The sequence below is a fragment of the Pseudomonas turukhanskensis genome, assembly GCF_027922365.1.
GTDB classification, from domain to species: domain Bacteria; phylum Pseudomonadota; class Gammaproteobacteria; order Pseudomonadales; family Pseudomonadaceae; genus Aquipseudomonas; species Aquipseudomonas turukhanskensis.
The window spans coordinates 1-115087 of record NZ_BSFN01000004.1; the positions used below are offsets into that span (position 1 = coordinate 1).

At 60.5% G+C, this 115087-nt stretch carries 101 protein-coding genes (1 of these 101 cut by a window edge); 63 read left to right on the forward strand and 38 right to left on the reverse strand.

The genetic code is table 11. From position 1 onward, the window contains the following. Positions 1–230 precede the first annotated feature (230 nt). The 3 genes from PKE98_RS08665 to PKE98_RS08675 form a co-directional block, all read right to left on the reverse strand. Positions 231–848 carry a TetR/AcrR family transcriptional regulator gene (locus PKE98_RS08665; protein WP_271194879.1) on the reverse strand — a complete coding sequence of 206 codons (618 nt, stop codon included), beginning with the start codon at positions 846–848 and terminating at the stop codon, positions 231–233. After that, positions 849–2030 carry an acetyl-CoA C-acetyltransferase gene (locus PKE98_RS08670; RefSeq protein ID WP_271194880.1) on the reverse strand — a complete coding sequence of 394 codons (1182 nt, stop codon included), beginning with the start codon at positions 2028–2030 and terminating at the stop codon, positions 849–851. Positions 2031–2109: 79 nt separating this feature from the next. Beyond that, positions 2110–5664, reverse strand: coding sequence for an indolepyruvate ferredoxin oxidoreductase family protein (locus PKE98_RS08675; protein WP_271194881.1), 3555 nt, complete (start codon positions 5662–5664; stop codon positions 2110–2112). A 287-nt stretch (positions 5665–5951) separates the two neighbouring features. Between PKE98_RS08675 and PKE98_RS08680 the strand changes: the two genes are divergently transcribed. The 7 genes from PKE98_RS08680 to PKE98_RS08710 all read left to right on the forward strand — a co-directional run bounded on the left by PKE98_RS08680 (position 5952) and on the right by PKE98_RS08710 (position 13858). Next, positions 5952–7616 carry a DUF1302 domain-containing protein gene (locus PKE98_RS08680; RefSeq protein ID WP_271194882.1) on the forward strand — a complete coding sequence of 555 codons (1665 nt, stop codon included), beginning with the start codon at positions 5952–5954 and terminating at the stop codon, positions 7614–7616. Positions 7617–7685: 69 nt separating this feature from the next. Next, entirely contained in the window at positions 7686–9038 is a 1353-nt protein-coding gene (locus PKE98_RS08685) for a DUF1329 domain-containing protein (RefSeq protein WP_271194883.1), read from the forward strand. 72 nt (positions 9039–9110) lie between these two features. Further along, a complete protein-coding gene (locus tag PKE98_RS08690) occupies positions 9111–9929 on the forward strand; it encodes an SDR family NAD(P)-dependent oxidoreductase (RefSeq protein ID WP_271194884.1) in 819 nt (272 codons plus the stop codon). Positions 9930–9959: 30 nt separating this feature from the next. Then, the gene (locus tag PKE98_RS08695; RefSeq protein WP_271194885.1) at positions 9960–10403 is read left to right on the forward strand and encodes a nuclear transport factor 2 family protein; all 444 of its coding nucleotides are present in this window, start codon (positions 9960–9962) and stop codon (positions 10401–10403) included. 14 nt (positions 10404–10417) lie between these two features. Continuing rightward, on the forward strand, positions 10418–11782 hold the full coding sequence (locus tag PKE98_RS08700) for a phosphotransferase (RefSeq protein ID WP_271194886.1): 1365 nt from the start codon (positions 10418–10420) through the stop codon (positions 11780–11782). Positions 11783–11793: 11 nt separating this feature from the next. Then, complete coding sequence (locus PKE98_RS08705) at positions 11794–12603, forward strand: SDR family NAD(P)-dependent oxidoreductase (protein WP_373877830.1); 810 nt, start codon at positions 11794–11796, stop codon at positions 12601–12603. A gap of 10 nt (positions 12604–12613) precedes the next feature. Beyond that, positions 12614–13858: an MFS transporter gene (locus PKE98_RS08710; RefSeq protein ID WP_271194888.1), complete on the forward strand. Its 1245-nt coding sequence runs from the start codon at positions 12614–12616 to the stop codon at positions 13856–13858. A 72-nt stretch (positions 13859–13930) separates the two neighbouring features. Here the strand turns inward: PKE98_RS08710 and PKE98_RS08715 are convergent, their stop codons facing one another. After that, a complete protein-coding gene (locus PKE98_RS08715; RefSeq protein ID WP_271194889.1) occupies positions 13931–14836 on the reverse strand; it encodes a helix-turn-helix domain-containing protein in 906 nt (301 codons plus the stop codon). A 158-nt stretch (positions 14837–14994) separates the two neighbouring features. Here PKE98_RS08715 and PKE98_RS08720 point away from each other — a divergent pair, with 158 nt between their 5' ends. Both PKE98_RS08720 and PKE98_RS08725 read left to right on the forward strand, forming a co-directional pair. Then, positions 14995–15924, forward strand: coding sequence for a quinone oxidoreductase family protein (locus PKE98_RS08720; protein ID WP_271194890.1), 930 nt, complete (start codon positions 14995–14997; stop codon positions 15922–15924). A 77-nt stretch (positions 15925–16001) separates the two neighbouring features. After that, on the forward strand, positions 16002–16913 hold the full coding sequence (locus PKE98_RS08725; protein ID WP_271194891.1) for a LysR family transcriptional regulator: 912 nt from the start codon (positions 16002–16004) through the stop codon (positions 16911–16913). Here the strand turns inward: PKE98_RS08725 and PKE98_RS08730 are convergent. After that, positions 16910–17533, reverse strand: a complete 624-nt coding sequence (locus tag PKE98_RS08730) for a TetR/AcrR family transcriptional regulator (RefSeq protein ID WP_271194892.1) — start codon at positions 17531–17533, stop codon at positions 16910–16912. The genes PKE98_RS08725 and PKE98_RS08730 overlap by 4 nt on opposite strands. Positions 17534–17779: 246 nt before the next feature. Between PKE98_RS08730 and PKE98_RS08735 the strand changes: the two genes are divergently transcribed. The 7 genes from PKE98_RS08735 to PKE98_RS08765 all read left to right on the forward strand — a co-directional run bounded on the left by PKE98_RS08735 (position 17780) and on the right by PKE98_RS08765 (position 27317). Then, positions 17780–19399, forward strand: coding sequence for a GMC family oxidoreductase (locus PKE98_RS08735; RefSeq protein WP_271194893.1), 1620 nt, complete (start codon positions 17780–17782; stop codon positions 19397–19399). Further along, positions 19396–20886: an aldehyde dehydrogenase family protein gene (locus tag PKE98_RS08740; RefSeq protein ID WP_271194894.1), complete on the forward strand. Its 1491-nt coding sequence runs from the start codon at positions 19396–19398 to the stop codon at positions 20884–20886. The genes PKE98_RS08735 and PKE98_RS08740 overlap by 4 nt, the downstream gene beginning before the upstream one ends. A 62-nt stretch (positions 20887–20948) precedes the next feature. Continuing rightward, positions 20949–22613, forward strand: a complete 1665-nt coding sequence (locus tag PKE98_RS08745; RefSeq protein ID WP_271194896.1) for a DUF1302 domain-containing protein — start codon at positions 20949–20951, stop codon at positions 22611–22613. A 28-nt stretch (positions 22614–22641) separates the two neighbouring features. Continuing rightward, positions 22642–24003 (forward strand): DUF1329 domain-containing protein, encoded by a 1362-nt coding sequence (locus tag PKE98_RS08750; protein ID WP_271194897.1) that lies wholly within the window; start codon positions 22642–22644, stop codon positions 24001–24003. Positions 24004–24307: 304 nt separating this feature from the next. Continuing rightward, positions 24308–25345 (forward strand): amidohydrolase family protein, encoded by a 1038-nt coding sequence (locus PKE98_RS08755; protein ID WP_271194898.1) that lies wholly within the window; start codon positions 24308–24310, stop codon positions 25343–25345. Further along, positions 25342–26541: a phosphotransferase gene (locus tag PKE98_RS08760; protein ID WP_271194899.1), complete on the forward strand. Its 1200-nt coding sequence runs from the start codon at positions 25342–25344 to the stop codon at positions 26539–26541. Before PKE98_RS08755 ends, PKE98_RS08760 begins: the two co-directional genes overlap by 4 nt. Positions 26542–26543: 2 nt before the next feature. After that, entirely contained in the window at positions 26544–27317 is a 774-nt protein-coding gene (locus PKE98_RS08765; protein WP_271194900.1) for a tyrosine-protein phosphatase, read from the forward strand. An 82-nt stretch (positions 27318–27399) separates the two neighbouring features. Here the strand turns inward: PKE98_RS08765 and PKE98_RS08770 are convergent, their stop codons facing one another. Together PKE98_RS08770 and PKE98_RS08775 are read right to left on the reverse strand one after the other, a co-directional pair. Continuing rightward, positions 27400–28263 (reverse strand): DMT family transporter, encoded by an 864-nt coding sequence (locus tag PKE98_RS08770; RefSeq protein WP_271194901.1) that lies wholly within the window; start codon positions 28261–28263, stop codon positions 27400–27402. A gap of 48 nt (positions 28264–28311) precedes the next feature. Then, the gene (locus PKE98_RS08775; protein WP_271194902.1) at positions 28312–29157 is read right to left on the reverse strand and encodes an SDR family oxidoreductase; all 846 of its coding nucleotides are present in this window, start codon (positions 29155–29157) and stop codon (positions 28312–28314) included. Between the two features lie 411 nt (positions 29158–29568). On the opposite strand from PKE98_RS08775, the gene PKE98_RS08780 reads away from it, so the two are divergent. From PKE98_RS08780 to PKE98_RS08815, 8 genes are all read left to right on the forward strand, one after another. Then, positions 29569–31224: a DUF1302 domain-containing protein gene (locus tag PKE98_RS08780; RefSeq protein WP_271194903.1), complete on the forward strand. Its 1656-nt coding sequence runs from the start codon at positions 29569–29571 to the stop codon at positions 31222–31224. 27 nt (positions 31225–31251) lie between these two features. Next, positions 31252–32616, forward strand: coding sequence for a DUF1329 domain-containing protein (locus PKE98_RS08785; protein WP_271194904.1), 1365 nt, complete (start codon positions 31252–31254; stop codon positions 32614–32616). A gap of 92 nt (positions 32617–32708) precedes the next feature. After that, positions 32709–33842: a WD40/YVTN/BNR-like repeat-containing protein gene (locus tag PKE98_RS08790; RefSeq protein ID WP_271194905.1), complete on the forward strand. Its 1134-nt coding sequence runs from the start codon at positions 32709–32711 to the stop codon at positions 33840–33842. A 36-nt stretch (positions 33843–33878) separates the two neighbouring features. After that, a complete protein-coding gene (locus PKE98_RS08795; RefSeq protein ID WP_271194906.1) occupies positions 33879–36410 on the forward strand; it encodes an efflux RND transporter permease subunit in 2532 nt (843 codons plus the stop codon). Between the two features lie 50 nt (positions 36411–36460). Beyond that, positions 36461–37432, forward strand: coding sequence for a VOC family protein (locus PKE98_RS08800; protein WP_271194907.1), 972 nt, complete (start codon positions 36461–36463; stop codon positions 37430–37432). Then, the gene (locus PKE98_RS08805; RefSeq protein WP_271194908.1) at positions 37429–38247 is read left to right on the forward strand and encodes an enoyl-CoA hydratase/isomerase family protein; all 819 of its coding nucleotides are present in this window, start codon (positions 37429–37431) and stop codon (positions 38245–38247) included. Before PKE98_RS08800 ends, PKE98_RS08805 begins: the two co-directional genes overlap by 4 nt. Before the next feature lie 47 nt (positions 38248–38294). After that, positions 38295–39116: an SDR family NAD(P)-dependent oxidoreductase gene (locus PKE98_RS08810; protein ID WP_271194909.1), complete on the forward strand. Its 822-nt coding sequence runs from the start codon at positions 38295–38297 to the stop codon at positions 39114–39116. A 70-nt stretch (positions 39117–39186) separates the two neighbouring features. Further along, positions 39187–40782 (forward strand): phytoene desaturase family protein, encoded by a 1596-nt coding sequence (locus tag PKE98_RS08815; protein WP_271194910.1) that lies wholly within the window; start codon positions 39187–39189, stop codon positions 40780–40782. Between the two features lie 116 nt (positions 40783–40898). Here the strand turns inward: PKE98_RS08815 and PKE98_RS08820 are convergent, their stop codons facing one another. From PKE98_RS08820 to PKE98_RS08830, 3 genes are read right to left on the reverse strand one after another with little or no spacing between them, the layout of a single operon-like run. Further along, on the reverse strand, positions 40899–42305 hold the full coding sequence (locus tag PKE98_RS08820; protein ID WP_271194911.1) for an efflux transporter outer membrane subunit: 1407 nt from the start codon (positions 42303–42305) through the stop codon (positions 40899–40901). Between the two features lies 1 nt (position 42306). Then, positions 42307–43338 carry an HlyD family secretion protein gene (locus PKE98_RS08825; protein ID WP_271194912.1) on the reverse strand — a complete coding sequence of 344 codons (1032 nt, stop codon included), beginning with the start codon at positions 43336–43338 and terminating at the stop codon, positions 42307–42309. After that, positions 43335–44864, reverse strand: a complete 1530-nt coding sequence (locus PKE98_RS08830; protein ID WP_271194914.1) for an MFS transporter — start codon at positions 44862–44864, stop codon at positions 43335–43337. Before PKE98_RS08830 ends, PKE98_RS08825 begins: the two co-directional genes overlap by 4 nt. Positions 44865–44949: 85 nt before the next feature. On the opposite strand from PKE98_RS08830, the gene PKE98_RS08835 reads away from it, so the two are divergent. Next, complete coding sequence (locus PKE98_RS08835; RefSeq protein ID WP_271194915.1) at positions 44950–45705, forward strand: IclR family transcriptional regulator; 756 nt, start codon at positions 44950–44952, stop codon at positions 45703–45705. A 38-nt stretch (positions 45706–45743) separates the two neighbouring features. Here the strand turns inward: PKE98_RS08835 and PKE98_RS08840 are convergent, their stop codons facing one another. Further along, positions 45744–46358, reverse strand: coding sequence for a TetR/AcrR family transcriptional regulator (locus PKE98_RS08840; RefSeq protein ID WP_271195206.1), 615 nt, complete (start codon positions 46356–46358; stop codon positions 45744–45746). 285 nt (positions 46359–46643) lie between these two features. Here PKE98_RS08840 and PKE98_RS08845 point away from each other — a divergent pair, with 285 nt between their 5' ends. The 5 genes from PKE98_RS08845 (at position 46644) to PKE98_RS08865 (ending at position 51581) form a co-directional block, all read left to right on the forward strand. Then, entirely contained in the window at positions 46644–47921 is a 1278-nt protein-coding gene (locus PKE98_RS08845) for a cytochrome P450 (protein ID WP_271194916.1), read from the forward strand. Between the two features lie 51 nt (positions 47922–47972). Then, positions 47973–49004 carry a hypothetical protein gene (locus PKE98_RS08850; RefSeq protein WP_271194917.1) on the forward strand — a complete coding sequence of 344 codons (1032 nt, stop codon included), beginning with the start codon at positions 47973–47975 and terminating at the stop codon, positions 49002–49004. A gap of 110 nt (positions 49005–49114) precedes the next feature. Continuing rightward, on the forward strand, positions 49115–49900 hold the full coding sequence (locus PKE98_RS08855; RefSeq protein ID WP_271194918.1) for an SDR family NAD(P)-dependent oxidoreductase: 786 nt from the start codon (positions 49115–49117) through the stop codon (positions 49898–49900). Between the two features lie 25 nt (positions 49901–49925). Further along, positions 49926–51215 carry an MFS transporter gene (locus tag PKE98_RS08860; RefSeq protein ID WP_271194919.1) on the forward strand — a complete coding sequence of 430 codons (1290 nt, stop codon included), beginning with the start codon at positions 49926–49928 and terminating at the stop codon, positions 51213–51215. A 15-nt stretch (positions 51216–51230) separates the two neighbouring features. Next, entirely contained in the window at positions 51231–51581 is a 351-nt protein-coding gene (locus tag PKE98_RS08865; RefSeq protein WP_271194920.1) for a nuclear transport factor 2 family protein, read from the forward strand. 234 nt (positions 51582–51815) lie between these two features. On the opposite strand, the gene PKE98_RS08870 is transcribed toward PKE98_RS08865, so the two are convergent. Continuing rightward, positions 51816–55583 carry a hypothetical protein gene (locus tag PKE98_RS08870; protein WP_271194921.1) on the reverse strand — a complete coding sequence of 1256 codons (3768 nt, stop codon included), beginning with the start codon at positions 55581–55583 and terminating at the stop codon, positions 51816–51818. Positions 55584–55927: 344 nt separating this feature from the next. Between PKE98_RS08870 and PKE98_RS08875 the strand changes: the two genes are divergently transcribed. After that, on the forward strand, positions 55928–56068 hold the full coding sequence (locus PKE98_RS08875; RefSeq protein ID WP_271194922.1) for a hypothetical protein: 141 nt from the start codon (positions 55928–55930) through the stop codon (positions 56066–56068). 235 nt (positions 56069–56303) lie between these two features. On the opposite strand, the gene PKE98_RS08880 is transcribed toward PKE98_RS08875, so the two are convergent. The 4 genes from PKE98_RS08880 to PKE98_RS08895 all read right to left on the reverse strand — a co-directional run bounded on the left by PKE98_RS08880 (position 56304) and on the right by PKE98_RS08895 (position 60084). Further along, positions 56304–57137 (reverse strand): oxidoreductase, encoded by an 834-nt coding sequence (locus tag PKE98_RS08880; RefSeq protein ID WP_271194923.1) that lies wholly within the window; start codon positions 57135–57137, stop codon positions 56304–56306. 69 nt (positions 57138–57206) lie between these two features. Then, a complete protein-coding gene (locus PKE98_RS08885) occupies positions 57207–58442 on the reverse strand; it encodes an NAD(P)/FAD-dependent oxidoreductase (protein WP_271194924.1) in 1236 nt (411 codons plus the stop codon). Positions 58443–58455: 13 nt separating this feature from the next. After that, positions 58456–58776, reverse strand: a complete 321-nt coding sequence (locus PKE98_RS08890) for a 2Fe-2S iron-sulfur cluster-binding protein (protein ID WP_271194925.1) — start codon at positions 58774–58776, stop codon at positions 58456–58458. Between the two features lie 33 nt (positions 58777–58809). Then, a complete protein-coding gene (locus PKE98_RS08895; protein ID WP_271194926.1) occupies positions 58810–60084 on the reverse strand; it encodes an MFS transporter in 1275 nt (424 codons plus the stop codon). 343 nt (positions 60085–60427) lie between these two features. Here PKE98_RS08895 and PKE98_RS08900 point away from each other — a divergent pair, with 343 nt between their 5' ends. From PKE98_RS08900 to PKE98_RS08925, 6 genes are all read left to right on the forward strand, one after another. Beyond that, entirely contained in the window at positions 60428–60649 is a 222-nt protein-coding gene (locus PKE98_RS08900) for a ferredoxin (RefSeq protein ID WP_271194927.1), read from the forward strand. A 51-nt stretch (positions 60650–60700) separates the two neighbouring features. Continuing rightward, positions 60701–61459, forward strand: a complete 759-nt coding sequence (locus PKE98_RS08905) for an SDR family NAD(P)-dependent oxidoreductase (protein ID WP_271194928.1) — start codon at positions 60701–60703, stop codon at positions 61457–61459. Between the two features lie 45 nt (positions 61460–61504). Then, entirely contained in the window at positions 61505–62455 is a 951-nt protein-coding gene (locus tag PKE98_RS08910) for a VOC family protein (protein ID WP_271194929.1), read from the forward strand. Position 62456: 1 nt separating this feature from the next. Further along, complete coding sequence (locus PKE98_RS08915; protein ID WP_271194930.1) at positions 62457–63338, forward strand: fumarylacetoacetate hydrolase family protein; 882 nt, start codon at positions 62457–62459, stop codon at positions 63336–63338. A 136-nt stretch (positions 63339–63474) separates the two neighbouring features. Beyond that, positions 63475–65061 carry an MFS transporter gene (locus PKE98_RS08920; protein WP_271194931.1) on the forward strand — a complete coding sequence of 529 codons (1587 nt, stop codon included), beginning with the start codon at positions 63475–63477 and terminating at the stop codon, positions 65059–65061. 89 nt (positions 65062–65150) lie between these two features. Beyond that, complete coding sequence (locus PKE98_RS08925; protein WP_271194932.1) at positions 65151–65933, forward strand: IclR family transcriptional regulator; 783 nt, start codon at positions 65151–65153, stop codon at positions 65931–65933. 107 nt (positions 65934–66040) lie between these two features. Here PKE98_RS08925 and PKE98_RS08930 read toward each other — a convergent pair whose 3' ends face one another. Both PKE98_RS08930 and PKE98_RS08935 read right to left on the reverse strand, forming a co-directional pair. Then, positions 66041–67231 (reverse strand): thiolase family protein, encoded by a 1191-nt coding sequence (locus tag PKE98_RS08930; RefSeq protein ID WP_271194933.1) that lies wholly within the window; start codon positions 67229–67231, stop codon positions 66041–66043. Beyond that, positions 67231–67629 carry a Zn-ribbon domain-containing OB-fold protein gene (locus tag PKE98_RS08935; protein WP_271194934.1) on the reverse strand — a complete coding sequence of 133 codons (399 nt, stop codon included), beginning with the start codon at positions 67627–67629 and terminating at the stop codon, positions 67231–67233. The genes PKE98_RS08930 and PKE98_RS08935 overlap by 1 nt, the downstream gene beginning before the upstream one ends. 138 nt (positions 67630–67767) lie before the next feature. Between PKE98_RS08935 and PKE98_RS08940 the strand changes: the two genes are divergently transcribed. The 4 genes from PKE98_RS08940 to PKE98_RS08955 all read left to right on the forward strand — a co-directional run bounded on the left by PKE98_RS08940 (position 67768) and on the right by PKE98_RS08955 (position 71659). Further along, on the forward strand, positions 67768–68469 hold the full coding sequence (locus tag PKE98_RS08940) for an SDR family NAD(P)-dependent oxidoreductase (RefSeq protein ID WP_271194935.1): 702 nt from the start codon (positions 67768–67770) through the stop codon (positions 68467–68469). Continuing rightward, positions 68466–69479 (forward strand): fumarylacetoacetate hydrolase family protein, encoded by a 1014-nt coding sequence (locus PKE98_RS08945; protein WP_271194936.1) that lies wholly within the window; start codon positions 68466–68468, stop codon positions 69477–69479. Before PKE98_RS08940 ends, PKE98_RS08945 begins: the two co-directional genes overlap by 4 nt. A gap of 111 nt (positions 69480–69590) precedes the next feature. Then, positions 69591–71003, forward strand: a complete 1413-nt coding sequence (locus PKE98_RS08950) for an aromatic ring-hydroxylating dioxygenase subunit alpha (protein ID WP_271194937.1) — start codon at positions 69591–69593, stop codon at positions 71001–71003. A gap of 80 nt (positions 71004–71083) precedes the next feature. Next, complete coding sequence (locus PKE98_RS08955; protein ID WP_271194938.1) at positions 71084–71659, forward strand: aromatic-ring-hydroxylating dioxygenase subunit beta; 576 nt, start codon at positions 71084–71086, stop codon at positions 71657–71659. Between the two features lie 80 nt (positions 71660–71739). Here the strand turns inward: PKE98_RS08955 and PKE98_RS08960 are convergent, their stop codons facing one another. Beyond that, positions 71740–72498 carry a DUF2889 domain-containing protein gene (locus PKE98_RS08960; RefSeq protein ID WP_271194939.1) on the reverse strand — a complete coding sequence of 253 codons (759 nt, stop codon included), beginning with the start codon at positions 72496–72498 and terminating at the stop codon, positions 71740–71742. A gap of 101 nt (positions 72499–72599) precedes the next feature. Here PKE98_RS08960 and PKE98_RS08965 point away from each other — a divergent pair, with 101 nt between their 5' ends. Further along, the gene (locus PKE98_RS08965; RefSeq protein ID WP_271194940.1) at positions 72600–73400 is read left to right on the forward strand and encodes an SDR family NAD(P)-dependent oxidoreductase; all 801 of its coding nucleotides are present in this window, start codon (positions 72600–72602) and stop codon (positions 73398–73400) included. A gap of 197 nt (positions 73401–73597) precedes the next feature. On the opposite strand, the gene PKE98_RS08970 is transcribed toward PKE98_RS08965, so the two are convergent. Then, positions 73598–75229: an ATP-dependent acyl-CoA ligase gene (locus PKE98_RS08970; RefSeq protein ID WP_271194941.1), complete on the reverse strand. Its 1632-nt coding sequence runs from the start codon at positions 75227–75229 to the stop codon at positions 73598–73600. 182 nt (positions 75230–75411) lie between these two features. Here PKE98_RS08970 and PKE98_RS08975 point away from each other — a divergent pair, with 182 nt between their 5' ends. From PKE98_RS08975 to PKE98_RS09045, 15 genes are all read left to right on the forward strand, one after another. Beyond that, positions 75412–76131 (forward strand): TetR/AcrR family transcriptional regulator, encoded by a 720-nt coding sequence (locus PKE98_RS08975; RefSeq protein ID WP_271194942.1) that lies wholly within the window; start codon positions 75412–75414, stop codon positions 76129–76131. Positions 76132–76468: 337 nt separating this feature from the next. Then, complete coding sequence (locus PKE98_RS08980) at positions 76469–77533, forward strand: amidohydrolase family protein (RefSeq protein ID WP_271194943.1); 1065 nt, start codon at positions 76469–76471, stop codon at positions 77531–77533. Continuing rightward, entirely contained in the window at positions 77533–78384 is an 852-nt protein-coding gene (locus PKE98_RS08985) for a fumarylacetoacetate hydrolase family protein (RefSeq protein ID WP_271194944.1), read from the forward strand. Before PKE98_RS08980 ends, PKE98_RS08985 begins: the two co-directional genes overlap by 1 nt. Before the next feature lie 12 nt (positions 78385–78396). Next, the gene (locus tag PKE98_RS08990; RefSeq protein ID WP_271194945.1) at positions 78397–79299 is read left to right on the forward strand and encodes a 3-hydroxyacyl-CoA dehydrogenase; all 903 of its coding nucleotides are present in this window, start codon (positions 78397–78399) and stop codon (positions 79297–79299) included. Beyond that, the gene (locus PKE98_RS08995) at positions 79296–80471 is read left to right on the forward strand and encodes a thiolase family protein (protein WP_271194946.1); all 1176 of its coding nucleotides are present in this window, start codon (positions 79296–79298) and stop codon (positions 80469–80471) included. The genes PKE98_RS08990 and PKE98_RS08995 overlap by 4 nt, the downstream gene beginning before the upstream one ends. Before the next feature lies 1 nt (position 80472). Then, entirely contained in the window at positions 80473–80976 is a 504-nt protein-coding gene (locus tag PKE98_RS09000) for a carboxymuconolactone decarboxylase family protein (RefSeq protein ID WP_271194947.1), read from the forward strand. A gap of 200 nt (positions 80977–81176) precedes the next feature. Further along, a complete protein-coding gene (locus PKE98_RS09005) occupies positions 81177–82454 on the forward strand; it encodes a cytochrome P450 (RefSeq protein ID WP_271194948.1) in 1278 nt (425 codons plus the stop codon). A gap of 200 nt (positions 82455–82654) precedes the next feature. Beyond that, on the forward strand, positions 82655–83962 hold the full coding sequence (locus PKE98_RS09010; RefSeq protein WP_271194949.1) for an amidohydrolase family protein: 1308 nt from the start codon (positions 82655–82657) through the stop codon (positions 83960–83962). A gap of 98 nt (positions 83963–84060) precedes the next feature. Further along, on the forward strand, positions 84061–85209 hold the full coding sequence (locus PKE98_RS09015) for an acyl-CoA dehydrogenase family protein (protein ID WP_271194950.1): 1149 nt from the start codon (positions 84061–84063) through the stop codon (positions 85207–85209). Then, entirely contained in the window at positions 85209–86282 is a 1074-nt protein-coding gene (locus PKE98_RS09020; RefSeq protein WP_271194951.1) for an acyl-CoA dehydrogenase family protein, read from the forward strand. The genes PKE98_RS09015 and PKE98_RS09020 overlap by 1 nt, the downstream gene beginning before the upstream one ends. Then, positions 86279–87079, forward strand: a complete 801-nt coding sequence (locus PKE98_RS09025; protein ID WP_271194952.1) for a crotonase/enoyl-CoA hydratase family protein — start codon at positions 86279–86281, stop codon at positions 87077–87079. The genes PKE98_RS09020 and PKE98_RS09025 overlap by 4 nt, the downstream gene beginning before the upstream one ends. Before the next feature lie 36 nt (positions 87080–87115). Further along, on the forward strand, positions 87116–88240 hold the full coding sequence (locus PKE98_RS09030) for an acyl-CoA dehydrogenase family protein (protein WP_271194953.1): 1125 nt from the start codon (positions 87116–87118) through the stop codon (positions 88238–88240). A gap of 59 nt (positions 88241–88299) precedes the next feature. Continuing rightward, on the forward strand, positions 88300–89160 hold the full coding sequence (locus PKE98_RS09035) for a cache domain-containing protein (RefSeq protein WP_271194954.1): 861 nt from the start codon (positions 88300–88302) through the stop codon (positions 89158–89160). A 19-nt stretch (positions 89161–89179) separates the two neighbouring features. Further along, positions 89180–89920: an alpha/beta fold hydrolase gene (locus tag PKE98_RS09040; protein WP_271194955.1), complete on the forward strand. Its 741-nt coding sequence runs from the start codon at positions 89180–89182 to the stop codon at positions 89918–89920. Next, positions 89917–91116, forward strand: coding sequence for an MFS transporter (locus tag PKE98_RS09045; RefSeq protein WP_271194956.1), 1200 nt, complete (start codon positions 89917–89919; stop codon positions 91114–91116). Before PKE98_RS09040 ends, PKE98_RS09045 begins: the two co-directional genes overlap by 4 nt. Positions 91117–91262: 146 nt before the next feature. On the opposite strand, the gene PKE98_RS09050 is transcribed toward PKE98_RS09045, so the two are convergent. From PKE98_RS09050 to PKE98_RS09070, 5 genes are all read right to left on the reverse strand, one after another. After that, positions 91263–91640, reverse strand: coding sequence for a phosphate ABC transporter substrate-binding protein (locus PKE98_RS09050; protein ID WP_309298747.1), 378 nt, complete (start codon positions 91638–91640; stop codon positions 91263–91265). Positions 91641–91681: 41 nt separating this feature from the next. Then, positions 91682–92737, reverse strand: coding sequence for a porin (locus PKE98_RS09055; RefSeq protein ID WP_271194958.1), 1056 nt, complete (start codon positions 92735–92737; stop codon positions 91682–91684). Positions 92738–92760: 23 nt separating this feature from the next. Further along, on the reverse strand, positions 92761–94380 hold the full coding sequence (locus tag PKE98_RS09060; RefSeq protein WP_271195207.1) for a methyl-accepting chemotaxis protein: 1620 nt from the start codon (positions 94378–94380) through the stop codon (positions 92761–92763). 792 nt (positions 94381–95172) lie between these two features. Then, complete coding sequence (locus PKE98_RS09065; RefSeq protein WP_271194959.1) at positions 95173–95430, reverse strand: hypothetical protein; 258 nt, start codon at positions 95428–95430, stop codon at positions 95173–95175. Positions 95431–95930: 500 nt separating this feature from the next. Beyond that, positions 95931–96497 carry a YybH family protein gene (locus tag PKE98_RS09070; RefSeq protein WP_271194960.1) on the reverse strand — a complete coding sequence of 189 codons (567 nt, stop codon included), beginning with the start codon at positions 96495–96497 and terminating at the stop codon, positions 95931–95933. A 391-nt stretch (positions 96498–96888) separates the two neighbouring features. On the opposite strand from PKE98_RS09070, the gene PKE98_RS09075 reads away from it, so the two are divergent. Together PKE98_RS09075 and PKE98_RS09080 are read left to right on the forward strand one after the other, a co-directional pair. Continuing rightward, positions 96889–98460, forward strand: a complete 1572-nt coding sequence (locus tag PKE98_RS09075; RefSeq protein ID WP_271194961.1) for a gamma-glutamyltransferase family protein — start codon at positions 96889–96891, stop codon at positions 98458–98460. A gap of 102 nt (positions 98461–98562) precedes the next feature. Then, positions 98563–99255 (forward strand): GntR family transcriptional regulator, encoded by a 693-nt coding sequence (locus PKE98_RS09080; RefSeq protein ID WP_271195208.1) that lies wholly within the window; start codon positions 98563–98565, stop codon positions 99253–99255. Here the strand turns inward: PKE98_RS09080 and PKE98_RS09085 are convergent. The 4 genes from PKE98_RS09085 to PKE98_RS09100 are packed head-to-tail and all read right to left on the reverse strand — an operon-like array spanning position 99244 to position 105022. Further along, positions 99244–100482: an amidohydrolase family protein gene (locus tag PKE98_RS09085; RefSeq protein WP_271194962.1), complete on the reverse strand. Its 1239-nt coding sequence runs from the start codon at positions 100480–100482 to the stop codon at positions 99244–99246. The two genes, PKE98_RS09080 and PKE98_RS09085, sit on opposite strands and share 12 nt — an antisense overlap. Beyond that, positions 100479–102971, reverse strand: coding sequence for a branched-chain amino acid ABC transporter ATP-binding protein/permease (locus PKE98_RS09090; protein ID WP_271194963.1), 2493 nt, complete (start codon positions 102969–102971; stop codon positions 100479–100481). Before PKE98_RS09090 ends, PKE98_RS09085 begins: the two co-directional genes overlap by 4 nt. Then, complete coding sequence (locus tag PKE98_RS09095) at positions 102968–103837, reverse strand: branched-chain amino acid ABC transporter permease (protein ID WP_271194964.1); 870 nt, start codon at positions 103835–103837, stop codon at positions 102968–102970. The genes PKE98_RS09090 and PKE98_RS09095 overlap by 4 nt, the downstream gene beginning before the upstream one ends. A gap of 3 nt (positions 103838–103840) precedes the next feature. Beyond that, positions 103841–105022, reverse strand: coding sequence for an ABC transporter substrate-binding protein (locus PKE98_RS09100; RefSeq protein ID WP_271194965.1), 1182 nt, complete (start codon positions 105020–105022; stop codon positions 103841–103843). 176 nt (positions 105023–105198) lie between these two features. Here PKE98_RS09100 and PKE98_RS09105 point away from each other — a divergent pair, with 176 nt between their 5' ends. Next, positions 105199–105597, forward strand: a complete 399-nt coding sequence (locus tag PKE98_RS09105) for a nuclear transport factor 2 family protein (protein WP_271194966.1) — start codon at positions 105199–105201, stop codon at positions 105595–105597. Between the two features lie 66 nt (positions 105598–105663). Here PKE98_RS09105 and PKE98_RS09110 read toward each other — a convergent pair whose 3' ends face one another. From PKE98_RS09110 to PKE98_RS09130, 5 genes are all read right to left on the reverse strand, one after another. Continuing rightward, the gene (locus PKE98_RS09110; protein WP_271194967.1) at positions 105664–105948 is read right to left on the reverse strand and encodes a type II toxin-antitoxin system RelE/ParE family toxin; all 285 of its coding nucleotides are present in this window, start codon (positions 105946–105948) and stop codon (positions 105664–105666) included. Further along, on the reverse strand, positions 105938–106177 hold the full coding sequence (locus PKE98_RS09115; RefSeq protein ID WP_271194968.1) for a CopG family ribbon-helix-helix protein: 240 nt from the start codon (positions 106175–106177) through the stop codon (positions 105938–105940). The genes PKE98_RS09110 and PKE98_RS09115 overlap by 11 nt, the downstream gene beginning before the upstream one ends. A gap of 113 nt (positions 106178–106290) precedes the next feature. After that, positions 106291–107526 (reverse strand): saccharopine dehydrogenase family protein, encoded by a 1236-nt coding sequence (locus PKE98_RS09120; protein WP_271194969.1) that lies wholly within the window; start codon positions 107524–107526, stop codon positions 106291–106293. A 104-nt stretch (positions 107527–107630) separates the two neighbouring features. Beyond that, entirely contained in the window at positions 107631–108032 is a 402-nt protein-coding gene (locus PKE98_RS09125; RefSeq protein ID WP_271194970.1) for a helix-turn-helix domain-containing protein, read from the reverse strand. Between the two features lie 2 nt (positions 108033–108034). Next, positions 108035–108322, reverse strand: coding sequence for a type II toxin-antitoxin system HigB family toxin (locus tag PKE98_RS09130; RefSeq protein WP_271194971.1), 288 nt, complete (start codon positions 108320–108322; stop codon positions 108035–108037). A gap of 146 nt (positions 108323–108468) precedes the next feature. On the opposite strand from PKE98_RS09130, the gene PKE98_RS09135 reads away from it, so the two are divergent. Beyond that, positions 108469–109329, forward strand: coding sequence for a LysR family transcriptional regulator (locus PKE98_RS09135; protein WP_271194972.1), 861 nt, complete (start codon positions 108469–108471; stop codon positions 109327–109329). Here PKE98_RS09135 and PKE98_RS09140 read toward each other — a convergent pair. Continuing rightward, the gene (locus PKE98_RS09140) at positions 109326–110438 is read right to left on the reverse strand and encodes an HPP family protein (RefSeq protein WP_271194973.1); all 1113 of its coding nucleotides are present in this window, start codon (positions 110436–110438) and stop codon (positions 109326–109328) included. The two genes, PKE98_RS09135 and PKE98_RS09140, sit on opposite strands and share 4 nt — an antisense overlap. Before the next feature lie 258 nt (positions 110439–110696). Here PKE98_RS09140 and PKE98_RS09145 point away from each other — a divergent pair, with 258 nt between their 5' ends. Continuing rightward, positions 110697–111494 (forward strand): SDR family NAD(P)-dependent oxidoreductase, encoded by a 798-nt coding sequence (locus PKE98_RS09145; RefSeq protein WP_271194974.1) that lies wholly within the window; start codon positions 110697–110699, stop codon positions 111492–111494. A gap of 109 nt (positions 111495–111603) precedes the next feature. Here PKE98_RS09145 and PKE98_RS09150 read toward each other — a convergent pair whose 3' ends face one another. From PKE98_RS09150 to PKE98_RS09160, 3 genes are all read right to left on the reverse strand, one after another. Continuing rightward, positions 111604–112167 carry a TetR/AcrR family transcriptional regulator gene (locus PKE98_RS09150; protein WP_271194975.1) on the reverse strand — a complete coding sequence of 188 codons (564 nt, stop codon included), beginning with the start codon at positions 112165–112167 and terminating at the stop codon, positions 111604–111606. Positions 112168–112300: 133 nt separating this feature from the next. After that, entirely contained in the window at positions 112301–113431 is a 1131-nt protein-coding gene (locus PKE98_RS09155; RefSeq protein ID WP_271194976.1) for a thiolase family protein, read from the reverse strand. Positions 113432–113452: 21 nt separating this feature from the next. Beyond that, entirely contained in the window at positions 113453–113989 is a 537-nt protein-coding gene (locus PKE98_RS09160; RefSeq protein WP_271194977.1) for a PaaI family thioesterase, read from the reverse strand. A gap of 238 nt (positions 113990–114227) precedes the next feature. Between PKE98_RS09160 and lpdA the strand changes: the two genes are divergently transcribed. Further along, positions 114228–115087: the 5' portion of a dihydrolipoyl dehydrogenase gene (gene lpdA, locus PKE98_RS09165; RefSeq protein WP_271194978.1), read on the forward strand. The gene runs 541 nt beyond the window's last position; 860 of the gene's 1401 nt are visible here — the first part of the coding sequence; it begins with the start codon at positions 114228–114230; its stop codon lies off the right edge, out of view.

The following is a 115087-nucleotide window of genomic DNA, read 5'->3' on the forward strand; positions in this document are numbered from 1 at the left end:
GTGTGCCCGGCTTTCAAACCCTCCCCCGATGATCAGTCGGAGACTATCTCCTCTTTCGAGGAGGAGTCGAGATACAAGGGTGTGCTGTGCGCACCAATCACCGTGTCCCGCAAGATTCTGGATTCCCGCCTTCGCGGGAATGACGGAGAAAAAGGCACAAATCTCCGTCGTCCCCGCGAAGGCGGGGACCCAGAGTCTTTCGTCCTACGCGGTGGTGCGCACAGCACACCCTACGTTGTCGATAACCCATTCAACACCATCCGGCTAAACAACGCCGCCAGGTGCTCCAGCGGCGGCCGTCCGCCATTGGGATAGCCCGCCACCACACCATCGAGCATGGCTATCATGCCTTGCGCAATCGGCCCACATTCAGCCGCCGGCAGGGCGCAGCGCTGCAGAATCTTTTCTAACTGCTGCACCTGCACATGGCGCAACCGCTCGATGCTTTCCTGCTGCTCGTAGTTCAGCCCGCGAAATTCCAGGCGAGCGAGGGCATGGCGCTGGCTGTGTAGGCTGTTGAATTGCAGGTGCATGCGCACATAGGTTTCCAGTTGCAGCAGCCCGTCAGCCTGCAGGGGCACCTCGGTGTGCAGCAACTCCAGAAGATCGCCTTCATGCTCTTCAATCAGCTCGAAAAGCAGCGCCTGTTTGCTGTCGATATGGTTGTACAACGACCCCGGATGCATATGCATGGCCGCCGCCAGTTGGCGCAGGCTGATCCCGTGAAAACCGTGCTCGGCAAACAGCTCCAGCGCCACCTGGCGCAGCAGATGGCGGGTGCCGATATCGGTGTTGGCCGCTTCGCTCCAGCGCGGCTTCACCAGAGTCAGGGCGTGGCGGCCAGCCATTTAAGGGCGCTCCACGGCCAGGGCCACACCCAGGCCGCCGCCGATGCACAAAGTCGCCAGGCCTTTCTTGGCATCGCGCTTGTGCATCTCGTGCAGCAGGGTCACCAACACCCGGCAGCCCGACGCGCCAATGGGATGGCCCAGGGCAATGGCGCCGCCGTTGACGTTGACCTTGTCGATATTCCAGCCCAGCTCTTTGCCCACCGACAGCGACTGCGCGGCAAAGGCTTCGTTGGCTTCGATCAGGTCGAGTTCATCGAGCGTCCACGCCGCTTTCTCCAAACATTTTTTACTGGCCGACACCGGGCCGATGCCCATGATCGCCGGGTCTACCCCGGCGCTGGCGTAGGCCTTGATCGTCGCCAATACCGGCACCCCCAATTCCTTCGCCTTGCTCGCGCTCATCAGCAGCACCGCGGCGGCGCCGTCGTTGATGGCAGAGGCGTTGCCGGCGGTGACGCTGCCGTCTTTTTTGAACGCCGGTTTGAGTTTGGCCAGGCTGTCGGCGGTGGTCTGCGCGCGGGGTTGTTCGTCGACCGCAAATAGCAGCGGCTCGCCCTTGCGCTGGGGAATCGCCACCGGGGTAATTTCATCGGCAAAGCGCCCGGCCTCAATGGCCGCACTGGCCAGTTGCTGTGAGCGCAGGGCATAGGCGTCTTGCTGTTCGCGGGTCAGGCTGTAGCAGTCCACCAGGTTCTCGGCGGTGATGCCCATGTGGTAGTCGTTAAAGGCATCGAGCAAGCCATCTTGCAGCAGCGAGTCGGCCAGTTCCGCATGGCCCATGCGCAGGCCCGTACGGGCTTTGGCCAGGGTGTAGGGGGCCAGGCTCATGTTCTCCATGCCGCCGGCAATCACCACCTCGGCATCGCCGCAGCGAATCGCTTGCGCCGCCAGGCTGACCGTTTTCAACCCCGAGCCGCAGAGCTTGTTGATGGTCATGGCCGCCACGCTGTGGGGCAGCCCGGCATTCAGAGCAGCCTGACGGGCCGGGTTCTGCCCGCAGCCAGCAGTGAGCACCTGGCCCAGAATCACCTCGTCGACCAGGCCCGCGTTGATGCCGGCCTTGGCCAGCAGGGCGCGAATAACCACGCTACCCAGTTCCACCGCGCTGGTGTTGGCCAGGCTGCCCTGGAAGCTGCCAATGGCCGTACGGGTAGCGGCAACGATGACGACGTCTTGCATAGCACTCTCCAGCTTCGAATAAAAAGGCGCGGCACCTTTCCGAGTGGCCGCGCCCTGCCAATTGGCAGGAAAACGGTTTTTACAATTGGGTCACGGCAATCTTGCCGCTGGCCTGGCTGGCATCGTGGAACAAGCCCTTGCCGCCGTTGCGCCATTGCTCCAGCAATTGCGCTTGACGCTCAGCGGCGTGACCGAGGAAACGCTCCTTCACCGGGCCATAACCGCGCACGCTTTCCGGCAGCTCGGCGAGGTCTTGGGCTAGGCCCAATTTCTCGGCGCTGAGGCCGCTTAGCAGCTCATCCAGAATGCGTTCGTAATTGGCTTGCCAGCGGCGTTCCACCTTGCGTTCATGGGTGTAGCCAAACGGATCGAGCCAGGTGTTGCGCAGGAATTTCATCTTCGCCAGCACCTTAAAGCCACGCAGCATCCACGGCCCAAAGCTGCGTTTTTTCGGCGCGTCTTTGTCGTTCATGAGCGGTGGTGCGAGGTGGAAGCGCAGGCTGTAATCACCCTCGAACTGCGCCTGGATTTTTTCCAGGAAGTCGCCGTTGGTGAACAGCCGCGCCACTTCGTATTCGTCCTTGATCGCCAGCACTTTGAAGTAGTAACGGGCGACGGCAGCCGACAGCTCGCCGGGCTGGCCGAGCAGGGCGGTTTCCGCTGCCATAAATTGCTCGACCCGCGCGGTGTAGCGCTGGGCATAGGCGGTGTTCTGGTAAGCGGTGAGGAAGGTCACTCGACGTGCCACAGTTTCTTCCAGGCTTTGCGACAGCACGCGATCGGCGCTCTTCACCTTGCTGGCTTCCAGCTTGCGCAGCACCCGCTGCAAATCCACAGCGCAGCGGCGGCCCCAATCGAAAGCCGAGAGGTTGAAGGTCACAGCGGTACCGTTCAGTTCGATGGCCTGAAGCAACGCCGCTTCGCCCACCGGCAACCAGCCTTTCTGGTAGGCATAGCCGAGCATAAAGGTGTTGGTGGCAATCGAATCGCCCATCAGCGCGGTGGCGATTTTGCTGGCATCGATAAAGTCTGCTTGCGCATGGCCCACGGCTTCAGCGATTTGCGCCGACATGCTCTGGCTGCGGAATTGCGGGTCCGGGTGCTTGAGCAAATCACCGCTCTCGGCCTGCAAGGCAAAGGTGCGGACAAAGGCGCTGGTGATGCTTTCTTCGCTGTTTACCAAGGCGTGGGTCACGCCCTGGCGCAGCTTGGACAGGGTTTCGGTATTGGCACTCACCACCAGGTCGCAGCCCAGCAGCAGGGCGGCTTCGCCCTCGGCAATGCGCGGGGCAAACAGCTGCTCCTGACGCGCGGCAATACGGATATGCGACCACACCGCGCCACCTTTCTGCGCCATGCCGGCCATATCCAGGTTCAGCGTACCTTTGCCTTCGATAAAGGCCGCCATGCCGAGCAGGGCACCGATGGTGACCACGCCGGTACCGCCCACGCCGGTAACCAGAATGCTGTACGGCTCGGTCAGGTCGACGGTGGCCGGGGTGGGCAGGTCCCACACATCATCCGAGTTCGCCGCCAAGGCCTTGGGCTTGCGCAGCTTGCCGCCTTCGACGGTGACAAAGCTCGGGCAGAAGCCGTTCAGGCAGGTGAAATCCTTGTTGCACGACGATTGATCGATCTCACGCTTGCGGCCGAACTCGGTTTCCACCGACGTCACCGACATGCAGTTGGACTTGCTGCTGCAATCGCCACAGCCTTCGCACACGGCCTCATTAATCACAACACGACGTGCTGGGTCGGGGAACTTGCCGCGCTTGCGACGGCGGCGTTTCTCGGCGGCGCACACCTGGTCGTAAATGATCGCCGACACGCCTTTGAACTCGCGCAGTTCAGCCTGTACTTCATCCATCTTGTCGCGGCGCAGTACCGGTACGCCGGCGGCCAGGTCGTGGATGTCTTTGTATTTCTCCACGTCGTCGCTGACCACCACCAGCTTCTGCACGCCTTCAGCCGCTAACTGCCGGCTGATCTGCGCCACGCTCAGAGTGCCGTCCACCGGCTGGCCGCCGGTCATGGCCACGGCATCGTTGTAGAGAATCTTGTAGGTGATCTGCACCTTGGCCGCGATGGCGGCGCGAATCGCCAGAATGCCGGAGTGGAAATAGGTGCCGTCGCCCAGGTTGGCAAACACATGCTGGGTTTTGGTGAAAGGCGCCTGACCGATCCAGGCCACGCCTTCGCCGCCCATCTGGCTGAAGGTCTGGGTTTGCGGATAGATCCACGCCGCCATGTAGTGGCAGCCAATACCGGCCAGCGCGCGGCTGCCCTCCGGCACTTTGGTGGAAGTGTTGTGCGGGCAGCCGGAGCAGTAGTGCGGCACACGGTCCATCAAATTGCTGAACTGGCCCTTGCTCGCCAGTTGCGCGTCGAGCACCGCCAGGCGCACCTGCAGCGGGCCGCTCTGATGCAAGCGCAAAATGCGTTTGGCCAACGCGCGGGCAATCATGGCCGGGGTCAGGTCGTTGATCGCCGGCAGCAACCAGTCGGTGTGCGGCAGGCTCCATTCGCCTTTGTCATCGAACTTGCCGACGATGCGCGGGCGTACATCCTCGCGCCAGTTGTAGAGCTCTTCCTTGAGCTGGTACTCGATCATGTGGCGCTTTTCTTCCACCACCACGATCTCTTCCAGCCCTTCGGCAAACTGACGCACGCCTTCGGCTTCCAGCGGCCAGACCATGCCCACCTTGTAAACACGCAGCCCAATCTGCTGCGCCAAGGTGTCGTCGATGCCGAGGATTTTCAGCGCCTGGCACACGTCCAGGTACGACTTGCCGGAGGTGATAATGCCGATCCGCGCCTTGGGCGAATCCATCACGATACGGTCGATACGATTGGCCCGTGCGTAAGCCAGCGCGGCATACAGCTTGTGCTCCAGCAGGCGTTGTTCCTGAGCCAGGGGCGGGTCGGGCCAACGAATATTCAGACCACCTTCAGGCAGCTGGATATCCGGAATGATCGGTTGCACACGGTTGATATCGATATCGACAATGGCCGCGCTTTCCACGGTGTCTGCCACCGCCTTCAACGCCACCCAGCACCCGGAATAGCGAGACATGGCCCAGCCATGCATGCCGTAGTCGAGGTACTCCTGCACGCCGGATGGTGCCAGTACCGGCATCATCACCGCCTTGAAAATATGCTCGGTCTGGTGCGGCAGGGAAGAGGAGCGGGCGCCGTGGTCGTCACCGGCAATTGCCAGCACACCACCGAATTTCGAGGTGCCGGCGGCGTTGGCATGGCGGAATACATCGCCGCAGCGATCCACGCCCGGGCCTTTGCCGTACCACATGCCGAACACGCCGTCGTAGGTGGCGCCTTCGAAGATATTCACCTGCTGCGTGCCCCAGATAGAGGTGGCAGCCAGGTCTTCGTTCATGCCAGGGTGGAACACCGTGTGGTGCTCCTTGAGGTAATCGCGGGCCTTCCACAACGCCTGGTCGAAGCCACCCAAGGGTGAGCCGCGGTAGCCGGAAATAAAGCCGGCAGTATTCAGCCCGTTGGCCAAATCCCGTTGCCGCTGCATAAGCGGCAAACGAACCAATGCTTGAATACCAGTGAGCAACACTTTTCCGCTGTGCTGGACGTACTTGTCATCCAGAGACGGGGACGCACTCATGTTCATCCTCCAGGCTTTCTTGTGGCGATGCCGTCAGGCGCGGCGGTGCCTTGTTGTTGGCCGGAGTCTAGGGAGGGGGTAGGGGGATCGTAAAATCACAAAAACAGCGTTCTGATATTGGTTTTTCGGATAGCTGAATGAGGGGGTGAATTCCGTTGCCAATCGAGTTGTGCGTTTCACCAATACCCTCTGCATTTCATCAATACTCCCTTTCGTTGTCCCGCCAACCCCGCTTCCCGTCTACTCCTCCCCACACCAATAACAACAAAAAGGTACCGGGAGTGTTGATGAACAACGCCAAACCAACGCCGTTGCGCCTGGCCATGTGGCTGGCGGCCGCAGCCGTCACCAGCGGCCCCGTCCAGGCCGCCGAATTCGATACCGGCAACCCTGACTGGAGCGCCCGCTGGGACAACACCGTGCGCTATAACCTGGGCATTCGCGCCGAGGAACGCGACAACGCACTGGCCAATAACGCCAGCTACGACGAGTCCGACTCCAAGTTCGACCGGGGTGATGTGGTGACCAACCGCGTCGACCTGATGAGCGAACTCGAAGTCGCCTACAAGCAGTACAACGGTTTTCGCGTCAGCGCCGCCGCCTGGTATGACCAGGCCTACGCCGACACCGATGTAGAAACCAACGACGGCAACGTCTATTACCCCGGCGCGTTCCCGGGCTCCAGCACCTCCAGCTATAACAACGACCGCTATTCCGACCACACCAAGCGCTATCACCGCGGCCTTAGCGGCGAGTTGCTGGATGCCTTTGCCTTTACCCGTTTTGACCTCGGCGATATCCCGGTCAGCCTGCGTGCCGGGCGACACACGGTATATTGGGGCAACGGCTTGCTGATTGCCGGGCACGCGGTTTCTTACTCGCAGGCACCGTTGGATGGGCGCAAAGCGGTGAGCAACCCAGGCACCGAAACCCGCGAGATTTTCTTGCCGTTAACGCAGCTTTCCGGCCAGGCCCAGGTGACCGATCAGCTGTCACTGGCCGCGCAATATTTCTTCGAATGGGACACCACCCGCGCGCCGGAGGGCGGCACCTACCTGGCGTCTGCCGACGTGGCGCTGGAAGGCCCGGATCGCTTACCGCTGTTCAGTGGTTTCAGCCGCCCGTTGGTGGATCCGCTCAAGCCCAAGGACCGGGGTAACTGGGGGGTGATGGGCACCTACAGCTTTGATTTCCTGCATTCGGAAGTCAGTGCGTTTTACCGCGAGTTCGACGACTACAACCCGTGGGGCCTGCAGGTGGCCCCGACCTTCGCACGCTATGTGTATGCCGAAAACGTGAAGCTGTATGGCTTGGGATATTCCGCGGGCCCAGTGCTGGGCGGCGGCTCGTTGGGGGTGGACTTGTCTTACCGCCAGAACACATCGCTGGTTTCCAGCAACATCAGCACCGCCGATAACCAGGGCGCCCGTGGCGACACCTGGCACATGGTGCTCAACGGCCTGTGGCTGCTACCGCGCACGGACTATTTCGATACCGGCAGCCTGATCACGGAAATGGCGTTCAGCCACGTAGAGCGGCTGACCAAGCACGAGGAACTGTTCAAAGGCGAAGGCTATGGCGGTTGCCCGGCTGGGCAAGACAAGCATTACGGCTGCGCCACAAAAAACTACGTGGGCATGGCAGTGAGTTTTGCGCCGCAGTGGTTGGGCGTGTTCCCCGGCTGGAATATTTCCGCGCCGATGAGCGTGGATTATGGCGTCAGCGGCAACGCCGCCACCGGTGGTGGCAGCGAGGGTAAGTACACCTGGAAGGCCGGCATCAAGGGCACCTACGACGAGCGCTACGACGTGACACTCTCGTACATCGGTTATGGCAGCGAACGCCAGTACGACAACGTGGCGGGCGTCGGTAAAACCGTGGTGGCGGGGAACGGCGATGTTGGCCTGACCGACCGCAACTGGGTTTCCCTCACCCTTAGCACGGCGTTTTAAGCCGCCCCGCAAGGCAATGCGGATCGCCGAACACAAGGTGGCGATCACCTCTCAAGATTGGAGACTGTTATGACCCTCAATACCTATGCGCTAGGCCTCTTGGCCTTGGCGCTGACGGCCCCCGTCATGGCCGAAGATAGCTACAGCACCGCCGACCTTGGCGGCAAACTCACCCGCTTCGGCGCCATCGTGGCTGGCAACGCAGCGGGCACCATTCCGGCCTATGAGGGTGGCTTCAAAGCACCGGCTGGCCTGGTGCCGGGCGACGGTACGTGGCCTAACCCGTTTGCCGATGAAAAGCCGCGCCTGCGTATCACCGCTGCCAACGCCGATCAGTACAAGGACCAACTAGCAGCCGGCCAATATCAGTTGCTGAAAAGCAACCCGGACACCTATTACCTTGAGGTGTACCCCACCCACCGCACTGCTGCTTTTCCGGAAACCTTTCTCGCTGCCACCCAACGCAACGCTGGCCGCGCCGCGTGCAAAACCGAGAACGACGGTCTGTCGATCACTGAAGCCTGCCGGGGTGGATTGCCGTTCCCTCTGCCTAAAGATGGCCGCGAGGTGATGTGGAACTACATCCTCAACTACCAGGGCGTGAATGGCTGGGACTGGAACCACAGCGCCTACGTGGTCAACCAGGGCCACCCGACGCTGACCAACACCAACCGCTCCACCGGTGAGAAGCCGTTCTACCAACTGGACGTGCCCGGCCGCGATCCGAAAATTGCCCAGCGCATCTGGTCTCGCATTGTTGCGCCGGCCCGTACGGCGGGGCAGGCGTCGGGCTATTGGGACTACCTCGACCCGGTGGAAAACTCGCGCTACGCCTGGAGCTACAGCACTGGCCAACGCCGGGTGCGAAAGGCGCCGGAGTTTAACTACGACACCCCCAACTCGGCCTTCGGTGGTGTGGCGTTTTACGACGAGATTTTCCTGTTTTCCGGAAAGATGGACCGCTTCGACTGGAAGCTGGTGGGCAAGAAGGAAATGTTCATTCCCTACAGCAACTACACGCTGAAGTGGGGCTGCGACATGGACAAAAAGTTGCTGCCCAAACACATCAACCCTGACTGCGAACGCTGGGAATTGCACCGCGTGTGGGTCGTGGAAGCCACCCGCAAAGACGGCATGCGCCATGCCCAGAAAAAGCGCCGTTACTACATCGACGAAGACACCTTCGGCGCTGCCGTGTACGACGCCTGGGACGATAGCGGTGCGCTGTACCGCACCGGCTCGCAATACAACATCGAGGCCTACGGCATCCCCAATAACCCGCAGCAGGATTCCTACTCGCTGTACGACTTCACCCGTGACCAATACGGCATGTTTGGTAACGGCCCCACCCGCTACCGCGCCGAGCCTGTCTCGGAACGCGAAGCCAACCCGCAAACGATTGCCGGTGGCCAGACCCGCTAATACGACGCTGTCTTTTGCGGCGCTCTTGTGGGGGCGCCGATCTTTTTCCCATCCGAATTAAGAGGACTCCCGATGACCCAGCCCCTAAGCCGTCTGCAGGGCAAAGTCTGCGTGATCACTGGTGCCGGCAGCGGTATTGGCCGCGCGTCTGCCAAGCGGTTTGCCGAGGAGGGCGCCACCGTGGTGGTGACCGATCTATTTGCTGATTCGGCTGAGGCCGTGGCCGCCGAAATCGGCGCCAACGCCTTGGCCTTGCAAGTGGATGTGGGCGATGAAGCCGCCCTGAAGCGCATGGTCGATACCACGGTGCAAACCTTTGGCCGTATCGATGTGCTGTTCAATAACGCCGTGTACAAAAACCCGGCCACCACCCGCGATATCGACTTCATCAATTTCAACACCGAGCTGTTCCACAACTGCATGCGAGTGAATGTGCTCGGCGGGGTGTTGGCGTGCAAATACGCGCTGCCGCACATGCTGGCGCAAGGCAGCGGCTCGATTCTGTTTACCTCGTCCACCAGCTCCATTGCCGGCGAAATCTCACAATTCAGCTATGGCGCCTCCAAGGCCGCGTTGAATTGGTACGTGCAAACCATCGCCGCCACCTTTGGCAAACAGGGCATTCGTTGCAACGGCATTTTGCCGGGCGTGATTCGCACGCCGGCCATGGAAAGCTGGGCGAACGAGGCCATGAAAAGCGCCTTTCTCGACCTGCAAAACGTGCCGCAACTGGGCGAGCCGGAAGACATCGCGGCCATGGCGGCGTTTCTCGCCAGCGATGACGCCCGCTACGTCAACGGCACGCTGATGCGCGTCGACGGCGGCATGAGCTGCGGCACGCCCATGGTGCCGGTGGTGCGCAATTTTCTGCTGCCGCAAACGTCGGCCTGATCCCCTCAATAACCAAAGGAGCGCCGCGCGATGGCACTCGAACAAGAAAAATTCATTCTCGACATGCTCACCGCCTGGGGCGACGGCACCGACGGCAGCCGCCCGGATATCGAGCGAATCATGGCCACCTTTGCCGAAGACGCGGTGTGGCAGCTCTGGGTGCCCGGCGGACCGGTGATTACTGGCCGCGATGCGCTGCGCAAAGAGATTGAGCGGCAGATGAGTTACGTCACCCATAACCGCTGCACCACGCGCCATATCGTCTCGTCCGAGCGCGTGGTGATGACCGAGCGCGACGACTACTGCATCAACAACGGCGTACCGATGCCGCATTCGATGGTGGCGGTGTACGAGCTCAATGAGCAGGGCCTGATCAGCGCCTGGCGCGAGTACCTGGACACCGCCGACCTGGCCAAGAAAAAGGGCGTGGCCCTGGACAAGGTCGGCGGGCCTACCGTTGCGCAACCCACTTGATAGCGGAGACTGCTATGAGCACCACACCTGACGTGGCCGGCGATCCGGTCGAAGCAAAACTGCGCACGTTTGTAGAAGGTCTGCTCGGCGGCCAGATAACGGCCATGCAGCGCCTGCTGCGCTGGCGTCCCGCCTGGAACGTCGAGCTGCAGCGCGGAGGTGAAACCCTGCAGCTGCATATTCGCGGCGAGCGCGGCGGCGATGTGAGCCCGTTTCCAGAGCTGCGCCGTGAGGCCGATATTTTGACCCTGCTGGGCAAGCAAGGCGTGCCGGTGCCGCGCATCTATGGCTTCTGTGAAGACCCGCAAGCCATCGTGATGCAGCTGGTACCCGGCAGCCGCGATGTAAAAACGGCGAAAGACGATGCCGAGCGTAAATCGGTGTCGCGCCAGTGGATCGACGCCATTGCACGGATGCATTACTTGCCGTTGCAGCCATTCCTGAATCAAGGCATCAGCCTGCCCAAAAATGCCGAGGAGATTACCCTGGCTGGCCTGGAAGCCTATTACCCGCTGTATGCCCGCAACAAAACCCGCGCGCAGCCGTTGGCGGAATTTGCCCTGGGTTGGCTGCGCCGCAACGTGCCGCAGCACCGCGCCACGCCGGGTTTTGTGCAGTACGACTCTGGTCAGTTTCTGTTTGAAAATGGCAAAGTCCACGGCCTGTACGACTTCGAATTCGCCATGATCGGCGACCCGTTGGCCGACTTGGCATCGGCGCGTATGCGCGATAACTACGAGCCGCTGGGCGACAAGTTTGCCGACCTGTATCGCTACTACCAGCAAGTCACCGGCCAGCCGGCGGACCCCGACGTGGTGCGCTACCACACGGCGTTGTTTGCCACGGTCAGCACCATGCAGTTCTCGGCGTCCATCGCAACGCCGCAGCCGGGCGATCCGCACGATATCTATACCGAATTCGACATCGCCCTGCGCCGTGTGGTGGTGCATGCCTTGGCCGAGGCCATGGGTGTGGCGCTGGAAACACCAGGCCTGGAGATCGTCAGCAACGGCCCCAACGCGCAACTGCTGACCATGTTGAACGACGCCCTGACGCAGGTGGAAGTGGCCAGCGAATTCCAGCAAACCAAACTGCGCGCCGTGAGCAAGCTGGTGGAATATCTGGGCCGTGGCGATGCCATGGAGCTGCGTCTGCGCGAGCTGGAGCTGCAGGAAGCCCAAGTGCTGCTGGACCGTACGTTCAACCGTTGGGAAGACATCGACGAGGCGCTGGAATCCTTTGTGAAAAGCGCAGGCCCCGAATACGACAAGCCGCTACTGCGCCTGTTTATGGAGCAAATCGAACGCCGCGTGTTGGTCTATGGCAGCACCGCGATTGGCGGCTCGGCGAGCCATATCGACCTGCCGCCGGTGGAGTAAGGGGAATGCCCATGTCTGATTTCAAACACCGTTATGGCCCGTGGGCCGTGATTGCCGGCGCCTCCCATGGCGTGGGTGCGGCCTTTGCCCATCTGCTGGCCGCCCGTGGCTTGAATTGCGTGCTGGTGGCCCGGCGCGCGGAGGCCTTGGCCGCCTTGAAAAGCGAGCTGGAGGTGCAGTACGCCGTCGAGGTGCTGCTGGTGACTCAAGACCTGTCCCACAGCGATGCCACCGAGCGCCTGATCGCGGCGGTGGGCGATCGTGAAGTGGGGCTGTTTATCTACAACGCCGGTGGCGACCCGTTTATCACCCGGTTCCTCGACACTTCGGTCGAGGATTGGGGCAGCTTGTTGAGCCTTAACTCGTTGACCGTTATGAACTGCAGCCATGTCTTTGGCGCGCCGATGGTGGCGCGGGGGCGCGGCGGTTTGCTGTTGGTGGGGTCGCAGGCGGCGCTTGGCGGCATTCGCAAACTGGCGATGTACACCGCCACCAAAGGCTTTGCGCTGAACCTTGGCGAGTCGCTGTGGGCGGAGTGGAAAGACAAGGGCGTGAATGTGCTTAACCTGCTCATCGGCACGGTTGACACACCGACCATGCGCGACGCCATGGTGAAGCTGAATATCCCCAACGCCTTAACCATGTCCCTGCCCAAAGCCGAAGACCTTGCGCAGTTGGCGCTGGATGAACTGGGCAACGGCCCCACCTTGATTCACCCCGAAGACACCCTGAGCAATCGCGCCAGTTCACCGGGCCAGGCACGGCGCCTGCACGTGCTGAACAAAAGTGCGAAAGCCGCCGTGTTTATCGGCAACGACTGAGGGAGTGGCGATGAAAGGCTTCAATAACACCGAGTTCAAACGCGGCTGGCGGGTGCTGATATTGGCGCTGGTTGGTGTGGCCACCAGCTCCAGTTCGTTGCTGCTGTACAGCTTCAGCTCCCTGGTCATTCCCCTGGAGCAGGCCATGGGTTGGGGCAGGGCGGAGCTGCAAGCGGCGATCACCGCGCTGTCGCTGGGCACCATAGTCGCCTCGCAATTGGCCGGCTGGCTGAACCTGCGCTATGGCTTGCGGCGCGTGACGCTGCTCTCGCTCCTGGCGTTGAGCCTGAGCGTATTTGGGTTGACGTCCATGGGCGGCTCGATCTGGACGCTGTACTTGGGGTTTTTTCTTGTACCGTTGGCTGGGTTGGGCACGCTGCAAGTGACGTGGTCGCACTTGGTCAACCTGTGGTTTGAAGAAAACCGTGGGCTGGCGCTGGCGATTATTCTCAGCGGCTCGGGGTTGGCAGCGATTGGGCTGCCGCTGATCACTGCGTGGGCCATCAGCCGCTGGAATTGGCAGGCCGGGTTTCTTGCCCTGGGTGTGTTGCCGGTGCTGCTGGCCTTGCCGTTGGCGCTGCGTTGGCTGATGCCGACCGCCCCTTCCAACACGGTGCGGCAGCCCATTGTCAGCAGCGAGAAAGCGGGCGGTTTGTTGCTGAGTGAAGCGCTGCGGTCGTGGCGGTTCTGGGTGTGCAACGTGTCGATGACGCTGGTGGTGGCCTGCGTGGTTGGGCTGGTGACCAATATCGTGCCGCTGCTGCAAGACCGAGGCTTGAGCGCGCTGCAGGCGGCGCAAATCTTCAGCAGCTTTGGGGTGTCGCTGATACTCGGCCGGTTGGTGGTGGGGTATTTGATTGATCGGCTATGGGCGCCGGGCGTGGCCTCGCTGGCCCTGCTGATGCCCGCGTTTGCCTGCGTGATTTTCGCCTACGGCGACTCGACCATCGCCATGTACACCCTCGCCACTTTGCTGGTGGGCGTGGGGGCGGGTGCGGAGTTTGATATCGCCGCGTTTCTCATCGCCCGCTACTTCGGCATGCGCGATTACGGGCGGTTGTTTGGCGCGCATCTGGGGTTGATTACGACGGGCGCCGCGACGTCACCGCTGCTGTTTGCGGCGATGTTCAAATTGACCGGCGGATATTCGGCGATGCTGCTGTTTAGCTTCGTATGTTTTGTGGCGGGGCCGTTGTTGTTGCTGACGTTGGGTGGGTATCCCAGGTATCAGGCGGAGCCGGTGGCGGCAACTTGAAGGCTCGTACATTGGTGCGCACGGCACACCCTACGTAGAGTGTGCCGTGCGCACCAATACGCGGTCTTGAATTCACCCCTGACGCTGCCTACGAAACTCTTCCGGCGTAACCCCCAATTCTTTCCTGAACGCCGCGCCAAACGCGGCCGCATTGTTAAACCCGGCCTGATACGCCACCTGCTTCACCAGCAACCTTGGGTTGGCCAACAACGCCATGGCTTTTTCCAACCGCAACTGCGCGGCGTAGTGGCGCAAGGTCATGCCGGTGGTGTTTTTAAAGCGCGTGGACAGGGTGCGCACGGGCAGCTCGCAGGCCTGGGCCAGGCGGCGCAGGGAGCGGTTTTCGTCTTCGCCTTCGTTGAGCATTTCGCGCAGCAGGTTGAGTTGCCGCGGGCTGAGTTTGCGCTGGTGGTCGCTACGGGTTTCGGCGCTACGTGCGCCGTCGATAAATTCTCGGCGCAGGTCCAGGGCAATGCTGGTGAGTAGGCATTCGGTTTGTAGTTCGCTGGCAAAGCCTGGGCTGGACACTTCGTCGGCCAGGCGTTGCAAGGATGCGTGCAGGTAGCCGCTTTGCAGGTTGAGCATGGCTTCGCTGACGCTGTCTTGCCAGTTCCAACGGTAGCTGCCGAGTACGCCTAGGGAGGCGGGGTCGAACACGCAGACCAGCGCCTTTTGCTCGCAGGCATCGTGGCGCAGGTGGAACTCGGTGCCGTGGGGAATAAATAGCAGTTTGCCGAGCGGCTGAAACTGCCGGCCGCCGCCATTGGAAAAGGTGCCGCAGTTGGGCTTGATCTGGCTGCTGGCTGGCAGCATTAAACGCAGCAGGCAGTTGTCGCCCGTGTCGATCAAGGCCGTGCCGGCGTTGGACCATTGCGCCCGTTCCACACGGATATCAAAGCCTTGTTTGGCCAGGCACGCCTCGGTGAGAAAGCGCCCGGTGTCTTCGCAGTCGTACTCGCTGTACTGGATGGCGTTCATGTCTAACCTTCAGCAATTTTTATTGTTGGCGCTGAAATCGGATAGCTCTTTGTACTCCATAACGGCAGTAAAAAGCCAAATATATGGACAAATACAGTTAAAGTGTTCAAGTATATTTTTATGCGCAAGCCTACAACAAAACAATAGAGGAGACTGCCATGCGTGCCGCCATCATTTCCGAACGCAACGCCCCACCGGTCATCGTCGAAGACTTCCGTGAGCCGCAGCCGCAAGAAGGCGCGGTACTGATTGACGTCGATACCGCCGGCCTCGGTGGCTGGGACGTGCTTGGCGCTTACCGCCTGGGCGTGGAATACCCCTGTGTGATCCGTGGCGAAGGCGTTGGCCGCGCGCCGGATGGCCGTCGGGTGTATTTCGGCGAGCGTTCGGTGTTGCCCTTCGGCGCCTTTGCCGAGCGCACCCTGGTGCCGCAGGCCGAGGTGTGGAACGTGCCGGATGATGTCGACGACAAGACCGCCATCAGCATGGGCATCGCTGCCACCGGCGCCATCGTGCCGCTGGAAAAAGCCGAGATCCAGAAGGGTGAAAAGGTGCTGGTACTCGGCGCCACCGGCACCCTGGGCCAGATCGCCCTGCAGCTGGCGCGTGGTATGGGCGCTGGCAAGGTGGTCGGCGCTGCTCGATCCGCTGAAGCGTTGGGCCGTTTGAAGTCCCGAGGTATCGCCGACGACGTGGTGACCCTGGGTGGCAGCGATGATGTAGCCGCGCTGAAGGACGCCGCTGACGGCGGTTTCGATGTGGTGCTCGATCTGGTCTGCGGCCAACCGATGCTCACCTCGCTAAAAGCCACCAACTGGGGCGCGCGGATTATGACGATCGGCACTGGGGCGGGGCGTCAGCTCAACCTGGATATTGCTGACCTGTTGTTCCGCAGCCTGTCGTGCATCGGCACCGGCCAGCGTCCGCCAGCGGACCGCGAACAGATCTGGCTGCGCCTGCTGAAGATCGCCAAAGAGCAGCAGATTCAGGTGGACTACCTGGACTTCACCCTAGACCAGGCCGCCGAAGCCTGGGCGGCGCAGGTGAGTGGGCCGCATGCCAAGATCACCGCGTCCATCCGCCGTTAAACCGTAGGGTGTGCCGTGCGCACCGTTCGCCATTGCCACGGCGCGCGTAGCGCGCCGTACGACGATCAAGAGCCTCAATGACCAAAGGCAAAGACATCTCCATGCGCCAGCTACGCTATTTCGTGGCTGCCGCCGACGCCGGCCAATTCTCCCAAGCGGCACTCAAGGTGCACGTGTCGCAATCGGCGATCACCGCTGCCGTGCTGCACTTGGAAGAAAGCATGGGCGTCAGCCTGTTCGATCGCTTACCGTATGGCGTGACGCTCACGGCCGAGGGCAACCGGTTTGCTCAGCATGCCCGTCATATTCTCGACAGCCTGCAAGACGCTCTCAGCGAGCCGCTGTTCCTTAGCCATGCCATGCAGGGCACAGTGCGAGTAGGCGCCTCATACACCGTGCTGGGCTATTTTTTGCCGGCGTTGTTGGCGCGCTTCAAACGCAGTTACCCGCAGGTTGAAATCGATCTGATCGACATGGACCGTCCGAGCATCGAAACGGCGGTGAGCAATGGCGACCTCGATCTGGGCCTGACGATTGTCTCCAACACACCGGATCTGCACGGTTTTGCTCACCACGTACTAATTCGCTCGCGCCGCCAGCTGTGGCTGGCCAGCCAACACCCGTTAATGCAAGCCGCGTCCATCAACCTGGAGGACGTTGCCGAGCACGCCTATATCCTCGCCACGGTGGACGAGGGCGATGCATCTACGCTGCGCTATTGGGAGTCGCGCGGCCTGGCGCCGCAGGTGGCGTTTCGCACGTCGTCGATGGAGGCGTTACGCGGGTTGGTGGCCCATGGATTTGGCGTGACGATTCTGTCGGACATGCTCTACCGCGCCTGGTCGCTAGAAGGCAAAAAGATCGAAATCCGCCCGCTGGTGGACGTGATTCCGCCGATGGAATTGGGCTTGGTGTGGCTGCCGGAAAACCAGCTATCGGAACCTGCCCAAGCGTTCCGCCAGTTTCTGATTATGGCCTGCGCGTCTTAGTGCGCTGCGGTGTTCTCGGGTGGCCAGGTGCCGTTGTTCATCAGCGCGTCAAACGACTCGGTCATTTGCTTGGCGGTGGCCGGGTAGTCGTGGCGCACCCACCACAGCCACAGGCCGATTAACGCGCCAACAAAGCAGCGCACGGCCACTTCACCGCGCATTTCTGCCACCTGGTACAGGCCGTGTTTGCGGTAGTGCTCGCGTACTTGAATGATCAGGATATTTTCCAGGTGGGCGAGGATCACACTTTGCCCTGGACCACTGAAAAACGAGGTGGTCAGCGCCGCGTGGCGCTCGGTGGCGCTGAACAACCAAGCCGACACGTCGAGCACCACGCGCCGGTCGCCACTCACTTCGGTGACCTTGGTGCTCGGCACGCCAATGGCCTGGTAGCCGGCAATGATGAGGTCTTCTTTAGTGCGAAAGTGGGCGTAGAACGTGGAGCGCGACACCCCGGTGCGGTTAAGGATTTCCTGCACGGTGATGTCGGCGTAATCCTTCTCCAGCGCCAGGCTGTACATGCTGTCTAACAACAGGTCGCGGGTGCGTTGGGTGCGCACGGCGTGGCGTTCCTGGGCCAGCGGTTTGTTGACCATTTGTACGGGAGCGGCGTGAGACATCCTGTACCTCTGCAAAGCTATTTTTATTGGAGTCGTAGCGCCGTGCGGCAAGGTGCGCGCGCGGCGGTGATGGTTGAACAGTGACATACGCCATCGCGTTCAAGCAAGGTTAGTTGTAGGACAGTTTTGGCATAACTGTTAACTTCAAAGCGCAAAATCGAACACATTCGGGGTTCTGTTCGTTGTGGCCTTTGCCATTGGCTCGTACCGTTCTGCAGTCCATTAGAGGCCTGGGGAACAATAAGAATGAGCAAAAGCTATGACTACATCATCATCGGCGCGGGGTCTTCGGGTTGCGTGCTGGCCAATCGTTTGTCGGCAGACCCCAGTGTGTCGGTGCTGCTGATCGAAAGCGGCCCGGACGACACCAGCGCGTTGATCGCCATGCCCCGTGGCATCGGCAAACTACTTACTCCCGGCAACCCCCATGTGTGGACCTATAAAGTGTCGCGCGGCGTGGGCATGAGCGATGAGAATTGGCTGAAAGGCAAAACCATCGGCGGCTCCAGTTCTGTCAACGGCATGGTGTATGTGCGTGGCGCGCCGGCTGACTACGACAACTGGGAAGCGCAAGGCTGCACCGGTTGGGGCTGGGCCGACATGGGCCGGCAGTTTGTCGCGCTGGAAGATCACCAACTGGGCAAAAGCGAATGGCGCGGCACCGGTGGCCCGTTGAAAGTTACTGTGCACCCCAGCGGCGATGCCTTGTGCGACGCGGTGATCAGCGCCGCCGGGGCCATGGGCGTAAAGCGCACTGACGATACCAACCATGTCGACTCGGTTAGCCACGGCGGCGTTGGCTATCAGCCGCAAACCACCTACAAAGGCCAGCGCTTCAGCGCGGCAAAAGCCTTTCTCGACCCGGTGCGCGGGCGTACCAACCTCACCGTCGTGACCGGCACCCAAGTTCAGCGCATCGAATTTACCGAGCGCCGTGCCACTGCCGTGCAGGTCACCAGCAGCTCAGGCGATGAGCGCATCGAAGCGCGCCGGGAAATCTTGCTGTGTGCCGGCGCGGTTGAATCGCCCAAGCTCTTGCAGTTGTCCGGCGTGGGCCCGGCAGCGCTGTTGCAGCAACACGGTATTGCCGTGGTGCAAGACGCCCCGGACGTGGGCCGCAACCTGCGCGAACACGTGTACATGGCCATGCAGTACCGCGTCACCAGCGGCAGCTTTAACCATTGCTTCCACGGCGTCGGTTTACTGGGCGCGGTGGCCAATTACTTCCTGCGCAAAAAAGGCCCGATGACCCACGCGGCCCACGAAGCCGGCGGTTTTATCAAAACCAGTCCTGAGTTGGACCGCCCGGACGCGCAGATCGGCGTCAGCCTGTATTCCATGGACGGCGACGGCAACACCGTGGCCATCGACAAGCAGCCGGGGCTGACGCTGGGCGGCTATTTCTTGCGCCCGCAAAGCCAGGGCGAGTTGCGCATTCAGTCTGCCGATCCGTCCGTGCCGCCGCAGATTCATGGCAACTACCTAAGTGCTGACATCGACCGCACTTCAGGCATCGCCTTGGTCCGCTGGTTCCGCCGCCTGGCCGCGCAGCCGGCGCTTAAGCCGTTCATCGTAAATGAACTGACCCCCGGCCCCCAGGTGCAAACCGACGAGGAAATTCTCGCCGCGCTGCGCCGTTTTGGCCAAACCGCCTACCACGTCTCGGGCACCTGCCGCATGGGCGGCGATGCGGGCTCGGTGCTCGATCCGCAACTGCGCGTGCGTGGGGTGGAAGGGCTGCGGGTAGTCGACACCTCGGTGATGCCGTGCCTGGTGTCCGGCAATACCAACGCCCCGGCCATGGCCATTGCCCTGCGCGCCGCGGAATTTATTACAGGCAAACCGTCAGGAGTTGCAGCGCAATGAGCATCCCCTTTACCCATCTGGACAAACTCTATATCGACGGCGCCTGGGTGGCCGCCGATGGCCCGCGCGAGCCGGTGCTAAACCCGGCGACCGAAGAAGTGATCGGCCACGCCCCGGTAGGCGATGTGCAGAGCGCCGATGCCGCTATAGCCGCGGCCCGCCAGGCGTTCGACAACGGCCCATGGCCGTGGCTGAGCATGGCCGAGCGCGCGGGTTACCTGCGCCGTATGCACGCCGCCCTGGTCGCCAAGCGCGAACAGATCGCCGCGCTCATCATTGCCGAAGTCGGCTGTTCGCAAGGCGTGACCTACGCCATGCAAGTGGATATGCCGCTGGGCCATGTGCTTACCGCCATTGAGCAATCCACTCAAGGCGATAGCCAGCAAATTCCGGTGCACAGTAACCCCAACCCGTTCAACCCGGGCGGGCCGCTGATACTCGGAAGCGGTACCGTGGAGCGTGAAGCCATAGGCGTCGTAGCGGGCATTACCGGCTACAACTTCCCGTTTCTGCTCAACCTGGCCAAGGTGTTTCCGGCGCTGCTGGCCGGTAACACCCTGGTGTTGAAACCCTCGCCGTTTACCCCGTACTCGGCGCTGCTGTTTGGTGAAATTGCTGAGGAAATCGGCTTGCCCAAAGGCGTGCTGAATATCGTCACCGGCGGCGTTGATGTGGGCAGTTTGCTCAGCAGCGACCCACGGGTGGACATGGTCTCGTTCACCGGTTCGGAGACTGTCGGTATCAGCATCATGAGCCAGGCCGCGCCGACGCTTAAGCGCGTGCACCTGGAGCTGGGCGGCAAGTCGGCATTGATCGTGCGCGCCGATGCCGATGTGCAGGGCACCGCGCTGGGTGCCATCGCCGGCTTGGCGGTTAACGCAGGGCAGGGCTGCGCGCTGCTCACGCGCTTTTTGGTGCATAACTCGATTCGTGAGCAGTTCGTACAGATTGCTGCGGCTGTGGCAGGACAATGGAAGGTCGGTAACCCGGCAGACCCGAGCGTGCTGATGGGGCCGCTGATTCGCGAATCGCAGCGCTGCAAGGTCGAGCACTTTATTGCCAGCGGCCGCGATGCCGGCGCCACCCTGGTGTGCGGTGGCGGGCGGCCGGCGCACTTGAAGCAAGGATTCTTCAGCGACCTGACGCTGTTCGACAACGTGCGCAATGACATGGCCATTGCCCAGGAAGAAATCTTCGGCCCGGTCGGCGTGGTGATCGGCTACGACACCGACGACGAAGCCATCGCCATCGCCAACGACTCGCGCTTTGGCTTGAACGGTGCGGTGGCTTCGGCCGATGCGGCGACGGCCTATGCCCTGGCGCGGCGCATTCGCGCCGGCAGCGTTTACCTCAATGGCGGCAGCGGCGGTTTGCCGTACGCGCCCATCGGCGGCTTCAAACGCTCAGGCATCGGCCGCGAATTCGGGCCGAATTGGCTGAAAGAATTTACCCAGGAGAAATCCATCATTTACCCCGTCGGGCGTTAACCGCGAGCCCCCGATTGGGGGCTGCAATGACCAACTGAGAATAAAAACAAAAGGTGGTTTGCATGAAACAGATGAACAAGAAGGGCGGCGTGCGCGCCCGTAACCTGGCGCTGGTGGCCTGCGCCGAACTGGCGTTGATTCACGCGGGCAGTGCTCATGCGGTGAGCATCGACTTGCCCAACCCGGACTACCGCCTGCGTTGGGACAATACCGTGCGCTACAACCTCGGCATGCGCACGGAAGGTCAGGACGACCGCATCATGAACAACCCCAACTACGACGAGTCGGACGGCAAGTTCGACAAGGGCGATATCGTCACCAACCGCGTCGATATCCTCACCGAGTTGGATTTCGCCTACCGCAAGGAGTGGGGCGCGCGTCTGAGCGCGTCCGGCTGGTATGACCAGGCGTACCACGACAACGACGTAAAAAGTAATGTCGCCGGCTACCAGACCAGCTACGAGAACGACCGCTACAGCTCGGAAACCAAGCGGTACGCCGAAGGCCCGTCGGGGGAGATTCTCGATGCCTTCCTGTGGAAAAACGTCCGTCTGGGCGACACCACGGTCAACGTTAAAGCCGGCCGCCACACCAACTATTGGGGCGAGGGATTGCTGTTCGGCGCCCACGCCATTTCCTACTCGCAAGCCCCTTTGGACGGCGCCAAGGCGGTCACCAGCCCGGGCATCGAAACCAAGGAAGTGTTTTTGCCCATTGGGCAGATTTCCGCCAAGTCGCAGGTGACTGAAAACCTCAGCCTGGCCGGGCAGTATTTCTATGAGTGGGACTACACGCGCATTCCTTATGGCGGCACCTACTTCGGCGCGGCAGACCCGTTTTTTGAAGGCCCGGATCGCCTGCCGGTGGCCCCGGGTTTCTCCTTTAAACGCGAAGACTCCAAGTTCGGCCGCGACAGCGGCAACTGGGGCGTGATGGCCAAGTACGACGTGCAAGCGCTGCAATCCACGTTTGGTGCCTACTACCGCCAGTTCGACGACTATCAACCCTGGCTGGCGCCGCAGGTGTCGGCGGCCACCGGCAGCTACCGCCTGGTGTACCCACGTAACGTCAAGTTGATCGGCCTGAGCGTGTCCACCGTGCTCGACACCGTGTCGGTGGGCAGCGAGATCTCCTACCGCAAAGGCGGTGCCTTGAACGCCGTGGGCGTAGATGAGGCCGACGACGAAGGCCCTCGCGGCAACAGCTACCACTTCGTAGCCAACGCCGTGTACGGCGTGCCGCGCAACTTTATCGCCCCTAACGCCACTCTGGTGGCCGAGTTCGCCTATAGCCACCTGGACAAAGTCACCGACCACAAAGAACTGTACTTGGGCGACAACACCGCCAACTGCGTGGACCCACGCAAAGGCACGCCAGGCTCCGGCAATGAAGACGACGGCTGCTCCACCCGCAACTACGCCGCCATTGCAGTCAACTACACCCCGCAATACCTGTCGGTATTTCCCTCCTGGGACCTCACCGTGCCGCTCACCGTCAACTATGGCCTCGACGGAAACGCCGCCACCGCCGGCGGTGGCAATGAAGGCGCGCTCACTTGGTCGGCCGGGGTGAACTTCACGTACGCCCAGCGCTACGAGTTCGGCCTGCGCTATGCCGACAGCGATGCCCAGTCGAAAAACCTGCCGGGCAACAACATCGGCGGTAACGGCGCCGTGGGCGGCACCGACCGTGGCTGGCTGGCCTTCACCTTTAAAACCTCCATCTAACAACGCCAAAAAAAGCGGAGAACACCTTATGAAAGGACAACTTGCACTGGCCATCGCGCTGCTGGGCTTTGCCACTTGCAGCCTGGGCGCGGCACCGGCCGACCAAGTGGCACAGATCGGCAAAACCCTGACGCCGTTTGGCGCGATCATCGCCGGCAATGCCGACGGCAGCATTCCGGCCTATGAAGGCGGCCTGCGCACGATTCCCGCCGGCTTCAAACCGGACAGCGGCTTTTGGGTAGACCCGTTCAAAGATGAAAAACCGCTGTTTCGCATCACCTCGAAAAACATGGAGCAGTACGCCGACCGCTTAAGTGGCGGGCAAAAACTGCTGCTGAGCAAGTTCCCCGAGTACTACCTGGACATCTACCCCAGCCACCGCACGGCGGCGTACCCACAGGAATTGCTGGACGCCACCACCCGCAACGCCACCACGTGCCACACCATCAAGGACAACTTGGCGGTCGACCCCGTGTGCCGAGGCGGCATTCCGTTTCCGCTGCCGCAAAACGGCAACGAAGTGATCTGGAACCAGCAGCTGCGCTACAAGAGCCCGGGCTACACCACCACCTCGTCGTCCAACAGCTGGGTGGTGGACTCGCGCGGCACGGTCACCAAAACCGCCGAATCGGCCACCTTCGAAGAAGCGCCGTACTACCAGATTAAACAGGCCGACCGCGACCCGCAGCTGTACTACCGCGCTTGGGCACTGGACAGCTACCCGGCCCGCAGCGCCGGGCAGTTGGTGATTCTTGCCGACTACCTGGACCCCACCGTGCAACCGCGCCGCGCCTGGAGCTACACCCCCGGCATGCGCCGCATCAAGCTGGCCCCCGAGTTCGCCTACGACACCCCGGTGCCAAACCAGGGCGGCGTGAACCTATTTGATGAACTGCAAATGTTCTCCGGCAGCCAAGACCGCTTTGACTACAAGCTGGTGGGTCGTAAGGAAATGTACATCCCGTACAACGCCTACAAGTTCTACTTCACCTGCGGCCAGCAAGAGCAGTTCACCCCACACCACGCCAACCCCGCGTGCGAGCGTTGGGAGCTGCACCGCGTGTGGGTGGTGGAAGCCACGCTGAAACCGGGCAAACGCCACGTCTACAGCAAACGCACCTACTACCTCGACGAAGACACCTGGGGCGCCGGCCTTTACGACGCCTGGGACCAAGGCGGCACCCTGTACCGCGCACTGTTTCTGAGCGGTGTGCAGCTGTACGACAAAACGCTGCCATACACCGTGAAGAACGTGAGTTACGACTTCAACAAAGGAATTTGGTCGCTGCTCAACGATGGCTTAAAGGGCGGCTACATCGTGCATGACACGCCCAAGTCTGAGCGGGATATGAAGCCTGAATCGATTGTGGCGGAAGAGACGCAACGCTGATTAACACCGATTGACCATGCATTTTGCGGCCCCTTGAGGGCCGTTTTTTTTGAAGAGCCCCTCACCCCCAGCCCCTCTCCCGCGAGCGGGAGAGGGGAGCTTGAGCGGCGCTCGGCGAGAGATCGAAGTTTGCGGCTCACCCCATTCCAGTCCCCTCTCCCCGTTGGGGGAGAGGGCTAGGGTGAGGGGGTGGCAGTCACTGCATTTCAACAATTAAAATGAACACATATACAAAATGTGTTTATATTATTTCTGATCCATCTCACCGCTCACCGCACCGGCTAATTACAACAAGGAGAACGCCATGCTGATCGATATTCACGCCCATTTGCTGACTGAAGGCATGCTTAACCGTCACGAATTCTGGGGCCCTTTTATGAAGGTACAGGGCCTTACCGTGGGGCACTTTTCCCTCGGCACCAAACAACCGGCCAAGGCCGCCAACGACGCCGAAGCCCAGGCCAATATTCTCGCGCGCATGACCCACAAAGCCCGGCGCACGCTGATGGCGGAGCGGGGCGTCGACAAGTTGGTGATGTCTACGCCATCGCACTGCTTTATGTACTGGGCCGGCGACTTCGCCAATGAATACGCGCGCATTTGCAACGACGAGCTGTCCGCCTTCTGCCGCGCCGACCCGGACCACTTCGACTTCTGGGCCCACGCCAACCTGGCCGACCCGGAAAACGCCGCGGAAGAAATCGAACGCGCCGTCACCCAACTGGGGGCAAAAGGCGTGTGCGTCGGCGGAGCCAATTTCAATGGCCTGGAAGCCCACGACGAGCGCCTGTTTCCGGTCTGGGAAAAGCTCACCCAGCTTGATGTGCCGATCATGGTGCACGGCTTTAACCAGTCGATTTACTGGGGCGAACAGCACACCGACGACAAATTCGAAACCACCTCCATCGTCGGCGACTGCGTGGATGAAACGCTGTTCTTCTGGTACCTGATCTGCGGCGGCGCGCTCGACGTATTCCCCACCCTGAAAACCTATATCACCCACGCCGGCGGCATGGCGGTGTTCCAACTGGGCCGCCTGAGCGAACTGAACCGCGCCATGGCGCCGGACTCGCGTAATCAACGGCCGTTTATGGACTACATGCAGAACTTCTACTTCGACCTCGACGTGCATGCTCCTGGCCTGCGCCGGGGCGTGGCCGAAGTGGTCGGCGCCGAGCGGCTGCTGTACGGCACCAACTTCGGCGGCGCCTATGACCATGGCGACCTGACGGCGGGCATCGGTCTGTCCTCCGAAGACCGTGAGCGCATCCGCAGCGGTAACGCCATCGAGCTGCTGAAACTGAGCATGCCGGTAAGCGCCAAGCCGGTGCTCACGCCATGACCGACAGCCTGCTGGCCATGGCCGCAGGCCGGCCGTACCCGCAGCGCCAGGGCCAGTTGCCCCGGCAGCTGCGGGATATCACTGCTGCCTGGCTGACGCGGCTGTTGCAGCCGCGCTACCCGGGCATCGAGGTGCTGGCCCTGACCACCGTGGAAATCCGCAACGGCCATACCACCAAGTACCGCGCCAAGCTGGAGCTCAACGAGGTAGGGCGGCACGCCGGCATACCCGAGCACGTGTGCCTGAAATCGAACTGGTCCGAAGGGTTTGAAAGCGGCGATATCTGCGAGCTGGAGGCGCGCTTTTATCATCTGGCACGCAGCTGGAACGATGCGCCGTTGCCGGCCACGTACTTCACTGACTGGGACGCCGATGGCGGCGGCCGTGGTGTGGTGCTGATGGAAGACCTTGGCGTGGCCGAAGGGCGGTTCGGTCATAGCACCGACCACCTCGGCGTGGATGGTGTGGCGGCGGGGCTGGAGTCGCTGGCCACCCTGCACGCGGCGACCTGGGGCAACGCCCAGTTGCAGCGCCAGGCCTGGTTGCCGGTGTCGATGGACAACCCGGTAGACAGCAATGGCCTGCTGCGCATGTACAACTACATACGCGTAAACCTGCGTCGCCCCGAATATCAGCAACTGCTGCCGACATGGATGTACGAGACGCCAGAGCTGTTCAGTCACGCCTTTGACGAGCTGGCGGCATTCGAGCTGGAGCAAACCTCGCCCAGCTGTGTGATTCACGGCGACTCGCACCAGGGCAATAGCTTTTTGCGCGCCGATGGCCAACGAATCTGGTTGGATTGGCAATTGGCCCGCCGCGGTAGGCCGTGGCGCGACATCGCCTATTTTATGATTGGCGCCCTGACGGTGGAGGAGCGCCGGGCCGAGGCCCAGCGCCTGGTGCAGGTGTACCGCGAAAAACTGGTCAGCCTGGGTGCCGAAGGCGTGCTTGATCAGAACGCCGCCTGGGAGCAACTGCGCCGTTGGCCGGTGTGGGGCATGCAGACATGGATGTCGAACATGGACGATTGGGGGCAGGTTGGGCAGCCGATGGTGGAGCGCTTTTTTGCGGCGGCTGAAGACTTCGAAACCATCCCATTGCTAACGCGTGGCCGTACGCCCCGACGCAATCCAACGTTGGGCGAGGGCGCCCGGCCACTGACCGCTGCCTATCAGCACTTGCTGGAGAGATAGGCATGGTGGTGTTGAGTTTGAGCGGCGCGGACAACGTGCGCAGTTTAAAGGGCATGCCGACGGCAGATGGGCGACGCATCAATGGGCATCACATCGTCCGCTCGGATCAGTTGTACCGGCTGTCGTTCGAGGACTGGCACCGGTTGCAGCAACTGGGCGTCAAGACGGTGTGCGATCTGCGTAGCAGCGGGGAGCGGGAGCGTTATCCCAGCCGGTTGCCGGCCGACGATATGCAGCACTTGCACCTGGAAGTGACCGGCGACATGCGTGCCGACCCGCAGATCGCGGCCATGCTCGCCAATCACCCAGTGGCAGAGGGCGCGCGGCGAATGATGCTGGAAGTGTATCGGCGTTTGCCGGCGATGTTGGCGCCGCATCTGGCTAAATTGTTTGGCTTGTTTTCATCCGGCCGGGCGCCGGTGTTGATCCACTGCGCGGCGGGTAAAGACCGTACCGGCGTAGCGGTGGCGTTGCTGCTACATGCGCTGGGCGTAGCGCCGCAGCGGATCATGCTCGACTATTTGCTGTCCGCTCGCCGCTTTGGCGACCTGGATGGCGAGCGGCAGGAGGCGATGAGCAATGCGGTCAACCATATGGTGCGCCAGCCTGTCAGCGTGGCGGCGATAGACGCTGTGCTGGACGCGCGGCCGGAGTATCTGATGGCGGCGTATGCAGCGATTGATGCTGAGTTTGGCGGCATCGAAAGCTATCTTCGGCGATTTAGCGGGTTGGATGAAACAGGCGTTCATACCTTGCGCAATACGCTGCTCTCGTAGGGCGAATATCCGCTACGCGGATATCCGCCGCCTCCCCTCGACGGCGGCGCATCGGCGGATATCGCCGGAGGCGATATTCGCCCTACGGACCGCGTTTTTTCTGAGCCAAGCCGATTCCTAACAAAATCATCCCGCCGCCCACCGCGTGGTAAAGGTGCAACGTTTCCCCCAGCATCAAAATCGCCAGCACCGCCGTAAACAACGGCACCAGATTCATCAGCACCGCCGTCTTCTCCGGTCCCAACGTCTCCAGCCCGCGCATCCACAACCCGGGCGCCATGGCCGAGGCAAACAGCCCAGCAAACAGCACCAGGGGAATGTTCTTCGCCGTCAGGGCAATGTCTGGCGCCAGCAGAAACGGCGGCACCAGCAGCAGCGTGCCGAACACAATCTGCACATACAGGCATTCCCAGGTCGGCAGCGGAATCTGCCAGCGCTTTACCAGCACGCAATACAGCGCATACGACAAGGTCGCCAGCAGCATCAGCCACTCGCCACGGCCCACGCCGTGTTGCCACAGCGAAGGCAAATCACCAGCGGCCAACAGCCATGCCAAGCCAGCAAAGGAAATCAGCGCGCCGACCACAAATAGCCGGGTAGGGCGGGTGTGCAGTACCGGTATGGCCAGCGCCACTGTCAGCAGCGGCAGCGTCGCCAGAATCAGACCCATGGACGTCGCGCTGACCGTATGGGCAGCAAAGTAGGCCAGGGATTGATAGAGCGACATGCCCAGCAAGCCGAGCAGAAACAGCTTGGCTAGGTACGGGCGGATGGCCCGACGCAGGCGCCAGACCCTGGGTAGCAATACCGGCGACAGCACCAGTAAGGCGGTCAGCCAGCGATAGAACGAGATGGCGGCTGGGTCGATAACGCCCACCGACAGGCGATTGACCACGGTGCTCGCCGCCCAGATAAGGGTGGCAAGGATGGGGAAGAGCAGGTTCATAGGGATTCGCCCGGGGCGGAATCAAAAACATCGACGCTGATCTCGGCCTTATTGCGCCGCTTCATTACGCGCCTTGATTGTCGCCGCAAAGTCGCGCTTGAGCGTCGGGAAGTAAGCAATCTGCCCACCCATCCCGCCAGCGATGTCGATAGACGCCGCACTGATAAAGCTCGCGTACTCGCTGGACAGAAACAGCACCATGCCCGCCACGTCCTCCGGCTTGCCATAGCGCCCAATCGGGACCACCTTCATGACCATCTCATCGAACTCTTCGCGGCTCACCCCGGGCCCCATTTCCTTGTAATGGCGGTCCCACTGGCCGGTATCAATCCAGCCCATATTCAGGCTGTTGACCAGAATATTGTCCTTGGCCAGCGACATACCGAGCGAGCGGGAGAGGGCCACGCAGCTGGCGCGGTTTATCACCGAAGGAATGCCATCGGGCGTTGGCACCGTGCCGGCCAGGGCGTTGATCTCGATAATTCGTCCCCAGCGCTGCAAGCGCATGTGCGGAACGACGGCCTGAACAAAGCGGAAATGCCCCATTTGCAACACATTGGCGTGTTCAAGAATGGCTTCCGGAGTGAGGGTGTCGAGGTTGCCGCTGCGGCCTTGGCCAGCGTTATTGACCAAAATGTCCACGCCGCCCCAGGCCTCGACCACCTCCGCCACAAAGTGTTGAACACCTGCGGTGTCGGTTACGTCCACCACACGTGCCAGCACGGCCTGGGCGTTTTCCTGCAACTGCGCGGCAGCAGCGTCTACCGCTTCCTGACTGCGGGCGCAGATCGCCACGCGGGCGCCTTCCAGGGCGAAAGCGCGAGCTATGGCAAGGCCTATGCCCCGCGAGGCGCCGGTGACAATCACACGTTTGCCGCTTAAATCAATGTTCATTTCAGGCCAGCTCCTATTGTTCTTGTAGGCTCGGCAGGGGTACGCAGGCTGCCCCTCGGGTGGCTCATTTAAAGCGTAAAGTGCGCCGAGTGCAAAACATAATTGAACAGTTACCTATGTTGTGTGCAATATGCGTCGGAAGGTTTTTCCGGGTATTGCCAGCCAGGGAAGGTTTCAGAATGGCGAATCGAGATAGCATTCTGAATACAGAATCAAAATCTTTATATGGAATTATTATTTTTTCTCGGTTAATTTAATTTCAAGCCGCGAGGGCGTAACACCGCTTGGAGCACAAGCACTACCACCCGCGAAGGCTTAGGCGAGGTGCACAGCACCCGCACGTTACAGAGGTAGCAAGCGTTCACCCGACCTCACATAAACGACTGAAAATAAAAATAAAAGGTGGCTCGTATGAAAGACATGACCAAGCATGGTCGGCACATGTTCAGCCGCAGCGCCGTAGCGCTCGCGGTGCTCGGCAGCATGAGTTGCGCCCAGGCAATTTCGTTCGACCTAAGCAACCCCGACTACCGCCTGCGCTGGGACAACACCGTGCGTTACAACCTCGGTATGCGTATGGAAGGGCAGGACAAGCGCATCATGAACAACGCCACCAACGACGAGTCGGATGGCAAGTTCGATAAAGGCGATATTGTGACAAATCGTCTCGATGTGTTGAGCGAGATCGACTTCTCCTACCTCAACGAGTGGGGCGCACGCCTCAGCGCCGCCGGTTGGTACGACAACGCCTATGACGACACCACGGTGAAAAGCAACGTCGGCGGGCAGACCAGCTATGACCGCGCCCGTTACAGCGACGAAGTAGAGCGCTATGTAAACGGTCCGTCGGGTGAAATTCTCGATGCCTTTGTATGGAAAAACTTCCAGCTCGGCGAAACCCCGGTCAACGTCAAAATCGGTCGTCACACCAATTACTGGGGTGAGGGCCTGCTGTTTGGCGCCCACTCGGTTTCCTACTCGCAAGCGCCAAGTGACGGCGTAAAAGCCGCCACCAGCCCGGGTATCGAGACAAAAGAAGTGTTTCTGCCTATCGGCCAGGTTTCGGCCAAGGCGCAGGTGGGCGATCACCTGTCGATTGCCGGTCAGTATTTCTATGAATGGGATTACACCCGTATCCCGTACGGTGGCACCTACTTCGGCGCGGCCGACTTCCTGTTCGAGGGTCCGGACCAATTGCCCGCTGGTCCAGGTGCGCTCAAACGCTCGCCGTCCAAATACGGCCGCGACAACAATGCCAACTGGGGTGTGATGGCCAAGTACAACCTGGAGGAGATCGAATCGACCTTCGGCTTCTACTACCGCCAGTTCGATGACTACCAGCCTTGGCTGGCCCCTGAAATTCGCGCCACCAAAGGCGACTACCGCGTGGTGTACCCGCGTGGGGTGAAACTCGCCGGTATCAGCTTTGCCCGTGTGTTTGATTCGGTCGCCGTGGGCAGCGAACTGTCGTACCGCAAAAACGGTGCGTTGAACGCCACCGGCGTCAGTGCCGTGGATGACGAAGGTCCGCGCGGTGACACCATTCACTTTATCGCCAACGCCGTGTACGGCGTGCCGCGTAACTTTATTGCCAACAACGGAACGCTGGTTGGCGAGTTCGCTTATAGCCACCTGGACAAGGTCACCGAGCACGAAGAGCTGTTCAAGTACAAAGGCAACGCCGCCTGTACCGATGCGCGCACGCCGGGCATTGCCGGCTCTGGCGATGAGTCCGACGGTTGCTCCACCCGCGACTACTACGCGGTGGCGGTGAACTACACGCCGCAGTACCTGAATATCTTCCCGTCGTGGGATCTGGATGTACCGCTGACCATCAACTACGGCATTCACGGTAACGCTGCGACCGCCGGTGGCGGCAGTGAAGGCGCCATGGCCTGGTCCACCGGGGTGAAATTCACCTACCAGCAGCAGTACGAGTTCAGCCTGCGTTACGCTGACACCCGTGCCCAGTCGAAGAACCTGTCTGGTGACCGCGTAGGCGGTAACGGCGGCATCGGCAACACCGATCGCGGCTGGCTGGCCTTCACGTTCAAAACCTCCTTCTGAACAACTATAAAAACGGAGACCGTCTGAATGAAACGACAATTAGCCTTATCCGTTGCACTGCTTGGCTTTGCTAGCGTTAGCATGGCAGCAGTCAGCCCAGAGGAAGCCGCTCAGATCGGCAAAACCCTGACCGCCTTTGGCGCGATTCAGGCTGGCAACGCAGAAGGCACCATTCCGCCTTATGAAGGTGGCCTGACCAAAGCACCTGCCGACTTCAAACCGGAAAGCGGCTTTTGGGCCGACCCCTTCCGCGATGAAAAACCGCTGTTCCGTATTGACTCGAAAAACGTCGCGCAATACGCCGACAAGTTGAGCGAAGGGCAGAAAGAAGTCCTGAAGAAAAACCCGGACTACTACTTCGACATCTACCCAAGCCACCGCACCACGGCTTACCCGCAAGACGTGCTGGACGCCACCACTCGCAACGCTACCACCTGCAACACGCTGAAAGACGGCTTGGCAGTGGACGTGGCATGCCGTGGCGGCCTGCCATTCCCGATTCCAAAAACCGGCAACGAGGTGATTTGGAACCAGCAGCTGCGCTACAAAATCGGCCACGGGTATTCCACCACCAGCTCGTCCAATAGCTGGGTAATGGATGCCAACGGTCAGCGCACCAAAGCCGCTGAACAGGCCACGTTTGAAGAGCAGCCGTATTACCAAACGGCGCAAACCGACCGTGACCCCAACATGTATGCGCGCGTGTACTCGCTGAACAACTACCCGGCGCGTCGCTCTGGTGAAGTCACTGGCATCAACGACTACCTGGACCCGACGGAAAAACCACGTCGCGCGTTCAGCTATTCGCCCGGCCAACGCCGCGTGAAATTGGCGCCCGAGTTTTCCTTCGATACCCCGGTTCCAAGCCAGGGCGGCGTGACCCTGTTTGACGAACTGCAAATGTTCTCGGGCAGCCAGGACCGCTTCGATTACAAACTGGTTGGCCGTAAGGAAATGTTCATTCCTGCCAACGCCTACAAGTTCTATTTCGAGTGCAAGCAGGATGAGCAATTCCTCAAAAGCACCGCCAACCCGGCCTGCGAGCGGTGGGAACTGCACCGCGTGTGGGTGGTGGAAGCCACGCTAAAACCTGGCAAGCGCCACGTGTACAGCAAACGCACCTACTACCTTGACGAAGACAACTACGGTATCGGCCTGTACGACGCCTGGGACCAAGGTGGCACGCTGTATCGCAGCATCTTCCTGAGCGGTGTGCAGATCTACGACAAAACCCTGCCGTACAACGTGAAAAACGTTGTGTACGACTTCAACAAAGGCATGTGGGCATTGCTCAACGATGGCCTGAAGGGCGGCTACAAGTTTGTCGACAAACCACGCAGCGAACGGGACATGAACCCGGAAGCCATCGTGGCCCGCGAGACCCAGCGCTAAACCACGCGCCGCAGTAACCGCTGTTTCTGCCACGTCATCGCCTTTGCGGCGGTGACGTGAGCAGACCACCTGGCATGGTGAGGACAAAAATAATGATTAGCCAAAGCCTTGTACGACCCAACCGTTCCATCGCGCAGTTGTTTAGCGCCACTGTTATTTCTTTGCTGCTGGTCAGCCCTGGTCTGGTGCACGCGGCAAACGCCGCCATCGACCCGTTGAACGAGCAGTCGCAACACCTCGAAGCCCCGCTGGCCGCGCCGCTGATTGGCGTGGCGCGCGCCGGCAGCGTGCTGGTCGGTGTAGGCCTGCACGGCCTGATTCAGCGCTCCGCCGACAACGGCAAAACCTGGCAGCAAGTGAGTAGCCCGGTGTCCAGCGACTTCACCCAAGTGCGCTTTAGCGACGCCAATAACGGCTGGATTGTCGGCCACGATTCTGTGGTGCTGCACAGCACCGACGCCGGCGCCACCTGGGCCGTGCAGTTAGACGGCCGCAAACTGCTGACCTTGCTTAACGACACCTACGGCAAACGCGCCGAGCAAGGCGATGAAGCGGCCGCTGATATGGTGCAGGAAGTCAGCCGCGCCATGGGCACGTCGGCCACGCCGGACGTGATGCCCGCGCCGCTCCTCGACGTACTGTTTGACGCCAATGGCCACGGCTTTGCTGTCGGCGCCTTCGGCATGATCGTGCGCAGCGACGACGCCGGCAAAACCTGGCAGCCGTGGATCGAACGCGCCGACAACGACCGCCGCATGCACTTGTATGGCTTGGCGCAACGCGACGGCATTTTCTATATCAGCGGTGAGCAAGGCTTGGTGCTGCGCCTCGACACCCGTCTGCCCGCCGACCAACAACGCTTTGTAAAACTCGACACCCCGTACACCGGCACCTACTTCGGCGTTACCGCGCTCGACCACTTGCTGGTGGCCTACGGACTGCGCGGCAATCTGTTTGTCAGCCGTGACGACGGTGCGCAATGGCAACAGCTGAACACCGAGCTCAGCAGCAGCTTGGTCAGCATCATCGAGCAGGGCAATGCCTTGATCGTGGTGAGCCAGGGTGGGCAATTGGTCAGCATTGATCGGGACAGTTTGCAGGTCACGCCGCTGGCCGATGCGCGGGTAGGCGAGGTGTATGCCGCCAGCGCCACCGAGACGGCCGGCAGCCTGGTTATCACGCGCTTTAGCGGCGCCAAGGTCATCGATATCGCCCAGGCCAACTAAGCGGCCCCGGCACGATTCCCCTACTGGAAAGAAGATATGGTCGAGCAAAAATTCAACAGCGGAATGCCAGTGATAGCCAAGCTGGAGGACTTTGATAAAAGCTCCGGCGGCTGGTTTGAACGGGTGATTTTCCATAACCGCGTGTTGGTCGTGGTGTTCTGCCTGCTCGCCACCGTGGTGCTGGGTTTCTTCGCCACCAAGCTGGAAGTCAATGCCAGTTTTGAAAAGATGATTCCAAGCTCCAGCCCGTACATCAAAAACTACCTGGCCAACAAAGATCAGTTGCCGGGGCTGGGTAACAGCATTCGCATCGTGGTCGAAAACAAGACCGGCGATATCTACGACCCCGAGTACCTGCTGGCCCTGCAAAAGGTCAACGACACCCTGTACCTGATTCCGGGCATTGACCGCTCGTGGATGAAGTCACTGTGGATGCCGATTGTCCGTTGGAAAGAAGTGACGGAGGAGGGCATTGACGGCGGTGCCGTGATGCCATCGGACTACGACGGCAGTGAGAAATCGATCAAGGCGCTGCGGCGCAACATCATGCGCGCCGGCATCACCGGCAACCTGGTGAGCAACGACAGCAAGTCGAGCATGATCGTCGCTCCGCTCCTGGACACCAATCCGCAAACCGGTAAGCCGCTGGATTACGGTGACTTCTCCAAAGAGCTGGAAAGCAAAATCCGCTCGCTGGAAAGCGACAAGATCGGCATCCATATCGTCGGCTTCAGCAAGTTGGTCGGCGACCTGATCGACGGCCTGTATTCGGTGATGCTGTTCTTTGGCGCGTCGGTAGTGATCGCCGGCCTGTTTGTGTACTTCTACACCCGCTGCCTGCGCAGCACGCTGTTGCTGGTGGGCGTGGCGGTGGCGGGGGTGGTGTGGCTGCTGGGGTTAATGCAAATCCTCGGCTACAACCTAGACCCGTACTCGATTCTGGTGCCGTTTTTGATCTTTGCCATCGGCATTTCCCATGGCACGCAAAAGATGAACGGCATCCTGCAGGACATCGGCCGGGGCACCCACAAATACGTGGCGGCGCGCTACACGTTCCGCCGTCTGTTCCTCACCGGGCTTACCGCGCTGCTGACCAATATCGTCGGCTTCGCCGTGCTGGTGATCATCGATATTCCGGTGATTCGCGACTTGGCACTCACCACCAGTATTGGCGTGGCGGTGCTGATTTTCACCAAGCTGCTGCTGATTCCGGTGGCGCTGTCGTACCTCGGCGTGAGCGAAAAAGCCGCGCGCATTGCCATTGCCAAAGACCAGGCCGGCGAAGCCAACCGGGGCTTCCTCGGCCATATCTGGCACGGCCTCGACCGCTTTACCGAACGTCCCATGGCCACGGCGGTGATCGCGTTGTCGTTGGTGGTTACGCTGATCGGCAGCTTGGTGATGATGCACCTCAAAGTCGGCGACCTGGACCCCGGCGCGCCGGAGCTGCGCGCCGACTCGCGCTACAACCGCGACAACGCCTACATCACCAGCAACTACGGCCTTTCCAGTGACCAGTTTGTGGTCATCGTGAAAACCAACGAAGACAGTTGCCGCCTGTATCCGTCCCTACAAAGCATGGACAAGCTGGCCTGGAAACTGCGCCAGACCCCCGGCGTACAAACCACCCAGTCGTTGGCGGAAACCGTGCGGATGATCAGCTCGGGCATGGCCGAAGGCAGCCCGAAATGGCTGAGCATCAGCCGTGATCAAGCCATCACCAACTCGGCGGTGGACGCGGCGATGATTTCATCCCCAGGCATCACCAATCAGCAGTGTTCCACCACGCCAATCATTGCCTACCTGGCCGACCACAAAGCCGACACGCTGACTCGCGTGTTGAAAGTGTCGGAAGACTTCGCCAAAGAAAACAACTCCGCCCCAGGCGCCGAACAGCCGGTGGAATTCCTCCTGGCAGCCGGTAACGCCGGTATCGAGGCGGCGACCAATATCGAGGTAGAGAAGGGCATCATCACCATGTACCTGGCGGTATATGGCGCTACTGCCTTGCTTTGCCTGCTGACCTTCCGCAGCTGGCGCGCCACGGTGGTCGCGTTGATTCCGCTGCTGATGACCACGGTGATCTGTAAGGCGCTGATGGTATGGCTGGGCATTGGCCTGAAGGTGGCCACCTTGCCGGTGATTGCCGTGGGTGTTGGCGTGGGAGTGGACTACGCCTTGTACCTGCTGAGCGTGCAGCTGGCGGTGCAGGAGCGCGGTGGCAGCCTGGCTGTGGCCTACCGCCGTTCGCTGGACTTCACCGGCCGTGTGGTCGCCTTAGTAGGCCTGACCATGGCCGCCGGCGTGATCACCTGGGCCTGGTCGCCCATCAAGTTCCAGGCCGACATGGGCATCCTGCTTACCTTCATGTTCCTGTGGAACATGCTCGGCGCGCTGATCCTGATTCCGGCGTTGTCGCACTACCTGCTCAACCCCAAAGGCAATTCCAAAGAGGGCGTAACCCTCGACCTGGAAGATGCCCGCGCGCAGCAGGAAACCCGCAAGCCGGCCGCCGATGCCGCCCACACCCTATTGACTGAGCCCGCCTTACCCCGGCGTGCCCGCTGACTAACAAGCCGGGCGCAAAAACCCCGGCTGGCTTTTGCAAGGAGAGAGAGATGTTCGAGTTATTGATGAGTGCCGACATGATGGTTCCGGACCCGGACGGCATGACGGAAATGTTGGTCGACAAGCTCGGTATCTACAAACACGAACGCTGGCGGCAGGCCTTCGACAACCACCCGTATATCGCCCACTTTCTCAGGGTGCATAAATCGCTGGCGGTGTCGCCCACCCGTATCGAACCGCAGTGGCACCTGGATCGCCCCAATCCCGGCGACCCGCTGTTCCACGACTTTCTTGAAAGCCTGAAAGACTTCCAGGGCCATCACCGGCCGATGATTACCCACTCCATCGTGCTCGCCCTGCATGGCGACAAATTCGATGCCCTGGTAGATAAACTGATGCGCCGCCGCCTGCCGTTCCGCATGGCCCAGCGTACCCCGGAAATGCCGTTCGACCGCCTGTGGCTGGGCGCCACGCCCGAGCAGCCGTACTACAAACCAACCGTCGACGGCGGCCTGTGCATCGAAATCATGCCCACCGAACCGCTGCAAATGCCGGCCGAAACCTACCAGCTGCCACCGATGCAGCCGCGTGATCTCAAGCCCGGCGACATGGTGCGCGTAACGGCCCGTGGCTTTTTGGTGCGTGACCTGGACGAAACCCTGCGCAAGGTGTCGACCAACCTCGACTGGGAGCCGAGCGGCCCGGTGGAAACCATTCGCAGCGAAGGCTACCGCCGTGCGCGCATGGGCTTTACCGTGCCCAACAGCGCTACCCTCGATGTGCTGGAAGCCACCTACTGGAACACCGACGCCGGCCACTACGTCAACAACTGGGGCCCGGGCCCGTACTACATCCGTATCGGCGTAAATGATCTGGCCGCCAAGGCCGAAGACTTGCGCGCCCGTGGCACCCAATTCCAATGGATTGAATCTTCCGAAGCCGTTGGTGGCCGTGCCTTGATCAAGATCGACCCGGCCGAGCTGAACGGCCAGGTCTTCGAGTTCGAGGAGATTCCTGCATGAGTGCAGCCCACAGCCAACCTGCTTCGGTGGTGATCAACGAGGCCGTGCGCCTGGAGCGCGAAGGCACTGTCGGCTGGGTAGTGCTGACCCGGCCGGGGCAGATCAATGCCATCAACGACGACATCCGTATGGGCGTGCCTCAGGCCCTGACGTTGTTGCAACTGGACGCCGAGATTCGCGTGATCGTGATTCGCGGCGAAGGCGAGCGCGGTTTCTGTGCCGGTGCCGATATCAAAGAACGCCGTGGCCCGGAAACCAGCCTGCAAGTGCGCAAGCGCATGGAAAACGTGCGCTGGATCGAAGCGCTGGACACGGTCGCGAAGCCGGTGATTGCCGCCATCCATGGCTACTGCATGGGCGGTGGGCTGGAACTGGTGCTGGCGTGCGATATCCGCTTCGCCGCGCCGAATGCCGTATTCGCTTTGCCGGAAACCGGCCTGGGGCTGATTCCCGGTGGTGGCGGCACCCAGCGGTTGTCCCGCGTGGTTGCCCCGGGCCAGGCGCTGGACATGCTGCTGACCGGCGACCGTATGACCGCCGAGCAGGCGCAACGTATTGGCCTGGTCAGCCGCCTGGCCACCGACAACGCCACACTGGTCGACGAGGTGCGGGCCTTTGCCCAACGCATCGGCGCCAAGCCGCCGACCGCCTCGGCGTTCGTGAAGCAGGCAGCCCGCGCCGCGCTGCAACTGGACCTGAAAAGCGGCCTTGATCTGGAGCTGGACCTGTTCGCGCTGCTGGCCCCGACCAAAGACGCCCGCGAAGCCGCATTGGCCTTTAGCGAACGCCGTGAGCCTCGCTTCACTGGTGAATAGCATCGGTGAGTAGCACCGGCGAGTAAGAACAAGAAGGAGAGCAGGGCATGAGTACAGGAAAACTGGCAGGGCGCGTCGCGATCATCACTGGCGCTGGTGGCGGCCTGGGCGCGGAATGCGCCCGCGTCTTGGCGTCTCACGGCGCCAGCATTGCCGTGGTCGATATCAATCTGGACGGCGCCACCGCCGTGGCTGAATCGCTGATCGCCGAGGGCCATCAGGCCCTGGCGATTCGCACCGATGTGTCCAGCGAAGACGACGTGCGCGCCATGGTCGCCCAGGTCAAAGAACGCTTTGGCCGCATCGACGTGCTGCACAACAACGCCGCCATTCTGAACGCCGAACAACGCCAGGCCGACCGCGACTTCGTCAACCTGGACATGGCCGCCTGGGACCGCGCCATCGCGGTCAACCTGCGCGGCGCGGTGCTGTGCACCAAGTACGTGATTCCGGTGATGCTGGAACACGGCAAAGGCTCGATCATTTTCGCCACCTCGGGGTTGGGTGTGCAGGGCGACATGTCCCTGACCGGCTACGCCACCTCCAAAGCCGGGCTGCTGATGCTGCCGCGTATGGTCGCCTCGCAATACGGCAAGCAAGGCATTCGCGGCAACGCCGTGCAGATCGGCCTGGCGCCGTCCGAGCACGCCATGCCCGAGCCGCTGCTGGAAATCTTGCGCGACAACCACTGCACCGCCGAACTCGGCACCCCTCGGCAAATCGCCGATGTGGTGGCGTTTCTGGCCAGCGATGAATCGTCGTTTGTCACTGGCACCACCCTGGTCGCCGATGGCGGCTTCAGTAGCCATACGCCGTCGCTGGTGGCCATGCGCGCGCTGTTCGCGCAGATGGGCCGCACCGGCATGTAACGGCGCTGTTTTCTTCTTTTCCGGCCACGTGCGGTTGCGCGAGGCCGACTCACGTCATGGAAGCCTTGTGATGAACCAAACAACAGCAAATACCGACTTCGATGTGATCGTGGTTGGCGGTGGCACCAACGGCCTGTCGGCCGGCTGCTACCTGGGCATGGAAGGCAAAAAAGTGCTGATCGTTGAGGCCTTGGACAAGGTCGGCGGCATGGCCTCATCCGGCTACCTGATTCCGGAAGCGCCGCAGCACCTGGTTCATCCTTGCGCCCTGGACATGATGTCGATGCGCGTGCACGCCCACGTGCCCGCTGAGCTGGAACTCGAACGCCATGGCCTTAAATGGGTAGAAGTGGCACCCGGTTATGTGTACCTGCACCCGGACGGTACCTCGCTGATCTTCTGGCGCGACCGCGAGAAAACCGCCGCCGAAATCCGCCGCTTCAGCCCCAAAGACGCCGAGGCGTTTTTGGAATTCATGAAAGTCATCGACCTGTTCCTCGACATCGCGCTGCCAATGATGCGGGTCGACCCGGCCAAATTTAACCTCGGCGTAAAGCTGAAAATGGCCGCCACCGCGATCAAACACAAAGCCCTGAAACCCGAGTTGATGGCGCTGATGACTGGCTCGGCACGCGCCGCTGCGCGCGAGCGCTTTGAACACCCGGTCACCATCTCAGCCATGTGCGCACTTACGGGCCTTGCCGGCGATATCACCGCAGATGGCGGCGGTATTTACTACGCGCTGCTGGGCTTTTTGCACCACTACGGCGTAGGGCGCGTGATTGGCGGTATGCAGCAGCTGAGCAATGCCATGCAGGCACGTTTTGAAGAGCTCGGCGGCCAGGTGTTGCTGTCGGCCAGCGTCAGCGAAATCGTGGCGGCCGATGGCAAGATCAAAGGCGTCAAACTCGCCGACGGCCGCGCTTTCAGCGCCCCGGTGGTGATCGCCGGCTGCCACCCGAAACCGGCGCTGGATATGGTCACGGCCGGCCAGATACCCCACTACCTGCTCACCCGTATGGCCATGGCCCCGGCCAACGCCAAAGGCTCGGGCCCGCTGAAAGTGGACGTGGCCCTGAGCGGCCAGATTTCCGTGCCACGCTACGAGGCCCTGCGGGGCGATGGCATCGACCTGCGTAAAACCGTAATGCTGATCGGCACCGAAGAAGCCGTACTGGAAAACTTCGCCGCCTGCGCCCGAGGCGAAGTACCCAAGCTGCCCTATATCACCGTGGCCGCCCCGAGCGGCCCCGACCCAAGCCAGGCCCCGGCCGGCCAGGACGTGTTGTACATCTACCCGCCGGTAATGCCCACCAACCCCAACGAGGGCTGGGATGCCTTGCGCGACAAGGTGGCCGATCAAGTGCTCGAGCAGCTGTATGCCTATATCGACGGCATTGAGGGCAAGGTAATTGGCCGACATATCGAAGCGGCGCCGGATTTCACCCGACGGCTGAATACCGTGAATGGCTGCGTGGTGCATATCGACACCACCTCGATGCGCTCGGCCACCATGCGCCCGGCCCATGGGCTTGGCGGCGATACGTTACCGGTGGCGGGGTTGTATCTCGGCAGCGCCGGTATTCACCCCGGTGGTGGCGTGAACGGAATGGCGGGGAAGTTGGCGGCCAAGCGTGTTAGTGCGTATTTGAAGAAGGCGAAATAGCGGCGAGCCGAGGTTTGCAGGAAGCGAGGCTGAAGCCGCTTCTACAGGGACCGCATTTCCTTGTAGGAGAGACTTCAGTCTCGAGCGTTTGATCGTTCGTGAAGGTAAAACCCCACTCACCCCTTCGGCCAACCCCCACCCAACGCCCGGTACAACTGCACCCGGTCCAGCGCCGCCTGCGTGGCGCTGTCCACCAGATCACTCTGCGTAGCGAGCAGGGCGCGTTGCACGCCGAGCACGTTGATAAAGTCGATGGCGCCTTGGGCGTAACGGTCGCGGGCCGTGGTCAGGGCCAGGGTGTTTTGCCGCACGGCTTCTTGCAGGGCGGTGTGGTGTTGTTTTTCGGCGGCGTAGTCGGTCATCGCGTTATCCACTTCGTGCCAGGCGCTAAGCACCACACGCTGGTATTCGATGGCCGCTTCCTGTTCTTGGCGTTTGCGTAGCTCCAGGGTGCCGGTCAGGCGCCCGCCTTGGAAAATCGGTAGGTACAGGCTGGGGCCGTAAGACCAGGTGCGCGAATTCCAAGCCGCAAAATCGGAGCCGTTCATGGCTTGCGAACCGAGGCTCGCCCCCAGGCTGATGCGCGGGTAGAAGTCCGCCTGCGCCACGCCGATGGCGGCCGTGGCACGGTGCAGGGCCGCTTCGCTTTTCTGGATGTCGGGGCGCCGCTGGGCCAGCTCCGAAGGCAGACCGATGGGCACGTCGGGCGCCGGGTCGGGGATTGCGGTGGCGGTGATCAGCTCGGCGTACAAGGCCCGCGGCGGCTGGCCCAGCAGAAAACTCAAGGCGTTGATCAGGCGATCCTGTTCGGCAGTGAGCACTGGCAGTACGGCTTCGATGGTGGCTACTTGGGCGGCGGAGTTGGCAGTATCCAGGTTGGTGGTTACGCCGTTGTCGAAGCGCGTAGTGGTCAGCGTGTTGCTCTGCCGGGCTATTTCCAGGTTTTGCCTGGCCACGGCCAACCGGGCTTGCACGCCGCGCAGGCGAATGTAGTCGGCGGCGGTTTCGGCGGTAATGCTCAGCACCACGCCGTCGCGTTGCGCGCGGGTCAATTGCAGCTCGGCATCGGCTGCTTCGACGCTGCGGCGCACATGGCCCCAAAGGTCGACTTCCCAGCTGGCATCGACAGCAGCGCTCCACAATTCGAACGGTGCTTGGCCGTTGTAATTGGACTCGTCCAGAACCCCCACCGAGCTGTTACGCGCGCGCTTGTAGGCGCCCCGGGCGCTGATGCCGGGCAATTGCTCACTGCCGGTCACCTGGCGCATCAGGCGGCTTTGTTCCAAGCGGTTGCTGGCAGTGCGCACGTCCAGATTGGCGATCGCAGCGCGCTCCACCAAAGCTGTCAATTTCGGGTCGCCCAGTTGCTGCCACCATTGGCTGTCGACGTGACCGAGGGTGGCGCCTTCTGGCGCGGTGTCCTGCCATGTGGTGGGCAGGGCCGATTGCGGGCTGTGAAAGTCGGGGCCTACTGTGCAAGCGCCCAGGCTTACCAGAGCCATAAACAGAAGCGTGTGTTTCATCTCAGTGGCCCTTGGTGGTGTCGACGCTGGCCACCACGGACATGCCGATGCGCAGGCGGTCAAGGTCGGGCTGGTCTTTATCAAAGATGATTTTCACCGGCAGGCGCTGGACCACTTTGGTGAAATTGCCCGTAGCGTTGTCGGGCACGATTTCGGAGAACGAAACGCCTGTAGCCGGGGCCACGCTGTCGATATGGCCTTTAAAGGTGTGATCGGGAACGCTGTCGACGTGCAGCTCCACTTCCTGGTTCTTGGTCATGCGCGCCAGTTGGGTTTCGCGAAAATTCGCCACCACAAAGGCGTCATGCACCGGCACCACGGCCATCAACGGTTGACCTTGGGCCACGTAGGCGCCAACACGCACCGAGCGCTGGCCCACCAAACCGTCTTGTGGCGCGGTGATTTTGGTATAGGACAGGTTGAGCTCCGCCTGCTGCAACGCGGCTTCATCCTTGGCCAGTTCGGCCTTGGCGACGTCCAGCTGCGCTTTAAGCACGTCCAGGGTTTTGCTGGCCGCCACGCGTGAGGCTTCATCACGGTCGCGGGAGGCTTGCCAGCCGAGTAATTCGGCGTCGGCCTTCTGCCGTTCCTGCTGGGTGCCGGCGCCGGAGTTGGAAAGGTTCAGGTAGCGCTGGGCATTGGCCTGGGCAAATTTCAGCGACGCAGCCGTGGCGCGTGTGGTGGCCTCAGCCTGATCGATAACGGCCGCTTGGCGTTCGATGGTCGCTTGCAGGTTGAGCAGTTGCGCCTTGGCAGCCAGCACATTGGCGGCTGCAGCGGCTTGAGCGACGCGGTAGTCGCGGTCATCGATTTCGGCCAGCAGTTGCCCGGCTTTTACGGCCTGGTTGTCTTCCACCGCGACCTTGGTGATCTGCCCCGGCAGGCGCGGGGAAATGAGCACCGAGTCGGCTCGAATGTAGGCGTCGTCGGTGCTTTGCACGGCGCTGGTGCTAAGAATTTCGTAGCCGGTGTACACGGCGCACAGCACGACAGCTGCGCACACCAGAGTGATGGCGGTTCTATGTTGTTTCATGGCGATACCGGGGGTTGCGGTGGATAGGCGCGCTTGGGCAACGTCAGCAGAACGAGCAGCAGCACAGCAATAACGCCCAGCAACGCCAGGTAGGCGTCGCTGAAGCTGAGGATGAGGGCCTGCTCGCGCACGCGCTCGGCCAGCGAGGTAAGGGTTTCATTGGGAAACAGCGGGGTGAGGCCCTGATGGCGGGCCCCCAGGCTGTCCAGCAGGGTGTTGGAATGCAGGTGCTGACGGTGGGTGATGAAGTTTTCCAACGCCGAGGCGCCGACCACCGAAAACAGCCCGCGCATTGTGTTGACCATCGACGAAGCGAATGGCCCTTCCAGCGGGTGGATGACCCCGGTGGCGTTCATCAGCAAGGGCACCACGATCATAGGTTGACCGAAGGCATGCAGAATTTGCAGGGCGTAAAAGTCGTCGCGGATCCACTCGCGGGTCAGCTGCGAGCCGCCTAGGCAGGCAACGGTCATCAGCAGCAGCCCGGTGCCAATGACATAACGCGAGTCCACCCAGTTACGGTTGATCACCATGGCCACCAACGGCGCCAGCAGCAGCTGCGGCAGAGCGATCAACAGCGCCGTGGGCATGGTTTGCAAATGGCGGTAGCCCTGAATCTCGGTGAGGTAGGCAGCCGGAATGGCGCCGCCGGCCAACCCCAGCATCAGGAACAGGCAGAGGGTGATAATGCCGTAGGCAAAGTTGCGGCGTTCCAGCAGCTGCAGCTTGAACAGCGGCAGCGGGTGGAACCATTCATTCAGCAGAAACAGCGGCAGGCACACGGCGGCGCCCAATAGCAGCAAGGCGATCAGGGGCGAGTTCAGCCAGTCCAGGCGCTCGCCTTGGGTCAGCGCCACCACCAGCATGGAAATGCCGCCCACACCCAGCAATGCACCGCGCCAGTCGGCCTGTTTGAAACGCTCCAGACGCAGCGGGTCTTGTGGCAAGCCATAGGCAATCAAGCCAGCACCGATCAGGGCGGTAGGCACGATTTGCCAGAACACCATTCGCCAATTACCACCTTCGGTCCACAAGGCGGCCAGCGGCGTGGCAATATTAGGCCCGAACGTGGCCGTCAGCGCGTAGGCAGACAGCCCGTAAAGCTTCACGTGCCAGGGTAAAAACCGCAGGGCGACAGTCATCAACAACGGTGGCAATGCACCGCCGGCCAACCCTTGCAATACCCGCAGCGCCACCAGGCTTTCAAAGTTCGGCGCCAGGGGAATGATCAGACCGAAGAAGGTAAAGGCGCCGGTCACCACGATGGCGTAGCGGCGGATTGAAAAGGTCACCGCCAACCACGGCGACAGCAACATGGCGCTGACCTCGGCGGCGGCGTAGGCGGTGCTGATCCACGTGCCTTGGTCGTGGCCAAGGCCGTAGATGCCAAGAATGTCGGCCAGCACAATGTCGGTCATGCGGTCGTTGATGCCCGCCGTCAGGGTGGCCAGCAGCACGCCGATCAAGCCAATGGCAAGCCGTGGCCCAAAGGGGGCTGGCGCGGGAGGAGGAGGTGGGGCAGACAAAGGAATGTTCCTGCAACGATGGGAAAATACATACAACCTAAATACTTGGTACACTGTACCGACTAGCGATACACAAGGCAAGCTGATGACCAGTGCTGATTCGGATAAAGGTGGTGTGCAAGTCATTGCACGGGCGGCGGCAATCTTGCGCACGTTGGAAAACGAGCCCAGCGGGTTGAGCCTGGGAGCTATCGCGAAAAAAAGCGGCCTGCCGCGCTCCACGGTGCAGCGCATGGTCGATGCCCTGGCGCAGGAAGAATTGCTCGAAGTGCAGGGGCCTGGCGGCGTTTGCCTGGGCCCGGCGTTTATGCGCCTGGCGTCCCATAGCCATGTGGACATCACCCAGAAAGCCCGGCCCTACCTGGAAGAGTTGACCCGGGTGACCGGTGAAACCGCCGTGTTGACGGGGGCGAGTGGATTGGAACTGATGCTGCTGCATTCTGTGGTGTCACCCCATGCCCTGCGCGTGGCGCCGGTGGCGGGCAACTTTCTGAATATCTACGCCACAGCCGGCGGCAAAATTCTGTTGGCGGCCATGACCGACGAGGCGGTGGTGCGCATGCTTGGCGATACGCTCAAACCCATTACCGCCAAGACGCCCACCATGACGGAGCTGTTAGCGCAGTTGGCCGAGGTGCGGCGCATCGGGTTTGCCACCGACTTTGACGAACACACCGTAGGGGTGGGTGCGATAGCCGTCAGCCTGCAAACGCCACAAGGCCAATATTCCATCGACGTGGTCGGCCCGGTGTGGCGCATGGAGCAGAACATGGATTCGTTGAAGGCGGCGCTGTTCAAATGCCAGCAAGACCTTATCCAGGCCATGCGCAGCATTTTTTGATTGGCCAGGGTGGCTGGCGCGCTGGATGGCGCCAGCCGTTATGACGCGTTGACGATGCCCGCGCCCAGCGAAATGCTGGCCAGCACGAAGTCTGCCGAGTATTCCCGCCAGGTCGCCATCCCTTCTTCCGAATCGGTATCAACCCCCGCCAACGCCGACATCGAATAGCTGTTGGTAAACCACCCCGTGGTCACCAACGAGGCGCTGGCCAGCAGCAATCGAGGATTGATGCCCGCGCGAAAATCACCGCTCGCCGCCCCGCGCAGCAATATCGCTTCCAGCTTGCCAATCAAGGCCGGTGCCAATTCCAGAAAGCGGTTGCGTGGCGTTTGGTGCGCGTCGTGGTAACGAATCCCTTCCAGCGCCAGGCTGCCCAGAAAAGGGTCAAACCGGTACTGGTCAAAGAAGTGATTGAGCAGGGCGCGCATGGCCTGCGGCGGAGGCAGTTGCTCGACGCTCAGGTTCACTAGCTCCGACATGATGTTGTCCGAAGACTCATCCAGCACCGCCACAAACAAGCCTTCTTTCGAACCGTAGTAGTGGTACACCAACTGCTTGGTCACCCCGGCCTCGCGGGCAATTTCTTCCACCCGCGCACCCGCCAGGCCTTTGCTGGCGAATTCGATGCGTGCCGCCGCGAGCAGGCGGTTCATGGTGTTGCGTTTGCCCTGTTCGCCGCCGTCGGCTGTCTTGCCCTTTACCGCCACATCGCGCTCCTTGTGCCGCGTGATTCATACCTTGAAGCATTTGCCTGACGGCCATCGTTTGACCCCAGGTCAAACGAAGTGACCCCCTGCCAAAACCGCATGCGCATACCATCGGTCCACAGGTTCGGGCTTGCCCACACCACCTGTCGGCACGCCCAAGCACCGAGGCGCCGCAAGGCGAACAGTCTTGGTGCACTGAACAATAAAAACAAGAGACTGTAGGAGATCGTGATGAGCAACGAAAGCGCCGCCCTGGACCTGGCCACCGCCTATTCCGCCGTGTCGGACCTGTACCGCGGTACCGAGCTGGATATTCATGAGGTCTGCCGGCAGCAGCGCCATATCTCGCCGATCTATGAAGGCGACTTCATCACCCAGTTTGGCGTGCCCACCAACGCCGGCACCAAACAGGGCACCAAACCCACCTACGCCTTGTTCAAATACCAGGACGTGATGGCCGTATTGCGAGACGGCGCCACCTACACCAGCGGCTTTATCGCCGAAGGCCTGGGCGCGTTTTTCGATGGCCTGATCATTCTGGCCATGGACGGTGACGAACACCGCAAAGTGCGCGCACTGCTGCAGCCGGCGTTTATGCCGGAAACCGTGAACAAATGGCGCCCGCAGATCGACCAGGTAATCCGCGAGGAGTACATCCAGAAGATGCTGCCGGACAAAAAGGCCGACCTGATGAAATTCGGCCTCGAGCTGCCGATTCGCGTGATGTACGCGCTGATGGGCTTTCCCTCCGACGACCCATCCAAATACAAGCAATACGCCGCCTGGGCGTTGGCCATTGTCGGTGGCAACCAGATCGACCCGGCCAAGATGGACGAAGCGCGCCGCCAAGCGGGCCTGGCGGTAAAAGGTCTGTACGACGCCTTGGCCGACGTGGTGGTCAAGCGCCGCGCCGAAGGCAGCCAAGGCGACGACGTGGTCGGCCGCCTGCTTCGCGCCGAATACGAAGGCCGCACTCTGGACGACCACGAGGTAATCACCTTCACCCGCTCGTTGTTGCCCGCCGCCGGGGAAACCACCACGCGCATGTTCGGCTCGGTAATGACCCTGCTGCTCACCACCCCCGGCCTGCTGGAGCGAGTAAAAGCCGACCGCACGCTCATCAACAAACTGATGGACGAAACCACCCGCTTTGAACCGGTGGCCACCTTCAAGGTGCGTGAAACCGCCAAAGAGGTGGAATTCCACGGCGTGAAGATCCCTAAAGGCTCGTTCGTGCAATGCATGGTGATCTCCGCTAACCGCGACGAAGACGCCTTTGAAAACGCCGATAAATTCGACATCGACCGCAAGACGAAACCGTCCTTCGGCTTCGGTTTTGGCCCGCATATGTGCATCGGTCAGTTCGTCGCCAAGTTGGAAATCAGCAGCGCGGTAAACGCCATTCTCGACCTGCTCCCCAACCTGCGCCTGGACCCGACCCAGCCGGTGCCGGTGATCAGCGGTGCGCAACTGCGCGGTGTTTCCAAGCTGCCGGTGATCTGGGACTGACCCCACACCACAACCTCACCTTTACGCCTAACAAAAACAACAGAGGGCATTATGAGAACGTTCAAAACCATTCCCGAGCGCGGCGACTTCGGCTTTCAGCAACTGGTCGGCCCACACAAGGTCACCGGCGCCTCCATGGCCGCCGAGCGTGGCTTCTTCGGCCTACACCTGAGCAAAAGCTCGCCGTTTGGCTCGGTGCGTGACGAGGAGGGCAACATCTACTCCTTCGTGCGCTCGCTGATGGCCCCCAACGGCACGCCGAACCCGACCAAATTCTTCTACCTCAACAACCACGTCGATAACGTCAACCTGCGCATGGACTATCCGAAGATGGCCAAGCAGGCCCTGACGCCAAAACCGGTGCAAACCCTGGAAGGCGACACCGTGCGCTGGACCAATCAGCCCGGCGAAGAAGGCAATGGCTGGGAAATCACCGCCAACAGCGAACGCCTGACCTGGAAAGAAGAAGGCCTGTTTAACCTCGAAGGCCGCCTGCTCGGCCCCGGCCTGCAGTGGTACCTGCCGGGCGTGGAGTGGGGCACTTTTTACGTGTCGCAGCTGTGGGATGTTGCCGGCGTGTGCGAAGGCCGCCCCGTAAAAGGGGCCCTGGCCCTTGACCAGTTCTACATGGCCGAAGGCGGCGCCATTCACTACAAAAAAGACCTGGTGGTAAACAACAACAAGCACGTGATCTGGTGGTCGTTCGTCACCGTTTACAAAGACGGCACCTGGGACACCGGCTCCTTTATGGTCGGCCACGACCACCTCGGCTACGCCATTTTCAATAACGAAAAAGGTGAAGTGCGGGTAACCACCGATATCGAAGGCAAGACCGAGCACAAAGACGGCAGCTACTTCCTCAAGAGCGCGGTCATCACCCTGGAAGGCAAAGAGCAGTGGGAATTCTTGCCCGACGAGAAGGGCGAGATGATCGACTTCGTCGGCGGCTTCCCGATTACCGCCCAGCAAGAAGGGCGCTGGCGCAAAGTGGGCGATACCCGCGAGCCGTCGCATTGGTTGGGTTGGGGGGAGTCGGATCGGCGTAATGGGTCGGCGCGGAATGTGTTTGGCAAAGATCTGTAAGCCTTACGCTTGGTAGGGTGTGCTGTGCGCACCATTGCGATCGCCGCCAAACCGCATGGTGCGCATAGCACACCCTACAAAAGCCCTACCCATAACGATAAGGAACCCCCATGAAATTCCGTGACAAAGTCGTCCTCATCACCGGCGCCGGCCGTGGCATGGGCCGGGCCATCGCCCTGGCCTACGCCCGCGAAGGCGCCAAGGTGGTCGTCAGCGCCCGCACAGCCAAATACGGCGAAGAAACCATCCAGCAAATCATCGATCTCGGCGGCGAAGCCTGCCTGGTCGGCGGCGACATCGCCGACCGCGAAGCCATCAAAGCCATGGTGCAGGGCGGCGTTGAGCGCTTCGGCGGCCTGGATATCGTGGTGCACTGCGCCGCCGATACCAGCAGCGGCCTGATGGCCGAAATGGCCGACGACGTCTTCGACCATATCGTGCGCAGCAACGTGCAATCGCTGTTCTGGCTGGCCAAAGACAGCGCGCCGTACCTGTCCAAAGCCGTCGACAAAGGCCGGCTGATCTTTATTTCCTCCGGCGAAGCCAACCGCAAATACACCCCGCGGCTGATCGCCTACGGCTCCACCAAAGCCTTTATGAACGCCTTTGCCCGTGGCCTGGCGGTGGAATTCGGCGCCCTGAATATCCTCGTCAACGTGGTCGAGCCCGGCCTGATCGGCACCGACCATATGCACGAAACCCTGGGCGACGACCTGCCGCATAAAATCGCCGCGCACTTTCCGGTCGGTCGTTTGGGGCAGTCGGCAGATATCGCCAACGCCGTGCTGTTTCTCACCTCCAACGAAGCCTCCTATATCACCGGCACCTCGCTGCTGGTCGATGGCGGCGCCACCATGATTGCTCTGCCGAAAATCGACGAAATCCTCAAGGGCTAATCCGCACGACGCAGGAGACCGGGTCATGAATAACAACAAGAACGAGACCGCCCACAGCGGCAATGATTTTTCCGAATTCAAACGCGGCTGGCGCGTGGTGCTGCTGGGCCTGTTCGGCATCTGCACCAGCATCACCGCCGCCTTGCTCTACGCCTTCGGCACCCTGGTTATTCCACTGGAACAAGCCTTCGGCTGGACCCGTGGCGACCTGCAAGCCTCCATCACCTTTCTGTTCGCTGGCGTGGCCATTTCCACCCAGGTGGTGGGCTGGCTCTACCGCCGCTTCGGCCTGCGCCGCGTAGCGCTGTTTTCCATCGTGCTGCAGATAGTCGGCTACTTCGCCATCACCCAGATCCAGGGCTCGATTGCCTGGCTGTATTTTGCGTTTTTCACCATGCCCATCGTCTGCGCCGGCACCATCGCCATCACCTGGACGCAACTGGTCAACCTCTGGTTCGAACGCAACCGTGGCCTGGCTCTGGCGGTGATTCTTTGCGGCACCGGTTTGATGGCCATGGTGCTGCCACCGCTGCTCTCACGCCTGATCGCCGCCTACGGCTGGCAAGCTGGCTTTATCGCCCTGAGCGCCATGCCGCTGCTGTTCACCTTGCCACTCTCGCTGCTCTGGCTGCGCCTGCCGGCCGAGCGCGTGAGCGTGGATGCCGTTACCCAGGAAAAAACCGTCGACCTGCACGGCGTCACCTTCAAAGAAGCCCTGCGCTCCGGCGTGTATTGGGGCTTTAACATCGCGCTGATTCTGTCGGTATCGCTCACCGTCGGCATGGTCACCAACATGGTGCCCATGCTGATCAGCAAAGGCCTGACCCCGCAGGACGCCGCCCAGGTATTCAGCACCTTCGGCATCTCCATCATCGGCGGGCGCTTGCTGGTCGGTTACCTGCTCGACCGTTACTCGCCGTCCCTGGTGGCCGCCATCAGCCTGGCGCTGCCGGCCGTAGGCTGCCTGATCTTCCTGTTCGGCGGCGCGCAAAGCATTCCGCTGCTGGTACTCGCCACCCTGTGCATCGGCGCCAGCGCCGGCGCCGAATTCGACCTGGCCGCCTTTCTGATGGCCCGCTACTTCGGCCTGAAAGACTACGCACGCATCTTCGGCCTGCACCTGTGCCTGATCACCATCGTCTCCGGCCTGGTACCCATGCTGTTCGGCCACCTCTACGACGTCTACGGCAGCTACTCCGCCGTGCTGGTGTGCTGCTTCTGCTGCGCCCTGATCGGCCCCTGCATATTGCTGTGGCTGAAAATGGAGCCCGCCTTTCAAGCCCGCCAACGCCAACTTCACCAACAACACGCCTAAGCGAAGGACCGAGATATGAGCATGGACAAACAGGCCATCGAACACTTCCTCCACGGCCAGATCGAGGCCTGGAACAGCGGCGACAAAGAAGCCTTTTTCGCCCACTACCGCAGCGTGTCGCCCAACGGATTGACCATCGAATACGTCGGCAAACCACAGCACGACGCCTGGCAGATTCTCGAAGGCATGTGGGCGCAGCAACAGCCGAAGATTCGCGTGGAAGTGCGGCAGTGCATCGTTAATGGCACCGAGGCGGCGTGTCACCACCTAAACGCGTTTCGCGAAGGGGAAGGGGGTATTGAGACGATTGAGCTGTACAAGTTTGAGGGAGGGAAATTGGCGGTGCGGTATTTCATCAATATGTAGCGTGTAAGCCATCCTGTCCGCGCAGTACGCATGCGGGGTGGCACCTGTAGCAGGCCGCCATCCATATCCCAGATCGCGCTGATCACCCAACTGTGAGGTTGAGGTCGTTTTCGCGATCGACTGTTTGAGGGGATCGGGGACTCGCAGCAAAGACAGAGAAAAACTTAGCTTTATAGACCAATGAATTCAGTCGGTGTCGGATGATCGGAGCAGGGAAAATTAATCCTATTTTTCTTATTCAAATCGCTCATCTTTTGCCTTGTCTCTCTTAGTTTCCGAGGCTCTTTCTTCAGCAATTTCGGCATAGAGTTGGGTCGTAGATTGACTTACGAACGGCATAAGTTTTGCGGGGATAAGCTGGTCCAAGGCATCCAGTAACTGTGCATTTTCTTCAATTTTTGCTGCTCGCGAGCCACTCCACATATTTGGTCTAAATCGATCAATGAATGTTTCGAGTATTATTCGAGTATCAGCGGCGTTAGCGAGGAGCATTTTGGCCTGATCAGACCAAACGAGTGGACCGTTTAACTCTGGCCTGTGCGCGAATGTTATGACAGAGGCCATTAAGCTATACCTAGACTTTGGATTCTGTTTGCACCATTCGAGTAAAACTTCTGGGCTTACCTCGTCCAAAGGATTTTCATCGATATGATCAAATAACTCTACATACGATTTGTCTTCCTCGGTGTCTACACCGAGCATTGCTTCTAATACCGCCGCCGGTTGGGCTTTGAGGAGTGCCCGGAGAATTTGCGTATTTTCAAATGAGTAAGTCTCTTTGGCCTCAATTGCGCTCCTAAGTTTCGCCGCGAATTTTTGCGCAGCAGTATTAGCCTGGACGTTTGCTAAGCAGATTTTAATGAGTTCGACTATCCGGTGCTCTTGAGTGGAGTTTCCCCTCTCGAACGTGAAGCACTGCAATATCTCCTGGGATATTAAAAGGAGTTCTGTATCGTAGGGCCGGTTAGCTTGGCGGTCGGTAAAAAGCCGGGCGTGCAATATTTCCAGCGCTGAATTGAAGCCTCCGGTCTTGCTCGCAATACGTATAAGAAGGTCTCTCAAAACGTGAGCTGGCAAATTATTTGTAGCTGGCCCGTAAGCAAGATTGGTATACCTTTGAACTTGGACACTCTCTAGATCCAATGCGGAATTTAACCGCTTCACGCCCCGGTCACTAAGTTCCACCGCAGACTGGAAAAGAGGGAGCAGTGGCGCGAGCTTAGGAGCATCGATAATAGAGTCAAAAATTTCCTCTGCTGCATTGGTGTCGCGTTTCCATAGTTCAGCAAGGTATCCCCTCATAACTTGAATATCGAGTTGGTCCGAAGCTACTAAATCCATAGCCTTTACCATTTCTTGCCAGATTTCCCTGTGGGCTAAAGCTGCTGCAGCGACACCACGACCAAACGAATACGTTCGCGGTCCCCCGCAAAGAACTTCTGGAAGAACCTCGCGCAATTGCCTCCGATCTAGGCCAATTTGCGTACCTAGTTCTTCTGCTTTCTTCTCAAGAGTTTCATAACTATGGGAAACTCCATTGTCAGCTAGCTCAATTTCGTCCATATAAGTGTTGCCAAGAACGGTGGCTTTTACCTGAGCGGGTAGATCCGAAGGGCTCAGATCACTGGCTAGTACCTGGAGACGTGCACGTTCTTCAACGGAGAGGCGTGCGCCGTCAAACGCAAGTATCTGTCGCGTTGCAGCCCATCCTTCATACCAGAATCTATCACCTGCGAGCCTGCGTAGAAGCGCTTCCAGCTTTTCCGTATCGATAAGGGTGTTCCACAGGGGTCTGAAATTTTTGCCAAAGAGATCTCGTAGTTGCCTGTTCAGTTCTCCGCTGCGGTTGCATGTCCTCTCCAGCAGTAACAGTGCGTTGCTATACCACTCATCTAGCTCATCTTGTCTTCTGGGCACGTAACCAAAGTCTCTTGACCTAGCCCCGAATTCAAATTGACGGCTCGAACTGAAATGGCCGGTTCTCAGCATTTGCGCCAATGCTGAAACCCCTAGCGACGTCATATTTCTGTCAGGGGAAAGGAGGAGATTTTCGATCGTTGCAAGGCGTTGCGCTGCAGTAGCATGGGTTCCTGAAAGGTAGATAGTGAACAGCGACATCAAAGTTTCCGACGCCACTTTCGACGTTCGTTCGTCTTCACCATGCACTGCGATTCGCACCAATAACGAAGCACTTTTCTCGAATAAGGCTGGCTCATAAGCAATTGATCGTAGAAGACGAGAGTGATCCGTCGTTGGAGTGAACAGAGGGTCGTGAAAAGCCCTTTCAAAGGCTGCAAGTACGGCATCTGGGGCCACGGGTGTCAAATTTTCGAACGTCTGCTTTTCCAGCTCGCTGTGATTGGATAAGTTTCCTAGGAGTCCATGTGGCGACAACCAATTTGTCGCAATTTCCACCGCCTTAGTGTGCGCGTGTAGAAACGAAAGTCTCCGAGAAAAAGATCGTGCTAGCCGATCATTGCCACCATCAATGAACACCTGCTTGATGAGGTCAAATGGTGTGTCTTCTAACGCGCGTGCCGCGAGCCGGTTGGCTATAGCATGGGGCAATACCGCTCGCCAGGGTCCTCGTTTTTGCACAAGCTCTCGTCGCAACAACTCAGCCACGTGCCGGTAAAGCGCCGATGTAGAGAAACCTATCAATGAAGCGATTGTTGGCAGCTCTGCGTTTTCACCAGCAAGGTTTTCCCCTTCAAACGAGTACACTAACGAGCACACTTGTGCAGCTAACAACAAGTCGTTGTCGTGCGTTTGTCTTTGTCGGAAAAGACGTTGAAACAGCTCCTCATTTGATAATCCTGCGATCGAATCGGTATGTTTAACCGTCTCTCCAAGAGCAATGGCGATTCTTGCGTTGCCGCCCGATACATCAGCGATAGTTCGGGCATCCACTTGGGAAAGGTGTGAAAACCTTCGATGAAGCAATTTCACAATAAGCTCGGAGGAAGAGGTGTCGAGGGTGACGACCTGTGTTCCTTCCGGCTGATCGTCGCGTATGTCGTACTCCACCGTAAGCACGCTCACGGTGCTGGCTTGGCCACTACATAGTTCTGCCAACCTTTCGTGGAGAGCAGATGGGCAGTTGTCTACAACAACCACAGCCCGAGCTCGATTTGCGATTAGGTCCGAGGCTAGCCCTATCGGCTGCGGTTCAGGGTTGTCGGATAAATTTGTGTATACCGCTATAGCAGGGGGAAGCGGGCGAGCGCCTAGTTTTGCATCGAATAGAGCCTGAACTAGCCTGGTTTTACCGACTCCCGACAAACCAACCAAACGTACTACAGCTCCTTCTCTAGCGAGTACATCGCGAAGCTCATCAATTGTTTCGATCAGCGATTGGGCCGGCGTGTCATAGCGCTTTCCCATGTGAAGCCGCAGCTTGTCATCGAGTAAGTATTCGGCATCCACGGACTCCGCATTTCCACTCCAAGCCCCATACGGTTTCCAGCCGATTAGGGATCGACCAAGTTTTTCCTTAACCCAGACAACCAGCCCAGGATATAACCTGACCCAGGTTGCAAGGCGTGTACGATCATAAAAGTCCGTGTGGAGCTGGTCCGCTGTCTTAAGATCGCTCAGTCCTTCGCGGAGTGCATCTCTTCGATTTTGAAGCGCACTGTCGGCAGCGGCCCCTCTGGCGCTAACGATGATGTAGGCGCCAGCTTCGCTAACTAGGTTTTGAATTACCTGCCGAATTTTTCCTTTAGGCCGCATCTCGGCGAGAATCTTTGCCCGAGGCATGTCAGGAAGTTTCACTTGGAAACCAGTGCTACCTCGAGGAATAAATCCACTGATTTGAGAGCCAGCTGGAAGCTCTACCCGCACATCTAAACCGCCGTCGGCAGCAGTCTGGTTACCTCCCCATGTCACTGCCGATGGCGAATACCCCTTGGAAATCAGTTCGGCCTCACAAAGACGGCCAACCAACTCACGTAAGTCGATGTCATTTAAGTAACTTATGTCATCTGAGGTCACATCGAACATTGGCGTCTTACCTTTATCGAGTTTGAGCTGGACGATGGCCAAGTGTTACTTGAACAAGTGATTGGAGTGAGAACCCAAGCACGGGGGGAGAGCTTTAACACCAAGAATTTGCAAAGTAGGCATTTGATTTTTGGTAAGCGTGAGCCAGTCTTGCCTGACGCATCATTGAATCCTAGCTATGGGCGTGAAACGTTGAATCGAAGGTATATGGGGTAGTTTTCCCTACTCCAAAACGCATGTCATCCTCCGGATGCTGTCGCTTGCTATCGTCCCCTTTAGGCTTGGATTGTCAAAGGCGAGCGCTGATTTATGCCCTGCAAGCCAATGAAAGCGAAGCTTACCTGATGATGTACGTCGAAGCGCTGTCTGCCGCTGATGCCTTTATCAACAAAAAACTTGAGTCCGCTATCGTGCAAACGCTTAGTGAAATGGCCAAGGCGTTGGTCAACTCGACCAAGCAGGGTGAGGGCAAGCCAACGGTTTAAACGCGGTTAGCTGAGTGTGAGAAAGGCGCCTTGTGGGGCGCCTTTTTTGCGGTGCTTGGACGGTGTGTAGGTTGGGTTGAGCGCAGCGAAGCCCAACGTCGCTCAATCAATTTTCAGGAGTAGCGTTTGGCGTGGCACCGCTGTTGGGCTTCGCCTTTGGCTCAACCCAACCTACGATACTTCGCCTCCGGCTCAACCCTGCCTGCGCGGGAACGACGGTGGTTTTTGCTGCTGGCTATATCCCATCCGTCGAGTGCGACAACTCCCGCCACTGCTCCATCTCCCCCAACATCTTTTGCAACTTTCCGGTCACCTGCTGATACGCATCCGAGCCCGCCAAATAGCGCAGCGGCGGCGTTTCGCTGTTGGCCAGTTGCACCAGGGCGGCGCCGAGTTTGGCTGGGTTGCCGGTTTGCTGGTGGTTGTACGCGGCCGAGGCGCCTTTTACTTTGGCGGTGAAGGCGGCGTAGTCGTCCAGTGCGCGCTGGCCAAACACGGCGGAGCTGGCGTCAAGGAAGTCGGTGCGGAAGACGCCGGGTTCTACCAGGGTGACCTTGATGCCGAACTGGGCCACTTCCTGGGCCAACGATTCGGAGAAGCCTTCCACGGCGAATTTGGAGGCGCAGTACAGCGCGGCGCCGCCCATGCCCAGTACGCCGCCCATGGAGGATACGTTGAACACGTGGCCGCTGCGTTGTTGGCGCATCACGGGCAGCACGGCGCGGCAGACGTTGAAGACGCCGAAGACGTTGGTGGCGAATTGGTTGTCGGCGTCTGCGCTGAAGTTGTCTTCGAAGGGGGCCAGTTGGCCGTAGCCGGCGTTGTTGACCAGTACGTCGATGCGACCGAACTGGGTGACGGCTTGTTCGGCGGCGGCCAGGGCCTGGGCTTCGTTGCTGACGTCCAATGGCACGGCCAGCACGCGCTCGCCGTATTCGGCAAATACCTGATGCAGCGGTTCCAGACGTCGGCCGCTGACCACCACGTTGTCGCCGGCCGCCAGTGCCGCTTTGGCAATGGCGGCGCCCAGGCCGCGGGCGGCCCCGGTGATAAACCAGACTTTGCTCATGGATGTGCTCCGTAAAAAAAGCCGCGCACAACCGGGGAAGACTGGCGCGGCCAAAAAGGGAAACTTGTGTTAGTCGCGGTTGGCGGCTTCCCAGGTTTTTAATTCGAAGCCTTCTGCCGCGGCTTCGGCGGCGGTCAGCTTCGGCGCGCGGGCGAGGATTTTGCGCGCGGCCATGTGGTCGCCCATGCGGTTGCACGATTCAACGGCCACCAGGCGCTCGTTACGAAAGCACAGTACGGACAGTTGCTGTTCGGCGGCCGAACCCAGCACAACGGTGCTGTCGTAGCCGTTGCTCAGGCCGGCGATTTGCAGTTTGAGGTTGCCCTGGTCGGTCCAGAACCAGGGCAGGGCGCCGTACTGGGCGGGTTTGCCCATTAGCCGGGCGGCGACGGTGCGGGCCTGGTCGATGGCGTTTTGTACCGATTCCAGGCGGGTGTGCTGTTCGTCGTTTTGCAGGCAGGGAAAGCTGGCCACGTCGCCGAGGGCGGAAATGCTCGGGTCGCTGGTGAGCAGGTTGGCGTCCACTTTGATGCCGTTTTCGATATCCAGCCCGGCCTCGGTGGCCAGTTGCGCGTTGGGGATCACGCCGATGCCGAATACCACCAGGTCGGCCGGCAGGCTACGGCCGTCGTTGGTGACTACGGCGCAGACGTTGCCGTTGTCGCTGTCGATGCGGGTCAGGCCTTGGCGGAAGTCGAAGTGCACGCCCCAGGCTTCGTGGGCCTGGCGAAACAGTTCGGACATCTCGCGGGACACGGCGCGGGCCATGGGGCGCTCGCCGAGTTCCAGCACATGGACGTTGGCGCCGAGGGCGGCGGCCACGGCGGCGAATTCCAGGCCGATAAAGCCGGCGCCAATCACCACAACGTTGCGCGCTTCTTTGGCCAGCGGCGCCAGGGCGTCGGCGTCGGCTTTGGTTTTGATGCCGAATACTTGCGGCAGGTCGGCGCCGGGCACGGGCAGCGGGCGGTTGTGGGCGCCGGTGGCCAGTACCAGGTGGTCGTAGCTCAGCGCTTCGCCGCTTGCCAGAACGACGCGTTTGTTCAGGCGGTCGATGGCGGTGGCGCTGTCGTGCAACAGCTCGATGTTTTGCGTGGCGTAGAAGTCGGCCGGGCGGAACAGCAGGTTGGTGTCCTGGATTTTGCCCAGCAGGTAGGCCTTGGACAGCGGCGGGCGCTGGTAGGGCAGGCCGGGCTCATCACCGATCAGCTTGATGCTGCCGGTGTAGCCTTCCTGGCGTAGCGAGGCGGCCACCTGAAAACCGGCTTGGCCAGCACCGACGATTACGACTGAGGCGAGGGTCATGGGAGCTCCGGTTTCAGAATTGCGAGGAGGGCAGGTGCAACACCATGCCGTCCATGTCTTCGCTGATGATCAGTTGGCAGCTCAGGCGGCTGTTGTCTTTACGTTCGAAGGCGTATTCGAGCATGTCAGTTTCCATGCTTTCGGCGGCTTGCACTTTGCCCAGCCACGCTTCGTCCACGTAGGTGTGGCAGGTGGCGCAGCTGCAGGCGCCGCCGCAGTCGGCGGGCAGGCCAGGCACGGAGGCGAAGGTGGCGGCTTGCATCACCGACTGGCCAATGTCGCCCTTAACCGTATGTTCGGTGCCGTTGTGTTCAATAAACGTGAGTGTGGGCATGGTCTGCTCCGGTGTTGTTCAGGTAGTTACGGGTCACAAAGGGGTGAGGTGCGGTTGAGCTTGCTCTTGGGGAGTGAAGCGCGGCACGCGGCCCAGGGTCAGCAGCAAAAGCGGGCCGATCAGGCAGCAGGCGGCGCTGTACACCAACATGGCGGTGTAGTCGCCGGTACGCGCCAACATCACCGCGAACAGCAACGGCGCCAGGGCCGAGGCCACGGTGTTCAGGCCCTGGTGCACGCCGAACAGGCGGCCGTATTCGCGCAGGCCGAAGTAGCGGGCGATCAGGAAAGCGGCGATATCGAATTCGGCACCGGCGCCGAAGCCCACCAGCACGGCGGCGAGCAGCAGCGGGGCAAACTCGTTGGTGCCGCTCAGGTAGATGAAGCAGCCCACGGCCGGCAGAATCAGGCTTACGGCCGAGACGGCCGGCGGCCACAGGCGGTCGAGCAGGTAGCCGATCAGCATGCGGCCAAAGATCAAGGAAACGCCGAAGCCGCTGAAGATCAACGTGGCATCGGCCGCCGACAGGCCTTTGGCCTGCAGCATGGGCACGGTGCTGGTGACCATGCCGACGATGGAAGAAATCACCAGCCCCAAAGCCAGGTTGCAGGTCCAGAACTTCAGCGAGCCCATGCCTTCGCGAAAACTGACGCCAGGCAGTTGCGCCAGCGCCGCGCCGTCGTTTGTGGTGCCATCGGCCACCGGCAATTTGAACCACAGCAGAATCAACGGCAGCAGCACCAACAGGTTGAGCAGCGCCAGAATCACAAAGGCGGCGCGCCAGTCCCATTGTTCAATGCCCCAGGCCATCAGCCGAGGAATGGTGGCGGCGGTCACGCCTGTGCCGGAAAGCCCAATGGCCAGCGCCAGGCCGCGGTTGCGGTCGTACCAGAGGCTGATCAGTTGCGTCCAGGTAACGGCCAGCGCGCCCATGCCGACCAAGGGCAGCAGGGCAAAGGCGATATACATGGACCAGATATTGGCGGTGAGCTGCGTGGTGGCCAGGTAGCCGAGCGACAGCAGCAACAGGGAAATAACGGTGACGCGCTTCATGCCGTAGCGCAGGTTGAACCAGCCCACCAGCTGCAGCGACACCACGGCACCGCCAAACAGAAAGGTGATGCAGGCCTGCAATTGGCTGGGGGTCCAGCCGAAGGCGTTACCCAGCGGCACCACCAGCGTGCCGAAGCCGTAGAGCAGGGCGGCGTTGATGCTGATGGCCACGCCGGCCACGGACAAGATAAGAATCTTCCAGCTTTGCCGGAATTCCAGGGTGTCGATTGCCGCTTCGTTCTTCGAAGGCTGCATGGGGTTGGCTTCCTTATAGGTTTTGTTGAGCCAAGCACTGCATTTAGGTGCGGGTTAGGCACCGGTTAAAGGTGTCGCCCGGCAGCCTGACGCCGCCGTTTCCAGGCTGTCCAGCACAGCCAGTTGACCTACAGACAAACGAAAAACCTGCGCGCCTGTTGCGCTTGCATCAGGCTGGTTCGCGCTGTGTTCAACATCTGCCGCTTTTTGAGCCTGTTTGGGTTCGGCGGCTGGGGTTTGTACCAGCAGACGATTGGGAGCATATCCCTGCTAAAAACTATTTGCACATAAAATAAATAAGTGTTCATAATTTACCAAGCCTGAACCTGATAAGGAGATAAAAATGAGTTCAGAAAAAGCGCAATTCAAAGCCGTGGCAGACCGTAGCCGCTGCTGTGGTTACGGCCTGTGTGCCGCTATCTGCCCCAGTGTTTACAAACTCGACGCCGACGGTCTGGTGTACTTCGACGACGCCAATGTGCCGCCGGAGCTTGAGGAAGAGGCCCGCGAGGGCGCTGCCGCCTGCCCGGCCGAAGCCATCTGGCTGGAACCCATCAGCGACTAAGCCCATGGCGGGCTGCAAGGCCCGCCAAACCACTGTGTTGAGGATGTGCTGATGGGACGTTTGCAAAATAAAGTGGCCTTGATCACCGGTACCGGTGGCGGCCAGGGGCGCGCAGCGGCGCTGCGGTTTGCCCGCGAAGGGGCGATTGTGGTGGGCTGCGATTTTGTCGCCGCCGGCCATGAAGAAACTGCGGCCCTGATGCAGGCTGAAGGTTTCACCTTGTACGGGTCGGCGCCGGTCGACCTGGGTGACCACGAACAGGCCAAGGCCTGGATCGACGCCGCTGTGGCCGAACACGGCCGTATCGACATTCTGTACAACAACGCCTCGGCCGCGAAATTTGGCCTGGTGCATGAGCTGTCGATCGAAGACTGGCACTACACCATCCGCAACGAAATCGACCTGCTGTTCTATACCACCAAGTACGCCTGGCTCCATTTGGCCGAGCAGCGCGGGGTGATTATCAACGTGTCATCCACGGCGGCGTGGGGCGGCTCGAAAGCGGCCGGCATTTCTGCCCACTCGGCGGCCAAAGGCGCGGTGGTGTCCTTTACCCGTCAGTTGGCGGTAGAAGGCGCAGCGGTGGGCGTACGGGCGGTGAGCATCAGCCCGGGCTTTATCGCCACGCCAGGCACCCGGCCGTTTTTGGAGAACCGCGAAGTACGCGCCATGTTGCTTGATGGCGTGCTGATGGACCGCCCCGGCGAGCCGGAAGAAGTGGTCAACCTGGCGGTGTTTATCGCCTCGGATGAAGCTTCGTTTATAACCGGTTCCGACTTTGTCATCGACGGTGGGCTGCTCGCCGTATAGCACCTGCCTGGGCTTTTCGAACAAAAACAAGAGAAGGTGAACAACATGGACCTTATCGGCATTGGCTACATGGGTTTCGAAACCCCCAACCTGGACGCGTGGCGTGAATACGGCCCGCAGGTGATGGGCTTTGGCATCGGTAAGAACCCCGAGAGCGACCCCGACTCGCTGTACTTTCGCCTCGACGATCGCCGCCATCGCTTTGCCTTTCACCCCGGCAAAGTCGACCGCATTGCCTATATCGGTTGGGAAGCGGTCGGGCGTATGGCCTTTGAAGACGGCCTGAAAAAACTGGCCGCCGCCAATATCGAATTTACCCGAGGCGATGCCGCGTTTTGCGAGTTGCGCGGTGTGCGCGAAGTGGTGCGTTTTCGCGACCCGGTGGGCTACCAGTACGAACTGTTTTACGGGCAGAAATGGTTGCCTGACTCCTTCCAGCCAGGCCGCCCACATACCGGTTTTCTCTGTGGCGAACGCGGGGCAGGGCATGTGGTGTTGATCACCCCGGACTACACCCCGGAGCTGGAAAACTTTCTGCTCAGCGTGATGGGTCTCAGTTGGTACGGCGCCGGCGCCGGCAAGGGCCGCACCGGCTTCTTCCGCGCCAAGCTCAACCATAAAACCAGCCACGACATCGCTTACGGCCACGGCCCCGGCCGCATGGGCGTGCAGCACGTGGGGCTGTTTGTAAACAATGTGCGCGACGTGGGTGAAACCTACGACCTGGTGCGCAAGCGCGAACTGCCGATGATGATGACCCTCGGCCAACACGCCCAGGACCCGCATCTGTCGTTCTATCACTTCAATCCGTCCGGTTTCGCCTTTGAAACCATTGCGGAACTGGAGCCGTGGCAGGGCGACCCCTTCGAACTGAACCCGGAAAAACTTAGCCTGTGGGGCCACGAAATGGTCGGCCCTATTCTCGGCCCCAGCGTAAAAACCCCGGAAGAAGTGCTCGACGCCGAGTACCTGCCTACGTACCTGGCCAAGCACTGACATGCGCATTGCGCGAGTAGCAGTTGGCGGTGACGCGTATTGGGCCTTGCTGGAAGCGGAAACCTACCGGCTGCGGCGCATTCACGCGCCGTTTGCCGCCTGGGCAGGGCTTAGCCCGGTAGAGGCCATCCAGGCCTTTGAACTCTCCAATGAGCGCGTGCCGCTGGCCAATGCACGGTTGTTGCCGCCGCTGGAGCCGGGGGCGCGGGTATTTGGCGTGGGGCTGAATTACCTCAGCCATTTGCAACGCCTGGGCAGCGATGCACCGGCGCACCCACTGGCGTATATGAAGCCAGAGTCGGCGCTGATCGGCGCCAATGACGAGATCAGTTACCCACCGCTGACCGGTCAGCTCGATTACGAGGTGGAGCTCGTGGCGGTGGTCGGTCGGCCCTTGCTGGACGAACCCAAGGCCACTGCCTGCCTGCTCGGTTACACCGTGGGCAATGACATCAGCGCCCGCGATGCCGGCAAGCAGATTGGCCGGCTGGATTTGCTTACGCAAAAAGCCATGGATCGCACCACGCCGGTTGGGCCGTGGATTGTGACGCCGGATGAGCTGCGGATTAACGGGCAGCCCGCCCTGAATATGCGTTTGAGCGTGAACGAAGACGTGCGCCAGCAGGACAACACTCGGCAGATGATCTTCGCCCTGGATGAGTTGCTCAATTACTTGGATGCGCGCATTAGCTTGCGGCCGGGGGATTTGGTGTTTACCGGTTCCAGCCATGGCGTGGGGTTGGAGACGGGGCGGTTTTTGCAGCCGGGGGATTTGGTTGAGGCGGAGATTACCGGCGTCGGCCGTTTGCGCAATACGGTGGCGTTGCCACGCCCGTTGAGCCCGGCGCGCCAGGTTGGGCGGTTGGGGCAGCCTTTGGTTTAGTGACAGTCCGTAGATTCATAGTCCCCTGCGAGATTCTGGATTCCCGCCTGCGCGGGAATGACTGAGTGCTTGCTTAAACCTCCGCCGTGCCGCGAAGGCGGGGACCCAGAATGCTGAGGCAAGCGAGGTTTTTCTGATGTCTGAAGGCTCCGCTTGGGCGCCATTCCGCAACAAGGCCTTCCGCGGCCTCTGGCTGGCCATGGCCATCGTCAACCTGGCGATCTGGATGCAAACGGTCGGCGCCGCCTGGATCATGACCACCCTCACCACATCGGCGACCATGGTTTCGCTGGTGCAAACCGCCGTCACGCTGCCGGTGTTTCTCTTCGCTTTGCCCGGCGGCGTAATCGCCGACCTGGTGGACCGGCGTCGCTGGCTGATCGTCACCCAGGCGTTGATGGTGTTTGCCGGCGTGGTGCTCGCCGTGCTGGCGTACACCGCGCACCTGGACGCCTGGGGCCTGCTGGCCTTTACCTTTTTGCTTGGCACCGGCAGTGCCCTGGGCATGTCGGCGTGGATGGTCACCATGGTCGGTGTGCTGACGCGCAGCGAAGTGCCGGCCGCCGTCTCGCTCAACGGCATCGCCATTAACGCCACCCGTGCGCTGGGCCCGGCGCTGGCCGGCGCCCTGATTGCGTACTGGAACACCACTTCGGTGTTTCTGGTGATTGCCTTGTGCATGCTGGTGGTAATGGTTTTTCTATTTAGCCTGCCGGCCACGCCTCGCCCCGAAGGGTTGCCGCCGGAAACGTTGACCGGCGGTATGCGCAGCGGCCTGCGCTATATCCGCCATTCGGCCGTTTTATTCAGCGCCTTGCTGCAGGTGTTGGTCTTCACCGGCAGCGCCAGCGCGTTATGGGCGCTGATGCCTTTAGTGGCGAAACAGGAACTGGGCATGGATGCCGGCGGCTATGGCTTGCTGATGGCGTTCCTCGGTGCCGGCGCGGTGGTGGCAGCGTTGAATTTGCCGCGTCTGTATCGGGTAATGGGCCTGCAACGGCTGATCGCCTGCGGCGCCGTGGCGTTTTCGGCGGCGACCTTTACCGCCGCGCTGTCCCATAACCGCTATGTGGTGTGCACCATGATGCTATTTGCCGGGGTGGGCTGGATGGCGGTCAACGCCACCATTTCCACCGTGGTGCAAACCTACGCGGCCAATTGGGTACGCGCGCGGGTGTCGGCGGTGTATGTGCTCACCTTGATGGGCTCGATGGCGGCCGGCGGTGCGGTTTGGGGCGCGTTGGCCGAATATGTCGGCCTGAACGAGAGTCTGCTGCTCTCCGGTTTTATGCTGCTGCTGGGCTGCGTGCTGATGCGCAAGGGCCGGGTAGAGCTCGGCCACGAGGCAGACTTCGCCGAGGTGCAGGTGACCGACAAACTGCAACTGGCCACGCCGGTTGCCCACTCTGATGGGCCGGTGTCGGTGGAGATCGTGTACCAGGTGCCTGCTGGCGAGCTTGAGGGGTTTCTCTCGGCGGTGTATGCCGTGGGCAAAGCGCGCCGACGCAATGGTGCGCAGAACTGGCGGTTGTACCGCGACATGGCCGATGACCAGCTGTATAGCGAGCGCTTTATCGTCGAGTCGTGGCTGGACTACTTACGCCAGCAGGCGCGGGTGACCCAGGCCGATTATGTGCAGGAACTCGCGATAGAGCGCTTTCGCCGCGAAGACGTGGCGCCGCGGCGTTTGATCTATCAACCGCCGGCCGCACATATCGGTTAATTCGTCTGACTCATTCCCAGATAAAACTTTGACGGGGTAAATCATTCTCAGGCTAGAATGCCGGCAACATTAAGTTACCGGGATGCGGCATGGACTCCACAGAAAGCACTGACAGCAAAGCGGCCAACGCCGTCATCGTAAAACCGGTTGCCAACGCCATTCGCATCCTCCGCCACCTCAGCCAGGTCGGCACGCCCGAACGCTCGGTAGATATCGCCCGCCAACTGGGCATCAACCCCAGCACCTGTTTCAACATTCTGCGCACCCTGGTGCAGGAAGAGGTGGTGGACTTCAGCGCCATGTCCAAACGCTATTCGGTGGGCCTGGGCCTGGCACGGTTGGTTGAGCAGCAAATGACCCAAGGCCATCGTGTGCAAATGGCCAAACCCATGCTGCAAAACCTCGCCGCCCGCCTGCGGGTGACCATCACCCTGTGGCGGCGCATCAGCGCCGATCGCATCGCCATCGTCAGCGCCGCCGCCAGCCCTACCGATGTGCGTATCGACATGGCCGAAGGGCAGCGCCTACCGATTCTGATGGGCGCCAGTGGCCGCTTATTTGCCACCCTGATGGACCTCGACGACCCTCTGGTACAGGCCGGTTTCGAGAAGATCCGTTGGGCCAGGCCCATGCCGCTTGATGATTACAAAAAAGAAGTAAAACTGGCCGGCGAACGCGGCTGGGCGATGGACGATGGGCATTTTTCCATGGGCATTCTGGCCGTCGCAGCGCCCATTTATTCGCCGACCAATACCATTGAATTCACCGTGTCAGCCGTGATGTTTCGCGGGCAGCGAGATGACGAAGGGCTGGCGGAGTTGGGTAAGGCGCTGATCACCTTCTGCGATGAGGTGACCAGCGTTCTTTATTGACGCAACTCCCCTTGTAGGAGCCAGCTTGCTGGCGAAGCCTGCAAACACCGGTCGCGAATTCCTTTTCCAGGGTTCGCGACCAAGGTCGCTCCTACAAAAAAACGCACCTATTCCCGCACCAACAACAAACTCCCCCCCAACGGCCCACCCCCTGCCGCCACCGTACTCACCCGATGTTCCGCCGTCTGTCGGCCCTCAGCACGCCCCCACAGCTGCAAACAGGCTTCATGCAGATAGCCGAGGCCATGGGTGCGGCCGCCGGATAGCTGCCCGCCATTGGTATTGATCGGCAACTCCCCATCCAGCGCAATCCGCTTGCCGCCTTCAACAAAGGCGCCGCTTTCACCCACCGGGCACAACCCCAATGCTTCCAGCCAGATCATGGTCAGAATCGAAAACCCGTCATACAGCTGCGCCGAGTCCACATGCTGCGGCGTGTAGTCGGTGCGCGCCCACATCATCTGGCCGACATCAAAGGCGGCCATCTTGGTTAGGTTGATCTGGTCCCACGACCACGGCTGATTTAGCGCGGCGCCCATGGCTTCGATGCGGATGGGTTTATTCGGCAGGTCTTGGGCGATATCGCGGCGCGACAGAATGATTGCCGTCGAGGCATCGCAGTGCACATCGCAGTCGAACATCCGTAGTGGTGTGGAGATCATCCGTGAAGCCATGTAGTCGTCCATGCTCATGGGCGTGCGGAACAAGGCCTTGGGATTGCGCATCGCATTCTGCCGGCAGGTGAGGGCGATCTGCGCCAGCTGCTCGGGCTGGGTGCCGTATTCGTGAAAGTGGCGCTGCGCATAAAGGGCCATCAGGTTGATGCCCGATTGCACGTTGAACGGCGTAAACCATTGCCAGGCGTAGCTGCTGTCGCGGCCCTGGGTTTTGTTGGTCAAGGCACCTGCTTGTTTGTTGGTCACCCGTGCCGTGGCTTCGGTGATGGTGCGAAACACCAGCACGTGTTTGCACAGGCCCGCGGCAATCGCCATGGCGCCGTTGATAACGCCAGCCAGCGGGCCAGGGCCTTCGTAGCCGCCGCCAAACCAGTTCACGTTCAGGCCCAGGGCACTTTTCAGGGCGCTGGGCCCGACCGGAGAAAACGGGTCGCCATTGTTGTTGTCGCCTGGCCAGCAAGCCACGCCGTCTATATCGCTGCGCTGCAAGCCAGCATCGGCGATGGCCTCCAGACAGGCATCCAGGGTCAGGCGCATGGCCGACTTGCTCGATGGCCGGCCGATCTCGGATTGGCCGATGCCGGTAATGGCCACGTCTTTTTCATAACGGTGATCGAACATCACTGATCCTTCTCGAAAAGCGGCAACCACACGTCCTCGATATTGAGAAAGCTGACCCGTACAGGCATCTCGATATGCACATCGGTGACGGGAATGCCCACCACGTTGCTGACGAATTGCAAGCCGGGTTGCTCCACCAGCTCGATGATCGCCACCACATAGGGCACCTCCAGTTCGGGGTTCCAGGCCTGGTGGTTGATGGTGTAGCTCAGCACCTTGCCCTTGCCGGACACCGCCGTGGGCGTCACCTCGAAGCTGGCGCAATGCGGGCAGAGCGGGGCTGGCGGGTGGAAAAAGCGGCTGCAACTGGCGCAGTGGTGAATGCGCAGTTCACCCTGTTCCCCGCCTTGCCAGAAGGCGCGGTTATCGGCGTTGAGTGCAGGCAGTTTTCTAGGCATCGGCATTCCGCAGACAAGTGTTTGACGTGTGGTCACACAGTATCATTTGTACATATATTGGAAAAGTGTCATATATTTGCACCCAGAAAAGCGCCGCAGACGGTTGTGGCGCTAAAACAACAACAAGAGGATTTCGCGATGTCCCAGTCGTTACTGGACAAGAGGGTAGTCGTCACCGGCGGCTTTGGCGCCCTGGGCAGCACCCTCGGCAAGTTGCTGGCCGAGCGTGGTGCACGGGTGGCCCTGCTGGACCGCAGCGAGGCGCCGGCGGCGTTGCTTGCTACCGCCGATCTGATGTGCGTGGGCGGGGTGGACCTGACCTCCGCCGAGTCGGCCAAGGCCGCCTTTGCTCAGGTGCACGAAACACTCGGAGGCATCGATGGCCTGGTCAATGTGGCCGGCGGCTTTGCCTGGGAAACCCTGGAAGGCGGCAGCCTGGACACCTGGGACCGCCTCTATCAGATGAATGTGCGCACCGCTGTGGTCAGCTCCCAGGCGGCTTTGGCCTTTCTGCTGGACTCCACGGCCGGGCGTATCGTCAATATCGGCGCCCTGGGCGCGGTGAAAGCCGGCATGGGCATGGGCGCTTATGCAGCGTCCAAGGCCGGTGTGGCGCGTCTGACCGAGGCGCTGGCTGAAGAATTGAAAGATCGCAACGTCACCGTCAACGCCGTGCTGCCAAGCATTATCGACACCCCGGCCAACCGCGCCGATATGCCCGATGCCGACAGCAGCCGCTGGGTAACGCCAGCCGCGTTATCGGCCGTGGTCGCCTTTCTGCTCAGCGACGAAGCTGTGGCCGTAACCGGCGCGCTGCTGCCAGTGAGTGGCCGCGTATGAGACTGGTGACGTTTGTAGACGCCATCGGCATCGACCGGGCCGGTGCACTGTTGGATAACGACCAACTGGTGCTCGACCTGCAGCGTACCCACCACCTACTGCGTGGCCACGACAGTGCTGCGCTGGTGAGTATTCTGGCGCTGGTCGAGGCCGGAGAATCCGGTTTGGAGTTGGCCCGCTGGCTAGTGGCCAAAGCACCCCGGGAGACGGTGCTGGAGCGCCAGAGCGTAAAACTGCGCGCACCCATTCAGCCACCCCCGCAAATGCGTGACTGCTCCTGCTTTGAGCTGCACCTGAAGCAGAGCTTCGCCGCTGCCCGTCGCGCCCGTGCCTTGCGCACCGAAGACCCGGAAGCCACCTTGAAGGCTATGAACACCCGCGCCGATGACCGGGTGATCGAAACCTTCAATAAGCAACCCATCTATTACAAAGGCAACCGCTTTGCCGTGATCGGCAACGACGACGAATTCCTTTGGCCGAGCTTTAGCCGAGCGATGGATTTCGAGCTGGAGTTCGGCTGCTACATCGGCAAGCGCGGCAAAGACATCAGCCGCGAGGCGGCCCGTCAGCACATCGTCGGCTACACCATCTTCAACGACATGAGCGCCCGCGACGCCCAGGCGCTGGAGATGCCCGGCATGCTTGGCCCGGCGAAAAGCAAAGACTTCGATACCGCCAACATCATGGGCCCGTGCCTGGTGACGGCCGACGAGCTGGGCGACCCCTACGACTTGAATATGATCGCGCGGGTGAACGGTGAGGAGTGGGGGCGTGGTAACACCCGCGATATGCGCTGGACCTTCGAAGACGTCATCGCCCATGTGTCGCGCTCGGAAACCCTGTACCCCGGCGAGTTCCTCGGTTCCGGCACGGTGGGCAACGGCTGCGGCCTGGAGCAGCTGCGCTACCTCAAGCCTGGCGATGTGGTGGAGCTGGAGATTGAAGGCATTGGCGTGCTGCGTACGCAAGCCGGCACTAAGGCGGCGAGCAAAGCAGAACAAACGGCATAAGGCGGACGAATTCACTTACAAGTCATGAGTGAATTCTATGTACAGAAACTAAAAAAGTGTCTTATATTGCATCGCGGCTTACCGCCGTGACGCCCTGAGTAGGAGGCAATCATGCTAACAAGAACAAGCCCCGTATTGTCCGATGGCACCAAGGTCGCTGACCTGATTTACCCATCTAGCCGCGAAGTGCAGATGCGCGTGTTGTCTGACCGCGAAATTTACGAGCTGGAGATGGAAAAGATCTTCGGCAAAATCTGGGTACTGCTGGGCCATGAGTCGGAGATCCCCAACTCCGGCGACTTTATGGTCCGTGACCTGGGTTCCGATTCCGTCATCGTGGCCCGTGGCAAACAAGGTGAAGTGTTCGTCACCCTCAACGTTTGCCCGCACCGCGGCATGCGCATCAGCACTGCTGACTGCGGCAACACGCAAATCCACAAATGCATCTACCACGGTTGGGCCTTCCGCCCGAACGGCGACTTTATCGGCTCGCCGGTGGAGCGCGAGTGCATGCACGGCAAGATGCTGCCTAAAGAAGAACTGGGCCTGAAGAAAGCTCGCGTTCAGCTGTACGGCGGCCTGGTGTTCGCCACCTGGAACATCGACGGGCCGTCCTTTGACGAGTTCCTCGGCGACGCCAAGTGGTATTACGACATGCTGTTCTGCCGCTCTGACAAAGGCATGGAAGTACTCGGCCCTCCGCAGCGCTTTATCGTCAATGCAAACTGGAAAACCGCTGGCGAGCAATCGGCAGCCGACGGCTTCCACACCCTGACCCTGCACCGCTGGTTGGGTGAAGTGGGTAACTACGCCAAGAAAGGCGAGGGCGAAACAACGGCTGATCTGAGCCCGGAAATGTACGGCGTGGAAATCAGCTCGCCGCACGGCCATGCCCTGCGTTGCATCGACCTGGCGCGCAAGATCAAACGCCTGACTGGCCTGGACCCGGCCGAACTCACCGTGCAGCAAAAGCTCGAAGCGTTGCCGCCGGCCGGCATGACCCGCGACATGGTTGAGCAACTGGCGAACAACCTCAGCGACGACCAACTGCAGGTGCTCACCAGCATGCCGCCGCAAGTGGGCGGGATGTTCCCGAACATTCTTTTCGGCTTTGTTTACATTCCGCAGCCAGACGGCACCGTGGTCGGCTCCATGACCCTGCACGCCTATGTGCCGCAAGGCCCGGACAAGCTCGAGTTCGTGAACTGGATCTTCGCCGAGAAAGACGCGCCGCCAGAGTTGCGCGACAAGATGCTCAAGCAGACCATCCAGTTGTTTGGCACCTCCGGCATGGTTGAGCAGGACGACTCCGACACTTGGCCGCACATGACCCTCGCCGCCAAAGGTGCCATGGGCCGCAAGAGCACGCTCAAGTATCAGGCGTGTTTTGAAACCGGCGCTCCGGAAGGCTGGCCGGGCCCGGGTATCGTCAACGAAGGCTTTACCAAAGACGACACCCAGTGGCACTGGTGGCTGTACTGGCATGAACTGATGACGGCATCGGACGAAGAAAAAGAGTCCTGATTCCGTGCAAGCCGGCGGCCGTAACAGGCCGCCCGTTCACCTGCATTCACTCGTACAAGAATAAAAAGTAGGAGTAACCCATGACTGAGGTTCAACAACGCGGCGTGGAAGATATCCAGCCGGGTTCCCCCGTCGGTACCAAGCGCGTGCCAGTGGGCTCGCCGCTTTACAACCACGTGGTCACGTTTCTGTATGAGGAAGCCACGCTGCTCGACCAGATTCGCCTTAAAGAATGGTCAGAGCTGCTGGATACCGATCTGATCTACACCGTACCGCTGCGCCAGACGCGCACCGCCTCCGAGCTGAAAACCACCATCGTGCGCACCACCCAGCATTACCACGATGACTACCGCTCGATCCTGGGCCGCATCTTGCGCCTGTCCGGCAAGAGCGCCTGGGCCGAAGACCCACCCTCGCGTACCCGTCGCCTGGTCACCAACATCTTTGTTGAAGAGACCGCCAAGGCGGACGAGTGGGTGGTGACCAGCTACCTGCTGCTGACCCGCAGCCGCTTCAAGGACCACCACGTCGACATCATCAGTGGTGAACGCCGTGATGTGCTGCGCCGTGGCGAAAATGGGTTGAAGCTGGCACGGCGTGAGGTGATCCTCGATCAAGCCGTGTTGGGTACGCCGAACTTGGCGGTGTTCCTGTAAACGACGCCGTCGCTCTTCGTAGGGTGTGCTCCGCGCACCAACGGGCAAACGCATATGGCCCTTGGTGCGCGAAGCACACCCTACGCTGACGGCGTTGGCGTGAACACTTCCTGCAGCCACGCGTTATCGGTGGCACACAACCGTTGCCCTTCATTACTGAAATCCAACGTTGACCCCTTCATTCGCAACGCCTGCTCGGCCCGCTCGGGCTGCTGGGTGAAGCAATGCCCGGTATTCACTGCATGCACCTGCGCGTCCAGGTTGTACGCGCGCCCCATCGAGATCAGCGTGCAGCGCCGCAGCAACAGCGCCGCCTCGGCCACGTCTTCTGACAGATTGCTCAACGCCCACTTCGCCATACCTTCGCGCAGGTTCACTCCGGCGTACGCATACGGCCCCTCGATATGCGTGCCGTCGATATCCCACGTCAGGTCTTCATTGCCGTCGCGCACCAGGGTCGCGCGGGTGCGCTGATTGACCCGCTCGCCCACAAAGATGTCGTAGCGGCGCTTTTCGCTACCCCGTGCTGCAGTCGCAATCGCCAACCCCGCCAGGTCCAGCAGGTGCGTGCACTGGTGGTTGGCATCGGTTTGTCGGGTTACTGAGTGGGCGACCCTGCTCAACGGCATTCCCAGCAACTGCTGTAACTGCGCGGTGGCTTGCGGGCACGCGGAGTAGGGGAAGCGCAGCGCTTCGCCGCCGATAGCCGTGACGCTCCCGGCCTCATGGCGCACCCAGACGCGGAAGTGATGGAAGTCGTCTTCCAGGGCGGCGCGCACCTCGCCACCGTACTCGGTGTAGTTGGCGATGATGTCTACGCGACGACGAAAACCGGCCATGCTCAATATCCTTGTTCTACTGCTGTTCAGTCGGGCGAAATCGGTTATATTTGAACACTATAACCAATTATGTTCATCAAAAAACAAGAAAAGGAGGGGCTATGGCTCTGCTCAATGAACAGGTGGCGGTCATTACCGGCGCTGGTGGCGGCATCGGGCGCGGCATTGCGCTGAATTTCGCCAAAGAAGGCGCCGCCGTCGTGGTCGCCGAGCTGGATGCCGCCAGCGGCGAAGCCGTGGTGGCAGAGCTAAAGGCCCTGGGCGGCAAGGCGGTGTTTCTCAAGACCGACGTGTGCAAGAAAGCCGATATCGAAGCGGCCGTGCAGTTGGCGGTGGATGAGTTTGGCGGCCTGGATATTCTGGTCAACAACGCCTTCGCGCCCACGCCCAACGTGCTCCTCGAAGAAAAAACCGATGCCATGCTCGAGCAAACCCTCAACTCGACCGTGTGGGCGGCCTGGTGGGCGATGAAAGCTGCACTGCCACATATGAAAGCGCGAGGCGGCGGCAAGATCATCAACTTCTACTCGATCGATATCGAGATCGGCGCTTGGCTGCACGGCGACTACAACACCGCCAAGTCGGCCATCGTTGGCCTGACCCGCAGTGCGGCGTCCGAGTGGGGCCGGTTCAATATCCGCACCAACGCCATCGCCCCAACGGCGATGGGCGCGACCTTCCACAAGCTGGCGGCGGAGACGCCCGGGTTCGCGGAAATGTCCGCGTCGATGCGCCCGTTGGGCCGCTCGGGTGATCCGGAAACGGATATTGGCCCTGTGGTGGTGTTTCTGGCGTCCGAGATGTCGCGCTATATCACCGGCGAGACCATTCATGTGGATGGTGGGTTGCATTTGCCGGGCTACAACTCTCGCCCCAAAGGCGTGGCGTTTCGCGAGTATTGAGTTGCGTCAGGCATAAAAAAACGCGGTCAGATGGCCGCGTTTTTTATTGCGTACGCTCTACGATCATATGCTCGGTCTTGATAACCGCACCGTCGTCCCCGCGAAGGCGGGGACCCATAATTTAGCGGCGAGCGCCGTTTCCTGAAAGAAACTGGATTCCCGCCTTCGCGGGAATGACGGTGTATGGGGCCAAACGTTTATTTCTTCGACACGGTGATATTCGTCGTCTCTAAGTCCCACGTCCCTGGCGTTTTCCCTTCATCACGCAGCTGATACTTCAACACCCGCCCCTGCGGGTTTTTCGGCAGGCTGGTGCGAAATTCGATATAGCGTGGCAGGGCGTAGTAGGGCACCGAATCGGTCGCCCAGTGGAACAGCTCTTCAGGCTGCAACGTCGCCCCTTCATGCAGTATCGCGGTCACTTTTACATCGTCTTCGCCCTTGTCGGACGGCACCGCATGCACGGCGACCTCGGCCAACGCCGGGTGTACGGCAAAGGCGGCTTCCATCTCGAAGCTGGAGATGTTTTCCCCGCGCCGACGCAGGTAGTCCTTTTTGCGGTCAACGAAATAGAAGAAGCCGTCGTCGTCGAACCGGCCAATGTCGCCGCTGTGGAACCACATATTGCGCATCAGTTTTTGCGTGTCTTCCGGACGGCGCCAGTAGCCTTGGAACATGATGTCCGGGCGCAGAGGTCGCACGACGATCTCACCTGGAGTACCGGGCGGCACTTCCTGGTCGAGGTCATCGACAATGCGTACATCGAAGTCGGGAATACGTTTACCCGAAGAACCCGGCGCGGCGTATTCGCCGGCGGCCAGCGAGGTGATCACACAGGCTTCGGTCAGGCCATAGCCATTGCCACCCACCAGCTTGGTTCCAAAGCGCTCACGCCAGATCTTTTTGGTTTCTTCGGTGTAGGGGTTGCCGCGTGCGGTGTGGATTTGGCCGACGCAACGCAGCATGGCGTCGTTGTCTGGGGCCTGGGCCAGCAGCCCGCCCATGCCGCCGAGAATGGAGGCGATAGTGGCGCCGGAGCGTTCCACTTCCTGCCAGAAGTTCGAGACCGAGAAGCGCGGCAGAATGGCGGCGCGCGCGCCTACCAGAATGCTGGCGATGATCGACACGCACAGGGCGTTCATATGGAACAGCGGTAGCGGAGTGATGGTGACATCGTCCGGGCCGGCGGGGCCTGCGCGCAATTGCAAGCGCGCCAGGTTGCACATGAAGTTGTAGCTGATCATGCAGCCCTTCGAGGGCCCGGTAGTGCCCGAGGTGTAGATAAGGCAGGCGAGGTCGGATGGTTGCGGTTTGGTCGCCAGCGGCGTGGCATCACTGCCGCGGAACTCGTCCAGCGGGGCGATGCGAATGCTGCACTCGGGAATCTGTTCCGGTGTGCCGCGATGCAGAATGTGGTGCACGTCGTGCAGTTGTTCTGCCAATGGCGTGATGCGTGCCAAGTACGCCGCTTCGCAAATCACCACCGAGGTGCCGGTATCGGCAATTTGATGGCGCAGGAATTCGCCTTTCAAGGCGGTGTTGATCGGCACGCTGACGGCACACAGCTTGTTGATGGCCAGCCAGGTGGTGACCGCATCGATGTTGTTATCGAGCATGGTCAATACGGTTTCGCCGGGCTTTACCCCAAGGCTAGACAGTGCGTTGGCCATTTTGGTCGATAGTGAGTCAACCTCGGCGTATGTGTATAACTCTCCGCTGAAATCCAGCAATACTTTGTCTGGATGTCGCGCCACCGCACGATCTAGTGCTGCAATGACAGTGTCTCGTTCTCCCACTGCCCACGTGTCTGGATTTCCAGTGCTGCCCATGAGTTTTCTCCGTTTAGGCAGCCTCAACGACTGATCTGCCTGCTTTTATTTTGAAGAGAGAACCGGATTCTAAATACAAACTTCGGAAATGTCTTTAGCAAAGAGTTGAACATATAGTGTTATTTATGCACAGCTCTTGTGCTAATGTTTCGCATCTTTAGCCTCCATGAGCCCAACCTTTCATGCCAAAACGCGCAGCCACGAAAGCCGAAACAGCCTCGCCAGCCCCTAAAACAAAGAAAACTGCTGCGCCAGATGCTTCGCTGCGCACGGTAAAACCGGCGGCCAGAAACAGTGCGGCGGGTGTCAAAGTTAAGCCCAATCGGCGGTCCGAAGAGACCATCGCCAATATCCTCAAGGCCACTGAAGAAGTGGTGCTGATGTCTGGCGCGGACCGCATTTCGATTCTCGATGTGTGCCAGGTAGCAGGTGTGTCGCGCGGCACGTTCTACCGCTACTTCTCGTCGCAAGAAGACTTGTTGGACACCTTTTCCCGGCACAAACGCGAGAGTTTCCACACCTCGCTGTCCCAGGAGCTGGGCCATATCAGTGATCCCGAAGCGCGCCTGAATGCGCTGTTTGCCTACCTCGACAACTACCTGGAACAGAGCCGTGCTCGCCGGCTGTTGGTGGTGGCGCCGGACTATGCGCTGGGCTTCTTCCGCCGCATTTTCCACGACTCGATCGTGCGCTTTCAGGATGGCCTGGGCATCGTGTTCGATGATTGGGACGACCGCCTGGGCGTGCGTCTGGACCGTGAACTGATCTGCGAGATGATCATTCGTTATGTCTTGAGCGAAATCCTTGTGCCCGAGGCCGCCGGCCGTCGCTTATTCCCGGTGCGTGTAAAAAAACTGATCGGCGCGTTGATCATGGGTTCGACTTCGCGCACCCGCCGCTAATCGCGTTTTACACCGCGCAACACCGCCAAAGCCCCCGTATCTCGGGGGCTTTGCGTTTCTGCCTGCTGCATTTCCCTGTGACCCCATTCCGTTCGTCCCCCTCCATTCGCGGCACTCGCCGGTAAAACTGACACCCAGTCGACACCTCTAGAAGGCTCTGGCACGGGCTTCTACGCGCCGACTGAAAATAATATGAACAGATTTTTGATTTCTGCTCATTTTAAATTTAAGCTCTGGCCTCAGCAGCGAGCCTTTCGGCATTCCTTTTCGTGGCTGACCACGTAAAAGCGCCGCGCTAACAACCAACAAAAAAGTACCAACCTTGAGGTGCCTAGCCATGCTTATTGATCTCCACGCACACGCTCCCCATCCGGGCTATTACAACCAGCACCCACACTGGGGCCCGTTCTTTGAGCAACACCCCGACGGCGATATCAAGCTGCGTGTAGGCGAGTGGATTCTTGGCTTGGGGTCGCCGGAGCGTAAGGCGGCTGTGCGTTCGGGCAATGGTCCGAAACTGGAAGAATATTTCGCTCGCTGGGCAGACCCGAAAGTGCGCCTGGCCGGCATGAACGCTGCGGGGCAAAACCTGCAGGTGGTCTCGGTGCCGTCGCACTGCTACATGTACTGGACCGAAGCCGAGTTCGCCGTACCGTTTGCCCGCAAGGTGAACGAAACCCTCGCCGAGTACTGCTCCGCCGCGCCGGACCGCCTGATGTACTGGGCCCACGCGCCGCTGAACGTGCCGGAAGCGGCTGCCGCTGAACTGCGCTACGCCTGCACCGAACTCGGCGCGAAAGGCCTGGTGGCCGGTGGCGCCAACTTTGGTGGTCTGGAATACGACTCGCCGGAACTGGATGTGGTGTGGCGCACGCTGTGCGACCTCGACTTGCCCATCTTCGTACACGGCTACAACCAGTCGGTTACCTGGGGCAAAGACGCCAACACCGACCGTTACGAAACCACCGCCATCGTTGGCATGCAGTACGACGAAAGCCGGTGCTTCTGGAACCTGATCTGCGGCGGCGTGCTCGATCGCTTCCCGGACCTCAAGGTGTACATCACCCACGGCGGCGGCTACGTGCCGTACCAGTTGGGCCGCCTGGCGAAAACCAACGAAAACCTGGACGTGAAGTACAACAAACGTCCTTTCCTCGACTACATGAAGAACTTCTACTTTGACGTTGAGCTGCACGAAGTGCCCATGCGCCAAGCGCTGGTCGACATCATTGGCGTGGACCACGTGCTCTACGGCAGCAACTTCGGCGGCAGCGATGCCGTGCGTCACGATCTAACCCATGGTTTGAAACTGTCCGACGCGGACCTGAACAAAATCCGCTACGAAAACGCCTGCCGGTTGCTGCACCTCGATCCGGCCAAATTGGGCCAGGTAGGTGCCTGATGAAGCTGGCGCGTTGTGAGTATTTTTCTACTGGTGCTTTTTGGGCTGTGGTTGATGTCGCTCAGGATCAAGTGACGCCGATTGCCGGCGACTTTGAAGAGTGGGCCCCGGCTGTTGCGGCAGGCCGTGGCATTAGCTCGCTGCGCTTTTCCGGGCCAGCATTGCCACTGTCGAAAGTGCGCTTGCTGCCGCCTATTGAGCGAGTAAATCGCGTGGTGGTGGCCGGTGCTAACTACGCCAAACACCTGGTGGAATTCGGCTTGAGCGCACCGGCCCAGCCAGTCGCGTTTCTCAAGGCCTACGGCGCGCTGATCGGCGCCCACGACCCGATCCGTTTTCCGCCACTCACCGAAGAGCTGGATCACGAAGTGGAGCTGGTGGCGGTGATTGGTAGTAACGAGATCGACCTGGAAAACCCGCTGGCCAGCGTGCTCGGTTACACCGTGGGGAACGACGTCAGCTCCCGCGATTTACAGCGTAGCGGTCCGCCGGGTATCGGTATGGACCTCTTCGCCGCGAAAAGCCAAGACCGGACAACGGGCCTGGGCCCCTGGATTGTCACCAAGGACGAGTTTCCCGAGGGCTCGCCCAAGCTGCGCCTGACGTTGAAAGTGAACGGCGAAACCAGGCAGGACGGCAACACTGCCGAAATGACCTGGGACGTCGGCCAACTCATCAGTTTTGTGCAGCAGCGGTCCAGCTTTGCCTGCGGCGATGTGCTGTTCACCGGCTCACCCGCCGGCGTCGGCATGGGCACCGGGCTGTATTTGAAAGAGGGCGATGTGGTCGAAGCCAGTGTTGAAGGCATCGGCACCTTGCGCAATGTGGTCAGCGAAAAGAACCGTGGCTAACGAGAGCAAACGATGAATAACCAAAAAGAAAAAGTAGTCGTGGTCGGCGCCGGTTTGATGGGCACCGGCATTGCCCACGCGTTCGCCAGCTCCGGGTTTACCACCGTGCTGGTGGACACCAATGCAGCCTCACTCAGCCAAGCCAAAGCCAGCATCGAAAAGATTCTGGGCGACGGCGTGCGCTTGGGCAAAGTCAGCGAAGAAAAGGCCAAAGAATCCTTGGCCAATTTGCACACCACCGGTGACCTCAGCGAAGCCGCTGCGGGCGCTAATTTGTTGGTGGAAACCGTCTCCGAGCAGCTTGCTGTTAAAAAAGCAGTGATCAGCCAAGCCGCGCCTTTGCTGGCGGCGGACGCGATTATCGCCACCAACACCTCGGCCCTGAGCGTGACTGAAATTGCAGCATCGGTGGACTGCGCCGACCGCGTAGTCGGCATGCACTTCTTTAACCCCGTGCACAAAATGAAGTTGGTCGAGTTGGTTCGCGGCTTGGCAACTACCGATGAAGTGGTCGCCCGCACCCGTACCTATTGCGAGCAAATCGGCAAGACCTCCATCGTGGTCAATGAGTCCCCCGGCTTGACCACCAGTCGCATGTCCGCGCTGCTCGGCAACGAAGCGATGTGGATGTTGCAAGAAGGCACGGCCACCGCCGAAGACATCGACACCGCGTTGCGCCTGGGCTTCAACCATCCGATGGGGCCGCTGGAACTGGGCGACCTCACCGGATGGGACACGCGCTTGTCGGTACTGCGTTACCTGCACTCCACCTTGGGCGAGAAATTCCGCCCGTGCCCGCTGATTATCAAAATGGTCGCGGCGGGGCGGTTTGGCCGCAAAACCGGGCAGGGCGTGTACCGCTATGAAGATGGCAAACAGGTTCCTGGCTCAGGCCTAAAAGCGAGTGCGCTATGAAAGAGATTGTCATCGTTGATGCGGTTCGTACGCCCATTGGTAAATTCCGCGGCAGCCTGGCTGGTGTTCGGGCTGACCACTTGGGCGCGCTGGTTATCAGCCGCCTGCTAGAGCGCGTGGATGTGTCACCGTCGCTGATCGATGACGTGATCTTCGGCAACGTCACGCAGATCGGTGAGCAGTCGGCCAATATCGCCCGCACCGCGTTACTAGGTGCGGGTTGGCCGGTGACCATTCCGGGGCTGACCATCGACCGCAAATGCGGCTCGGGGGAGGTGGCTGTTCACTTGGCCGCTGGCGCGATTGCCAGTGGCGGGGCGGATATCGTGGTGGCGGGCGGCGCGGAAAACATGAGCCGCGTGCCCATGGGCAGTAACCGTGAAATTCACGGTGAGGCCTTTGGCTGGATGGCCATCGAGCGGTATGAGCTGACCAGCCAAGGCGAGGCGGCCGAGCGCATTGTCGATAAATGGAAGCTAAGCCGCGATCAACTGGATGACTTTGCCTTTGCCAGCCACCAGCGCGCCGCTGCGGCGTCCGATGCTGGGTATTTCGATAACGAGATCGTCCCGGTGCCGGTAGAGGAACTGCGTGAAAAAGCGTTGACCGAACCTGCCGCTATTCTGAGCCGCGACGAAACCATTCGCCGCGACACCACGCGGGAAAAACTCTCCACGCTAAAGACCAGTTTCCGCCCGGAGACCGGCCGGATTACCGCCGGTAACTCCTCGCAGATTTCCGACGGTGCGGCGGCCTTGCTGCTGATGAGCGCAGAGACCGCGAAAAAGCTCGGGCTTAAACCCCGGGCGCGTATCCGTGCGTTCACCACAGTCGGCTCCGACCCCACCTTGATGCTCACCGGCCCCATCGCCGCGACGCATAAAGTGCTGGGCAAGGCGGGACTGCGCATCAACGACATCGACCTGTTCGAGGTTAACGAAGCCTTCGCCTCGGTGCCTCTGGCCTGGATGCTGGAAACCGGCGCACCGCACAGCAAGCTGAACGTGAACGGTGGCGCCATTGCCCTTGGCCACCCGCTGGGCGCCAGTGGTGCGCGGTTGATGACCACCTTGCTCAATGAGCTGGAACGCACCGGTGGACGATATGGCCTGCAAGCCATCTGCTGCGCTGGCGGCATGGGCACGGCCACCATTATCGAACGGCTCGACTAAGGTGCCGCGCCTGCCGCTGGTACCGCTGGCCGCCATGCCGGCGGCGTTGCAGGACGCCGTCGCGCATGGCCAACAGAACCGCATGCTCAGCTCCACCACGCCCGTGCAGGTGTGGGCCCATCGGCCCAAAGCGGCGCTGGCGTGGTTGGCGTTGATGGACAGCCTGCACAGCGACAGTGTGCTGGACGAGCGCTTGCGCGAATTGGTGCGCCTGAAGATCGCCAGCATCACCACCTGCCAGGCGTGCCAGTTGGCGCGCAAGTCCGACACCGTCACTGAGCAGGACATCGCCTGCTTGAGTAGCGCCAGCGAGCATTTCACACCCACCGAGCAGGCGGCGTTGGCGTATGCCGAGTTGTTTGCCAGCGATTACATGGCCATTGGCGACGAGCACTTTGCCCGGTTGGATGAGTTCTTCAGCACTGAGCAGGTGGTGGAGCTAGGAATGTTTTGCGCGTTGATGCTGGCGGGTGGGCGGATGACGTTTGTGCAGCAGGCCTATTAGCCGTTTTGTACGAGCCAGCTTGCTGGAAAATCCTGGAAACACAGCGTTTGCAAGGGTTCGCCAGCAAGCTGGCTCCTACAGGATCGACGACAGTTAATCAAATTGTGTAAAAACGTCCAATAACTATCGCCATAAGCCTAGTATTGGTCACGGCCCGAGCGCCTATCCCATAAATAAAGACAAAAATAACGGAGACGATCATGTCTACAGCAGCACAGAGCGATCTGGTCAAAACATTCACCGATGTGGCCAGCAACTACAAGGGCACCAGCGATATCGACCTGCACGCCACTTACCGTGACATGCGTGCCAATTCGCCTGTGCTGGCAGACAACTTTATGAACCGCCTGGGCGTGCCGTCCATTGCGGGCTTGGACGCCAATCGCCCCACCTTCACCTTGTTTAAGTACGACGACGTGATGAAAGTGATGCGTGACGCCACGACGTTTACCAGCGGCTTTATCGCCGAAGGCCTAGGCGCGTTTTTTGATGGTCTGATCCTTACCGCCATGGACGGTGATGCGCACAAGAACATCCGCAACTTGCTGCAACCGGTGTTTATGCCGGAGACGGTCAATCGCTGGAAAGAAACCCGCATCGACCGCGTGATTCGCGAGGAATACATCAAGCCCATGGTGCCGAACAAAGGCGGCGACTTGATGGACTTCGCGCTGTACTTCCCGATTCGGGTGATCTACTCGCTGATCGGTTTTCCCGAAGACCGTCCTGAGAAAATCGAGCAGTACGCCGCCTGGGCCCTGGCGATCCTAGCGGGCCCGCAGGTAGATCCGGAAAAAGCTGCCGCCGCCCGTGGCGCCGCCATGCAGGCCGCGAAGGCGCTGTATGACGTGGTTAAAGACGCGGTCGCCGAGCGCCGCGCCGAAGGCGGCACCGGTGACGACCTGATCAGCCGCTTGATACGCGTGGAGTACGAAGGCCGCTCCCTGGACGACCACGAAATCGCCACCTTTGTGCGCTCTTTGTTGCCGGCCGCCAGCGAAACCACCACCCGTACGTTCGGCACTTTGATGTCGTTGCTACTGGAACACCCCGAAACCCTGGAGCGTGTACGCAACGACCGCAGCCTGGTCAACAAGGCCATTGACGAAGCGGTGCGCTTCGAACCCGTTGCCACCTTCAAAGTGCGCCAGGCGGCCAAGGATTTGGAGATTCGCGGTGTGCAAATTCCGGCGGGAGCGATGGTGCAATGCATCGTCACCTCAGCCAACCGCGACGAAGAAGCCTTCGAAAATGCCGATAAGTTTGACATTGACCGCAAGGCCAAACCTTCCTTTGGTTTCGGCTTTGGACCGCATATGTGCATCGGTCAGTTTGTGGCCAAAACCGAAATCAACTGCGCGCTCAACGCCATCCTCGACCTGCTGCCCAATATCCGTCTCGACCCGAGCAAACCGGCGCCGGAGATCGTCGGTGCGCAGCTGCGCGGGCCGCATTACCTGCATGTTCTCTGGGATTGAGTAGGCAACGCTGACCCGTAGGGTGTGCTGCGGGCACCAAGCGATCTCCTCGATATCGCAATGGTGCGCACAGCACACCCTACGGATTTTTGTCGCTTATACGAATTAATATGAACACATTCAAAATATGTGTTTAATTAGAGCGTAACGTGCACTATGATTCAGGCACAACAACAAGCCCGAATGCGAAGGGGAAAACAATGAAAGTTGAAGATCTGATTCTCGTCAGCGTCGATGACCACGCGATCGAGCCGCCAAATGCCTTTGCTCGTCATATGCCAGCCCGTTTCAAGGGGCGTGAGCCGCATGTGGTGAAAAAGGGCGACCGTGATGTGTGGGTGTTTGAAGAGCAAGCCACTGGCTATATGGGTCTGAACTCGGTAGTCGGCCGGCCGAAAGAGGAATACGGCATGGAGCCGCTGGGCTACGAGCAAATGCGTCGTGGCACCTGGAACATCAAGGACCGTGTCGATGACATGAACGCCAACGGTGTGCTCGGCTCGCTGTGTTTTCCAACCTTCCCGGGCTTTGCCGGGCAACGTTTCCAGATGCACGCCGATCGCGAAGTGTCCTTGGCCGCTATCCAGGCCTACAACGACTGGCACCTGCACGACTGGTGCAACGCCGCACCGGGCCGTTTTATTCCGCTGATGATCGTGCCGTGGTGGGATATGAAAGCTGCCGCTGCCGAAGTGGAACGCTTGGCCAAGCAGGGCGTGCACGCGCTGTCGCTCTCGGACAACCCGTCTATCCACGGTTACCCGTCGATCCACAGCGATTACTGGGACCCGCTGTGGAAAGCCTGCAGCGATAACAAAGTGGTCATCTGCTGCCATATCGGTACGGGCGTCAAAGCCAGCCACGCATCCGACGAGTCTCCCATCGATGCCTGGATCACCTCGATGCCGATCTCCATCGCCAACTCGGCGGCGGACTGGATCTGGGCGCCGATGTGGAAGAAATTCCCGGACCTGCGCATGGCGCTGTCCGAAGGCGGTATTGGCTGGATTCCGTATCTGCTTGAACGTGCGGACTTTACCCACCGTCATCACAACGCCTGGACCAACTCCAACTTTGGCGGGCAGATGCCGAGCGACATCTTCAACAAGCACTTCATCACCTGCTTTATCGAAGACAACTTCGGCCTGCAGAACCTCAAGTACCTGAACACCGACATGGTTACTTGGGAAAGCGATTACCCGCACTCCGACTGCACCTGGCCGAACTCGCCAGAAACCGCCTGGGAAGGCTTGCAGCACCTGGACAAGGCGATGATCGACAAGGTCACTCACCTGAACGCCATGCGCGAGTTCTCGTTCGACCCGTTCGCCATCCATGGCCGCGAAAACTGCACCGTTGGTGCATTGCGCGCCCAGGCTCGCCACGTCAGCACCGAACCGGCCCTGGGCTTGGGTGGCGCCGACCACGGCCGGCATGACGACAAGCCTGTGACCTCCGGCGATATCAACCGGATGTTCGCCGACGCTGACGCGCAAACCGCGTTGTAAGCAGAAGCTGCGCCTGATCGTGGATCAGGCGCAGACGTCGCTCCTGTGGTCGCTCCGTCCGGGGCGATTGCGCCTGTGTTCACCGCCCGAGAGCGCATATGGCCATCAGTCAATTTACCTACAGTCGTCTGCCTGCCGAAGCCGAAGCGCTTCGTGCCGAGGTACGCGCCTTTATTCAAAAGACCCTGGCGGACTATCCCGTAACCCTGCGTGCGCAGAGTTGGATGGGGTTTGACGCTGAGTTCAGCAAGAAGCTGGGTGCCAAGGGCTGGGTCGGCATGGCCTTGCCCAAGGCATACGGCGGCGCGGAAGCCGGGCCATTTGCCCGTTACGTGATCATTGAAGAGTTGCTGGCCGCCGGTGCGCCGGTGTCGGCCCACTGGATTGCCGACCGGCAAAGCGGGCCATTGATCAACCGGTTCGGCACTGACGCGCAGAAGCAGCATTACCTGCCAGCGATTTGCCGAGGTGAAAGTTACTTCTGCATTGGCATGAGCGAGCCCAACTCCGGTTCTGACCTGGCCTCTATCAAAAGCAATGCGGTGCGTGACGGCGACAGCTGGGTGCTCAATGGCCAAAAGGTCTGGACCACCAACGCCCATCATTCCAATTACATGATTGCCCTGGTGCGCACCGGCGAAAAACAGGCAGCGCGCCACGACGGCATGTCGCAATTTATCGTCGACCTCAGCCTGCCGGGCATCACCATTCGGCCGATCCGCGACCTGGCCGGTGGCGAGCATTTCAATGAAGTATTTTTCGACAACGTGCGGGTGCCGGCTGATGCATTGATCGGCAGCGAGGGCAAAGGCTGGGATCAGGTGACTGCCGAACTCGCCTTCGAGCGCAGCGGCCCGGAGCGGTTTCTCAGCTGCATGGCGCTGCTGAAAACCCTGATCGATGCCGTTGGCAAAACCCCCGACGCGTTGCAAAGCCGCGAGATTGGCCGGTTGTCGGCCAAGCTGCTGACGCTGCGCAACATGTCGTTGTCGGTGACCGCGCAACTGGCGGCCGGCGAGCACCCGGCGTGGGCGGCCTCGTGTGTAAAAGACCTAGGCAACGTGTTTGAACAGGAACTGCCCGAAGTTGCCCAGCTGTTGTTAGAAACCGATCCACGCCAAGAGGGCGGCAGCGAGTATGCGCGCGTGCTGGCCTATCTCACGCAAATGGCGCCGTCATTCTCACTGCGCGGGGGCACTCGCGAAATTCTGCGGGGCATCATTGCCCGTGGGCTGGGGTTGCGATAATGCGCGAATTATTTGATGCGACGATTGAACGCCTGTTCACCGACCTGGCCACCCCAGCCTATGTGCTGGGCTGCGAAGGCGGCGAATGGCCAGCCGAGCTATGGGCCGCTATCGATGACTCCGGCTTTACTTTCGCCGGCGTGAGCGAAGCCCTCGGCGGTGCCGAAGCCAGCTGGGCCGATATGTACGGCATGGTGCGCGCGGCCGGGCGGTTTACGGTGCCGGCGCCATTGGGCGAAGCGCTGCTGGGTAACTGGCTGCTGAGCCAGGCCGGACTTGAGGGCCGGGCGGGATCGCTGAGTGTGGCGGTCAATACCGTGCTGGTTCTCGAAGCTGACCGGGTGAGCGGTATTGCCCATGCCGTGCCTTGGGGCCGCAATGTCGATGCCATAGTCGCAGTCGCCAGTACCTTGAGCGGTGCGCCGAGCGTGGTGTTGCTGCAACGTAATACCGCCAGCGAGGTAACCCTGGCGCTGAACGTCGCAGGTGAGCCGCGTGATGATTTGAGCTTCACCGATGCCCAGGTACTGGCCCAGGCTCCCTTGCCCGCTGGACTGGACGCCCGCGTGCTCGAACTGGGCGGCGCCATGTTGCGTGCTGCGCAAACGGCCGGGGCCCTGCATGCGCTGCTGGATATGACCGCCAACTACGCCCGTGAACGGCAGCAGTTCGGCAAAGCCATCGGCTCGTTCCAGGCGATTCAACAGCAACTGGCGGTGTTTGCCGAACAGGCCGCCGCTGCCGGTATCGCCGCCGAAGCGGCGTTTGCCGAATCCACAGACGGCCTGGCCGGGCTGACCATCGCCGCCGCCAAAGTCAGCACTGGCGAAGCCGCCAGTGTTGGCGCCGGCATTGCCCATTCGGTTCACGGCGCCATTGGCTTTACCGAGGAATACCCGCTGCATTTGCTCACCCGCCGCCTCTGGGCGTGGCGCAGCGAATTCGGCTCGGCCAGCCTATGGAGCCAACGCCTCGGCGAACAGATCTGCCAGGCCGGCAGCGAGGCCTACTGGCCGCTTTTGACCAGCCATAGCCAACAACCTCTAACCCGCCTTGCGAGTAATCCGGCATGAGCCCGTTTCTACAGATTGAGCGCGAGGACGGCATCGTCACCGTGCGCATGGACCACCCCGACACCCGCAATGCGCTGACCACCCCTGAGCAGATTCAGGAGTTCGTCGACCTGTGTGCCGAACTGCGCCGCGACCGTTCGGCGCGAGTGATGATCCTTACCGGCAATGGCTCCGCGTTCTGCGCCGGCGGCAACGTCAAGGACATGCACGAGCGCGCTGGCATTTTTGCCGGTGACCCGTACGAGTTGCGTAACACCTACCGCGACGGTATTCAGCGTATTCCGCTGGCCATTTACGAGCTGGATATTCCGGTGATTGCCGCGGTAAACGGCCCGGCCATTGGTGCTGGGCTGGACCTGGCGTGCATGTGTGACATCCGCCTCGCGTCGACCACCGCGTTATTTGCTGAAAGTTTTGTGCGCCTGGGCATCGTTCCCGGCGACGGCGGCGCCTGGCTTTTGCCGCGGATTATCGGTATTCCCAAAGCCAGCATCATGTCCTTTACCGGCGACGCCATTGACGCTGCCAAAGCCTTGGCTTGGGGCTTGGTGGAGCAGGTGTGCACCCATCAAACGCTGATGTCCGAAGCCCGCTCACTGGCCGAACGCATTGCCAGCAATCCCGGCCACTCGTTGCGCCTGTGCAAACGCCTGCTGCGCGAAGGCCAGCATATGCGCCTGGACTCGTTGCTGGAGTTGTCGGCGGCATACCAATCGCTGGCCCACCACACGCAGGACCACCACGAAGCCGTGAGCGCCTTCGTGGAAAAACGTAAGCCCGATTACCTCGATAAGTAACGGCCGCAGCCCTAATAAAAATTTGGAGTAGTGACGATGCGTGGCGTTTTCCGTGAAGACCACAATATGTTCCGTGAGCAGGCGCGCCGCTTTGTCGACCGCGAGATTGTGCCGTACCTGCATGAGTGGGAAAAGAACGGCATCGTGCCCAAGGAAGTCTGGCTGAAAGCCGGTGAGACCGGCCTGCTGTGTTCCACCGTGCCGGAAGAATACGGCGGCCCGGGCGGCGACTTTGGCCACTCGGCGGTGATGATTGAAGAATTGGCGCGGGCCAATGCCACTGCCGTGGGCTTTACCACCCATTCTGAAATCGTCGCGCCTTACATCGTGGCGTACGGCAGCGAAGAGCAGAAACAACGTTGGCTACCGCGTATGGTCAGCGGCGAGTTGATCGGCGTGATCGCCATGAGTGAACCCGGCATCGGCAGCGACCTGCGCTCCATGCGCACCCTGGCGCGCCAGGACGGCGATGACTACATCGTGTCCGGGCAAAAAACCTTTATCACCAACGGCGGTAACGCCGGCTTGATGGTCACCGCCACCAAGCTCGACCTGGCGGCCAAAGAACTCACCCTGATCTGCATCGAAGAAGACCGGCAAGGCTTCTCCAAAGGCCGACTGCTGGAAAAGATCGGCCTGAAGGGCCAAGACACCGCCGAGCTGTTTTTCGACGATGTGCGCGTGCCGGCCAGCAACCGCCTGGGCGAGGAAGGGCAGGGCTTTAAGTACCTGACCCACCAACTGGCGTGGGAGCGGTTGATCATCGCCATTCGCGCCGCGCAGTCCATCGAAACCCTGCTGAACGAAACCATCGACTACACCCGCGAACGCAAGGTGTTTGGCAAGCCGGTGCTGGACTTCCAAAACACCCGCTTCAAGCTCGCCGAAGCCAAAGCGCAGTTCACCATGCTGCGGGTGTTTGTCGACGACTGCCTGGCCAAGGTCATGCGCGGCGAACTGGCTCCGGATGTGGCCGCCATGGCGAAGCTGCTCGGTTCGGAAATGCAGGGCAAATTGCTCGATGAATTCCTGCAACTGCACGGCGGCTACGGCTTCATGAGCGAGTACAAAATCAGTCGGGCGTGGGTCGATGCGCGGGTGGCGCGGATCTACGGCGGCACCTCGGAAATCATGAAAGAAATCATCGGCCGAACCCTGTAGGCCACGCGGGAGTATGCGCAGGGAGTGACACCAGAAAGACCACCAGAGGAATAACAACAATGAGCCTTTATCGAGCTTTCGCCGTTCTATGCCTGTGCTTTACTTCCCTCAGCGGCTCGGCGCAAACGGCCCCTGCGCCGGATGCCTACAGCGCCGACACCCAACGCGCCAACGTCTTGCTGGCCAAAGCCGTTGCCGACTACAAAGCCAAGGGTGATGCCGCCCTGGCCGAGTTCAGCCGCCAGGGTGCCTATGTGGACGGTGAGCTGTATATCTATGTGGTCGACACCTCGGGCGTGATGCTTGCCAGTGGTGGTCCCTCGGTTTCGCTAGTCGGCAAGCAGGTCGTCAACGCCCTGGACGACGACCTGAAAAAAGCCTTCCAGCAAGCCATCTCGCAACCCGAAGACGGCACCGTACACAGCGCCGAATACCGCTGGTGGAACTGGCAGCACGCGAAGGTCGAACGCAAACGGGTGTTTTACCAGCGCGTCGGCGAGCGGGTGATTTCCGTTGGCTACTACATGCCGCGCTCCAGCCCCGAACAGGCCAAGCAGCTGTTGCAGACGGTTGCCGAGCACGTGCGCAGCGACCCGAAAACCACGTTCGTGCGCATCAACAAACACGATAAGAAGCTTAATCAGGACGACCTGTACGCCTTTGTCGTCGACCTGAAAACCAAGCGCTTTATCGCCCACGGTTTTCTCCCGCGTCTAATCGGCACCGACTTCAAGGCTCTGCTCTCCACCGACGGCAAACCCATTGGCGAGGAGATTCTCAAGCTGATGGCAGACGGCGAAACCGGTGAAATCGATTACCTGTGGCGCAACCCCATTACTGGCCAGAACGAATACAAGAAAACCTTCCTGCAACGGGTGAATGGCTATGCCGTGGCTGTCGGCTGTTACACCAACCAGTAATTGAGCAGGGATTGCGCGCATGACTGATCTGATTCTGTTGCACGGCGGCCAGCATGGTTCGTGGTGCTGGGCGCCCTTGCTGGCGGCCTTCGAAAAGCAGCCTTCGCAATTCGCCCGGGTGCTCACCCTGGATATGCCCGGCTGCGGCACCAAGCGCGGCCGCGATGTGACGTCGCTGTCGCTGAATGATGTGGTGGCGGAGCTCAACCAGGACCTGCGCGACCTCGGTGTGCGCCAAGGTGTACTGCTCGGCCATTCCATCGCCGGTGCGCTGTTGCCGCTGATGGCGGTTGGCGCGCCGCAGTTGTATCGCCACCTGGTGTACCTGACCTGCGCCTTGCCGGGCGAGGGCCAATCCATCCTTGAGCAACTGGGCAGCACGCTTCACGGCGAAAGCCCCGACCATGTCGGCTGGCCGCTAGACCCTTCCAAAGCCACACCGCAGGAAATGGCCGTGGCCATGTTTGGTCAGGACCTGAGCGCCGAGACCCTGGGCTGGTTGTTGAGTGAAGTGGCCCAGGACGCCACGCCGCCAAGTGTGGCAACCGAGTCGATTACGCGCACCGGTTATGAGGGGCTGGTACCGGCCACCTATATCGTCACCCTGCGCGACAATATTCTGCCTGCCGCCTGGCAACGCCGATTTGCCGAGCGGGCGGGGGCGAGCACCGTGCTCGAAATCGACACGCCGCATGAGCCGTTCGTATCGCACCCGCAGCTGCTCGCGGATGTCATACGGGGCCTTGAGCTGCCCCTGTGACCGCGGTCGGCGCGGTGAACAGCAGCGAGGCCGTACGCACTAACCTGCGGATTCTGTCGATCATCGGCTTCAACTTTATCTCCTACGCCTGCAGCGGCTTACCGTTGGCAGTGCTGCCCGGCTACGTGCTTAACGATCTGGGCTTGTCGTCGGTGATCGCCGGAGTGGTCATCAGCATCCAGTTCTTCGCCACGCTGCTGGCCCGGCCACTGGCCGGAAGCGTGGCCGACCGCTACGGCGCCAAGCGCTCGGTGCTGTGCGGTTTCATCGGCTTGATGCTCAGCGGCAGCCTTACCACGCTGGCAATTGTTCTGCATGCCCAGCCGTGGTTGGGCGTGCCGTTGCTGCTGGCCGGGCGACTGGTGCTGGGCGTATCCACCGCGATGATCTCCACGCCGGCCTGCACCTGGGCCATCGGCCGCTGCGGTACGCCCAGCACGGCGCAGGTGATGTCGTGGAATGGCATTGCCGCGTATGGCGGCACCGCCGTCGGTGCGCCCCTGGGCGTGGTGCTGCGCAACGGGTTTGGCATTGTCAGCATCGGGCTGTGCACGGTGTTGCTGGGGTTTATTTTTCTGCTGATTGCCCTTGGTAAACGCCCGGCGCCCCTGGTGGCCGGCGTGCGACTGGCCTTTCACCGCGTGTTGGTGGCGGTGATGCCCAATGGTCTGGTGCTGGTCTGCAGCTCGGTGGGCTACGGTGGGCTGACGGCCTTTATCGCCCTGTATTTCGACAGCCTTGGCTGGCAGCACGCCGCCTACTGCTTGAGCGGCTTCGGCGCCGGGTTTATCGCCGCGCGGTTGAGTACATCGGGCATCTTGCACCGCTACCGTGGCTACAACGTGGTGGCCGGCTGCTTGCTGATTCAGAGCCTGGGCATGTTGCTGATCTGGCTCGCGCCTTCGCCTGGGCTGGCGATTACCGGTGGTGTGCTCACGGGCGTGGGCGTGTCGTGGGTGTATCCGGGGCTGGCGGTGGAAACCCTGACCCGCACACCTGAAGCCAATCGCAACTCGGCGCTTAGCGCGCTGTCGTTGTTTTTTGATGTGGCGGTCGGCATGGCGGGACCGATGATGGGCTTGGTGGCATCGGGCCTGGGTTACGCGCAGATTTTTCTCTGTGCGGGTTTGATGTCTTTGGGAGGATTCTGTCTGGTGTTGATGTTGTGCCGCCAAACGGCGAACGCAATGAACTGACTCATGGGCCGAAGACCGCTGTCGGCCCATGAGTCAGGGGTGATGAACGCGCCATTCGGGCCATGTCTATCACCTGGTCATGTACTGCAAAGCCCCCGGAAACCTGCATGCACCCAACCATCCGGGTGATGCAGGTTATTGTCGCGTCAGGGCAGGGTGAACAGCACCTTCACCGAGCTATTGACTGCCGAGCTATCGACATAGCCGATGGCATCGGGTTCAGCGGCTACTTTGGTTACCACCTCGGCGTCGCCGGCTTCTGAAGGCAACGGCTGGCCCTTGCCGGTGAACACCAAGCCCGACCAGTATGACTTCAGCTGGGTTTCGCTCTTGCTGGCGACGCCGGCGTAAAATTTTTCTTTGGTGCTATTCCAGTCTTTTTGGTCAACGCCACGCATTGACTTGTCCTTTCCCAAAAATATATTCGCCACTTCCCCTTGGGTCGGTGCTTTGGCCGACCCGGGATTGACGATTACCGCGACTTCCGCCTGTACAGGCGGAAGGGCGAGGCTTAGCAGGCTCATGGCGAGCAGGTTTCGAGCGAAATGATTCATGAAAGCTCCTCTCAGAATACGAAGTCAGCGCCGATGCTGACTATGTCGCCGTCGAACGTGGGCTCGGAGGTGTTGTACGCCGGAACGAAACTGCCGTTGTAGTGATTGGTGGACTCGACGCGCTTGTATTCGCTTTTCAACGTGATGTTCGCGTTCACGCTGTAATTGAGGCCAAAGGCCCACGAAGAGTCGCGACCGGCATCACTTTCGTCATGCTGTGCGTAGGTAACGTGCGGTAGGAAATCGCCAAAGTGGTGGCCGACCATAATGTAAAACGCATCATGCTCACTGATCGGGCTGCGACGATTGATGACCTCGGCGTTGGTCACCCACGCACCATCGTCGAACTGATGGCCCAGGGACATGAATTTTCCTTTGAATTCGTCGCTGTGGTCCACGCTGAGCGTCGACTCGGTGTAGCTGTAGCGGAAGGTCCCGAGGGATTCTGTGGCCAAACTTACGCTGCCTGTCAGCAGCTTCTTGTAGTCGGCGTCCAGGCGATCATCGAGCGCATGAATAAAAATGTTGCGGTTCACCGCCTGGCCGTAGCTGGCTTGCAGCGCGACGGTGCCCAGCGAGGTGGGGAGGTTATAGAGTACGTCCGCGCCCTCGTAGTTGGAGATCGGCATCTGGCTATACACTTCGTCAGGCAGGCGAAGCCATGGGTAGCTGTAGCCGACATCCAGCGTTTCGGAAAACATAAAGGCATTAGGCCGTAGACGGCCTGCGCGGACGGTGAGCTGATCGTTGATCGAGTAGGCCAGATAGGCCCATTCCAGTTGCAAACGCCAGTCGTCCTGTTCGGGCTTGGCCACGGTTTGGACGGTGGCCGCCAACTGATCGGTTACGCCGTAAGTGAACTGCCCACCCAGCTTGGACAGTTGATCACCGCGCCATGAATCTGTGGTCTGGCCGGAAATTCCGTACCCCTTTGCATCTTGTGCCCCCGCAACGCGACTGATCGCTGCCGTGCCGAATCCATTGAGTCGGTAGTCTCCCTGATCCAAGGCGACGGCCGAGTTGCTGGCGAGGCAGATCGCCACGCCTACTAGATTTAACTTGTGCATGTTTGAGACTGCTCCAACTGTTGTTAAACGCGAAATTGGGCAGTTGCCTGGCGTAGATGCTCTCCTGTTTCTACGAGTTGCTCGCCAAGGCGTGCGGTGGCTCCTGCTCCGTCAGCGGTTGCTTGTGCGTCCTGCTGCAACACTTCTGTTTCTTTTTGAATCGATTCGGACAAACCGATCTGCTCTTGGGTGTGGCGGGCTATGCCGGCATTGAGCTCATCGATCTGGGTAACTGTGCGCGCGATGCCTTCGAGCAAACGAGTGGCCTCGATGGAATGCTCGATGCTTTCTCGCGACTTGCTGCCATTGGCGGTCATGACCTGCAGGACGGTATTGGCGCTGGTTTGCAGACGCTGGATGATCTGCTGGATTTCCGACGTGGAGGCGGCGGTTTTTTGCGCCAGATTGCGCACCTCGTCAGCCACTACGGCGAAGCCGCGACCTTGTTCTCCCGCACGTGCTGCTTCAATCGCTGCGTTCAGGGCTAACAGGTTGGTTTGTTCTGCAATGCTGCGAATGACTACGAGAACGGAGCCGACCTCTTGCGTCTCTTCTTCAAGTTTCTGCATCGCCAGAACAGCGCTCATCACGCTGTCTCCCAAGTCACTGATGCCGGTCGCCAGATTGCTGATGTTCTTCTGCGCGGCGATCGCCTGGAGCGAGGCTGAACCGGCCTCATCAGCGGCCTGGCGCGAACGTTGCGCCACCTCGTGAATGCTGCCGGTCATGGTATGGATATCGCGGTTTATGGAGTCGGTGTGCGACTGCTGCGATTTGGCGTTTTCTTCCGAGCCCTGAGTGAGCCGATACAGCTCTTTGGAGCAGCCGCCTATGGGCGTGGCGGCATTGATGATTTGACGAATCGTGGCTTGCAACTTGCCCAGAAAGTCGTTGAACAACTGGATCATCTTGCCGATCTCGTCGTTCGAGCCAACACTCAGTCGGCGGGTCAGGTCGCCCTCGCCACTGGCTATGCTCTTCAGTGAATCAATCACGCCCCGCACATTGGTCATGATGCTGCTCGTCACTGTCCAGGCACACAGCGTTACCAAAACCAGAAGCACCACACTGAGCGCGATTCCAACGCGTGTGGTGGTTGCGTTGGCTTCCCGGGTTTCCACCAGGGTTTGCGCAAATTCTCCATAAACGGAATCGCGAAACGCATCGGCCAGTTGCTGCGCGGTGGCGAGGTCTTTGGCCATGCGATCCAGGTCCGGACGCAAATCGTCGAACGAGGCGCTGCCACTGATGAGCTTGCTGGAGACGGAGGTAGCGTTTTCAGCGTAGCGATTCACCGCCGCGCGCCAATCCTCCAGTTGTTGGCGACGCCCCGGGCTGTCGAGCAGCTTTTCGATTTCTGACTGACGATCCCTGACATTGCGCAGTACGCCATCGGCCTCGTTCAGCAGATTGCTTTCACTCGCTGCAACCGCGCTATTGAGCAGGCCCGGAACACGTGAAAACTGGAAGATCGCCGCGTCTGCTCGTTCCAGTGCCGGATGACTTTTGGTCTCTAACGCCTGCAAGCGGGAGTCGGTACCGGAAAGCTGATACGACGTATAGCCGACATAGAGAACAAGCCCGAACACCGCAACGGCCGGGGCGAGAAAAAGCTTCAGGGTCAGCGGGAGATTTTTGAGCATGGGTTCGGCACTGGTGATGGCGAAAGAAACGAGCGCCTGCACCTTAGCCGCAAGAAAGTGATTCTGGAAGACTTGAACAGAAAAATAAAATGTGTCTAATTAGGCGTGCGTGTTAGCTGGCTCGATGGGCCGTGTAAGAAACCAACTGACCGGACGCTGAAATGCAGCGGGGGATTGAAGCCCCGCTGGGTGGCGTGGGTTTCGTGTGTTCACCGTCGGTAGTCGAAGTGATCGTTTGCCTGGTATCGCTGTTTTAATCCGTAACGACCATGAAGCTAAACCCGGACTCGGTGGCCGTTTCAAACGAAGAAACTACAGCGGACTCGAACGCCTCATTCCCTTTCCAATGCTGCCGATCGTCTCCGTTCACCGTCGGTTGCCAAAGGCCCGAAATCCAGGCTGTCATGTACAACGATCAGGTCGCAATCGTTGGATGAATTCGGGTGTGGTAGCGGAGATAGACAGATTCCCGTGCTGGCGGGCGCGGCTATGCAGGAGTTCACCGCAGGGCTTAACTCCAAAGAGTTGACGAGACTGGAGCAACTGCTGGACAAGATGCTGGCCTAACCGCTGGTTTGAGAGCGGTATTTGCGTTATCTATGCCGCACACCTCCCAATCCGACCGCGTCGGGCAAGGAAGAGTCGGGGAGGGGAGGTCCTTCATAAAATAGCTCGTCATCGGCGCTTGGCATGCAGGAGACACTCTCTGGATTCCATCCGGCGCTCGCTCCACGGCGGCCGAGCTGCAGTCTGCTGTGTGACGTGAGCCGCCCGGGCCAGTACTCGCCGTAACTAGGGGATAAGTCCTGAATCCGTATCGCTCCACCCAATAGGATTCCCCAGCGAATCCAGCGTGTCGCACATCAGCGGAATGCCGTTGGCGGGATTGATATCGAAGCTAGAGTAATTCCCTAGTCCCGCAGTGGTGCAACTCATTGGAAGTAGCGGAATATCGAAAGGCTCATCGGGCTCCCATAATGAAGCCATACGACTCAGTTGGTCATCTGTTGCGAGCGGCCCGAAATCCAGACTGTCATGCACAACGATCATCTCTCCAATCGTTGGATAAATCCTGGTCTGGTAGCCGAGGCTTGGAGCCGGTTGGCGGAGGCTCATCGCAAAATTGGCGATCAGGTTTTTTCAGCATGACAATTTCCTCAACTTGAATGTCCCAGAATCTGGGTGCCAGATTGGTCTGGCATTTCCAGTTTCCAGCGATTCTGAAAACTGCAAGTCGAGGTCAGAAACGTCCCCTGAGTGTCAGATCTCCGTCGTTTTTTGACGGGGAGAAACGCGGGCGGTGTTGGGGTAAAAATGAGCTAATTTGAATAGCCCTAGCAGGTACCAGACAGCGCAAATCTGATATCAATCGGTGTGTTTGGCTGAGTACTCACGTGTGTGGAGCCCGCATGTATCGTACTCATAGACCCCCAGGCCTTTGGGTTGCCCTTGGGCCTAGCGATGCCGTCAGCACCATCACCGGACAGGTGGCAGCCCATCAGTGCTGAGCCATCAGGACGTCGTGGTAGAGCGCCAAGGGCCGCACAAACTCAAAACCCTGTCACAGGCATGCCTGAGTAGTGCAAGTGCACCAGCTTCCATCCGTCACTTGTCTTTCTATAAACATGGGTTTCGCGACCTGCCATGCTGACTGCTTTATTGTCCTCTATCACCGTCGCATTCAGCTTCCAGTAAAATTCCACTACTGCCGTATTATCAAATATATAAACCGCTGGTTTTCTCTCGTCTGTCACCATTCTCAAGTTTCGGTCTTTCAATACGGCATATATCGGCGCATAGAAGTTGGTCTTGATGTCATCAAAGCCTTTTTGATGGCCGCGGATATTGATGTTGGATACCTGCGGGCTGTGCTCCCAAAGTTTGTCGATGAGTTCAGGGTGAACATCCCCTTCATTCACGCTGCGGGTATAAATACGCACCATCTCAAGCACTTGCTCTGTTTCATTCGCTGCGCCCGAGCGGCTGCCATTATCAGCGTTCATGCCTTTACCACCCATTTGAATATAGTTTTCCACGGCGTTTTCATCCTTTTCAGCGTTAGCAAAAACCAGCGCGGAAGTTGTAAAAACAAGCGCTGCCACAATAATTTTCTTCATGTTGTTTGTCTCATCGACGGTTCCAAGTTGCATCTGATTACGTTGATGTGTCTCGAACTATTGGAGCGGCGCGAGTGGTGTCGGAATTACCTGATAAGACTTGGGCGGGAGTTTTTGCCCGGTTATTTGAGTGTGCTTCTCGGTATAACTGACGCCGTACAGGTTTTTCATGTTTCACCCATTACGCAGGTTGGGAGTACCTGAGCGTACTCGTCTCTGTTTTGCCAGCTATCGGCCTCCGGCTTTCTGGTAGTGCCCGTATTCAGTGTCTTCAGTGGGGTGGTTCTACGATTGTGGGAATCGGGCTACCTCGGCCACCTTTCGCAAGGCATGCTTATTGCTTTGCTAGCAATGAATAAATCTATAGCTAGCACATAGAGAGCGCCGCGCCATGCATGCCACTTCCACCCGTGCCGTCATCTGCACGCCTCACAGTCAAGCCAGCGCTGCCGGTATGCGGGTTCTTGACGCTGGCGGCACCGCCATCGATGCGATGTTGGCCGCTAGCGCCATGCTGGCCGCCGTGTTTCCCCATATGACGGGCCTGGGTGGCGATGCCCTATGGATGATCCATGACCGCCAGGTGCGCACCATCGTGGGTATCGGTCAGGCCGGGCAGCGGATGCCTGAGGGCGGGGCGATCGCCGTGCGTGGGCCTGCCTCGGTGGCCACCACGGCCGGCGCGCTGAAAAGCTGGGAGGTTGCCGCGACGATCAGCCGCCAGCAGTGGGGTTCGAAAATGGGCTGGGCAGATGTGCTGGAAGACGCCGCCTATACCGCCGCGGCCGGTGTGCCGGTGTCGCAGTCGCAGTTGTTCTGGCAAACCATGCGCCTGCCGCTGATTGCGCAATTGCCGGATTTACACCGGCTGAGCACCATCGACAACCGTTGGCTGCGCGAGGGCGATACGCTGCGCCAGCCCGAGTTGGCCAATACGCTGCGCCATCTGGCCAGGCATGGCGTGGAGGATTTTTACCAGGGCGAACTGGCGCAGGCATTCGGGGCTGCGTTTGATCGGTTGGGTTGCGGCCTGACGACGGCCGATCTGGCAGCCACCCGTGCGCTGGAAGTGGCACCGATTTCAGTGCGCTATCGCCGGGGCCGGCTGTATAACGTGGCGCCGCCAAGCCAGGGGTTGTACACCTTGCAGGCGATGGCGGCGTTGCAGCACAAGCCGTTGGCGGCGGCCGGCAATGGCAGCGCGCTTTACTACCACTACCTGGTTGAGGCGATCAAACAGGGCCTGCTGCGGCGCAATGCGCAACTGTGCGACCCAGTAAGCCGGCCGTGGGATGTTGCCGCCAGCCTGGAGGACGCTTCGGTGCAGGCGTATGCCGCTGCGATTGATGACGAGCAAGCCGCACCGTGGAACGAACCGGGCCGCCCAGCCGATACGGTGTGGATGGCGGCAACGGATGCTGAAGGCCGTACGGCGTGTCTGATTCAGAGCCTGTTCCATGATTTCGGCTCTGGCTGCGTGCTGGGCGATACCGGCGTGTTGTGGCAGAACCGCGCCGCCGGCTTTAACGCCGATGGGCAGCATGTGAATGGCTGGGCGCCGGGCAAACGGCCGGCGCATACGCTCAACCCGTCGTGTTACCTGGCCGATGATGGTCGGCGCTGGTTTTTCGGCACCCAGGGCGGCGATGGGCAGCCGCAAACGCAGATGGTGTTGGCCACGCAATTAATCGACTTCGAGCAGCCCATCGACAAGGCGCTGGAGACGCCGCGCTTTCTGCTCGGTCGCAGCTTTTTCGACAGCACCGACAACCTCAAGCTCGAAGGCGATATGCCGCTTGAAACGGTCGCGGGCCTGGCAAAACTGGGGCATGAAGTGGAAAGCATCCCGGCGCGCAGCCCGATGACGGGCCATGCCGGGGTGATTGCCATTGATGCCGCCGGCCGGCGCAGCGCCATGCATGATCCTCGCGGCGAGGGCACGGGCCTTGGTCAGCCCGATTGAAGTATTTACCGGCTTCGGGCCTCTGGCGGATAATGCCGCCGCTTGCCCGCCAGCCGCAGCCTCGTGCGTTGGCATGGGGCGTTCAGCACAGCAGAAGGAAGGATAGGGTTGAGCACTGTCACCGCCAAACAGCTTGAAGTGGAACGCATCGTCGACAAGCTGTTCAAGGCTATTGCCCAGCATCGCTTGCCGCCTGGCACCCGCCTTATCGAAGCGCATATCGTTGAAAGCCTGCAGGCCAACCGTAACCATGTGCAGGTGGCACTGCAGCGCCTGGCCATGCAGAAAGTGGTGACCATCGAGGCCAATCGCGGTGCCATGGTGGCGCAGCCAACGGCCAAGGAAGCGCGGGATATTTTCAGCGCCCGCCGTGCGGTGGAACGGGCGATTGTCGAGGCGATTACCCCGGCCATCATGCGCAAGAATCGCCAGCGCATCGCCAGCCATATGAACAGTGAGCGCAAGGCCACCAATGACACCGACCGCCGCGCCATCGTGCGCGAGCTCAGCGAGTTTCACCTGCTGCTGGGCGAAATCAGCGGCAACACGGTGCTCAGCGACATTCTCGCCAACTTGATGGTGCGCAGTTCGTTGATTGTGGCGCTGTACCAGCGCGGTGACGTGCCGTCCTGCGCTTCGGACGAGCATCAGCAGATCATCACTGCCCTGGAAAATGGCGATAACGAGCAGGCCGTGGCAGTCATGCTCGAGCACCTCGATGAACTGGAAGATCAGTTGGCGCTGGAGCAGGGCGCGCCCGAGGAATTCAATCTCAAGCAGGCGTTAAGCGACTGACGCCGCTGGTGTCAGCAACTGGCCGGCCGGTCGGCTGAATGTCTGTTTGCCCCCTTTGAAACCCATGAGCGGTGCGCTGATTTCAGCGACCACCGCGGCCTTGGAGTGCGCGTCGAATACGATAAAGTCGGCGCGACAGCCCGGCAGCAAACCGTAGTCTTTCAACCGCAACAAGCGCGCTGATTCACTGGACACCCAGGCCAGGCACTGCGTCAGTTCCACCTGGGTGCCGAGTTGGCTGACGTTGGCGTACAGGTTGGCCTGGCGAATCAGCGAGGCGTCGCCGTAGGGCGTAAAGGGGTTGCCGATGTTGTTGGTGGACAGCGAGCAGGTGACCCCGCAGGCGTGCAACGGCGCTAACGGCGCGAGGCCGCGCGGTTTGTTGTGGAAGGTATCGCGGGCGGTGAGAAACAGGTCGGTGCTGGGCAGGCAGGTCACCTGCACGCCGACGTCGGCCAGGTGCAGGCCGAGCTCGATCAACGCCGGTTTGGCCAGCGTCGACAGCTTGGTGACGTGGCCGATGGTTACGCGGCCGCCCCAGCCATGCAGATAGGTGCAACGTGCCACTTCATTCACGGTCATGCCTTCCGGGTTGAGGTCAAAATCCAGGTGCAAGTCCAGGTCGCAGTCGTAGCGCACGGCCAGCTCGAACAGGCGCTGGATGTGCCCATGCGGGTCGCTGTCCATATACGGGCAACCGCCGAGCACCGTCGCGCCGTTCTCCAGGGCGTAACACAGCAGCTCCTCTGTGCCGGGGTTATCCAGCAGGCCTTCCTGGGGGAAAACACAGAGTTCCAGGGTGATGGCCCAGGCGTAGTCGGCCTGCAAACGGCGGATGGCGTTAAAACCGATCAGGCCGATTTGCGGGTCCAGCTCGACGTGGGTGCGCATATGGGTGGTGCCTTGCACGATGGCTTTTTCCAGCACTTGGGCGCCGCGCTGGTACACGTCTTCCTCGGTAAAGGTGGCCTTTGCTGCGCGGGTCTGGGCAATGGCTTCACTGAGCGTGCCTTCGTGCAGATGGCAGCGCTGCATGATGCAGGCCTTGTCCAGGTGGATATGGGTTTCGATCAGGCCCGGCAGCAGTAAGCGGCCTTGCAGGTCGAGGGTTTGCCAGTCGCGGGTGGCCGGGCCGAAGGCTGCCACAAAATAGCCGTTCTCGACGTACAGCTCGGTGGTGCCAGTGTCGTCGCCCAGCCGGGCATTGATGATGTTCAGGGCACTCATGCGCTGGCCGCTTCGCCGAGGTAGGCCGCGGCCAGTTCCTTGTCGTTCTGCAGCTCGGCGGCGCTGGCGGCTTTGACGATGCAGCCGGTTTCCAGCACATAGGCGCGGTCGGCCACTTGCAGCGCCAGGTTGGCCATCTGGTCGACCAGCAGGATGGTCACGCCTTCATCACGCAGGGCGGCGAGGGCGTCGTACAGCTCGCCGATCATGGCCGGCGACAGGCCGAGCGACGGTTCATCCAGCAGCAGAATTTTTGGCTTGGCCATCAGCCCACGGCCCACGGCGACCATCTGCTGTTCGCCGCCGGAAAGCAGGCCCGCCGGGTTATCGATACGGTCACGCAGGCGCGGGAATCGGGCCAGGATCGCCTCGATTTCCGCGTCGGTGTCTACGGCATTGCGGCGTGAATAGGCGCCCAGTAACAGGTTGTCGCGCACGCTCAAATACGGGAACACCTGACGGCCTTCCGGCACCAGGGCCAGGCCCTTGCCAGCAACGCTACTGGCGCTGGCCAGCTCGATATTTTCATCGTCCAGCAGAATGCTGCCGCCACTGGCCCGGTGCAGCCCGGCCAGGCATTGCAGGATGCTGGATTTGCCCGCGCCATTGGCGCCGAGAATGGCCACCAGCTCGCCCGGGTTGACCACGATATTGACCTTGTTGACCACCGGCGAGGCGCCGTAGTCGATCACCAGATCCTTTACGTACAAACGCGCATCGCGGCTGCCGTCCCACAGTTGTTCGCGCGGGGTGGCCTGGTATTCGGTGCCGCCGAGATAGGCAGCGATCACCTGCGGGTTCTGGCGAATTTGCGCGGGCGGGCCGCAGGCGATGGGCTTGCCGGCGTCAAGCACCAGCAGGTGTTCGGACACCGACATCACCAGGGCCATATCGTGCTCGACCAGTATCACTGTCAGGCCAAAGTCGGCGAGCTTGCGCAGCAGCAGCGCCAGGGTGTCGGTGTCTTGGCGGCTCAGGCCGGCCGCCGGTTCATCCAGCAGCAGTACTAACGGTGCGGTGGCCAGGGCGCGGGCGATTTCCACCAAGCGGCGGTCGACATGGGGCAGGTCGTCGGCGGCGATGTTCACTTCGCCGCGGTAGCCGACCAGGGCCAGCAGATCCAACGCGAGGTTGCGCTGCTGGCTGCTGGACAGGCTGAACGGCAAGCCGAGACGGCCTTTCTGCATGGCCACCAGCAGGTTGTCGAGCACCGACATTTCGCCGAACAGCAGGGTGGTCTGGTAGGTGCGGGCGATACCGGCGCGGGCGCTTTTCCAGGCGGGCAGGCCGGCCAGGGGCTGCTGCAACTCAATCTGGCCGCTGTCCGGCGCGTAGAAGCCGCTGATCATATTCAGCACCGTGGTTTTGCCGGCACCGTTGGGGCCGATGATGCTGGTGATGCTGCCGGCTGGGGCCTGCAAGCTCACATGCTGCGCGGCCTGAACGCCGCCAAAGCGAATGCCGATATCGGTCACCTTAAGGCCGGTGGCCGGGCCACGGCTGCGCAGATGGGCGGCGATGCGTTCGTGGTTGATTTGCGTCGGTGGCAGCAGGCGCGCAGGTTTCAGCAGCCGTTTGGCCAGCGCACCGAGCAGGCCGTTGGGCGCGATCCACAACACCAGGAGCAGCAACGCCGAGAAAATCAGCAAGCGGTATTCGGCAAAGTTCGACAGCAGCTCGGGCACCAGCACAATCAGCAGCGCGCCGATCAAGGGCCCGAACAACATGCCGCTACCGCCGACGATCACCGCCAGCACAAACAAAATGGACTGGGAGAACGGGAAGGACTCCGGGTTGATAAACATCAGCAGCGGCGCAAGCAGGCCGCCGGCCAGCCCGGTAAAACCAGCCGACAAGGCAAAGGCCAGGGTTTTGCTGATTACCGGGTTGAAGCCCAGCGAGCGTGCGGCGATTTCGGAGGCTTTTACCGCGCGCATCGCCATGCCCCAACTGCTGCGGCTAAGGCGCTGGTAGAAGAGCAGGGCGCCGATCATCAGCGCACCGGCCAGCAGGGCCAGCAGTATGGATGGGTCGAGGCCGGCAAACTCGGGCATGGGAATACCCATCAAGCCGTTGGAGCCGCCGGTAACGTCACGCCATTCGATCAGGCTGTGGTGCACCACAAAGGCAAAAGCGATGGTGATCATTGCCAGGTACGGACCGCTGACGCGCAGTGCCGGAATGGCCAGCAAGGCGCCGATCAGGCCAGTCGCCAGGCCGGCGACGGGCAGGGCCAGCCACAGCGGCCAGCCGGCCAGGGTGAGCAGTGCCGACACATAGGCGCCGATGGCGTAGAAGGCGATATGGCCGAAGGAAATCTGCCCACTCAAGCCAATCAGAATGTTCAGGCCCACACCCACCACCGCCGCCAGGGCGCAGAGGGTGAAAACCAGCAGGGAGTAGCTGTCGAGGGTAAAGGCCAGGCCCACGCAAACTGCGCTGAGCAGGGCGATAAATACCGGAGCGGCGAGGGTTTTGATTGGGCTCATACTTTCACCAATGCCTGGCTGCCGAACAGACCGTTAGGGCGTGTGGCCAGTGCCAGAATCACCAGCGCGAAGGTCACGATCTGGGTAAACGCCGAACCGAAATACAAGGTGATCAAGGCTTCGGCCAGACCGAACAACAGGCCGGCGGCAAACACACCGCCGGCGCTGGTAATGCCGCCGAGAATGGCCACGGCAAAGGCTTTCAATCCGAACAACATGCCCATCTCGGCGCTCACGCTGAACAGCGGCGCGATCAGTAAACCGGCGATGGCGGCAAACACCGTGGACACGGCAAACGCAATCGCCACCACGCGGTTGACGTTAATGCCCATCAACATCGCGGCCTTCGGATTCTGCACGCAGGCTTCCAGCACCTTGCCCAGGCGCGTGTAGCGGCGCACCAGAAACAGCACCAGGGCAATCGCTGCGCCGGCCAGTGGAATGAGTAGCTGCTGGGCGCCGACGTTGCTGCCGAACAGGTCGATATTCAGGTGCGCAAGGCTGCTGTCGAACTGGCGTGGCTCCTTGCCGAAGGTAAACAGCGCGAGGTTGTCCACCAGAATGCCGGCCGCCACCGTCGCCATCAGCCAGGCCTGCGAACCTCGGCTATGGAAGGGCCGCACCAGGCAGCGTTCGATCACCAGGCCATACAGCGCGCACAGGCTCAGGGTCGCCGGCAGGGCCAGCCACAGTGGCCAGTTCCAGGTAATGCTGAAGGTGTAACCCAGCACCGCGCCGACCATCATTGCGCTGCCTTGGGCAAAGTTGACGGTGCGCGAAACGACGTAGGTGAGGTGAAACCCCAACGCCAGTAACGCGTACATGCTGCCCAGGCCAAGGCCGGAAATAATGGCGGCGGTGAACATGGCTTACTCCTTGGCCTTCAGCGGAACGATCTGGTCGTTGACGAAGTGGGTGAACAGATAATCCTCTGGGCCGAGGGCGTCATGCTTGGTGGTGGTGAACGGCTGCTGGTAGTGCTTGATCAGACCGTCGTAGTCGCCGATGGCGTAGAAGCCGTCGCGCACTGCCTTGCCCTCGGTGCTGCCGGCTTTCTCGATGGCCAGGGCGGCGAGGTGCAGGGCGTCGTAGGCGTTGGCGATACCGACGGCAGGGGTTACGTCGGCCAGGGTTTTTATCTGCGGGTAGGCGGCTTTCAGCGCGGCGAGCAGGGCATCGCCTTTGGCGCTGTTGTGGTCGGTGAACACGTAGGTCTGAATAAAGTGCACGCGCGAGGCATTCGGCCCGGCCAGCTCACCAAAACGCCCGCCCGCCGGGCCCCAGTGCGACACCACCGGCACGTCCCAGCCCATGCGGTCCAGCGACTTGACCACCTGCGCCGACGGGCCGACGTTGCCGACCATCAGCAGGGTGTCGGCACCGGCGTTTTTCAGGCGGGTAAGCTGCGGCACTACGTCCAAATCGCTGTCCTGAATGCGCTCGACACCGGCATTTGCCAGGCCGCGTTTTTCCAGGGCGCGCTTGAAGCCGGCCTCGTTGGACTCGCCCCAGGGGTTGTTGATCAGAATCATCCCCGGCTTTTTCATGCCGTTGTCGACGCCGTACTTCACCAGGGCTTCGTCCACCAATTCATCGACGGCCGATACGCGGAATACATAGTTATCCGCCGCGCCGTTTTCGGTGATTTTCGTGCCCGCCGCCCAGATGCCCATAAACGGAACTTTCATCTGGTTAGCCAGCGGCACGATGGCCAGTGACACCGGCGTATCCAGGCCACCAAACAGCACGGTGACTTTCTCGCGTTGCACCAGTTCGCGGGCGGCGAGCATGCCTTTGGACGGGTTGCTTTCGTCGTCGCGGCGCACCAGTTCCAACTGACGGCCGAGCACACCGCCCTTGGCGTTGACCTCGTTGATCGCCATGGTCAGGCCACGGGTCAGGGCTTCGCCCGACTTGGCCGACTGGCCGGAAAGCGCAGCGACCAGGCCGACCTTGATCGGCGGCTCGGCGGCGTGGGCGCCAAGGCTAAAAGAGACTGCCGCCGCCAAAGGCAGTAGCAGGCGTTGCAGCGTGGGAAATCGAGCGGCCATCGTTATTCTCCTGATTGCTAGCATTTGCATATTTATTGCTAGCAAGTACGATGCCAGTCATGCAGGCCCGTGAAATGGCGGTCTCTGCGGCTTAGCGCCTCTGCCTTTGCGCAAAAGTGAGGCGGCCTGCACCACGCCGAGGCGTTCAAGGTTTCTTTGGATCAGGAGTTTTATCGATGTCGGAAATAAATGACGCGGTACAGATTGTTAGCAATTTTCTCGAGGCCTCAATGGCGCCGGACCCGGTTCGCGCGGCGACCTTTATGAGTGCTGATGTAAAAATTACCTTCACCGGGGGCCGGGTGATGCCCAACCCGCAGGCGATCACCGCCTTCAACGGTGCGCGCTACACCTGGGTGAAAAAGGCGTTGGGTAACTTCGACTGGATGGATCGCGGCGATCACACCGTGGTGTATTCCAACGGCACGCTGTACGGCGTTTGGCCCGACGGCCGCAGCTTTTCCGGTAACCGCTACCTGGACCGCTTTGAAGTGCGCGACGGCAAGATCACCCATATGGATGTGTGGAATGACAGTGCGGAGTGGATATTGGAGCCGGGGGTGAGCAAGGCGTGAAAGGCCGAACCATAGGAATGTGGTTCGTTCCGGGGCCTTGAAGTGCACGAGGGCGTCACCGCGCCATTACCAATTCTCAGGTGGCTGCCGGCGGGTATGAAACACTCGCAGTACCTGCAAGCGACCATCGCGAACCCGGTATGGAATGAGAAAGGGGTGATTCACCATCGGCCATTCACGCGTGCCGGGTAACCGTCCTTCTCGTCCCATGCTGGGAAACTCCGCGAGCCGTTGAACATCGGCCATCACAGCCTGAACGAAATCGCTAGCGGCTTGAGGATTGTGCTCCGCGATATAGGTGGCTTCGCTGTCCAGGTTCTTGAGTGCTTTGCGCAGCCACTCAATTCGCACGCTTCGTCCACTTGCCAACGGTCGCGGCTACTTCATCTTCAGACGCGAAATCGCCGGCGTCGGCCTCGGCAATGGCCTTTTGGAGTTCGACGATCTGCCAGGCTTCTCTGGAGAGGTATTCGCGCAAAGCGTCGAGCGCTAAAAATGACTTGGTGCGCCCCGTCGCTTTGGAGAGTCGGGCGAGCGTGTCTTCAATATCGTCCGGCAGACGAAGCGACATCGTGGGCATAGGCAACTCCTCAGCTGTAGGAAGGTGTGGTTTAAATACTGCAGAAGACTACGTTGTAATACAGCTTGTCTCAAGGAGGCCGGCCTGGCGTTGGTCGGTTTACCAAGCGGTTTTCACACCACCTCGAACCCCAATCCCGCGTGCAGTCTTAGCCGCTCGATAAAACGCTGATCAAACACCGTGGCCGGCGTCCAGAAACCGCCGCCTTCACTCCCTGTCTGCGGTTGATCCAGTGCCAAGCTAATTGCCGCCTGCCCCAGCATTTTGCACGTAGAGCCGTAACCCGGATCACGGTCACCGGTGACCTTCACATTCAGCACCTGGCCCGTTGCCGAGCGCCCGACAAAGCGCAGGTCATACCGCCCGGCCCGTTGTGCTTCAGGGCTCGGCCCTTCGCCTGGTTTGGGCAACACAAAGCGTTCGAGCAGCTTGCGAATCGGCGCAATCATCACCCCGAGCATAAAAAAGCCCAGGCCGAAAACGAACGCGAAAGCCGTCAGTCGCCCTTTGAGGCCAGGCCCGGTGAGGGTGGCTTCGTTGTAGGTGAAGGAGCTGCCGTAGGCGTTGCCGGAAAGCGCATTGGAGCGGTGCACCACGCGCTCGTTGATGGCGGCCATCAGGAACGGGCCGGTCCATACGCCGAAGTCATTGTCGTATTCCACGCCGCGCACCGCGTGTTGGCGGGCGGTAAAGCCATGGCCGGGCGGGCAGATGGAGTAGGGGTTCATCAGCTCTTTGCGCAGGGCCGGGTCGGCAGCGGCTTCCTGAGCGACGTTGATGATGCTGGCGATGGTGCCACCGGACGCGCCGCCCTTGAGGGTTTTTACCCGCATCTTGACCTGCGTGGCCGCCTGGCCCCAGTGCTGCTGCGCCTGCTGCTGAAGGAAATACACGCCCATGTCGGACGGCACCGAGTCGAAGCCGCAGCAATGCACGATGCGGGCGCCGGATTGTTTGGCGGCGGCTTCGTATTTGTCTTGCATGCGTTTGATCCACTGCACCTCGCCTGTGAGGTCGCAGTAGTGGGTACCGGTCTCGGCGCAGACTTTTACCAATGGCTCGCCGTAGAGGGCGTAAGGGCCGACGGTGGAAACCACCACGCGGGTTTGGCTACACAGGGTTTGCAACTGCGCTTCGTTGGCGGCGTCGGCAATCAGGCTGGGTAGCGTTTGCCCGGCCGCCCCCAGGCTGCGTTTGAGCTCGTCGAGTTTGCGTGCCGAGCGACCGGCAATGGCCCAGCGCAAGGTGGGTGCTTCCAAGGGCAACTGTTCAGCCAGATAGCGGGTGAGCAGTTGGCCCACAAAGCTGGTGGCACCGAATACGACGAGGTCATAGGCAGGGGAGGTCATGCAGTTCTGTCCGGGTAGGTGATCGGGTTGGCGGCGATTCGTTTTAACTCGCAGCCCGATTGACCTTAGCCGAGCAATCAATGCTGGGCTTGGCAACCGCGGCGTTAGAAGAACACTTCTACCGGCAGGTTGAAGCGTTCTGCCAGCGCCCGAATATGGCGAACATTCAACTGCCGGTTGCCAGCGAGAATCTCTGAAACCACTGACTGCGCACCAATTTCCGGCAAGTCGCTTTGCGACAGTTGGTGTTCTTGCATCAGATAACGAAGAACGTCTGCGCCGGTTACCTCTGGCATGGGGCGGTGCGCTTCGTCGTACGCTTCGAGCAGGCTGCCGATGTTTGAAGCCAGGCTTGCCAGCGGGTGGTTTTCGTCGTCGCCGATTAGCGCGAGCAACTCATCAAGCACGGCGGTCAGGGTGTCGTAATCATCTTCGTTATCGGGTTTTGTCAGCAGCGGGGCGACGTATTGCCAGTGTTTGCTGGCCTGTTTGAGCAGTGCAGACATGCTTATTCCCTCCACTTGCCTTTGTCGTATTCACAATGGTCTAGCACGTGCTGGATAAAGAGCTTCTGGGCCCGGTATTGCACGATCGCAATCAAGCGCAGCTTGTTGCCGCCAATGTCGAAAACATGCTGAGCGCCAACCTTGTCGGTCGCCGGGAACACCCGCTTCATCTCGGCGAAGTCGGTCGGATTGCCGGCCTTGATGAGGCGGTACCACGTATCCAGTGCGTTCGCCGCCATCGGCCATTTTGCCTTCGCCAGCCAAATCCTTTTTTGTGTAATCACATGCATGACCGTACCCATATCGCATTTTGCTATGGGGAAGCTAATTCGTCACGTAAAATATAGCAACCTGCTATGCGTGGATTTGGGAAAAGTCTCTCGGCCAATGCCGACTGCGTCTCTACACTATCCCCATCTTCCACGCCGAGCCCTATATGGACATCGAACTCGCCCGCACTTTTCTGCAGATTGTTCGCAGCGGCAGTCTGGTGGCTGCTGCCGAGCAGCTGCACGTCACGCAAACGGCCATTACCGCCCGGGTACAGAACCTGGAGAGCCAGCTGGGCTGCAAGCTGTTTGTGCGAAACCGCGCCGGCGCCAGGCTTACGGCCGATGGCGAGGCTTTTGTGGTGTTCGCCAATCAACTGGTACAAACCTGGGAAGCGGCGCAGCGGGATCTACCGCTGATGACGGGCTACCGCACAGTGCTGCGCGTGGGCGGTGAGGTGAGTTTGTGCAACCCGCTGATGCTCAGTTGGGTGCAGCAGCTGCGCGCACAGATGCCAGGCTTTGCGGTGCGGGCGGAGATTGGCGATGGCCAGGCGTTGCTTAAACAGCTGGAGCTGGGTGTGCTGGATGCCGCGCTGGTGTATCAGCCGTCGTACTGGCCGGGCTTGCAGGTGGAACAACTGCTGGAGGAAAAGCTGATTCTGGTGCGTCAGCCGCAACAGCCCGAGCCGTATGTGTATATCGACTGGGGCGAGGGCTTTCGCCGTCAGCACGATGCGGCGTTGCCGGAAAAGGCCAAGGCGGCGCTGGGGTTTAACCACGGGCCGCTGGCGTTGCAGTACATTCTGGCGTCCGGCGGCAGCGGCTATTTCCGCACGCGGGTGGTGCAGAGTTATCTCGATAGCGGCGCGCTGGAACGGGTGGAGAAGGCCCCGGAGTTCAATTACCCGACGTACCTGGTGTACGCCCGCGAGCGTGACAGTGAGGCGTTGCAGCAGGCCTTTGCCTTATTGCGCGAGGTGGTGCGCAGCGGCGCCGATTGGTCGCAGCGCTGGGACCCCGCTTAACCCAGGTGCATCAATAGATCGCGGTGCAAGGCCGCGATCAGGTCGGTCTGGGTGACGATGCCCAGCAGTTCGCCTTTGTCCAGCACGGGCAGGCAGTGCAGCCCTTGTTCCGATAGCAGCGGGATCATTTCCACCACATGGGTGCTGCGTTGCACGGCGATTACCGGTTGGCTCATTACGTCTTCCAGCGGCACATCGCGGCGGCGGCCCAACAGGCCGCGCGGGCGTTGGTGGCGACGTTGGCCATACAGGTCGATCAGGCTGACGATGCCGACCAGCCGGCGCTGGGCGTCGAGCACCGGCAGGGTTTTGAGGTGATGGTGTTTGAGCAGCGCCAGCGCCTGTTTGACCGTGGTTTGCGGCGTGGCGGTTTGCACGTCGCGGGACATGATCTGTTCGGCGCAGATCGCGCCCATGCTGCGGCGCAGGGCGTTTTTCTCGGTGGTGCGAATGATCTGTTTGAGGTCTTCGCGCTGAATATCAACAAAACCGCCCAGCTCGTTCAGGGCTTCATCGAGGTCGGCGCTTGTAATGCCCACGCGCTCCACCGGCGAGCGGTCTTGCGTGGCGTGCAGGTTGCCCGCCGGTGCCGGCATTTTCGGATAGCGCACGCCGGTGAGGTTGTTGTAGAGCAGGGCGCAGGCCAGCAATGCCAAGGCGTTGAACAGCGCGGGAAACAGCAGGTGCCAGCCAAGGTTGGTGAGCGCCGGGCCGCCGAGCACCAGGCAGATGGTGAGCGCCGCGCCGGGCGGATGCAGGCAGCGCAACACGCACATCAACACCAGGGTACCGGCCACGGCGATGGCGGCGGCAGCAAGGCCGGGCGGGCAGACGAGCAGGACGCCGACGGCGGCAACGGTGGCAACGGCATAACTGCCGACGATCGACCACGGCTGCGCCAGTGCGCCGGAGGAAACCGCAAACAGCAGCACAGCGGAGGCGCCCAGTGGGCCAAGCAAATGCAGCGCGAGGTCCATGCCAAACAGCTGCTTGCACGCCCAGCTACAGACAAACACAGCCAATGCGGCGCCGTAGGCAGCACGTAGCCATTCGGTGGGGCGGGTATGGGGGTTGGCAGGCAGAAAAGCGGATAACCAGGTGGAGAACATCAGGCAACACAAGCTCGGCAGTTTTGACGGCGGCAGTGTGGCGATGACCTCTATTGATAACTAACGAATAATAATGCTGGTTAAGTGCAATTTTGTTGCTGTTAACCGATTTTTTGCGCATCGATAGTTAAATGTTGCCTTTCATATAGACTTTTAAAATTATGACCGTAATCTAATCCCGTCTAGCCTTGGCTGCACACAACGCCAACCGGCAGAAAAAGCTGCCATTTGATCTGCAAAACGCGATGGAGAAATGCGATGACTCAACTGAACGAAAAGGGCACGGCGCTGGTAACAGGCGCGTCTTCGGGCATTGGCGCGGTGTATGCCGAACGCTTGGCGCGTCGAGGCTATGACTTGCTGCTGGTAGCGCGTGACCAACAGCGCCTGGAAAAACTGGCGGCCAGCCTGAGCGCCGATTACGGCGTAAAAGTGGAAGTGCTCAAGGCCGACCTCACCCAGAAAGCCGATATCAAAGCCGTGGCGCAGCGTTTGCGCGGTGATGTGCATATCAGCGTGCTGGTGAACAACGCCGGGGTAGCGATGGATGGGCCGCTGATCGATGCCGACAGTGACGCCATCGATAGCATGCTCGAGCTCAACATTGCGGCTGTCACTCACCTGGCGGCCGCAGCCGGCGCTAACTTTGCCACTGCCGGCGGTGGCGCCATCATCAACCTGGCCTCGGTGGTCGCTCTGGCGCCGGAAATGTTCAATGCCACCTACAGCGCCACCAAGGCGTATGTGCTGAGCCTGACGCAATCGCTCAGCAGCGAGCTGGGCAAGTTCGGCGTGCAGGTGCAGGCCGTGTTGCCGGGCGTAACCCGTACCGAAATCTGGGAGCGTGCCGGTATCGATGCCAATGGCATTCCGGCGGCGATGGTGATGGACGCCGGCGAGATGGTGGATGCGGCCTTGGCCGGTTTTGATCAGGGTGAGCTGGTGACTATTCCGTCGTTGCCGGATGCGGCTGACTGGGCCGGTTTTGTTGCGGCGCGGCAGAAGCTGGGGCCGAATCTTTCGCACAGTTCGGCGGCAGCGCGTTACAAAGTCTGATCGTCGTGTAAAAAAGCCCGTCAACTGACGGGCTTTTCATTGGGTGAAAATCGCCGCACACGCTACGGGTGCACCTATTTCTATAGGTGCGCGCACCAAAAGACTCCGATCAGTCGCCTTCAACCTGCTTAAGTAACTGCTGCCGGGCGCCTTTCAAGATGCGGTCGGACAGCTCCGGATCGGTCACGCTACGCGACAGCATCAACGCGCCGACCAGGGTCGAGAGCATGGCGATGCTTTGCTGCTCGGCGTCCGGCCCTTGGAGGTGTTCCGCCATTTTGCTCACGCGGCTTTCCACCATGCGGTCGGTGGTAGGGCTGGGTTGGCCGCGCTGGCCGAGTTCCGAGCACAACGTCGGCATCGGGCAGCCCATGCCTGGGTTGGCACGGTGGGTGGCGCTGAGGTAGTGGCGGATAAAGGTTTGCAGGGGGTCGTCGCCGGCAAAGGTCTGGTCGACCGACACGGCGAGTTTTTCCACGGCAGCGCTCAGCGCCTGTTCGACCAGGTCATCCTTGGATTTGAAATGCGCATAGAAGCCTCCATGGGTCAGCCCCAGGGCTTTCATCAGCGGCTGCAGGCCGGTGACACCGACGCCGTCGCGGCGGAATCGCTCGGACGCTTCGTCGATGATGCGTTGATGGGTTTGCGCCTTGTGATCTTCTGAATAACGCACGGCAACAACCTCCGATGACGTGAAATGCTGGCCGTCATTCTAAACCTAGACGGCGCATCTGTAGGAGCGGCTTTAGCCGCGATGCTTTTGCACTCAAGCGCATCGCGGCTAAGGCGGCTTTTACAGGGGTCGATCAAACCGCTTCGAGCAACGTCGCCACACCCTGGCCACCGGCTATGCACTGGGTAGCAATGGCAAACCGGCCGCCGGTGCGTTTGAGCAATGACGCTGCCTTGCCGGTAATGCGCGCGCCGGTAGCGCCCAGCGGGTGGCCCATGGCGAGCGCACCGCCGTCGATGTTTACCTTGGCCATGTCCAGCCCCAGTTCACGCACGCAGGCAATCGACTGGCTGGAGAACGCTTCGTTGATTTCCACCAGGTCGATATCGTTGATGGTCAGGCCTTCACGTTTAAGCAGCTTGTTGGTGGCGTGCAGCGGGCCCATGCCCATGATTTCTGCGGGGCAACCGGCTACCGATACGGCGCGTACGCGAGCCAGTACATCCAGGTTCCAGCGCTTGGCGAAGGCTTCGGTGCAGACGAATACGGCAGCCGCGCCATCGGTGAGTGGCGAGGCGGTGCCAGCAGTCACGCTGCCGCCAAAAGCCGGTTTCAGCGTGGACAGGGCTTCGGCGTTGGTGCCAGGACGAATGCAGCCGTCTTCACTGACCAGGCCTTCGGGCGTGGCGATGGAGACGATCTCGTCGTTGAAATAACCCAGCTCACGGGCCTTGGCGGCCTTGGCGTGGGAGTCCACGGCCATCAGCTCTTGTTCTTCGCGGCTGATGCCGTACAGGTTGGCGACGTTTTCGGCGGTCTGGCCCATGGACATATACGCCTGCGGATAGCTCTGCAGCAGCGTGGGGTTGGGCGAAATATTGAAGCCGCCCATGGGCACGCGGGTCATGGACTCGACCCCGGCGCAGATAAACGCTTCACCGGCGCCGAGCAGAATCTGCCCAGCGGCAAAGTGCACACCGGTCATGGACGAGCCGCAAAAGCGATTGACTGTGGCGCCGCCCAATGTGTCGGGCAGGCCGGCAAGGAAACTGGTGATACGCGCGATATTCATGCCTTGCTCGGCTTCGGGGTAGGCGCAGCCCATGATCAGGTCTTCGATTTCCCGTGGGTCGATGTCCAGGCGGCCGACCAGTTCTTTGACCACCTGGGCGGCGAGGTCGTCGGGGCGCACGTTGATCAGGTCGCCTTTGCGGGCGAAGTGAAACGGCGAGCGGGCGTAGCCGGCGATAACGATGTTTTGCATGGTAGTTCTCCTGGCGCGGGCTCAGCCGTGCATGTTCATGATCAGACAAGTAGTGGAGCCAGTGGTGTAGAGCTTGTCGTCCACGTCGTACAGGCGGCCTTCGGCAAGCGCTGTGGAACGGCCGACGTGGATGATCCGGCCCTCGGCGCGCAGCGGGCCGACCGCCGTAGTCACTGCGCGCACATAACTGATACGCAGGTCGGTGGTGGTGTAGCCCTGGCCTTTGCTGAGCATGGTGTGAATGGCGCAGCCCATCGCCGAGTCCAGCATCGTGGCGATGTAGCCACCGTGCACGCTGCCTAGCGGGTTGTAGTGCATGGCGCTCGGCGAGCCCTGAAAAATGAAATGGCCGCTGGACCACTCCATTGGCACCAGTGCCATCGGCCCGTTGATGGGCGGCGAGGGCAATTGGCCGCTGCCGATGCCATCGAAGAACTCCTGCGGGCTCATGCCGGCCACCTCCTTCAAACTCAGGGTGCCGGGCTCTGCCATGCGGGCCTGCATATCCTGGGCAGCCGCCAGCCAGGCCTGGATTTTCTCTTCGCGGGACATGCTCATAACGACCTCTCGACACGTGTTTATTTAAATGGATCAAGCCGCATTGGCATCACGCTTACAGACTAAATTACACTCGACATACAAACAATATGAAGGGTGTAATATAAGCGCCAAGCTCAGGGGCATAAGTGCCATGCGTATGCCTAAACAGCGTTGTGGCCAGGGCCGCTGCGATGCATCGCGCCAAGGTTTTAAATTCGGTCTTTACTGCTAGGACTTTTCTCAGGGGGAACACAGTATGAGTAACTACGACGTAGTGGTGATCGGCGGCGGCCCTGGCGGCTACAACGCCGCCATTCGGGCCGGCCAATTGGGGCTGAAAGTGGCGTGTGTAGAGGGGCGCGACACCTTGGGCGGCACCTGTCTGAATGTCGGCTGCATGCCTTCCAAAGCGCTGCTGCATGCATCGGAGTTGTACGAGGCGGCGGTAGGCCCCGAGTTCGCCAAGCTCGGGATCGAGGTCAAGTCGACCCTGAACCTGGCGCAAATGATGAAGCAGAAAGACGAGAGCGTTACCACCCTGACCAAGGGTATCGAGTTTCTCTTTCGTAAAAACAAAGCCGAGTGGATCAAGGGCTGGGGCCGTATCGACGGGCCGGGCAGGGTGGTGGTCAAAGCCGCGGATGGCAGTGAGCAGGTACTGACTGCCAAGGACATTGTTATTGCGACTGGCTCCGAGCCGACGCCGCTGCCGGGCGTAAACATAGATAACAAGCGCATTCTCGACTCCACTGGCGCCTTGGCCTTGCCGGAAGTGCCCAAGCACCTGGTTGTGGTAGGGGCTGGGGTGATTGGTCTGGAACTGGGCTCAGTGTGGCGCCGGCTGGGCAGCGAAGTGACGGTGGTGGAATACCTCGACCGCATCTGCCCGGGGCTGGATCTGAAAACCGGTAAAACCTTTCAACGCTCGTTGGCCAAACAAGGGTTTAACTTCAAGCTCGGCAGCAAAGTCAGCAGTGCCACGAGCACGGACACAGGCGTGACGCTGGAAATAGAACCGGCGGCGGGCGGTGAAAAAGAAAGCCTTAAGGCGGATTACGTGCTGGTCGCCATCGGCCGTCGTCCGTTCACCCAAGGGCTGGGCCTGGAAACGGTCGG

What these genes read in the sequence shown, in the direction of transcription:
- PKE98_RS08775 (WP_271194902.1), bottom strand. Translation starts at nt 29,157, where the DNA reads ATGAACATTGATTTAAGCGGCAAACGTGTGATTGTCACCGGCGCCTCG.
- PKE98_RS08965 (WP_271194940.1), top strand. Translation starts at nt 72,600, where the DNA reads ATGGCTCTGCTCAATGAACAGGTGGCGGTCATTACCGGCGCTGGTGGC.
- PKE98_RS08875 (WP_271194922.1), top strand. Translation starts at nt 55,928, where the DNA reads ATGATGTACGTCGAAGCGCTGTCTGCCGCTGATGCCTTTATCAACAAA.
- PKE98_RS09130 (WP_271194971.1), bottom strand. Translation starts at nt 108,322, where the DNA reads ATGCATGTGATTACACAAAAAAGGATTTGGCTGGCGAAGGCAAAATGG.
- PKE98_RS08920 (WP_271194931.1), top strand. Translation starts at nt 63,475, where the DNA reads ATGTCTGAAGGCTCCGCTTGGGCGCCATTCCGCAACAAGGCCTTCCGC.
- PKE98_RS08845 (WP_271194916.1), top strand. Translation starts at nt 46,644, where the DNA reads ATGAGCAACGAAAGCGCCGCCCTGGACCTGGCCACCGCCTATTCCGCC.
- PKE98_RS08695 (WP_271194885.1), top strand. Translation starts at nt 9,960, where the DNA reads ATGGCACTCGAACAAGAAAAATTCATTCTCGACATGCTCACCGCCTGG.
- PKE98_RS08955 (WP_271194938.1), top strand. Translation starts at nt 71,084, where the DNA reads ATGACTGAGGTTCAACAACGCGGCGTGGAAGATATCCAGCCGGGTTCC.
- PKE98_RS08700 (WP_271194886.1), top strand. Translation starts at nt 10,418, where the DNA reads ATGAGCACCACACCTGACGTGGCCGGCGATCCGGTCGAAGCAAAACTG.
- PKE98_RS08980 (WP_271194943.1), top strand. Translation starts at nt 76,469, where the DNA reads ATGCTTATTGATCTCCACGCACACGCTCCCCATCCGGGCTATTACAAC.
- PKE98_RS08790 (WP_271194905.1), top strand. Translation starts at nt 32,709, where the DNA reads ATGATTAGCCAAAGCCTTGTACGACCCAACCGTTCCATCGCGCAGTTG.
- PKE98_RS08770 (WP_271194901.1), bottom strand. Translation starts at nt 28,263, where the DNA reads ATGAACCTGCTCTTCCCCATCCTTGCCACCCTTATCTGGGCGGCGAGC.
- PKE98_RS08925 (WP_271194932.1), top strand. Translation starts at nt 65,151, where the DNA reads ATGGACTCCACAGAAAGCACTGACAGCAAAGCGGCCAACGCCGTCATC.
- PKE98_RS08795 (WP_271194906.1), top strand. Translation starts at nt 33,879, where the DNA reads ATGGTCGAGCAAAAATTCAACAGCGGAATGCCAGTGATAGCCAAGCTG.
- PKE98_RS08665 (WP_271194879.1), bottom strand. Translation starts at nt 848, where the DNA reads ATGGCTGGCCGCCACGCCCTGACTCTGGTGAAGCCGCGCTGGAGCGAA.
- PKE98_RS08990 (WP_271194945.1), top strand. Translation starts at nt 78,397, where the DNA reads ATGAATAACCAAAAAGAAAAAGTAGTCGTGGTCGGCGCCGGTTTGATG.
- PKE98_RS08810 (WP_271194909.1), top strand. Translation starts at nt 38,295, where the DNA reads ATGAGTACAGGAAAACTGGCAGGGCGCGTCGCGATCATCACTGGCGCT.
- PKE98_RS09095 (WP_271194964.1), bottom strand. Translation starts at nt 103,837, where the DNA reads ATGTTCACCGCCGCCATTATTTCCGGCCTTGGCCTGGGCAGCATGTAC.
- PKE98_RS08970 (WP_271194941.1), bottom strand. Translation starts at nt 75,229, where the DNA reads ATGGGCAGCACTGGAAATCCAGACACGTGGGCAGTGGGAGAACGAGAC.
- PKE98_RS09135 (WP_271194972.1), top strand. Translation starts at nt 108,469, where the DNA reads ATGGACATCGAACTCGCCCGCACTTTTCTGCAGATTGTTCGCAGCGGC.
- PKE98_RS08945 (WP_271194936.1), top strand. Translation starts at nt 68,466, where the DNA reads ATGAGACTGGTGACGTTTGTAGACGCCATCGGCATCGACCGGGCCGGT.
- PKE98_RS09105 (WP_271194966.1), top strand. Translation starts at nt 105,199, where the DNA reads ATGTCGGAAATAAATGACGCGGTACAGATTGTTAGCAATTTTCTCGAG.
- PKE98_RS08840 (WP_271195206.1), bottom strand. Translation starts at nt 46,358, where the DNA reads ATGAACCGCCTGCTCGCGGCGGCACGCATCGAATTCGCCAGCAAAGGC.
- PKE98_RS08705 (WP_373877830.1), top strand. Translation starts at nt 11,794, where the DNA reads ATGTCTGATTTCAAACACCGTTATGGCCCGTGGGCCGTGATTGCCGGC.
- PKE98_RS09085 (WP_271194962.1), bottom strand. Translation starts at nt 100,482, where the DNA reads ATGAGTGCCCTGAACATCATCAATGCCCGGCTGGGCGACGACACTGGC.
- PKE98_RS08915 (WP_271194930.1), top strand. Translation starts at nt 62,457, where the DNA reads ATGCGCATTGCGCGAGTAGCAGTTGGCGGTGACGCGTATTGGGCCTTG.
- PKE98_RS08800 (WP_271194907.1), top strand. Translation starts at nt 36,461, where the DNA reads ATGTTCGAGTTATTGATGAGTGCCGACATGATGGTTCCGGACCCGGAC.
- PKE98_RS08930 (WP_271194933.1), bottom strand. Translation starts at nt 67,231, where the DNA reads ATGTTCGATCACCGTTATGAAAAAGACGTGGCCATTACCGGCATCGGC.
- PKE98_RS09020 (WP_271194951.1), top strand. Translation starts at nt 85,209, where the DNA reads ATGCGCGAATTATTTGATGCGACGATTGAACGCCTGTTCACCGACCTG.
- PKE98_RS09010 (WP_271194949.1), top strand. Translation starts at nt 82,655, where the DNA reads ATGAAAGTTGAAGATCTGATTCTCGTCAGCGTCGATGACCACGCGATC.
- PKE98_RS08910 (WP_271194929.1), top strand. Translation starts at nt 61,505, where the DNA reads ATGGACCTTATCGGCATTGGCTACATGGGTTTCGAAACCCCCAACCTG.
- PKE98_RS08885 (WP_271194924.1), bottom strand. Translation starts at nt 58,442, where the DNA reads ATGACCCTCGCCTCAGTCGTAATCGTCGGTGCTGGCCAAGCCGGTTTT.
- PKE98_RS08675 (WP_271194881.1), bottom strand. Translation starts at nt 5,664, where the DNA reads ATGAGTGCGTCCCCGTCTCTGGATGACAAGTACGTCCAGCACAGCGGA.
- PKE98_RS08935 (WP_271194934.1), bottom strand. Translation starts at nt 67,629, where the DNA reads ATGCCTAGAAAACTGCCTGCACTCAACGCCGATAACCGCGCCTTCTGG.
- PKE98_RS09060 (WP_271195207.1), bottom strand. Translation starts at nt 94,380, where the DNA reads ATGCTCAAAAATCTCCCGCTGACCCTGAAGCTTTTTCTCGCCCCGGCC.
- PKE98_RS08890 (WP_271194925.1), bottom strand. Translation starts at nt 58,776, where the DNA reads ATGCCCACACTCACGTTTATTGAACACAACGGCACCGAACATACGGTT.
- PKE98_RS08850 (WP_271194917.1), top strand. Translation starts at nt 47,973, where the DNA reads ATGAGAACGTTCAAAACCATTCCCGAGCGCGGCGACTTCGGCTTTCAG.
- PKE98_RS08720 (WP_271194890.1), top strand. Translation starts at nt 14,995, where the DNA reads ATGCGTGCCGCCATCATTTCCGAACGCAACGCCCCACCGGTCATCGTC.
- PKE98_RS08975 (WP_271194942.1), top strand. Translation starts at nt 75,412, where the DNA reads ATGCCAAAACGCGCAGCCACGAAAGCCGAAACAGCCTCGCCAGCCCCT.
- PKE98_RS09120 (WP_271194969.1), bottom strand. Translation starts at nt 107,526, where the DNA reads ATGACCTCCCCTGCCTATGACCTCGTCGTATTCGGTGCCACCAGCTTT.
- PKE98_RS08905 (WP_271194928.1), top strand. Translation starts at nt 60,701, where the DNA reads ATGGGACGTTTGCAAAATAAAGTGGCCTTGATCACCGGTACCGGTGGC.
- PKE98_RS09040 (WP_271194955.1), top strand. Translation starts at nt 89,180, where the DNA reads ATGACTGATCTGATTCTGTTGCACGGCGGCCAGCATGGTTCGTGGTGC.
- PKE98_RS08785 (WP_271194904.1), top strand. Translation starts at nt 31,252, where the DNA reads ATGAAACGACAATTAGCCTTATCCGTTGCACTGCTTGGCTTTGCTAGC.
- PKE98_RS09025 (WP_271194952.1), top strand. Translation starts at nt 86,279, where the DNA reads ATGAGCCCGTTTCTACAGATTGAGCGCGAGGACGGCATCGTCACCGTG.
- PKE98_RS09140 (WP_271194973.1), bottom strand. Translation starts at nt 110,438, where the DNA reads ATGTTCTCCACCTGGTTATCCGCTTTTCTGCCTGCCAACCCCCATACC.
- PKE98_RS08835 (WP_271194915.1), top strand. Translation starts at nt 44,950, where the DNA reads ATGACCAGTGCTGATTCGGATAAAGGTGGTGTGCAAGTCATTGCACGG.
- PKE98_RS09065 (WP_271194959.1), bottom strand. Translation starts at nt 95,430, where the DNA reads ATGATCGTTGTGCATGACAGTCTGGATTTCGGGCCGCTCGCAACAGAT.
- PKE98_RS08820 (WP_271194911.1), bottom strand. Translation starts at nt 42,305, where the DNA reads ATGAAACACACGCTTCTGTTTATGGCTCTGGTAAGCCTGGGCGCTTGC.
- PKE98_RS08735 (WP_271194893.1), top strand. Translation starts at nt 17,780, where the DNA reads ATGAGCAAAAGCTATGACTACATCATCATCGGCGCGGGGTCTTCGGGT.
- PKE98_RS08940 (WP_271194935.1), top strand. Translation starts at nt 67,768, where the DNA reads ATGTCCCAGTCGTTACTGGACAAGAGGGTAGTCGTCACCGGCGGCTTT.
- PKE98_RS09030 (WP_271194953.1), top strand. Translation starts at nt 87,116, where the DNA reads ATGCGTGGCGTTTTCCGTGAAGACCACAATATGTTCCGTGAGCAGGCG.
- PKE98_RS08670 (WP_271194880.1), bottom strand. Translation starts at nt 2,030, where the DNA reads ATGCAAGACGTCGTCATCGTTGCCGCTACCCGTACGGCCATTGGCAGC.
- PKE98_RS08755 (WP_271194898.1), top strand. Translation starts at nt 24,308, where the DNA reads ATGCTGATCGATATTCACGCCCATTTGCTGACTGAAGGCATGCTTAAC.
- PKE98_RS08825 (WP_271194912.1), bottom strand. Translation starts at nt 43,338, where the DNA reads ATGAAACAACATAGAACCGCCATCACTCTGGTGTGCGCAGCTGTCGTG.
- PKE98_RS09145 (WP_271194974.1), top strand. Translation starts at nt 110,697, where the DNA reads ATGACTCAACTGAACGAAAAGGGCACGGCGCTGGTAACAGGCGCGTCT.
- PKE98_RS09125 (WP_271194970.1), bottom strand. Translation starts at nt 108,032, where the DNA reads ATGTCTGCACTGCTCAAACAGGCCAGCAAACACTGGCAATACGTCGCC.
- PKE98_RS09100 (WP_271194965.1), bottom strand. Translation starts at nt 105,022, where the DNA reads ATGGCCGCTCGATTTCCCACGCTGCAACGCCTGCTACTGCCTTTGGCG.
- PKE98_RS08685 (WP_271194883.1), top strand. Translation starts at nt 7,686, where the DNA reads ATGACCCTCAATACCTATGCGCTAGGCCTCTTGGCCTTGGCGCTGACG.
- PKE98_RS08780 (WP_271194903.1), top strand. Translation starts at nt 29,569, where the DNA reads ATGAAAGACATGACCAAGCATGGTCGGCACATGTTCAGCCGCAGCGCC.
- PKE98_RS08725 (WP_271194891.1), top strand. Translation starts at nt 16,002, where the DNA reads ATGACCAAAGGCAAAGACATCTCCATGCGCCAGCTACGCTATTTCGTG.
- PKE98_RS09015 (WP_271194950.1), top strand. Translation starts at nt 84,061, where the DNA reads ATGGCCATCAGTCAATTTACCTACAGTCGTCTGCCTGCCGAAGCCGAA.
- PKE98_RS08985 (WP_271194944.1), top strand. Translation starts at nt 77,533, where the DNA reads ATGAAGCTGGCGCGTTGTGAGTATTTTTCTACTGGTGCTTTTTGGGCT.
- PKE98_RS08860 (WP_271194919.1), top strand. Translation starts at nt 49,926, where the DNA reads ATGAATAACAACAAGAACGAGACCGCCCACAGCGGCAATGATTTTTCC.
- PKE98_RS08815 (WP_271194910.1), top strand. Translation starts at nt 39,187, where the DNA reads ATGAACCAAACAACAGCAAATACCGACTTCGATGTGATCGTGGTTGGC.
- PKE98_RS08750 (WP_271194897.1), top strand. Translation starts at nt 22,642, where the DNA reads ATGAAAGGACAACTTGCACTGGCCATCGCGCTGCTGGGCTTTGCCACT.
- PKE98_RS08690 (WP_271194884.1), top strand. Translation starts at nt 9,111, where the DNA reads ATGACCCAGCCCCTAAGCCGTCTGCAGGGCAAAGTCTGCGTGATCACT.
- PKE98_RS08960 (WP_271194939.1), bottom strand. Translation starts at nt 72,498, where the DNA reads ATGGCCGGTTTTCGTCGTCGCGTAGACATCATCGCCAACTACACCGAG.
- PKE98_RS08740 (WP_271194894.1), top strand. Translation starts at nt 19,396, where the DNA reads ATGAGCATCCCCTTTACCCATCTGGACAAACTCTATATCGACGGCGCC.
- PKE98_RS08680 (WP_271194882.1), top strand. Translation starts at nt 5,952, where the DNA reads ATGAACAACGCCAAACCAACGCCGTTGCGCCTGGCCATGTGGCTGGCG.
- PKE98_RS08895 (WP_271194926.1), bottom strand. Translation starts at nt 60,084, where the DNA reads ATGCAGCCTTCGAAGAACGAAGCGGCAATCGACACCCTGGAATTCCGG.
- PKE98_RS08880 (WP_271194923.1), bottom strand. Translation starts at nt 57,137, where the DNA reads ATGAGCAAAGTCTGGTTTATCACCGGGGCCGCCCGCGGCCTGGGCGCC.
- PKE98_RS08870 (WP_271194921.1), bottom strand. Translation starts at nt 55,583, where the DNA reads ATGTTCGATGTGACCTCAGATGACATAAGTTACTTAAATGACATCGAC.
- PKE98_RS08730 (WP_271194892.1), bottom strand. Translation starts at nt 17,533, where the DNA reads ATGTCTCACGCCGCTCCCGTACAAATGGTCAACAAACCGCTGGCCCAG.
- PKE98_RS09090 (WP_271194963.1), bottom strand. Translation starts at nt 102,971, where the DNA reads ATGAGCCCAATCAAAACCCTCGCCGCTCCGGTATTTATCGCCCTGCTC.
- PKE98_RS09055 (WP_271194958.1), bottom strand. Translation starts at nt 92,737, where the DNA reads ATGCACAAGTTAAATCTAGTAGGCGTGGCGATCTGCCTCGCCAGCAAC.
- PKE98_RS08865 (WP_271194920.1), top strand. Translation starts at nt 51,231, where the DNA reads ATGAGCATGGACAAACAGGCCATCGAACACTTCCTCCACGGCCAGATC.
- PKE98_RS08950 (WP_271194937.1), top strand. Translation starts at nt 69,591, where the DNA reads ATGCTAACAAGAACAAGCCCCGTATTGTCCGATGGCACCAAGGTCGCT.
- PKE98_RS09115 (WP_271194968.1), bottom strand. Translation starts at nt 106,177, where the DNA reads ATGCCCACGATGTCGCTTCGTCTGCCGGACGATATTGAAGACACGCTC.
- PKE98_RS08995 (WP_271194946.1), top strand. Translation starts at nt 79,296, where the DNA reads ATGAAAGAGATTGTCATCGTTGATGCGGTTCGTACGCCCATTGGTAAA.
- PKE98_RS08855 (WP_271194918.1), top strand. Translation starts at nt 49,115, where the DNA reads ATGAAATTCCGTGACAAAGTCGTCCTCATCACCGGCGCCGGCCGTGGC.
- PKE98_RS09005 (WP_271194948.1), top strand. Translation starts at nt 81,177, where the DNA reads ATGTCTACAGCAGCACAGAGCGATCTGGTCAAAACATTCACCGATGTG.
- PKE98_RS09075 (WP_271194961.1), top strand. Translation starts at nt 96,889, where the DNA reads ATGCATGCCACTTCCACCCGTGCCGTCATCTGCACGCCTCACAGTCAA.
- PKE98_RS08715 (WP_271194889.1), bottom strand. Translation starts at nt 14,836, where the DNA reads ATGAACGCCATCCAGTACAGCGAGTACGACTGCGAAGACACCGGGCGC.
- PKE98_RS08900 (WP_271194927.1), top strand. Translation starts at nt 60,428, where the DNA reads ATGAGTTCAGAAAAAGCGCAATTCAAAGCCGTGGCAGACCGTAGCCGC.
- PKE98_RS09050 (WP_309298747.1), bottom strand. Translation starts at nt 91,640, where the DNA reads ATGAGCCTGCTAAGCCTCGCCCTTCCGCCTGTACAGGCGGAAGTCGCG.
- PKE98_RS09155 (WP_271194976.1), bottom strand. Translation starts at nt 113,431, where the DNA reads ATGCAAAACATCGTTATCGCCGGCTACGCCCGCTCGCCGTTTCACTTC.
- PKE98_RS09070 (WP_271194960.1), bottom strand. Translation starts at nt 96,497, where the DNA reads ATGAAGAAAATTATTGTGGCAGCGCTTGTTTTTACAACTTCCGCGCTG.
- PKE98_RS08760 (WP_271194899.1), top strand. Translation starts at nt 25,342, where the DNA reads ATGACCGACAGCCTGCTGGCCATGGCCGCAGGCCGGCCGTACCCGCAG.
- PKE98_RS09160 (WP_271194977.1), bottom strand. Translation starts at nt 113,989, where the DNA reads ATGAGCATGTCCCGCGAAGAGAAAATCCAGGCCTGGCTGGCGGCTGCC.
- PKE98_RS09035 (WP_271194954.1), top strand. Translation starts at nt 88,300, where the DNA reads ATGAGCCTTTATCGAGCTTTCGCCGTTCTATGCCTGTGCTTTACTTCC.
- PKE98_RS08745 (WP_271194896.1), top strand. Translation starts at nt 20,949, where the DNA reads ATGAAACAGATGAACAAGAAGGGCGGCGTGCGCGCCCGTAACCTGGCG.
- PKE98_RS08805 (WP_271194908.1), top strand. Translation starts at nt 37,429, where the DNA reads ATGAGTGCAGCCCACAGCCAACCTGCTTCGGTGGTGATCAACGAGGCC.
- PKE98_RS08710 (WP_271194888.1), top strand. Translation starts at nt 12,614, where the DNA reads ATGAAAGGCTTCAATAACACCGAGTTCAAACGCGGCTGGCGGGTGCTG.
- PKE98_RS08765 (WP_271194900.1), top strand. Translation starts at nt 26,544, where the DNA reads ATGGTGGTGTTGAGTTTGAGCGGCGCGGACAACGTGCGCAGTTTAAAG.